This is a genomic window from Paenibacillus sp. MZ04-78.2 (assembly GCF_024213375.1).
GTDB lineage: Bacteria > Bacillota > Bacilli > Paenibacillales > NBRC-103111 > Paenibacillus_G.
Map to the genome: position 1 here is coordinate 114,638 of NZ_JANAVJ010000004.1, position 106,394 is coordinate 221,031.

Genomic DNA, 106,394 nt, shown 5'->3' on the forward strand with positions numbered 1-106,394 from the left:
AATCGCCTTGCGCCCGACACCGCCGGACGACAGTTCCGTTTCCCGGACGAGCCCCTGCTCGCACAGTTCGCCGACAATACGCCCGACGGAGGTCGGACTGAGCTTGGTAATCTTCGTGATTTCCGCCCGCGAAATGGGCCGTTTTTCCTTGATAATATCAAGGATCATCTGCTTGTTATGCTGTCGGATGACGTCTTGATCGTGCTTCACAATTTTTTTCATACGCCGAAACCTCTTTATTCCACTCATGTTAATTAAAGTCTAGACAAGCTCTAATCCTTGGTCATTGTTAGGCATAAAAATACGGATCACCAAACTGAAAGCGGTTAAAATGAATTGGACATTTATAATTAATCCAATGGTGTTAATAATTGAATCATAGCATGGATTTTTCTTTTGTCAATATTTGTTTGTAAATCATGGAAGATGTAAAAAGGCCCTGGCCCTAAGAGATGATGCCTGCGGCCAATATTGAACGTTATCATTGGCGTTGATATAATTGATTTTTATATGAATCATAAACACGAAAAAGGAGCTATCATGACAACGTATAACTTCGATGAGATTATTGACCGCAGAGAAACCGATTCCATCAAATGGTCAAGGAAGTATTTACAAGAGAACTTCGGAGACGAAGATAGCCTTCCGATGTGGATAGCCGATATGGACTTTAAAGTTCCGCAGCCGATTATTGATGCCATGATTAAGCGGGCACAGCATGGAATTTTTGGATATGGGCATAAGAGCGATGCTTTTTTGGAGGCTGCTGTTCATTGGCAACAAAAGAGAAATGGTTGGAGCATACAGAAGGAATGGATTCTTTTTACTCCAGGAATCATACCCGCACTTAATTTTATCGTAGAAACGTTTTGCCGGCCTGGCGATAAAGTGATCCTTCAAAGCCCCGTCTATTACCCTTTTGCCAAGATTATCACCAATAATGGCTGTCAAATCGCAAACAATCCGCTAGTACTCACCGATGACGGGTACAAAATGAACTTTGAACAATTGGAAAAAATCGCTGAAGACTCTCGCACGAAACTCATGTTTCTTTGCAGTCCCCATAACCCGGTCGGGCGTGTATGGTCATATGACGAACTAAAACGGGTCGGTGAAATTTGTTTAAAACATAATGTGCTGGTCATTTCGGATGAAATTCATTCAGACTTAATTTACCCTCCCCATCGTCATATTCCGTTCGCCAGCATTTCTGAAGATTTTAAAATGAACTCTATCGTTTGCACTTCACCCTCGAAAACATTCAACCTGGCAGGCTTGCATATTTCCAACATCATTATTCCTAATCAAACGATTAGAGACGAGTTGAACCATAAGCTTACAGCCATTGATATTGACCCGGGAGTCTTCGCATCCGTAGCTCAAATTGCAGCTTATCATGACGGGGAAGCATGGTTGGAGCAACTACTTCGCTATCTTCAAGCAAATTTAGCGTTTATTGAGAAGTTCCTGAGGGAGCGAATGCCTAAAGTGAAGCTTATGCCGACAGAGGGGACCTATCTGGCATGGCTGGATTTTAGAGCCCTTGGCTATACGGACTCGGAGCTGCAGCAGCTCATGCAAAAAAATGCAAAAATAGCGTTGGATGACGGATATATTTTCGGTTCCGGCGGCGAAAACTTTCAACGGCTTAATTTTGCATGTCCCAGAGAGACTTTAGCAAAGGCTTTGGAGCGCATAGAAAAAAGCTTGAACGGGTAAATGCATACCGCGTATCCGGCGGTTCAGGGATTCGCATATGGGTTATCTCCAACGATGTGAATCCCTTTTTTACTACGACCGCTTAGCTTCCGTAATGTCCGTAGCTGGCTGGTTTGCTAATGAGCAAGATCGTGCCGTTTATTGCTTTCCGGGACCGCTTTTGTTTTAAAGGCCGAGAACAAATAACATCCGATGATCACCACGCAGCCCCCGATCCCTTGGTTCCACGTCATTTGTTCTCCTAAAAATATAAACGCCAAGACCGCGGTGAATACCGGATTAAAATTCAAAAACATTCCGGCTGTTGTCGCGCCTAATTTTTGAACCCCGATATTCCAAAACACGATACAAACTACGGTAGAGATTACGCCTGTATATAACATCGATTGAATAAACGAAAGGTTGATGTCGGACACGGTGAAGTCGGAGAAGTTAAACGGAAGAAGAACGATGAGTCCGAATATCCCGGAGTAAAGTGTAGACTTCATGGGCGATGTCTTGTTCATGACCCATCTGCTGCAAACGGAATAGATTCCCCACACGCATACGGAGCCCATCATCCATAAATCGCCCGTATTCAAATGAAGCGACAGAAGCAGCTCGACATTTCCTTTGGTCAGAACAAGAATCACGCCAACAAGCGAAAAAAGCATGGAAAACATTTGAAGAACGTTGATTCTTTCTTTTAGAAACAAAAAGGAACAAACGGAAATCGAAATCATATTCAATGTGGAAATTAACCCCGCATTCGTCGCGGTTGTCCGTTCCAACGCCATAAATTGAAAGAGGTTAAACAGCACAACGCCTGTAACTCCCATCAAAAACAACGGAAGAAGGGAGGCCCGTGAGGGGAATATCGTTTTTTCTTTCCGCCAGACGAGTGGGAACAGACACAACACGGCAATGATCCATCGGATGCTCGTCAAAGTCATCGGTGAAGCATGACCAACAAGCGATTTTCCAACTACAAAATTTCCTCCCCACAGCAAGCTTGTTAAAAGCAGCAGCAACACGTACTTATTCGGCATGTCATTAGCTCCTTTACATTTTCACCGTTCCAGCGAAAAATGGAAGCCATTGTGCACAATGACATTTACATCGAATTCACTAATAATCATACCATTTTTATTGATTGAAAAGCGTATCATTTTGTAAGATATAGTTAATTAAAAATAATATAAGTTAGAGATGCCATTTTATTGAATCATATTCGTTTTCCAAATTGAAACCGTCCTGTTTTCCGAATAATTGTAAAGGGAGAGAAGATTGAATGGAACATTTTGCAAGTAAAATCTTGGATGATGTCGATATTCAAATTTTGGATACGATGCAAAAAGAAGCACAGCTAAGTAATGCCGAGCTGGCAAGGCGGGTGAACTTGTCTCCGCCAGCTACGCATGCAAGGGTAAAACGGTTAGAAAGTGAAGGGTTTATCAAGCGTCAAGTTGCCATCTTAAATCAGGAGAAGCTCGGCTTCGATTTATTGTGCTTTATTTTCATGAGTACGAATATCCATCAAGCCGAACAGCTGGAAGTTCTGGAGAAGGCCTTAAGCTCCATGCCTGAAGTATTGGAGTGTCATTGTTTAACGGGCGAATATGACTATCTATTAAAGGTAACGAACAAAGACCGCAAGGAGTTGGAAAGCTTTATCCGAAAGCTGAATAAGCTCGGCATAGCGCGAATTCAAACGAGCCTGGCGTTAAGAGAAATTAAATATTCTACCGTTTTGCCTATATCGGAAAAATAAGGGATGTAACGAAAGCCGCCTCCCGGTGAAATGCCGGGGGCGGCCGCCGATTCAATACGCCTTCAAAATTTCCTGAAGCTTCAACGCCAAGCCTACACGCCCGTCCACTTTGAGCGAGCCGAGCATAAACGCCATCGTCGTATTCAAATCGTTGCGAAGCAGCTTAGCGAAATTGGACGCCGACAGCTTCAGCGTGCAGTCAGCCGGATGAGGCGTTCCTTCCAGCACTTCGACGGTGCCGGAATCGAAGCGGACCTGAAACGGCTCGTTTTCATCCAAGTCGAACTGGTACACGTAATGAAGCGACCGGATCGGCTCCGGATTCGCCTGCATCCGCTCTATCATCTCCTGTAAGCTTTCCTTGACCGTCATTTGTCGTCCTTCTCTCCTTCCTCCCAAATGATAGGGCCATACCGATCCGGTTACGGGTTCCCCCGCCATTCAACGATGCGAAACGTTCCGGTGCCGAAGGCACAGAGCTGCCCTTCTTCGTCATACACATGCCCTTGCATGGTGATCATCCGTCCCGAGCTGTGTAGGATCTCGGCGGTAACTCTCATCTCCCCCTTGGCGATCGGGGCCAAATAATGCAGATTCAGGTTCGTCGTGACGACGTTCTCGTTCGGCTTCACGGCCATGGCGACCAGCCCCATGGCGGAATCGAGCAGCGTAGCGTGAACGCCGCCGTGAGCGATGCCAATCAAATTATGATGATGCGGCTGGATGCTCAGCGATACGGACGCCCGATCCGGAGCGAACGTATCGATCCGGGCTCCGATATGTTCCCAGAACGTTCCGCGTGCCGCTTGTTCCAGGCGGTTGAGAAATGCCGATGCTTGATTGTCCATACCAGGCCCTCCCGGAAATATAATGTAAGCGTCCTAGCCGTTTTTCTTGAGCTTCTCTGCTTCTTCCTCCGCCAGCTTGTGGCGAAGCACTTTCCCGACGATCGTTTTCGGCAAGCTGTCCCGGAACTCGTACTGCTTCGGCACCTTGTACGCCGCAAGCCGCTCCTTGCACCAAGCCTTGAACACATCGGCATCGCCCTTCGCCCCCGACTTGAGCACGATATACGCTTTGACCGTTTCTCCGCGGTAGGTGTCGATGATGCCTGCGACGACCGCCTCCTCGACATCGGGATGCTCGTACAATACCTCTTCAACCTCACGCGGATAAATGTTGTAACCGCTCGCAATAATCATGTCCTTGCGCCGGTCCAAAATGTAAAAATACCCTTCCTCGTCCACTCGGCCCAAATCTCCCGTATATAGCCAGCCGTCCTTCAATACTTTCGCGGTTTCCTCCGGCTTGTTCCAGTAGCCCTTCATGACTTGCGGACCGCGGACCGTCAGCTCTCCGATTTCGCCTACCGGCAGTTCCTCGCCCGTCTCCGGGTTCACGATCCGGGCCTCCGTATCAGGGAACGGAACCCCGATGGAGCCCAGCTTCCGCTTCTCCCAAATGTTGTTGGCATGCGTCACAGGGGACGCTTCGGTCAAGCCGTACCCTTCGATCAGCTTGCCGCCCGTAATCGATTCGAACGATTCCTGCACTTCCAGCGGCAAAGAAGCCGAGCCGCTAATACAGAACTGGATGGACGACAAATCGAAACGCTTCATATTCTGATGATGAATGAGCGAAATATACATCGTCGGCGCGCCGGGAAAAATGGTCGGCCTCAGCTTGTCGATCGTTTGCAGCACTTGATTCACCTCGTAGCGGGGAAGCAAAAGCAAGGTGCCTGCCATATAGATGGACTGATTCAGCAGCACCGTCATCCCGAACACATGGAAAAAGGGCAGGACCGCCAAATACGTTTCCTTCGCAATTTGCGAACGGTACGACCAAAGCCGGCTTTGCATCGTATTCGCGATCAGATTCGTGTGCGTCAGCATGACGCCCTTCGGAATACCGGTCGTGCCGCCGGTATATTGAAGCAGCGCCAGATCGTGATCGGCATCGACCTTCTCCTCCTGAGGCGTTGCCGTCGCCTGCTCCAGCAGCTCCATAAACGCAACGACGCCGTTTCCGTAGACAACGTCGCGTTTCAGATTGTCTTTTTTGGCTTTTAACGGATAAAGCACGTTCTTGGGAAAAGGAAGATAGTCTTTGATGGAAGTAACGATCACATGCTTGATCCCGGTCAGCGGGACCACCTTCGTGACACGCTCGTACAGCAGATCGAGCGTAACGATGGCCTGGGCGCCGGAGTCCTTCATCTGGTACTCCAGCTCCCGCGGCATATACATCGGATTGGTCATGACGACGATGCCGCCCATCAGCAGCGTTCCGTAGTAGGCGATAACCGCCTGCGGGCAATTGGGCAGCATCACCGCGACCCGGTCCCCCCTGCGAACGCCCAGGTTCGCAAGGGCGTTCGCAAAGCGGTAAACGGATTGAAGCAGTTGACGGTACGATATTTTTTTGCCCAAAAAGTATAAGGCCGTATGGTTCGGATAGTCCGAAGCCGTTTGTACCAAAAAATGCGCTAAATTTTGCTTCGGGTATTCGCAGGTCGATGGTACTTCGACAGGATAATGTCTTAACCATGGCTTGTCGGACAAGTTCGACCACCCCATTTGTCAGGTTTCAAGCTTCTTAGACTACGTATTTTTCGGCTTCGATGACGCGAGAAGCGATTTCACGCTTGATCTCGATCGCATTGATCGGGGCTTTGCGGGTCAGTTTTTTCAGGATGGACAATTGGGTGCGCAGTATGTCGCCGGATTCCATCGCAGCCAGCACTTCTTTCGCCCATTCCTCAATCCGCGCGAACGATTCGTGGACGAAGATGGTCGTCATGTCGATGGCATTCAGGGCTTTTCCTTCGCCGCCTGCGGCGATCAGCTTCTTCGTACGCAGCAGCGCGCTTTCCATCGTGAAGACGAAAATCATGATGTCGGCCAAGCGGCTCAAAATTTCCTGCTCCTGGTCCAGCTTCGTTTGATATTTTTGCACCGCTTGCGCACCGACCATAAGAAATATTTTTTTCGCCATAGCCAGCAAGTGGTTCTCCTGCTCCAGCGTTCCTTCGAACGTCTGCCCCGGCACCAGAGACAGCAGCTCGGACTGCAGCCCCATCGCTTTTTGCATCAAAGGCAGCTCCCCCTTCATGGCGCGCTTGATCAGCGTTCCGGGGATCAGCAGCCGGTTAATTTCGTTCGTGCCTTCGAAAATGCGGTTAATGCGGGAATCCCGGTAAATGCGCTCGATCCGGTATTCCTGAGTAAACCCGTAGCCGCCGTGAATCTGCACGCCCTCGTCGGCCACGAAGTCCAGCGTCTCGGAGCCGAACACTTTGTTGATCGAGCATTCCAGCGCATACTCGGCGATCGCCTTGGCCGATTGCTGCCCGACGTTGGCGCTGCCATGATCGACCTCGCTCAAGCCTTCGTCGAACAAGCCTGCGGTCCGGTACACCATGCTTTCCAGCACGTACGTGCGGATGTTCATGTCGGCCAGCTTGGCTCCGATCAGCGGGAAGGACGAAATTTTGCGTCCGAACTGCGTCCGCTCGTTGGCATATTTGGCCGAAAGCTCAATCGAATCCTTGGCGGCTCCGACGCAGCCTGCGGCAAGCTTGAAGCGGCCAATGTTCAAGATGTTGAAGGCGATCAGGTGGCCCTTGCCAACCTCCCACAGCACGTTTTCTACCGGCACCTTCACATCTTCCAGAATGAGCGGGCATGTGGACGAGCCTTTGATGCCCATCTTCTTCTCTTCCGGTCCGATGCTCACGCCTTCCATCGTCCGTTCGACGATGAACGTGCTGAAGTCGGTTCCGTTTACTTTGGCGTATACGATGAACACGTCGGCAAAGCCGGCGTTCGTAATAAACTGCTTCGTCCCGTTCAAAATATAATGGCTGCCGTCCTCGGACAAGACCGCCGTCGCTTTCGCGCCCAGCGCGTCGGAGCCGGAAGAAGGCTCCGTCAGGCAATAAGCGGCGATTTTCTGGCCGGTCGCCAGCAGCGGCAAATATTTTTTCTTCTGCGCTTCGGTGCCGAAATACACGATCGGCAGCGTGCCGATTCCGACGTGCGCGCCCACGGTCAGCGCGAAGGCGGAAGCCTTGGTCAGCCGCTCGTTGATCAACGTCGAGCCGACCTTGTCAAGGCCGAGCCCGCCGTACGCTTCCGGCACGTCGGCGCCGAGCAGGCCGAGCTCCCCGGCCTTGCGCAGCATTTTCACGGACAGCTCATAACTGAGCTTCTCGATCTCTTCGTCGTGAGGAGCGACGTCGCCGGCGACGAAGTCTTCCGTCGTCTGCGCGATCATGCGATGCTCTTCCGTAAAGTCCTCCGGGGTCGCGACCCGGGTAAAATCGATATCTTCGATAATAAAGCTTCCACCGACCACTTTACTCATCATTTTGCTCATATCCGAATCTCCTTCGTTTATTGGGAATGGGTGAAAAGAATGCTGCGTGAGCGGATCATTCTTCCGATCGCTGTTGTCCCCGGATTCTTTGATTACATAACCCATTTAGTGGTTAGAATCCGGGGACAAAGGCGACCGCTGACGCTTCTCCAGAATGATTCCGCTCCCTCCGCTTTTTTCACTTGGATTTTTAACCCGCATGAACCTCGAACACGCCTGCCGCGCCCATGCCGCCACCGATGCACATGGAGACGACGCCAATGCCGCCGCCCCGACGACGCAGCTCGTGAATCAGCGTCGCGGTCAGCTTCGTGCCCGTGCATCCGAGCGGATGACCGAGCGCGATCGCGCCGCCGTTTACATTGACCTTCTCCTCGTCCAATCCGAGCTGACGAATGATGTGCATGCATTGGGACGCGAACGCCTCGTTGATTTCGAACAAATCGACGTCGCCGATCGAAAGGCCAGCCATCTGGAGCGCTTTCGGAATCGCCTCCACCGGCCCGACGCCCATAATTTCCGGGTCCACCCCGGCCAGTGCGAACGAACGGAACGTCGCGAGCGGCTTCAAGCCGAGCGCTTCCGCGCGCTCCTTGCTCATCACCACGGCTGCGGCCGCGCCGTCGCTCATTTGCGACGAGTTGCCCGCCGTTACCGTACCGCTCAGCTTGAAGGACGGCTTCAGCTTGCCCAGCACCTGGGCCGTCGTATCGGCGCGGACGCCTTCGTCCGTATCGAACGCGAACGCCTCGCTTTTGACCTTCCCGCTGTCGTCCACTTGCGTCCATTGTGTCTGCACCGGAACGATTTCGTCGCGGAATTTCCCATCGCGGATCGCAGCCGCCGCTTTTTCGTGGGATCGCGCGGAGAACCGGTCCTGATCCTCGCGGGAAATGCCGAACTGTTCGGCGACATTTTCGGCCGTATGGCCCATGCTGATATAGACCTCCGGCATCTGCTCCACGATCTTCGGATTCGGCGACAGCTTGAATCCGATCATCGGCACGTGGCTCATGCTCTCGACGCCGCCGGCGACGATCACGTCGGCCGAACCGAGCATAATCCGCTCTGCCGCGAAGGCGATCGATTGCAGGCCGGACGAGCAAAACCGGTTGATCGTGAGCGCCGGCACGGTCGCCGGAAAACCGGCATAGAGCGACATGATGCGGGCAAAGTTAAGCCCCTGCTCGCCCTCCGGCATCGCGCAGCCGATGATGACATCCTCGACATCCTCTTTCTTCAGACCAGGCGCCCGCTCCACGGCGGCTTCGAGCACGGCCTTGCCCATATCCTCCGCGCGCGTTTGGGCCAACCGGCCTTTTTTCGCTTTGCCGACCGCGGTGCGGGCAACCGATACGATTACAGCTTCTCTCATGGGTTTCACCTCTCCCGGGATTATTAATTGCGCAGCGCTTTGCCTTTGGACAGCATGTGCTGTATGCGCTGCTGCGTTTTCTGCTCGCCGCACAAGCTCAGGAACGCCTCGCGCTCCAGATCGAGCATGTACTGCTCCGTCACCAGCGAGCCTGCGGGCACATCGCCTCCGGCCAGCACGTGTGCCAGCTTATTGGCAATTTTCACATCGTGATCGCTGATATAGCCGCTCTGCCGCATCGAATAAGCGCCGAGCTGCATCACCGCTTTGCCTTCGGCTCCAGCGACGCGGATTTTTTCTTCGCGAATCGGCTCGTAGCCCGCCTTCGCCATGCGCAGAACGGACTGCTTCGCTTCGTGAATCAAGTGGTCCTGATTGATGACGACCCGGTCCGTCGGCTTGAACAGCCCCAGCTTGAACGCATCGTGGCCGCTGGCCGATACCTTCGCCGTGCCGATCGTCTCGAACGCCTGGTTCAAGTACGGCTGCAGATCAGCGTCCGGATGTGCGGTATGCTGGCTTGCCCGAAGCGCCATCTCCTTGCAGCCGCCCCCGGCCGGAATCAGACCGACACCAACCTCCACCAAGCCGAAGTACGTCTCCGCCGCAGCGACGATCTGATCCGCCGGCATGCTCGCCTCCACGCCACCGCCAAGCGCCATCCGGTGCGGCGCCGCCACGACCGGCTTTTCGAACCGTTTTACCTTGTACATCGTGTTCTGGAACAGGTGGATGATGCTGTTGATTTCATCCCATTCCTCGTCCTGCGCTTCCATGAGCAAAATCATCAGATTCGCACCCACGCAGAAGTTCCGCCCCTGGTTGGCGATAACAAGCCCGTCGTAGTTGCTTCTTACTTCATCCAGGCTTTGCTGGATCATCATCAAAATGTCCGCCCCGATCGCATTGTTCGGCGAATGGAATTCGAGGCACGCGACCCCGTCGCCAATATCGATGAGGCTGGCGCCGCTGTTGGATTTCACGACGCGGTTCTGCTCCTTCAGGCTGCGCAGCGAGATGACCTCCGGCGCCGCTTCCAGCTCCTTATACTGCGCGCCGTGCACGTAGAACGCTGCGCCGTCCTGCTTCTTATAGAACGACGTGTTGCCCTGCGCGATCCACTCCTTCACCCAGCCGGGAACGGCCGTGCCTTCCGCTTCCATTCGCTCGACCGACCGGACCAGTCCGATGGCGTCCCACGTTTCGAACGGACCGAGCTCCCAGCCGAAGCCCCATTTCATCGCTTCGTCAATTTCGCGGATCGAATCGGCGATTTCGCCAAGCTTGGCGGCCGAGTACACAAGCACCTTCTTCAAAATGTTCCACGCCAGCTCGGAATAACGGTCGCCCGCTCCGAGGAGCGCCTTCGTTTTCTCCCGCGCGCCCTTCGCAAGCTTCGCCGCTTCCAGCGAGGCGGATGCCGCTTTTTTCTGGGGTACATAGTCCATGGTCGCGAAATCGAGCGACAAAATTTCGCTGCCTTTCGGCCCTTTTTTCTTCAAATAAAAGCCTTGTCCCGACTTCTCGCCGAGCCAGCCTTTGTCCACCATGCCGCGCAGCACGGGCGATTCGGCAAACACGGCCTTCTCGGCTTCGTCCGAGACGTTCTCATATACGTTATTCGCCACATGCACGAAGGTGTCGAGTCCGACGAGATCGAGCGTGCGGAACGTCGCACTTTTCGGGCGGCCGAGCGCCGGACCCGTCACGGCGTCCACCTCTTCGACGCGGTACCCCTTCTCCTGCATTTCCTGTAGCGTAACGAGCAGCCCGTACGTGCCAATGCGGTTGGCGATGAAGTTCGGCGTATCTTTAGCCAGGACGACACCTTTGCCGAGGCGGTTCTCGCAAAATTGCTTCATGCCGCTGACGATAGCCGGGGCGGTATGCTTGCCCGGAATCACCTCAAGCAGTTTCATATAACGCGGAGGATTGAAAAAGTGCGTGCCAAGAAAATGGCGTTTGAACGCTTCGCCGCAATCGGCGGACATGGCATTGATTGAAATGCCGGACGTATTCGAGCTGACGACGGTGCCTTCTTTCCAATGCGCTTCAATCTTGCTGAGCAGTTGCTTCTTGGCGTCCAAATTTTCGACGATGACTTCAATGACCCAGTCGACGTTCGCAATTTGCGCCAAATGATCCTCCAGATTGCCCGGCGTGATGCGCTCTGCGAAAGTAGCGTCGTACAGCGGCGCGGGCTTCGTCTTTTTCAGCTTGGCTATCGCTTGAACAGCCAATCGGCTGCGCACGGCGGGATGCTCCAGCGTGAGCCCTTTGGCCGCTTCCTCTTCCGTCAGCTGCTTCGGAACGATGTCGAGCAACAGGCAGGGAATTCCAGCGTTTGCCAGATGGGCGGCAATGCCGGAGCCCATGACACCCGACCCGATGACGGCTGCTTTGCGTATCGATCTCATCATGATATTGCTTACCTCCCAATACGTTTTTGATATAGATTGCTTGAACAAACGTGTGAGTAAAAGCATTCGGCGGCGTCTTGCAGCCGGGCAGGCGAATTTCATTGCGTAACCTATCGGCACCCGCCAAGCATTCGCCTTGCGGGGACGACGGGGCCGCTCTTACGATCCGCTCACACCGACTACATCGTTCGCCGGTTGTATATGGGATTCGCCGAATACGGATTGCTCCAGTATTTCGGCGATATCTCTCGCCTTGACGCGGTCTTCCGCTTCCTTCATCTTCGTGCCGTCCTCCATCATCGTCAGACAGTACGGGCACGCGCTGCTGATAACCGTCGGGTTCGTTTCGAGCGCCTGCTCGGTCCGCGCCAGATTGACGCGTTTGCCCGACGTTTCCTCCATCCACATCATGCCGCCGCCCGCTCCGCAGCACATCCCGTTCTCGCGGGTGCGCTCCATCTCGACGAGCTCGACGCCGGGGATCGCGCGCAGCACGTTGCGGGGCTGCTCGTAAACGTTGTTGTAGCGGCCCAGGTAACACGAATCGTGATACGTGATCCGCTCGTTCACCGCATGGCGCGGCGTCAGCTTGCCCGACCGGATAAGCCGGTCCAGCAGCTCCGTATGGTGAAGCACCTCCACGCCCTCCAGCCCGAAGTCCGGGTACTCGTTTTTGAGCGTGTTGTACGTATGCGGACAAGCGGTGACGATTTTTTTGACGCCATATTTCTCGAAAACGGCGATATTTTCCGCGCACAATTGCTGGAACAGCATTTCGTTGCCAAGCCTGCGCGGCGTGTCGCCGGAATTTTTCTCCTCGTTGCCGAGAATCGCGAAGCTGACGCCAGCCTCGTGAAGCAGCCGGACAAACGCCCGCGATATTTTGCGGCTGCGCAGATCGTAAGAGCCCATCGAGCCGACGAAGAACAGGTACTCGAAATTCGGATTTTCCTTGACCGTCGGGACCGCGATGCCGTCGATTTCCCCGGTCCACTTCACCCGGTCGCTGCGGCTGAGTCCCCACGGATTGCCCTGCCGCTCGATATTTTGCATCGCGCGCTGGCCTTCATGCGGCATGCTGCCCTGCATCAGGACAAGATGCCTCCGCAGATCGATAATTTTGTCCACATGCTCGTTGCCGACCGGACATTGGTCTTCGCAGTTGCGGCATGTCGTACAGGACCAGATCTCGTCCTCTGTCATCACATCGCCGATCAGCTCGGCTTCCTCTGCCGGCTTCTCCCGTACCTTCCATGCGTTCTGCTGCCATGCCAGCGTCGGACGAATATCGGTGATCCCTTCGGTTTCCCACCGGACGCCCGGCTCGACCGCCGCCTCCATCGAATGGGCCCCCGCAGCGGAGAACGCGTATTCCGGCACCCACGGGGACTTGGACGTCACCGCCGTGCCTTTTTCCGTCAGATGATCACGCAGCTTGACGATCAGATGCATCGGCGACAGCGTCTTGCCGGTGTTCGAGGCTGGGCAAACGTTTGTGCATCGCCCGCATTCGACGCAGGCATAGAAATCGAGCATCTGCTTTTGCGTAAAATCCTCGATCTTGCCGACGCCGAACGATTCGGCTTCCTCGTCTTCCAAATCCAGCTTTTTCAGCCGACCTACCGGCTCCTTGCGGCGGAACCATATATTGATAGGCGCGGTCAATATATGAAAATGCTTCGATTGCGGCACGTAAACGAGAAATGCCAGCAGAATCAGCAGGTGGAGCCACCAGCATACATAGAACAGCACCGCCGCCGTCTGGCCGGACAGGCCTTCGAACGCCGCCGCAATCGCGGAGGAGATCGGAGCGTAGGCTGCGCTTGTATGCGAGCCAAGCCAGAGCCGCTCGAAGGCGAGCGACAGCAGCACGGACAGCATCAAGCCGAAAATAAAGAAGACGACGATGCTCGGCTTCCAGCCTTTTTTCAGGCGGGGCAGGTTCTCCACATAGCGGCGGTAGACCGCATACCCCATCGCCACGAGGATCGAGAATACCGTAATCTCCTGCAGCAGACCGAAGACGGCGTACCCGGGGAACGATACGCTTGCCCCTCCGCGCAGCCCCTTCACGATCAGATCCAGAGCGCCGAGCTGCAGGATGATGAAGCCGTAAAAAATAACAAAGTGCATGATTCCGCTTTTTTTGTCCTTCAGCAGCTTCTTCTGGCCGAATATTTCGGCCATAAACTCGCCCAGCCGCTCCTTGCCCTGCTGCCGGAAATCTACGGGCTGTCCGAGCTTCATATACGCGTAGCGGTGAGACACGGCTTTCCAAAACAGGCGGATTGCGTACGCTGTTACAGCAAGAAAGGCGAGCAGATTCAAGATGAGCCACATCATTTGTTACATCCATCCTTTCCGTCCGATTAGGTCCAAGCTGTGGCAGGCTTGTTTGAAAGCGATAACATTAGACCCCCATAAAAATCTTATGAGCAAAACACATTGACAAGCTGCAGCGTTTCTCATAAGATGAAATTGAAATGAATGAATGCTCATTCAGTTTCTGACTGAATAATATCATGGTGGTGATTGGATGGCAAGCAAAAAAATGGAGAAGCACAATTTGATACTGGATGCGGCGCTGAAAGTCATCGCCGAAAACGGCTATCATAACGCGCAGGTTTCCCGGATTGCCAAGGAAGCCGGCGTAGCAGACGGAACGATCTATTTATATTTTAAAAACAAGGAAGACATTCTTATTTCTCTCTTCCAAAAAAAATTGGGCGACCTGGTCGGTCAATTTCACAGCAGCATCAAGGAGACGGACTCCGCGGACGAGGCGCTGTGCAAAATTTGCGAGATCCACTACACGATGCTGGAGCAAAACGTCGATCTGGCGTTCGTCACCCAAATCGAGCTGCGACAAAGCTCGCTGGCGCTGCGCAAGGAAATCGGCCTTGTCGTCAAAACGTATATCGAGCTGATCGAAAAGGTGCTGCGCCAAGGTATCGAAGAAGGCATCTTCCGGGCCAACCTGGACGTCAAGCTGACGCGCCTGCTCGTATTTGGCTCCATGGACGAGGTAGTCACTTCATGGTTGATCGCCGGCCGTAAATATTCGCTCACGGCGCAGGTCGAGAAAACCGTAGAGTTTTTCATACAAGGGTTGAAGGCTTAATACGTTATATTGTCTTTATTTTGTATGGGAGGGGCATTGGACTTATGAACATTTATGTACTGATGAAGCAAACGTTCGATACGGAGGAGAAAATCGTCATCCGCGACGGCGCGGTATCCGAGGACGGGGCGAAATTCGTCATCAATCCGTACGACGAATATGCCGTAGAAGAAGCGATCCGGCTGAAGGAAGAGCATGGCGGCAATATTGTCGTCGTCTCGATCGGCCCGGAGCGCTGCGCCGAAGCGCTGCGGACCGCGCTGGCGATGGGCGCGGACGAAGCCGTGCTGATCTCGGACGAACACATCTCCGGCGACGAGTTCGCCGTGTCCAAAGTGCTTGCGGCTTACCTCGGGAAGCAATCGTACGATCTTGTGCTCGGCGGCAATTTCTCCGTCGATCACGGCGCAGGACAGGTTGCGATCCGCGTCGCCCACCTGCTGAACATCCCGCACGTCTCCTCCGTCGTGAAGCTGGAGCTGAACGGCGGCCGGGCGACGGCGCAGCGCGACGCCGAAGGGGACACCGAGACGCTGGAGGTCGCGCTGCCCGCCCTGTTCACGGCGCAGCAAGGCTTGAACGAGCCCCGCTACCCTTCCTTGCCCGGCATCATGAAAGCGAAGAAAAAGCCGTTCCAGCAGCTGACGCTGGATGACTTGGGCTTAACCGAAGCGGACATCGCCCCGAAGACGGCGCGCGATACCCTCTCGCTCCCGCCGGAGCGCAAAGCGGGACAAGTGCTGCAGGGCGATCCGCAGCAGCAAGTCGCGCAGCTCGTTCACCTGCTTCGTACGGAAGCCAAAGCGCTTTAATGCCAAAGGGAGGGAAATCGATATGAGCAAAACTTATGTGATCTTCGCGGAAATCCGGGGCGGCAAGCTCCGTCAAGTTACCTTCGAAACGATTCAAGCGGCCCGGCTGGCCAAAGACGACGGCGACCGGATCGTGGCGGCGCTTCTCGGCCACGGACTGTCCGCGTTTGCCCAGGAGCTGTCGGGCTACGGCGTCGACCAAGTCGTGTCCGTCGACCATGCGGAGCTCGCTCACTATAATCCGGAGACGTATTTCTCCGCACTGGCGGGCATTCTCGACACAGCGAATCCGCACGCCGTTCTGTTCGGCCATACCGCCATCGGCCGCGACCTGGCGCCCAAGATCGCCGCGCACTTGCAGGCGGGGCAAGTTTCCGACGTCATCGCGCTGGAAAAGACAGGTGACGGCCTTTCCTTCACGCGTCCGCTTTACGCGGGCAAAGCGTTCGAGAAGAAACGGTTTACCCAAGGCCCGATGGTCATCACGATTCGCCCGAATAACGTGCCCGCCGCCGAGGCCGTCTCCGGCTCGCAAGCGGAAATGGCGGCCACCCCCTTCTCCCCTGCTGCCGACCTGCGTTCCGTCGTAAAGGACGTGGTGCATAAAGCGTCCGGGAAAGTCGATCTGACGGAAGCGAAAATCGTTATATCCGGCGGCCGGGGCGTGAAGAGCGCCGACGGGTTCCGTACGCTTGAACCGCTGGCCGAAGCGCTGAACGCCGCTGTCGGCGCCTCCCGCGGCGCTTGCGACGCAGGCTACTGCGACTATTCGCTGCAGATCGGACAGACCGGCAAAGTCGTAACGCCGGAGGTGTATATCGCCTGCGGCATCAGCGGCGCCATCCAGCATTTGGCCGGGATGAGCCAGTCGCGCGTCATTATCGCGATTAATAAAGACCCGGAAGCGCCGATCTTCAAAATCGCCGATTACGGCATCGTCGGCGATCTGTTCGAGATCGTCCCGCTGCTTACCCAAGAGTTCAAGAAAGTGCTGGCATAATTTAAGCGTTGCTATAAATGGGCTGGTGCCGGGGCATTCCTCTCCCAGGGCGAATATCATGGACTGTGAGAAACGCCCAATTTATGGAGAGGAAGGTAGTTTAATGATCGATCATACGCTTAGAAATTTTGTGCTTGGCTCCGTCGCTCCCGTCGTTCAGTACGGTTTGAAAGAAATGACCTATACGTCCGTCGAGCATGCCATGTATGAAGTCGCCGCTATTGCTTATTTGATGGGAAGAGGTTACGATGGGCCGACCGCTCACAGTCTCGTTGAATCGTGGGAGGTGGACGAAACGTTTCCGCCTTTTCAAGGGCACGGCGCATGGGATGGCCATTATCCGCATTTGATTTAGAAAGTAAGGGAATAAAAGCAGCAAAACGGGCGGAACCATGTTCCGCCCGCGCTATAACTCCTATCCACCGGATCGCCTCTCAATCCGTCAAACGGCAAGTAAACGTCGACTTCGTCATTCGTTTCCCATCGCAGAAAATATCCACTTCGATCTTCCCGTACTTGCGGCTCATCTCCAGCACGTTCGGCACGCATTCGATCACGCTGTCGATCGGAATCGGCAGCAGAAAATAATTCGAGGAGCTGTCCACGATCAAGTCGCCTCTTTTTTGTTCCCGGATCGTGCGGATCGCGACCTGGCTCATCAGGGTCGTCAAAATGCCTTCCGACACCGTCCCGACCGGATTGGTCATTTGGGCGGTTACGGTTCCCCGGTAATAAAATTCGCCGTCCTTGTCCCGCACCTTCTCCATCCCGGACCAGATTTGATCCTCAAGGGTTTCCCCGTGCTGCGGCTGCGTTTGCAAATACTGCATCGCTTTGAGCACATCGTCCCGGCTGATCACGCCGACCATTTTTCCATCCTTGTTCACTACGGGCAGCAGTTCGATGCCTTCCCACACCATCGTATGGCTGACCGAGGCGACGGGCGCCTGATCGCTTACGGTGAGCGGGTCCAGCGTCATGAGCTGGTGAATCGGCTGTCCCGCTTCGGCTCCGACGACGTCCTTCGCCGTCACCATGCCGATCGGCTTGTTCCGTTCGTCCACGACCGGGAAGCGGGTATGTCCGGTTTCGTCCATCCAATGCCGCATGTCCGAAACGGTATCCTCAGCATGCAGCGAATAGACCCGGGCATCGGTCCGGATAATGTCGCGGACGAGCATGATTTTTTTCTTGATCAGCTGGTCGTAAATCGCGCGGTTGATCATCGTCGCCACGGTAAACGTATCGTAGCTGGTGCTGATAATCGGCAGCTCAAGCTCGTCGGCCAACTCCTTCGCCTCGTCCAGCGTCTGAAACCCGCCCGTCACGAGTATGCCGGCGCCCTGCCCCAACGCATAGAGATGCGCCTGGGTGCGGTTGCCGACAATGAGCAGATTGCCCGGCTCGATGTAGCGTTTCATCGCTTCGAGCTGCATCGCCCCGATCACGAATTTATTCAATGACTTATGCAGGCCGCCCGCGCCGCCGAGCACCTCGCCGTCCACAATGTTGACCACCTCGGCGAACGTCAGCTTGTCGATCGGCTGCGGTTCTTTTTTCTCCACCCGCACCGTGCCCGTACGATCCTTCGTGCTGACATAGCCCAACGTTTCCGCTTCCTTCATCGCGCGGTAGGCCGTTCCCTCGCTGACTTCGAGGGCCTGGGCAATTTTACGGACGGAGATGTGCGTTCCTATGCTCAATTCCTCGATATATCGAATGATCTGCTCGTGCTTGGTCAGCGTCTCTTCCTGCATCGCTTCACCCGCCTAGTTACAACGTAACAATCTTTAACAATTATACTATAAGCGGATACACAAAAATAGAGCCCCGGCTGACGGTTTCTCCATCAAGCCGCCCCTCGGCATCATAAATGGTTTCCAGCAAATATTCCTTTGCATATTGCGTATCATATAAGGGGAAGCTACCTTTGAAGTAAAAATATAATGTGGAGAGATCGACATGAACAAAAAATCGACCAAAGACGGAACTTCAGGGATTTGGATTGCTGTATTTAGTTATGGTATGCTCCTTATAGTTGTAATATCTCTTATTGTTTTGTACATCCGTACTTGAAAATGCAGCTCGATTGCATCAACATATTGCTTACATAGGTTATTTTCCCATCCTGGACTTCGGCAACGATCGTTATTCTTTCCTAATATCTTCTTTTAAAGTCGCAAATCTCGCGGCTTTTTTTAATTGTTTTATTAATCAAAGCTGCCGCTGCTTCCTTGTATACTTTTTGGAAAAGACAGGTATATTAATCGGTGGAGCTCAAGGATATCGCCAGGCAATTTGATGATCGTAAGCAAGGAGGGTTTAAGATGAATACGTTGAATTGGAGCCGCGGCTTGACGGAAATGACACTTGCTTTTCATATACTGTTCGCCACCGTTGGCGTCGGCATACCGATCTTCATCTCCATTGCCGAATGGATAGGGATCAGGAAAAAGGACCCCCATTATTCACTCATGGCGAGAAGATGGACGCGAGGCTTTGTCATTACCGTAGCCGTAGGTGTCGTTACCGGAACGTGTATCGGTCTTCAGCTCAGCCTGCTATGGCCGGAATTTATGCGATTTGCAGGCAATGTGATCAGCTTGCCGCTTTTTTTGGAAACCTTTGCGTTTTTCTTCGAAGCCATCTTTCTTGGTATCTACCTGTACACATGGAATCGGTTCCGCAATCCATACCTTCACTGGCTGCTGACCCTTCCAATCGTCATCGGCTCCTCCGCTTCAGCGTTGTTTATTACGATGGTTAACGGTTTTATGAACACGCCGCAAGGGTTTACGATTGAAAATGGCAAGCTGACGAATCTTGATCCGCTCGCGGCCATGTTGAATCCGGCGACACCTTCAAAAGTGGCCCATGTGCTGTCTTCCGCTTATTTGACCGCTGCATTTCTGTTAGGGATGATTGCCGCATTTTCCATGTTGCGGGGACGAAACAACGAATATTACAAAAAGTCCATCCGGCTTAATATGATGACCGGTCTTATTCTTGCGGCAGCTACGATCTGGATAGGAGATGCTTCTGCCAAATTTTTGGCCGAAAAGCAGCCTGAAAAACTTGCCGCGGCGGAATGGCATTTCGAAACAAGCCGTCGTGCTTCACTTGTGATCGGCGGTCAACTGAATCCGGTCACGAACGAGATCATGGGAGCGATAAAAATTCCTTGGGCGCTCAGCCTTCTCGCGACTAATGATCCAAACGGAACGGTGGTCGGCTTAAACGATTTTCCGGAAGACGAGTGGCCCCCGCTCTATGTGCATTATTTGTTTGATGCCATGGTAGGCATCGGCTTTTACTTGCTGGCCGTTCCCGTCATCTTCCTCGTCATGACCCGAATGAAACGACGGAATGCTTATAACCGCTGGATGCTTTGGGCAATTTTTGCCGGGGGGCCCTTCTCCTTGCTCGCCATCGAGCTTGGTTGGTTTTACGCGGAAGTTGGCAGACAACCGTGGATTTTAAGGGGATACATGCGTGTGTCCGATGCGGTGACAACGAACCCTCATGTCGGAATCACCTTTTGGCTGTTCGCCGCTTTGTACCTCCTGCTAGGCATAGTTTGCCTGCTCGTGCTCAGCCGATTGTTCCGCAATAAACCGGCTGAGTACGAGCTGGAGGAACGGCGAATTATTTTGTAGGAGGGCATCAACATGCAACTGGAGCAAATTGGAATTACGGTTCTGTGGATATTCCTTTACGGTTACTTGATTGTTGCGTCCATCGATTTCGGCGCCGGGTTTTACGCTTATTACGGCAAGGTCATCGGAATTGAAAACATTATTGGGCCCGTCATTTCCAGATATTTATCGCCGGTGTGGGAAGTGACGAATGTTTTCCTCGTCTTCTTTTTCGTCGGCATTGTCGGCTTTTTTCCAGAGACGGCCTACTATTACGGAACCGCCTTGCTGCTTCCTGGAAGCATAGCGCTTATCCTGCTCGCCGTACGGGGATCTTTCTATGCATTTGCCAATTATGGCGCAAAGAAAAATAATGTTTATTTGCTTGCCTACGGGTCGACGGGGCTGCTTATACCAGCCGCTTTATCGACCGTATTTACCATTTCGGAAGGAGGCTTTTTGTCCGTCAGCGGAAACACCGTTACGCTGCTGATGGAGGAGTTGTTCTTTAGCACCTATTCCTGGGCTGTCGTCCTTCTTGCCGTTTCAAGTGTTCTATTTATCAGTTCAGCTTTCTTGACATATTACGCTGATCACGCGGAAGATAAAAGGGCGCTTGAATGGCTTCGCTATTTTGCCTTATGGGGAGGCATACCGACGATTATTTCCAGTCTCTTTGTCTTTATCGCCCTTCGCAACCATAATCCGGAGCATTTCCAAAATGCGCTTAAGGTATGGTGGATGTTCGGTTTGTCCTTTGGAAGCTATGTGACCTCCATCTGGCTCATTTGGCGTCGGAAAAACTACGGTACGGCTTTTGTGATGGTGATGCTGCAGTTTGCATTTGCATTTTTCGGCTATGGGATTTCGCATCTTCCTTATTTGCTTTACCCGTATTTAACGCTTTCAAGCAGTGTCACGAATCCAGCCATGGGACGAGCGTTAGTCGTCTCGTTCGTTGCAGGACTCGTGCTTTTGGTTCCGGCGCTTGTGCTGCTGCTCAGACTGTTTTTGTTCAGTGCCAAGTACGTGAAGGGGGAAACGTCATGAATGTCTTTGAACGGCAGGAAAAATGGCTGGTGCGGCTTTGTTTCGGAATCGCGGCCTTGATATTGTTATCCGCAATACGTTATATGCTGAGGTTATATGATGAGCTAAGTTTTTCTTGACCCTCCCCTTAGAGGAGTCTGCACAAAGCAGCTCCCTTCCGCGCAGGAAAGGAGCTGCTTTGTGCGAGTCGATACGGCCCGCTACTCTTGAATTGCCGAGTTGTACATGCTCAGAAAGATGGGCGACAGCGGATAAAATACCGTTTCCGAACATTTATAGCACTCCGTGTGATGGCAGTCCGCCATCTCCTCTACCGTTTCGCCGCAGCGGCTGCAGCATTTGACCGGAAGCTGCTCATAAAACTTCGTCGATGATTGAAGCATATTCCTTCTCCTCCATTCTTATAAATGCGCGTAGCTTGGGATGGTCAAAAAGTCCTCGAACGTCGTGGACGTCGTCATATCGCTAAACAGCGTCTTCGCCAGCATGTATTGTCCTTGCTCGAACCGGTCGGCGCCAACGCGCTCCCGAATCGCCCGCAGCTCTTCTTCAAGCAGCTCTCGGAACAGATCGGCCGTTACTTTGCGCCCGTCCTCCAGAATGCCCTTCGGATGATGAATCCACTGCCACAGCTGCGCCCGCGAAATTTCCGCGGTGGCTACGTCCTCCATCAGGTTGCGGATCGGCACCGCGCCGTAACCCCGCAGCCACGCTTCCAAATAGTGAAGTCCGACATGAATGTTCGTGCGAACGCCGCTTTCCGTAATCGGCCCCTGCGGAACTTCGAGCAAGTCGGCGGCGGTCACTTCGATGTCCGTCAACTGCCGGTCGATCTGATTGGACGCCGGCATCAGGCGGTCGAACACTTCCCGGGCGACCGGCACAAGGCCCGGATGGGCGACCCAGGTTCCGTCATGCCCTTGCGTCGCTTCGCGCGTCTTATCCGCACGGACCTTCCGCATGGCTTCCTCGTTGGCTTCGGGATCGTCCTTGATCGGAATTTGCGCGGCCATACCGCCGATGCAGGGCGCTCCCCGCTTGTGACACGTCTGGATCGCCAGCAGCGAATACGCCCGCATGAACGGCGATTCCATCGTCACCAAGCCGCGGTCCGGCAAAATGACATGCTCCTGGTTTCTGAGCTTTTTGATGTAGCTGAAAATATAGTCCCAGCGTCCGCAATTGAGGCCTGCGCTGTGCTCCCGCAGCTCATACAAAATTTCGTCCATTTCAAAAGCCGCCAGAATCGTCTCGATCAGCACCGTCGCTTTGATCGTACCTGCGGGGATGCCCAGCTTCTGCTCGGCAAAGGTGAAGACATCGTTCCACAATCTCGCTTCCAGATGGCTTTCCAGCTTCGGCAAGTAGAAATACGGGGCGCTCCCCCGATCCAGCAGTTCCTGCGCGTTGTGGAAGAAGAACAGGCCGAAATCGAATAATCCCGCCGACATCGGACGCTGATCGACCCATACGTGCTTTTCTTCCAGATGCCAGCCCCTGGGGCGGACCTTCAGCACAGCCGTCTGTTCGTTCAACGCATATGTCTTGCCTTCCGGGGACTCGTAGCGGATCGTTCGCCGCACGGCGTCCCGCATGTTGATTTGTCCTTCGATGCAATTGCTCCACTGCGGCGAATTCGCATCTTCAAAATCCGCCATATACAGCTTCGCGCCGGAATTCAGCGCGTTAATGACCATTTTTCGGTCGCCGGCAGGCCCGGTGATCTCGACTCTCCGGTCGGACAGATCGGACGGGATCGGCGCAATGCGCCAATCCCCTCTGCGAACGTCCTCCGTCTCCTTCAAAAAATCGGGCAGCTCCCCCGCATCGATCCTCTCCTGCCGCTCTTCCCGCTGTTTCAGCAAGGAGAGACGCCGATGACCGAATTTCTTCTCCAGTTCCGCTACAAATGCCAGCGCGTCGGGGGTCAAGATTTCAAAATAAGCCGGGTTATGCATTCGGCCCTTCAGCAGCACGCCTTGTGAAGCCGCATGATACGTCATCGCCTTGGCCTCCTTAGCCCGCAAACTGTTCCGCTTCGGTGGAATCCTTGAGCGCCGTCGTCACGGAATCGCCTCCGGTCAGGACAAGCGACACTTCATCGAAGTAGCCGGTTCCGACCTCGCGCTGGTGCCGGGTCGCTTCGTAGCCGTGACGCTCGCTGGCGAACTCGGACTGCTGCAGCTCCGAGTAGGCGGCCATTCCCCGGTCGCGGTACCCTCTGGCCAATTCGAACATGCTGTGGTTCAACGAATGGAACCCGGCCAGCGTCACAAATTGGAATTTGTAGCCCATTTTCCCCAATTCCTGCTGGAACGCCGCAATCGTCGCATCGTCCAGCTTCCGCTTCCAGTTGAACGAAGGCGAGCAGTTGTACGCCAGCAGCTTGCCGGGGTACTTCGCGTGGATCGCTTCCGCAAACCGTCGCGCTTCCTCCAGATTCGGCTCGGCCGTTTCGCACCAGACCATATCGGCATAAGGAGCGTACGCGAGACCGCGGGAAATGGCTTGGTCCAGCCCGTCGTTGACATAATAGAAGCCTTCCGGCGAACGCTCGCCTGTCAGGAACGGCTTGTCGTTATCGTCGATATCGCTGGTCAGCAGCTTGGCCGCATTCGCATCCGTTCTGGCGATGATCATCGTATCGACGCCCGCGACGTCGGCGGCAAGTCTGGCGGCGATCAGATGGCGGACCGCCTGCCGGGTAGGCAGCAGCACCTTGCCGCCCATATGTCCGCATTTCTTCTCCGAGGAGAGCTGATCCTCGAAGTGAACGGCCGCCGCCCCCGCTTCGATCATCGCTTTCATTAATTCGAAGACGTTGAGCGGTCCGCCGAAGCCCGCTTCGGCGTCGGCTACGATCGGCAGGAAAAAGTCGATGTTCTCTTTCCCCTCCGCATGCTGAATCTGATCCGCTCTTTGCAGCGTCTGATTGATCCGCTTAACTACGGCAGGTACGCTGTTCGCGGGGTACAAGCTTTGGTCGGGATACATCTGGCCGCTCAGGTTGGCGTCCGCCGCCACCTGCCAGCCGCTCAGATAAATGGCCTTCAGTCCGGCCTTCGCCTGCTGAAGAGCTTGATTGCCTGTCAGCGCGCCCAGGGCATGAACGTAATCCTCCGTATGAACCAGCTTCCACAGCTTCTCCGCTCCCCGCTGTGCCAGCGTGTGCTCGATCAGTACCGAGCCCCGCAAGCGAAGCACGTCTTCCGGACTGTACGGGCGGTGTACCCCCTCATACCTTTTGGAACTCCATTTTTGCCGAAGCTGTTCCGATTGCGCTTTACGATTAGTGGTTGTCATCCCTTTTGCCCTCCTGAAATTGGTTATGAGTCATATGAGTGATTACGATATAAGCGATTGGAAATCGATGCGGACTATTCGTGACTTTCTACGTAGCCGTTGCCGCAGCACCAGAAGCAGATGGTAACCTTCGTGCCGAAAGCGTCCCGGTATTCCGGGGTTTGCTTTTCGTCGTTCTTGGATACGCCGCCGGAATGAAAGTTAGGGGATTCAATTTCGCCATGACCGTGACATATCGGACAATTCATGTGAATTACCTCCATTTGTTTTTATTATAGTACAGTGTTTTTGTTCGATGAGGTTATTATATAACAACATTCCAAACTGTTCAATACTGTTTTTTAAATTTTTTATCTGTTTTATAACAGTATATGCAAAACAGGCTTTGCTGCATGCCCCAAACCCGCGATAAAACGCGAAAAAAACGGCTCCTCCCTGTCGGGAAAAGCCGCTTTCGCGGACGTGTATTATTGAACCTATGTTACTCCGACGAGGTGCGCGCCCGCTCCGAACCGGAATCGCCCGCTTCCCCGGCGAGGCTGTCCATCACCTGCTCCACGAATTCGCTGATTCCATCGGTCGCTGCCATATCCTCCTGTCCCGGAGGCGTCGTAATGCTGTTATTCGTAAAATGTTCGTAATACCCTTCTTGTTCTTCTTCCCGGTTCATCGCCAAACCTCCACCTGCCAAGATGAAGATAGGGTTGACGCCCGCCGCGAAAATTATTCACTTTTGCACTGGCGGTATAAGTAGAGCACTGCAGTGTTCTTGCCGCCTCGACATACGCAGTGAAGATAACCTGGAGTTGGCCGAAGGCATCAAAATTTTTAATCGCGATGCTGCGAATAAAATATTTTCGGACATTCGAAAGGAAATACTCTGTTTGTAGCGAATAGTTTTGTAGCGAACTATTTTTTCTTCAAGCATCGACACAACCGCATAACGAAATCGATAAGGTGCCTTTGCGCAGAGCAAAGGGTAACAGGGAATCGGGTGCAAATCCCGAGCGGTCCCGCCACTGTATTCGGGGAGTTTTCTTTCCATGACGTCACTCGATTCACCGTCGGGGAAGGCGAAAGAACACGACGATCCGAGAGCCAGGAGACCTACCTTATGGATGCACCCAAAACCCTTCGCGGAAAGGAGAGGTGTACGAACATAGCCGAACAATGACCTGCGCGCATTGTCGTTTATCGGCGTGCGTACCCAAGACCCATCCTACAGGATCGGTCTTTTTTTGATTTACTTCATACGTTCAGGAGGAAGGATTATGAACAAGAAAAAGACGATCGGCACCCTGCTTTTGGTAAGCGGTTTAACGCTGTATTTGTCGTTGAACGCGCCTGAGTCCGCTTACGCCATGCATATTATGGAAGGATTTCTGCCGTTCGGCTGGGCCGTTTTCTGGTGGGCCGCCTTTCTGCCCTTCTTCATTCTCGGGCTGCGGGCGCTCCGGAAAATAACGAAGGAAACGCCGGAGCTGAAAATGATGCTCGGTCTGGCCGCCGCCTTTACCTTCGTGCTGTCGGCGCTGAAAATTCCGTCCGTGACGGGAAGCAGCTCGCATCCGACGGGCACGGGGCTCGGAGCGGTCATGTTCGGTCCGCTGCCGATGAGCGTGCTGGGCTCCATCGTGCTGTTGTTTCAGTCACTGCTGCTTGCCCACGGCGGGCTGACGACCCTCGGGGCCAACGCGTTCTCCATGGCCGTCGCGGGTCCGTTCATAGGTTACATGGTGTTCAAGGGAATGATGAAGTCGACCGGCAAGCAGAAACTGTCCATCTTCACGGCGGCGGCGCTCGCCGACCTGTCCACTTATATCGTAACGTCGCTTCAGCTGGCGCTCGCTTTTCCCGCCGAGCAAGGCGGCGTGGCGGCCTCGCTGCTCAAATTCGGCGGCATCTTCGCTGTAACGCAAATTCCGCTGGCGATCAGCGAAGGGCTGCTGACCGTATTAATCTGGAACTGGCTGCAGGCCTACAGCTCGGAAGAGCTGTCGCTGCTGCAGCGCAAAATGAAAGGAGCGCGCGAGCTGTGAAAACCGGAACCAAAAACATCCTGCTGCTTGCCGGCGTCATCCTGCTGGCCGTGCTGCCTCTGCTCTTCGTGAATGCGGAGTTCGGCGGTGCGGACGGCGTCGCCGAAGAAATGATCAAGACGATCCAGCCGTCCTACGAGCCCTGGTTCTCATCGCTGCTGAAGCCGCCGCCTGAAACCGAAAGCATGCTGTTCGCGCTGCAGGCCGCCGTCGGAGCCGGATTTATCGGGTACGTGATCGGCCTGTTCCGGGGTAAGGCGTCCAAGTCGAAACCGCAATGATCCAGCTGGTCGATTCGCTTTCTTACAGCAACCGGCTGCGCGGCATGTCCCCGATGTGGAAATGCGGCTTCGCGGCCGCGCTGTTCATGCTGTCGTACGGGTCGCATCCTCCCGTCCAAGCGGCAATCTTTGCTTGGATGATCGTGTGGGTCGTCCGGTATGCCCGAATTCCGCTGAAAGTTCATCTGGTTATGCTCGGAACGGCCTGCTTGTTTTTTATCGCCAGCCTGCCTGCCCTGCTCTTCGAGATCCAGCCGGGAAGCGCCGCCGCTCCCGGCTCCTCTGTGTTCGTTCTGTGGTCCCGGCCGTACGGGTCAGTCTACGTCACAGAGACAGGGCTGCATACGGCTGCGGCATTGTTCATGCGGGCGGCGGCCTGCTTGTCGGCCGTGTCGTTCGTCATGTTCACGACCCCGGTGGCCGAGCTGTTTCAAGTGATGAAACGGCTGCGGGTTCCGGCTCTGGCGCTTGAGCTTATGCTGATCACCTACCGCTTCCTGTTTATTTTGACGGAGACGGCGCATGATCTGTATACCGCGCAGCGTGCCCGCGGAGGCCACAACGGCTTTCGTGGCAGGCTGAACGACACGGCGCTGCTGATCGTCCGGCTGTTCGCCAAGACGATGCACCGCTACAAAGGATTATCGCACGGTCTCGTCTCCAGAGGATTTACCGAGGAAATCCGCCTTGCCCCTTACCGGGCCGGCGCGGTTCCCGTCCGATACCGCCTCGAAAGCGGTATCGGCGTCACGATCTTATTGCTGCTGGAGTGTTGGCTCCGCTGGAGGGGAATCGTATGAAACCGATGTTAGAAGCGCTGGACCTCCGGTACAGCTATCCCGGCACTGGGGAGGAAGCACTGCGAAGCTTGACCTTAACGATACCGCAAGGAAAAAAGACGGCGATCTGTGGCCATAACGGGTCCGGCAAATCGACCTTTTTCCTGCATGCGATCGGCATCCACCGCCCCGCTTCGGGACAGCTGAAGCTGAAGGGCGCGCCTCTATCGTACCGTCGCGACGATCTGCTGCAGCTTCGCCAGCAGGTTGGTCTTGTATTCCAGGACCCGGAGCAGCAGCTGATTTTGAATACGCCATACGAAGACGTCTCCTACGGTTTGCGCAATGCCCGACTGCCGGAGGACGAGATTGCCGTCCGCACGGAGCGGATGCTGCTCTCCATGGGGCTGAAGCCTCTCGCCGACACCCCGCTCCACCAGCTGAGTCTGGGGCAAAAGAAGCGCGTCGCGCTGGCGGGCGTGCTCGTGCTGGAGCCCGAGCTGCTGCTGCTGGACGAGCCGACGGCTTACCTCGACCGCTTGTCCGAGCGGCAGCTGCTGGAGGAGTTGGACCTTGCCCAAGAGCAGGGAATTACGGTAGCGATGGCGACCCACGACATGAATCTCGCCTACGCTTGGGCGGATTGGGTGCTGGTCATGGACCAAGGCGCATGCTGCATGGCGGGACCGCCGCACGAAGTGTTCGCCGACGAAGCTAAGCTGCGCCGCCTCGGACTGGAGCCGCCTATGCTGCTGGAGCTTTGGCTAGCGCTCCCGGCCGCCGTCCGCAAAAGCCATGCCCCGCCTCGCAGCGTCGAAGCGATGAAAGCTTTTTTGCAAACAGGCTATGGGACAGCAGACGCTCTTTAGCGGCAAACCAAGCGGCCCCGTCGTTGCCGGAAATATCGCCGCTTAAAAATAACACTTGTATCATCAATCGGTTTAGTTGTATATTGATACAGAATCACAAGTGAATATCGTGGGAACAGGTGCTCCCCTACGTTCGCGTATCGGAGCTTAAAAGGGAAGCCGGTGAAATACCGGCGCGGTCCCGCCACTGTAACGGAGGAGTCTTACGCCATACTTAGCCACTGATCTTCGGATTGGGAAGGCCGGCGCAAGACCACGATTCCGGAGCCAGGAGACCTGCCTGTTCTGACAGCACTGCTTTACCTACGGGAGATAGGGAGGTGTTAAAGATGGCAGCCGCCGTGGGTATGATACGAGGGACATCTTTATCCTTTTTCGCTATAGGGTAAAGATGCCTTTTTTTGCATGTTCATAATTAAAATTGAAGTCAAAAAAACTTGAGGAGGATTTTCAGCATGAGTCGGATCATAAGCAGCAATATCGGGTACCCGCGCATTGGCGCGAAACGGGAATGGAAAAAGCTTCTGGAATCGTTCTGGGCGGGCAAATTGCCGGAGGAGCAGTTCGTAAGCGGGCTGGAAACGCTCCGCTTGGCGCATCTCAAGGTTCAGCAGGAAAAAGGAATCGGGCTGATTCCGGTAGGCGATTTTTCGCTATACGACCATATGCTTGATACGGCGACGATGTTCGGGCTCGTTCCGGAGCGTTTTGCTTACGACGGAGGGCCTGTTCCGCTTCAAACCTATTATGCCATGGCCCGCGGAACCCAAGGCGCTCCGGCGTGCGAGATGACCAAATGGTTCAATACGAACTATCACTACATCGTGCCCGAATTGAACGGTCTGACCCCGGTACTGACGGTGAACAAGCCGCTGGAGGCTTACCGCGAAGCGAAGCGTACGCTCGGCATCGACGGGAAGCCGGTCCTGATCGGACCATATACGTTCCTGAAGCTGTCCAAAGGGTATGCGCCGGAGCAGCTGGACGCCTTGATCGAATTGTTCCTGCCGCTGTATAAACAAATTTTGGTCGAGCTGGAGCAGGAAGGCGCGGCATGGGTGCAGATCGACGAGCCGATTCTGGTTACGTCTTTATCCGAGACCGATATGGAGCGAATTGCAGACATTTATACGCAGCTGCACGCAGCCGCTCCCGGACTGAAGCTGATGCTGCAAACGTACTTCGATTCGGTCGAGCACTACGAGCGGACGGTTGCCCTGCCGGTGCAAGGCATCGGACTCGATTTCGTCCACGGGGCGGACCGGAATATCGCCGCCCTGCGGGCGCATGGATTCCCGGCCGACAAAGCGCTGGGCGTCGGATTGATCGACGGACGCAACGTATGGCTGGCCGACCTCGAAGCTAAACTGCAACTGCTGGATGAGGTGTCCGCTCTCGTTCCGTCGGGGACGTTGATCGTGCAGCCTTCCTGCAACTTGCTGCACGTCCCGGTGACGACCCGGACGGAAGAGCAGGCGAACGCCGACCTGCTGCCCTTCCTGGCCTTCGCCGACGAGAAGCTGGACGAAGTCGTGCTGCTGAGCAAGGCGGCGGCCGGAGATCGAACGGACACCGTACGGTCCGAGCTGGAAGCAAGCGCACGGCTCGTTCGGGAGCTGAACGCGTCTTCGTTCCGCAACCGAGCAACCGTCCGTGCGGCTACCCGGCATATTGCCGGGGGACCTTCGGCCAGACAGAGCCCTTATTCCGTGCGCCATATTCTCCAGCAAAATAAATTCCAGCTCCCGCTTCTGCCGACAACGACGATCGGCAGCTTCCCGCAGACGCCGGAAGTGAGGCAAGCGCGCAAACGCTGGAGAACCGGGGAATGGAACGAAGCGCAGTACCGGACCTTCGTTCAGGAGCAAATTCAAACCTGGATCAAGATTCAGGAAGAGCTTGGTTTGGATGTGCTGGTGCACGGTGAATTCGAAAGGACGGACATGGTGGAGTTTTTCGGCGAGAAGCTGGACGGCTTCCTGTTCACCCGGAACGGCTGGGTTCAATCGTACGGCTCCCGCTGCGTCAAGCCGCCGGTCATCTACGGCGACGTCGAATTCGTCCAGCCGATGACGGTGGAGGAAACGGTCTATGCGCAGTCGCTGACGAGCAAGCCGGTCAAGGGCATGCTTACCGGCCCGGTCACCATCCTGAACTGGTCGTTCGTCCGTGACGATATTTCCCGGGAGCAAGTCTCCTACCAGATCGCCTTGGCGCTTCGCCAGGAGGTGGAGGCGCTGGAAACCGCGGGCATCGGCATGATCCAGATCGACGAGCCTGCGCTGCGCGAAGGCTTGCCGTTGAAACAGCAGGATTGGCAGCATTACCTGGACTGGTCAGTTCATGCCTTCCGCTTGACTTCCGCCGCCGTGAAGGATACGACGCAAATTCACACGCATATGTGCTACTGCGAGTTTCATGACATTATCGACGCGATCCGCGCTCTCGATGCGGACGTCATTTCCATCGAAACGTCGCGCAGCCACGGCGAGCTGATGCAGAGCTTCGACGAGCAAACGTACGATCAGGGCATCGGTCTGGGCGTGTACGACATTCACAGCCCAAGGGTGCCGGCCGTTGACGAGATGGCCCGCACGATCGAACGCGCACTATCCGTTTTGGAGCCGGAGCTGTTCTGGATCAACCCGGATTGCGGGCTCAAGACGAGAGGCGTCGAAGAAACGGTCGCTTCCCTGCGCAACATGGTCGCTGCCGCCGAACAGTTCAGAGCGCGCTGCGCCAAAGCGTAACGAACTATAGCCGGAGATATGGGCTACGATGCCCGATCTCCGGCTTTATTCATTTGCGAAAGCAAGCTCCCTACCCCTTGATCCAGCCCTTCTCATAGGCATAGCGCATCAATTGCACCCGGTTGTCCAAATGCAGCTTATGCAAAATATTTTTCAGATGGTTTTTCACCGTATGCTCGGAGATGGATAAAATTTCCGAAATTTCCCGATTGGAGCTCCCTTTGGCCACGCACTCCAATATTTCCTTTTCCCGGCGGGTGAGCGGCGAATGATCCGGAATGCTCTGCCTGACGGAGGAAAACTCCTGAAGCAGACGTACGGCGATCTCCCGGGACATCGGGGCTTCGTCGATGGCGACCGCCCGCAAATATTCGTGCCACGAAGCGGGATGAAGGTTTTTCAGCAAATAGCCCTGCGCCCCTTTCTTCAGCGCCTCGAACAAATGCGTAATATCGTCCGATACCGTAACCATGACAATTTTGACATACGGGAACCGTTCTTTAATCAGCTTGGTCGCTTCCAGACCGTCCAGTTCGGGCATGCGGATGTCCATCAGAATGACATCGGGCATCCACTGCTCCGCCAGCAGCACCGCTTCTTTGCCGTTCGTCGCCTCGCAGATGATCTCGAACTCCGGGTCCGCTTGAATAATTTCCCGCATCGCCTGGCGCGCATGCGCATGGTCGTCGGCCAGCATAATTCGAATCGGTTGACTCATGGAAATCCCCCTCTCTTCCTTCCGGCGGCGATCGCTGCGCTCCTTCTCGCCGTCCGGATCAACGATCGTACTCCGGTCATTCCATCTAACCATACCCGCCCGCAGCTCCCCATGACCCAGTCGGGCTATTTCCCGCCGGACGATCGACAATTTCGTGACAAATCCTCGGATGAAGCGCTTTAGTCTGACTCCAAAGTGCTATATACAAGCCGGAAACGAAAGTGCTAGGATTATCGTGGAAATGAAAGGAGGAGCATGTATGCATCGATGGATGATGGTGTCCCTGTGCGGAATTGCCTGCGTTCTGGGCATGGGGTTTTTGTTCTCTGAGGTGCAGCGGCATTCCAGCGAGGTCAAGCAAGAGGCGGCCGCTCCGGCCCTTCCCGATGCTCCGCTTAACGCCCAAGCCGCCGAAGCCATCTACAAGCAGTCCTGTATCGCCTGTCACGGCAACGACCTGGAAGGCAAAATGGGACCGAATCTTCAGAAGATCGGCGAGAAGCTGTCGGCCGAGCAGTTGTACAAAGTGGTCCAGAACGGACGCGGAGGCATGCCAGCGTTCAAGAGCAGCTTGAAGGACGAGGAGATTGCCAACGTCGCCCGCTGGCTCGCCGAAAAGAAATAACGCGCGTGGAATAGGCGAAATGAATGCAAAAAGAACAACGAAACCGGAGGTTGAACGTTAACGGATGAAGCCATGGATGCAAAAGAACGGATTTAAATTGACGGTCGCCCTCCTGCTGGCTGCCCTTGCCATCTCGCTATTTACCTGGTTCAACCAAGGGCCGACCCTGCCGGTGTTGAAGCAGGCGCCGAACTTTGAGCTGAGCGGGCTGGATGGCGGGAAGGTTTCTTTAAACGATTCGAACGGCAAAGTGCGTCTGGTCGAGTTCCTGTTCACCAATTGCCCGGACGTGTGTCCGGCCACGACGTACAACATGGTCAAGCTGCAGAACGAATTAAAGAAAGACGGCATCTGGGGAAATAAGGTCCATTTTGTATCGGTCACTTTCGATCCCGAGCGCGATACGCCTCAAGTGTTCAAAACGTACGGAGACAAAATGGGAATGGATTACAGCGGGTGGACGCTGCTGACCGGGACGGAGAAAGAAACGGCGGCCGTCGCGAAAGATTTTGGCGTGACGGTGCAAAAGATGAAGGACGGCGGGTTCGTGCATACGATGACCTCGTTGTTCCTGGTCGACCAGCAAGGACAAATCCGCAAAATTTATACGATGGGCGAAGAGATGGACAACGACGAGATTCTAAAAATGATCCGGCAAATCGCCGGATCAAAATAACGTTTACCGCGTCGGCTCAAGCAGGGGATCGGGAAGGTCCTCTGCTTTGTCTTTTTCTCTCCGGTACCACTGGAAAAATACGAGGCCAAGCAGGCAGCCGTACGAAATTTCCTGCATAATCTTCATGATCACGCCCCCCAGCTGCTGGTCGGACAGCGGCGTAAGCCACGGACTGGAAAACGTCACCGGCTCCACCGGAATCGCATAGAACGGCATGCAAAGCATTTTCGTACCAGCGATGTAAGTCTCGTACATCGGCGCTTTGGCAAAGATGATGAGCGCGCACGCCGGCGTCAGCAAAATGCCGTTCAAGAAGATGTACCCCATTTTTTTCAGCTCGCTCATCGCATAGAGCGCCCCGACCGGACTGAACACAGACCACCATAAAGCGAACGCCGAGAAGAACAGCAGCAGATGCAGCGCATTATGAAGCGCAAAATTGGACATCGCGGCATCGAAAATCATCGGGATGTGATAGAAAGAAAAAGCGCCGTTGAACAAAAACATCGCAAAGATCGGATTACCGAAAACAAGGATCACCCACCGGCTCCACCGATTGTCGCTAAGAGCTCGGAAAAAACATTCCGGCATCCCCCGAAGCAGCAGCGGCGGAACGATCAGGTACATCACGGACTGCTGAAGCATATGGAGGCTGAACCAGAAGTGCCCGCCCAGATTCAGCGGTCCTCCGAGCGCAAAGTACAGCAAGATCAGCCCGATAAAAAAGCTCGCCGTCTGCTGTCCGGTCACCGTGCTGCCCTTGTAGCGCATGTAAAATACGGCCGCCAGCGCAACCGTCAGAAACATCTCCGGCCCCCACACCGCCCGGAATCCGTACGTTTCCATCATCAATAGAAAGTCCAAGCTCAAAGCCTCCTTTACTTCTTCGTTTCCAAGCATCCCCTCCATTTTACCTAATTTCGGTCCCGGTTCCTATGACACGAAAGTGCCATCTCGTTGTCACAAAGGAGACAAGCTTTGTTCACCGGACCGACGACGAAATGACTCATTCGAGGCATGTCTCCCGGCCCGCCTAAGGCTACAATAAGAAGCGTGAAGGAGGAGCTGTCATGACATTAGCTTACAAGATGCTCATCGCTGACGACGAGGACCGGATCCGCCGCATATTGAACCTGTATTTGAATAAAGACGGCGCCGCCGTGGACGAAACCGGAGACGGGGCGCAGGCGCTGCAAATGGCTTTAGATCGCGACTACGATATTTTGCTGCTCGATTGGATGATGCCGGGTTTGAGCGGCCCCGAGATTTGCCGGCTGCTGAAACGAGTCAAGACGACGCCGGTGATTCTGCTCACGGCCAAAGGGGACGAGAGCGACCGCCTCCTCGGCTTCGAATCCGGCGCCGACGATTATGTCGTGAAGCCGTTCAGTCCGCGCGAGCTGATCTGCCGCATACATGCCATTCTGAATCGCACCGCTCCGGGAAGGCTCCGGCTGGAGAACAAATCGCGCCACGACATCGTGCTGCCGCATTTGGTCATCGAGCACCAAGCCCGGCGTGTGATGATCGACGGTCACGAGATCACGCTGACTTTGAAAGAGTACGAATTGCTGCGTTATTTTGCATTGAACGAGAACAAGACGCTGACTCGTGAAGAGCTGCTTAAGGACGTATGGAAGTACGAGGTGATCATCGATTTTCGGACGGTGGATTCCCATATCCGGCGCATCCGGGAAAAAATGCAGGCCGTCTCGCCGTCTGCCGCCTCGATGCTTCGCACGGTCTGGGGCATAGGCTACCGTTTGGATGTGCCCGCTTCGTTCGCCATGAACAAGCAAAAAACCGTTATCGACAGATAATGATAACGGTTTTTTCCTGCTAAGCTTTGAAGTTCGTGTCCTCGGCCCGCGCTCCGATGGGCCTCGTGGCATGACTCAATAATCCGGCGGCCACAACGCCGATCAGCACAATAATTAAGGCGCGAAGCAAGCCGATGGAATCGCCGACGACCCCCAGAATAGGCGGCCCGACAAGGGAGGCGGCATATCCGGCCGTCGAAACGGCGCCCACCCTCGCAGCGACCCCGCGCGGATCGTCTCCTGCGGCAGACAAGCCGACGGGAAATCCGAAAGCCGAGCCGAATCCCCACAGCACAACGCCGATGGCGGCAGCCGTGAAGCTTTGTCCCGTGATGACGATGAGCAGCCCGGCAATCGCGGATAACGCGGAAGCCCGCAGAACGGTGACTCGTCCGAATCGGTCGAGCAGCCTCCCGCCTGCGGCGCGGGCGATGGTCATGGCGGCCACGAACAAGCCGAAAGCAAACGAGCCCATCGCCGGAGAGACATGGTAGCCGTCCACGATGACCAGCGGAAGCCAGTCGTTCGCAGAGCCTTCCGCAAACGACATGCCCAAGACAACGATACCGATCAAAATCGTGCGCGGCTCTTTCCACACGGCCATACGCTCCCGCGCGGTCATGGGCGGTTCGCCCGAATCCGCAGCGCGTTCTTGCCCGGTTCCGGCAGGGACGAACCGGTATATATAGGCGGCACATAAAACCACGACGACCGCCGCGAGCGACAAATGTACAACGACGGACAGTCCCGCCTGAATTGCTGCCGAGCCCGCAACGGCGCCCACAAGCGTGCCCAGGCTGTATGCGGCATGAAAGCCGGTCAGAAGCGACTTTTGAGCGGCGCGCTCGATCGCCGTCCCCTCGACATTCATCGCCACGTCGCATATTCCGTTCCCGAAGCCGAAGACGGCCAGTCCCAGGAACACCGTTATTCCGCCTGTAAGCCATATCCCGCTCATCGCCACGATGCCGAGTCCCGCCGCGCTGACCACAAGGCCGGTCATCATGACAAATCGCCCTCCGCGGCTTGCAATAAGATGACTTGCGCTGAGCAAGCCGATGATGGAGCCGACGGCCAAGCCGAAAATAATCCATCCCATCTCAGCGATGGTGGCGCCTAGCGTATCCCGGATGGCCGGAGTACGCGAAACCCATGTGGCCATCGCAAAGCCGGGCAGCGCAAAAATGATATAGATGGCCATGCGCCATTGTTGAATTTGGCGGCTGCTTAGTGAATGTTTCATGCCAATTCCCCTTTTCAAACTGGCCGTGCAATCAATCGATTCCGGTACCCAGCATTGTTTTTATCGTGAGTTGATTTAGCCCGTGGAAATAATCTTCCTCCCAATCCCGGACGATCAGGGACGGCAGGTTGTCTGCCGGAACATAGGAGGCGCTTCCTTGCCGGACATCGGTCATATCGTGTTCGGTCATATCCGTACTGCAAAAAATGACGGTATGCGGATTCAGGGTGGCCGTAAACACGGCGACCAATCGGCTCATCGCGTCGATCAGCCTCAAGCGACTTTCCGTGCCGTTCTGTGCGGAAGCGCGGTCTTGTACCGCTTGTAAAAAATTCCGCGAATCGTAAAGCGGCAAAAAAGAAACCTCGCCCGAAAAAAAGCTGCTCCCTCTTACCACGTCGCCGTTCACCATAATCCCCGCGCCCGGACCGTTCTGCCCCAGATACAGGTATACAAGAGAGCGGTCATGCTCGTCTCCCGAACGATCATGATAGCCAAGAACAGTGGCATTCATATCATTTTCCACTTGAACCCGGAGTGAAAAGCGTTCCTGATAAAAAGCTTTGAAATCGAAGTTCTGGAACTTATCGTAATCGAGAATAAAGAAGACGCGACCGTTATTTACCGCCCCCGGCACGCCCAAGGTCAGAGCGCGCAAATGAGGATATCGCTTTACGAAGGTTCCGATCTGTTCGGTCAACCGCTCGGGTCCATCGTGCAACACGCCGGGAAGCTTCTCCCGCCCGATCACCTCGCCCACATAATTAAGGAGCGCATAGGAGGAATAATCCTTTTCGAGCCCTACGGCGAGCCCCGCCATATGATCGGGATTTAACCGGTATTGCTTCGGACGCCGGCCTCCGCTGGATACTCCTAACCCCGTTAACACAACCTCGCCTTGGTCGTTCATTTCATCCAGCGTTTTGCTAATCGTCGGAAAGCTGATGCCCGTTTTCTGCGCAAGCTCGGCCTTGGTCGATACCGAATCGCGATACAGCGCCGCGCGAATTTGCTGACGAATCATTTCACCCATCATTTTGGGCTGAACGAAAGGAAGCTTCATGGCATTCACCACCAACTTATTAAAGTTCTTTAATTACTTTCCGAGTGTATCACAGATTTATCCGGGACACAACGAATGAATTCCATGAAATGCTAAACGACCACCGGTATCAAAAATATCGGGAAACGATCAACCAAAAAAAAGCTTCCCGCGAGCCGCTTTCGGCGGTTCACAGGAAGCTCTGTTATCTTCCAGCCAGCGGACCATCGCCGTCTCGCCCCCGGCCATGATGCCTTTCTCGTCCCGTCTTACTTGACCGCGCCCGCCGTCATGCCGTCCATGAACTGCCTGGAGGAGACGGCGAACAGCACGATCATCGGCAGCGACGACAAGGTCAGGCCCGCGAACAGCACGCTCCAATCGGTGGAGTATTCGCTGAACAACGTCAGCATGCCGACGGGAATCGTCTTTTTCACTTCGTCCTGGATGAAGATCAGCGGGAAGAAGAAATCGTTCCACACCGTGATGAAATTCATGATCATGACCGTACCGAGCGCCGGTCTCATCAAGGGCGCCACGATGCTCAGCAGCAGGCGAAGATCGGAGCAGCCGTCGATCCGCCCCGCCTCCTCCAGTTCCTTCGGCAGCGTCCGGAAAAATCCGGTCAAAATCAGGACCGACATCGGGATGCCGATAGCCGTATACATCAGAATCAGCGAAGTAACTGTGTTCATCAGCCCCAAATTTTTCATCAGCATAAACAGCGGGACGATGCCGAGCTTGACCGGAATCATCATGCCGAGCAGGAAGAAGAAGAACAGCGCCGGATTCCAGCGGAACGGGTATCTGGCAATATAGAACGATGCCAGCGACCCGGACAGCAGGATCAGGGTGACGGATACGACGCTGACCGTCAGGCTGTTCCAGAAATAATCGAAGTAAGGCAGCTGGTCCAGCAGCTTCTTATAGGCAGTCATGCTCCAAGCCTTCGGCAGCCCGATCGGATTTTTGAAAATGTCGATGTTCGTCTTGAACGAAGACAGGAGCATCAGAACGATCGGATAGAGGCTGAGGAGCGCGAACAGACTGGCGATAACATAATGCGATGCGCGTAAGACCGGGTTCGTTTTCACGGAGCGGCTACCCCCTTTCTAATACTCCATGTCCCGCTTGCGAGCATAGGCCATAAACAATGCGGACAGTGTAGCGATGATCAAGAACAGCACGACCGCCAGCGCCGAGCCCAGACCGACCGCCACGCCGTCGCCCGACGATCCGCCGAAGGCCGTGCGGTAAAAGAAAACGGCCAGCGTATCCGTCGAATGGTACGGCTCCCCTTGCGAGCCCTGCATCGCATATACAAGCTCGAACGCTTCGAACGCGTGGATGAACGTAAATACGGTAAGGATGACAATGGACTGCGTCATCATAGGCAGAATGATCGAGCGAATCAAGCGGAAGCCCTGCACCCCGTCCAGCCTCGCCGCCTCAATCACCTCTTGGGAGATCGACTGCAAGCCTGCAAGCAAAATCAGCACCGCGAAGCCGACGCCGAACCAGCTGTTCGCGAGAATGATCGCCGTCAGAGCCGTGTCCGGTTCGCCCAGCCACGGCCTCGCCCATTCGGCGAGACCGACGTTCTTGAGCGCGAAGTTTACGACGCCGGAATTCGGGTTCAGCATCAGCTTCCACAGGAAGCCGACGACGATGACCGACAGCAGCCGCGGCACGAAATAGGCCATTTTGAACAGCTCCGCGCCCTTTATTTTCGTGTAAATAATGTACGCCAGGATGAAAGCGATTCCATTTTGCACGATCATTTCCAATATAAAATAGTAGACGTTATGCCCGAACGCGTTCCAGAACAGCCCGTTGAACGGCTCCGTCGTAAACAGCTTGACGAAATTGTCGATGCCGACAAAAGCGCCCTTCTGAAGCCCCTTCCAGTCGAACAAGCTGTAGCTGAAAGCCGCTACGATCGGATACACGACAAACAGCGTGTAGACGGCGAGGGCGGGAACCGGGAACAAGTGGATAATCCCTCGTTTCCAGTTCAAACCCGGCTGCCGTTTGCTCGTGCGGTTCCATACCGCCGCTTCTCGATTCATTGCGCCCCGCCCTTTCTATATAGTTTGTGTCGACCGGCGGTTTATTTGGCCGCAGGCTTGAACCAGGAATCGGCGCTCTTCTGCACGGTATCCGTCACTGTGTCCGGTTTTTCCTTGCCCAGAAACATTCCTTGAAGAGTCGTCTCCAGCGTAGCCTTGGTCGTCGGATTGCCTGAACTGAAATGCACGACCATCGCGTACGGCGTGGAATTGGCGGCAGCGAGCTGAATCATTTTCGCGACGAGCGGGTCGGAGGATTCCACGCCCGGAATCGTGCTCGGCTTCTTCAGATCGTCGGCCACCATCTTGCCGAATTCCTTCGTCGTCATGAACTCGATAAATTTCAAAGCCGCCTGCTTGTTCTTAGACGCTGCGTTAACGGCAAACGAGCCGTCCACCCAATTGGTCACGCTGGCCTTGCCGTCCGCTTTCACCGGAGGAACCGGGAACAGATCCAGATCGAGGTCCGGGTTCATCTTTTTCATCACCGCAGTTTCCCAGTCGCCCATCACGATCATGCCCGCCTGCTCGGTGACGAACAGATTGCGCATGTCATCCATGCCGAGGCCCGTATAATTTTTCGGGAAATATTTTGTCAAATCTTGAAGCATCGTGATCGAATCGGTGAACTCTTTGCTTTTGAAATTCGTTTTGCCTGTGAGCAGGCTGTTGACAAACCCGGTGCCGCCGTAAAATTGCGGGCCGAGCGCACCGTGCGTCAGGGACAAAATCCAGCCCTCCTTGGAGCCGAAGGCAAACGGCGCAATCTTGTTTTGTTTCAGCGTATCGGCCGCCTTCATCAGCTCGTCCCACGTTTTCGGCTCGGACAGGTTAAACTTTTTGAACAGCGCTTTGTTATAAAAAATTTGCGTCGAGCTGTAGACCGTCGGCACGCCGTATACTTTGCCGTCCTTGCCGGTCGCGGCCATCTTCGCTTCCTTCGGAATCGCTTCGAGCCCCTTGACGCTGTCGAGCGGCTCCAAGTAGTTGGCGTCGGCGAGCGCGATGCCGGCCGCATACGGCCTGAGATGGATGATGTCGGGGCCGCTGCCGGTTTGCAGCGCCGTATTCAGCACCGTGTTGTATTCGGTATTCTTGGTCGGCTTGAATTCGATCTCGATGCCGGGATTCGTCTTGTTGAACGCTTTGATGATCTTCTCGTATACTTCCTTGTCTTCCGTCCGCCAGCTGCCCATCGTCAGCTTGACCTTCTGGCCTTCCGTCTTCTGTCCTCCGCCGCCGTTTGCCGCCGGCGCTTCCTTGGCCCCGTCCTTCGACGGGCTGCTGCAGCCCGCCGCGATCAGCGATATGGCCGCAACGAGCGCGATTGCCGATTTTATCGTCTTTGTCCCCTTCATTCTAAGCCCTCCCTTGGATGATGATTCTCTATTTATCCCCGATGAGCGAGGTATAAACCGTCGTATGCAGAATCGGCCGCAGCTCCCGCATGATCGGACTTCGTCCGAAGTGCACCGCGTTGGTCAAAAAGACGACAATCAGCTCGTGAAACGGGTCGATCCACAGGCTCGTTCCGGTAAAGCCGGTATGTCCGAAGCTACCGTGCGGCCAAGACGCCCCACAAGCCGGTGCCCGCTCCTGACCATGCCATAGCTCCCAGCCGAGCGCCCGGCCTTGAACCGGATTGCGGAAGCAACCGTCGATCGTTTCCCTGCTTAGCAGTCCTCGGCCGTCCGGGTCAAGCCATGTCCGGGCGTACTTGCGCAGGTCGTCCGCCGTTGTGAACAGTCCCGCGCTGCCGCTGACGCCTCCGAGATGATAGCTCTTCTCGTCATGGACGACTCCATGCACATACCCCGTTCCGTCATCAAGCGGCTCCGTGGCGGCGATTCGTCCAAGCAGCTCGGGCCGCGGATTGAATGTCGAATCGGCCATCCCCAGCGGGTCGAACACATAACGGCGCGCGCACGATTCCAGCGATTGTCCGGATACGACGGCAGCGACTTCGCCGAGCAAAATCATCCCGAGGTCGCTGTACACCGCCTGCTTCCCAGGCTCCGCCACCAGCTCCTGCTTTAGCACGAGAGGAATGACATCCCGGCGCTCCGTCCGCTTGGCGTAAGGAAGCTCGGGAGAAAGCCCGGACGTATGCATCAGCAGGTGGCGCAGCGTCACGTTCGGATGGCGGAAGCCGGTAATATACGCTTGGACGGGATCGTCCAGCCGGAGCCTTCCCTGTTCCGCCAGCGCCAGAATAACCGGCAAGGTTACTGTGACTTTCGTTAACGAAGCGACGTCGAACATCGTGCGCTCGGTTATCCGGCACTCGGCGGCGCCGTCCGAATAGGACCCGTAAGCTTGGCTCCATCGAACGTCAGCCCCCAGCGAGATATCTACAACGGCTCCGGGAATCGCCTTTTCCCCCACCCAGCGCCGGATCAGTCGGTCTACCGCGTTCCATTTCTTTGGATCGGTCATCTCTCCATCGCCACTCCTCTCTAAAGTCGACGTTATTTTGTAAACGCTATCATTCGTTTTATATCCATATTATAAAATATAATTTCATTTTGTAAATAGTGACATGAAATTTTACTCCTGCATAAAAAAAGCCTTGCGCCTAAGCGCAAGGGATTCGATCATTGGGCATCATGAAAAATAAGCCCCAGACTGTAGCGTGTGCCGGCTGTAATCGTACTTACGCCGTGACGGAGCGTCGTCCGGTACGTCCCGCGCGTGCCCTGTCATTAACAGCAAGGCACTCGCTAAAATTAGCGGAACGGAACCGCATCTAATTCAAAGCAATGGGCCCGGCTGTACAAAATAGCGAACCTGTAGTGCGTAAATGCCCCCGAATCAGGAAAGATGATCATTTTTCGACATGATTAAGTCACCCACGTTCCGCTATTCACAGGAATGAGCGTCAAAGGCTTTATTAGCGCACTGCGGTTCCTTTATGTTCAATCCGCCTCCGATCCCCGCATCTTCCCCCAAAAAAAAGAGACCGCCCCTCGGCAAAACGTCTGCCTCTGGAACGATCTCTCATATCATTACCCCATTCAACTCGCCTCAAGCCTCGTCGCCCGCGCCCAGCCGGTTCGCCTCTGCCCGGCTCACCGCAAAATCGGCCAGCAACCGCGCACCGTAGCCGGTCGCGCCAGCCGAGTAATAACCGCGTGCAGCCTTAGCTTGCACGGTGTTCGCCATGTCGATGTGCACCCAGCGCATCGACTCGGCCACGAAGCGGCGCAGGAACAGCGCCGCTACAATGGCTCCGCCGTACGAAATCGGCGGAATGTTGTTCATGTCGGCGTAATCGCTGCGCAGCAGTTCCTCGTAGTCGTCAACCAGCGGCATCGGCCACAGCCGGTCACCGCAATGCTCGCCGATGCCCGCCAGCGTCTCGACCAGCTTGCGGTCGCCCCACGCCCCGGCGACGCTCAGTCCGAGCGCTTCGCCGACGTTGCCCGTCAGCGTCGCGATGTCGATCACTTCCCGTGCGCCAAGACGCCCGGCGTGCAGCAGCGCATCGGCCAGCACGAGGCGGCCTTCCGCGTCGGTGTTGCCGACCTGCACGGAAAGGCCGTTCGGGTACGTGACTAACGTGGACGGGACGAATGCCTCCGCATCGGGCATATTGTCCGCGACCGCAATCAGCGCGACGATGTTCGCCCGCAGCTCCGAGCGGCTGATTATATCCATCGCTCCAAGCACGGCGCAGGAGCCGCCCATATCGAACCGCGCGTCGCTGATATCCCGTCCGGACTTGACGTTCATGCCGCCCATATCAAACGTGATGCCTTTGCCCACGAGCGCCAGCAGCGGCTGCGAAGGATCGGTGCAGAACGTCAGTTCGATGAGCGCAGGCTTGTACCGACTTCCCTGCGCGACGGTCAATAGTCCGTTCATGCCCAGGTCCGCGAGCTCCTGCTCCCCATAGACGCGAACGTTCACCGGCCGCTCCGCAAACCGCTCCCGAACCATCTCAACGAGCGATTCCGGATGCAGCACGTTCGGAGGCTCGTTGCACAGGTCGCGCGCAAACATGGCCCCTTCCGCGCGAATGGCCGACTGCTTCAGCGCTTCCTCATAGGAAGCTTCCCCGGCCCCGGCGCATACAAGGTGCAGACGTTCCACCGTACGGGCTTCCTTGCGGGACTTGTATTTGTCGAACGCATACGAGCCGAGCAGCCAGCCCTCCGTCCAGGCCCGCACCGCTTCTTCCTCGGAAAGCGCGCCGTTCATCGCCCGGACGAACGATTCCAGCATGACGTTCACGGTCGCGAAGCCTTCCTTATGAACCGCTCTGGCCGCGTTCCCAGCCGCCTCGCGCAGCCGTTCGGCGTCGATTCGCGCTTCCGCCCCGAGTCCGAGGATCAGCACATGCGCCTCTTCGCCGCGGCCGTAAAACCAAGTGACCGCGCCGCGGGCTTGCATCGCCGGCCGCAGCTCCAGCTGCGGAACCGGCTGCCCGGCGTGCTCCGGGCACAGATAAACCGTGACATCCGCCGTTTGAACGAATCCTGTCGTGATCTTCATCCTTTGCTCTCCCCATACAAGTGGCAAGCCACGTAATGGCCCGGCTCCTGTTCCTGGAACACGGGTGCTTTCGTCCGGCAAACATCCGTTGCAACCGGGCAGCGGGTATGGAACCGGCAGCCGGACGGCGGGTCGACCGGGCTCGGCAGGTCGCCCTTCAGCACGATCTTCTCACGCTTCAGCCGCGGGTCCGGCACGGGCACAGAAGAAAAGAGCGCCTGCGTATACGGATGCAGCGGCTTCTCGTAGATCGCGTCCTTATCCCCCAGCTCGACCATCGAGCCGAGATACATGACGCCGATCCGGTCGCTAATATGCTCGACGACGCTCAGATCGTGGGAAATAAACAAGTACGTCAGCCCGAGCTCCTCCTGCAAATCCTGCAGCAGATTCAGCACCTGCGACTGGATGGACACGTCGAGCGCGGATACCGGCTCGTCGGCCACGATCAGGCTCGGCTTCACGGCCAAAGCGCGGGCGATGCCGACGCGCTGGCGCTGGCCGCCGCTGAACTCGTGCGGATAGCGCTCGCCGTGGAACGAGCTTAAGCCGACGACTTCCAGCAAGCGCTGCACGTCCTTCTCCCGCTCCGCCGCCGACATGTTCTCGTGAATGAGCAGCGGCTCGGCGATGATGTCCTTGATCTTCATGCGCGGATTAAGCGACGCATACGGGTCCTGGAACACCATCTGCATCTGCCGCCGCAGCGGACGGATGCGGGACTCGTCCAGCTGCCCGATCTCCTGCCCGTCGAACCAAATCTCGCCTTCGCTCGGCGCCAGCAGCCGCGTAATCAGGCGCCCCGTCGTCGACTTGCCGCAGCCGCTCTCACCGACGATGCTGAACGTCTCGCCCTTGTGGATGGAGAAAGATACGTTATCCACCGCCTGCAACAAAGCCGGCTTTCCGAACCACCCTTTCTTGATCGGAAACACTTTGCGCAGGTTTTTCACTTCCACCAGCGGTTTCGTCACGCTTCCCCTTCTCCCTTCGCGCTATCGTTCTCGTATAGCCAGCAGCGGCACTTTCGGCCGGCCGTGGTCTGCATCAGCTGCGGCTCCCGCTCGCGGCAAATGTCCATCACCGCCGAGCAGCGGGGAGCGAACTTGCAGCCGACCGGCATGTTCGTCAAGTCCGGCACGTTGCCGGGAATCGATTCGAGCCGCCGGTTATTCTGGCGCAGCTTCGGCACCGAATGAATAAGCCCCTTCGTATACGGATGCTGCGGATCGTCGAAAATATCCAGCACGTTCCCTTCCTCGACCACGCGTCCGGCGTACATGACGATCACGCGATCGCACATTTCGGCCACCACGCCCAAATCGTGGGTGATCAGCATGATGGACATGTCGTTCTCGTCCTTCAGCTTCTTCATCAGGTCCAAAATTTGCGCCTGAATCGTCACATCCAGCGCGGTGGTCGGCTCGTCGGCAATGAGGAGCTGCGGGTTGCAGGACATCGCCATGGCGATCATGACCCGCTGCCGCATACCCCCGGACAATTGGTGCGGATACTCGTCGATGACATCCTCGGCGCGCGGAATGCCGACCAGCTTCAGCATATGAACGGCATGCTCCCGCGCCTTGCTTTTATCGTATTTCAAGTGCAGGCGGATCGCTTCCACAAGCTGCTTGCCGATCTTGAGCACCGGATTGAGCGACGTCATCGGCTCCTGGAAAATCATCGCGATGTCTTTGCCCCGGATACGGCGCATGTCGCTTTCGGACAGCGCTACCAGATCCTTCTCCTGAAAACGGACCGTTCCCCCGACAATGCTCCCCGGCGTGCCGTGCAGCAGCCGCATGACGGACAAGGACGTGACGCTTTTGCCGCAGCCGGATTCTCCGACCAGACCAAGCACTTCGCCTTTGTTCACATGAAAATCGACGCCGTCGATCGCGTTGACTTTGCCTTGATCGCGGGTGAACTGTGTCTTGAGGCCTTTCACGTCAAGTAGTTTTTGAGTCATTCGCGTTACTCCTGTTCTAATTCTTGATCTTCGGATCGAGCGCGTCTCTCAAACCGTCTCCCAGTATATTGAACGCGAGAACCGTCAGGAAAATGGCGGCTCCCGGAAAATAAACGACATGCGGCGCGATGCTGAGGTAATCGCGGCCCATGCTCAGCATGGCCCCCCAGTCCGGGTCCGAAGGCTTCGCCCCAAGGCCGAGAAAGCTCAGGCCCGATGCGGCCAAAATCGTCGTCCCGATCCGCATCGTGAAATAAACGATCAGACTCGGAACGGTTTCGGGAAAAATATGACGGGCAATAATCCGCGCATTGTTGGCCCCGATGGAGCGGGCGGCTTCCACATACAGCGATTCCTTCGTTTCCAGAGTGGCGCTGCGGATCAGCCTCGCGAACGACGGAATGCCGAAGATCGCAACGGCGACGACGACGTTCATCAGCCCCGGCCCGAGAATCGCGACGATCCCGATCGCGAGCAGCAGATCGGGGAACGAGAACATGACGTCGCTGCCTCGCATGATCAGCCGGTCAAGCCAGCCGCCGTAATAGCCGCTGATCAGCCCGAGCAGCGTGCCGATGACCGCGCCGATCAGCACGGCGCTGAGGCCGACGGACAGCGACAGCCGGGTGCCGACGAGAATGCGGCTGAAAATATCGCGGCCGTACTCATCCGTACCGGCCAAATGCTTCGCCGACGGACCGGACAAAATGTTGTCGTAATCCGGCGCGGACGGATCGTAAGGCGTAAGCGCGGGACCGATGATCGCGACGACGACGAGCAATACGATAAACAAGCCTGCGGCGAACGCGAGCTTTTGCTTTTTCATTTTGATCCAAAAATCGCGGAGCGGACTGCTTTTCGTTAAAGGAACGGCCGTGTCCGCAGAATGGTCGATGACGATGTTTTGACTCATGGTGGTCCTCCTCAGTTCTGGCCCGACAGGCGAATTTTAGGATTGAGCACGCCATACAGGACGTCAACGAGCAAGTTGACCAGAATGAATTCGACGGCGAACAGCAGCAGCTCCGCTTGAATGACTGTATAATCGCGGAAGGCGATCGAATCGATCAGCAGCCGCCCAAGCCCGGGGATACTGAATACCGTCTCGACAATGACCGAGCCGCCAAGCAGAAAGCCGAACTGAAGCCCGGCCACAGTAATGACGGAGATCATCGAGTTTTTCATCGCATGCCCCCAGACGACCGCGGACTCGTTCAAGCCTTTGGCCCGGCCGGTCCGGATATAATCCTGCTTCAGCGACTCCAGCAGCGAAGCCCGGGAGAAGCGCGCCAGCATTGACATAATGCCCGCTCCGAGCGTAATCGACGGAAGCACGTAGCCCTGCCACGAATCGACGCCTCCGGTCGGCAGCCAGCCGAGCTGCACGGAGAACAGCTGAATAAGCAGCAGCCCGAGCCAGAACGGCGGCACCGAAATGCCCGAGACCGCGGTCAGCATGCTCAAGTAGTCCGGCCAGCGGTTGCGCTTCGTCGCCGAGATGACGCCGATTACGATCCCGAACAGAAGCGCCCAGCCCATGCTGAAAATCGTCAGCCAAATCGTCGGCATCATGCGCGAGGCGAGCATTTCCGTCACCGGCAAGCCGGTTTTGAGCGAACGGCCCAGATCGCCCTGAAGCAGATGCGACATATAGATGAAATATTGCTCCCAGAGCGGCTTGTCGAGGCCGAGCTCGGCCTGAATGCGGCTGATGTCTTCGAGCGTGGCTTCCTTGCCCGCGACGAGCCGCGCCGGATCGCCGGGAATCAAATGGATGAACAGAAAGATCAAGATGGAAACGATAAAAAGAATCGGAATGACGGCAACCAATCGTTTAAGCACATACTGAGCCAAGCTTTTACACTCCTCCTCTGAAAACCTGCCATTAGGCGAGATGCTGTGGTGAGCACCGCACCGGAGGGCGGGTCAACACAGCATCAGGTCAGGACTTACTTCTTGATTTCGGCTTCGCGGACGTTGATCGAGCCGTCCGGATATACTTTCACGCCTTCGAGGTAGTTTTTCTTGCCGGATACGATCTGGTCGGCGGCAAGGAAGACCCACGGAGCGTCTTTGTAGATTTGCGCTTGAATGTCGGCGTAAACGGCTTTTTGCTCGTCGGCGTTCGACAGCTTGTTCGCCTTAGCAATCAGTTCGTCCACTTTGTCGTTTTTGTAGTAAGCGGTGTTCGCTCCGTTCGGAGGGAACATTTCACTTGCGAAAAGCGGGCGCGTCGCCGCGTCGGCGTCGGCCGAGGACGGGGACCAGCTGACGTACCACATTTGCACCTTGGATTCCTGCGGCGTTTTGGCCGAGTTGATCTCGTTGGACAGCGTGCCTTCTTCCATCTGCTTCACGTCGAGCGTGATGCCTACGGCTGCCAGCTGCTGCTGCACGAACTGCATACCTTTGACCGTCTCCGAGTCGGAGCTGCCCCAGATTTCGGCTTTGAACCCGTTTTCCAGACCGGCTTCCTTCAGGAGCGCTTTCGCTTTCTCCACGTTGCCGTCATACGGCGTTTGCTTCGCATAGAATTGCGTTTTGGACGACATCGTCGAGTCCAGCTTTTCGGCAAAGCCCGATTTGACGACTTTGATATAGGCGTCTTTGTTGATGGCGAAGTTGATCGCCTGACGGACGCGGATGTCGTCGAACGGTTTCTTCGTCATGTTCATCGTGATGTAGCGCGCAATCGTCGAAGGCGTTTTGTCCACCGCGATGCCGTTCTTGCCGTTCACCTGCTCCACCTGCTCGGTCGGCAGCGGATAGACGAAATCGGCTTCGCCCGTTTTCAGCATGGCGACGCGGGAACCGTTCTCCGGCACCGGCTTGAAGGTGACGGTATCTACCTTCGGCAGTCCTTTTTCCCAATAATCGGCGTTTTTCTCGATCGTCATCCGGTCGCCCTGTACCCATTCCTTATACTTGAACGGGCCCGTGCCTACCGGGTGCTGGCCGATATCTTTGCCGTGCTTCTCCAGCGCCTGCGGGCTGATGATCATCAGCATGGCCAGCTTGTTCAGTATCGCGGAATACGGCTGGGACAGCGTGATTTTTACCGTTTTGGCGTCGACGACTTCGGTTTTCTCCACGGTGGCGAAGCTACGGGCCATTTTCAAGTTGTTATCCTTGTTTTTCACCCGATCAAGGTTAATTTTGACCGCTTCGGCGTTGAACGGCGTACCGTCGTGGAATTTGATGTTCTCTTTCAGCTTGAAGGTGTATACTTTCGCGTCCGGGCTCACTTCGTAAGATTCGGCCAGCACAGGCACGACCTTCATATCCTGATCGAAGCCGAGCAGACCTTGATACATCGTGCGGTAGCCGGAAATGGACAGCGTATCGGCCGCGTTATGCGGGTCCAGCGTCACGAAGTTGGCGTTGACCGCAATCGTGATGCCGTTGCCTTCCTTCTTGGCCGTCGGCTGTTCGGCCGCGCCTTGCGGCTGCGACTTGCCTGCGCCGCCGCTGCAGCCTGCAAACATCGCGCCTGCGAGCACCAATGCCGTAAAAGTTGCGAAACGTTTTTTCATGGAAAATCCCCCCGTTGTTTATTGATTTATGCTAAATCTTCCTGCGGGACGAACGAACCCATTCGTCCATAAGAGGAAGATCGTTACCCTTGGGCCGGTGATGCGCCCGCTTAGAAACGGAATACGGTTTTTCTCTCGCCTACGACAATATGGTTATCGTTTTTGATCTCCTTCGGAGCCAGCGCATACAGCCGGTCGATCGTATCGCGGTTATCGTAACCGATCTGCTCCAGAATCGAAGCGACGATAATCGGCCACACGAGCTCAGAGCCGTCCAGCACTTTTAAGGCGAAGCTCATGCGCTCCTTTTTGAGCCCGAAGCCGTACACTCCTTTGGCGCCGCCCTTGGCGACAATGTTCTGATCGGTCAGCAGCGCGGTGCAGATAAAGTCGTGGCTCGCGATCATCTCCGGGTTCGCGTTCATATAGCCGGCGATTTTCGTAGCCGCCGCTCTCGTACCGGCATCCTCGATCAGATCCGGGCAGGCCAGCTTCAGGTACGCGCGAGCGATGTTTTGGAGCGGCATCGCATAAACCGGAAAGCCGCAGCCGTCCACCCCGATGCGGATGTCTTCCTTCGGGTAGTCGGCCATTTCGGCCATCGCTTCCAGGCTGAGCTGCTGTGCCGGGTGGTCGATGCTCCAGTAGGTTTCGAGGTCGTAGCCAAGATCCTTGGACAGCGCGAGATAACCGGAATGCTTGCCGGAGCAGTTATGGTACAGCCTGCGCTTCTCCAGATGCTCCCAGTTGCAGGCCGCACGCGGCGCTTCGTTGAGCGGGTAAGTCGGACAGCACAGGATGTCTTCTTCCTTCAGCCCGGTTTTCTCCAAAATCGATTCGAGCGCCTCGATATGATACTTTTCTCCCCGGTGCGAGGCGGCGAACAAAGCCGCTTCCTTCGGGCTCAGCTTGAATTTGTCGTCGATGCCGTTCTTCATGACCGGGATCGCCTGAAACGGCTTCGCCGCCGAACGCAAAAACGTCATATGCTGTTCGTCGCCGACGGAATACACAATCCGTCCGTTCTCGTCCATTCCGCAGACGAGGCCCATATGTACATTCTCCAGCACGCCTCCGCGGTATTCTTCCACCAATCGTTCGAAGCCCATAAGTAACTCATATCCTTTCGGCATGTGAAGTTCAAGATGTTCCGCTGCGGTTAACGGTCCGGGCATCCCGATTGCTAACGCTTTCAAGTCGGGTTCGTCCGGTCCGGAACCACGTGAAATGATTCCTCGAACAAGTTCATTTCGTTTATTTTCACCACTGATGTTAATAATAACAGCCGTTTTTTTTGCTTGTCAATAAATATTTGAATAATATGTGAAGATAAACAGCAGTTTCCGGGATCAATTCGAAGAATGTACGATTTATTTATTCCAGTGACGGTATTAATTTCTTCTCTTGTCGTTTTTGCCCTTCGTATGGAACAAACTCACCCTAACGGGTCATCATCGAAGAATGAGGAATCAATTTCCGGTCTGTCTGTACCTACGCTATCCTGCATTTCTTTTTTTGCTTTTTTTCTTTTTTCGCTCATACGCCTTTACTCCCCATTTCTTATCAAATGCTCGCTCGCGCTCCTCATCATAATAATAAATTCGACCGTAATCCGCATGCCAAATAACCACAAGCAACATGGCATGTTTGCATTGGATCGGATCACGGTGATAGGTCTCCATCATTCGCTCCCGGTATGTCTTTTTCTTCTTCTCCGCTTTGGGAAAGGTCATCTCGATCTGTTTATGAACCATATACCGCCATAAGTTGATGATTATCTGCGATTCTTTATTTTTGCTGCGGCTGTACAATCCATAACGACCTACCATACGAAAATGCTTCGGTGGAATATGCTGCACCAGATCATAAATAAACCTCATCACTGGCGCAACGACGTCTACCCTTTTTCCTGTTTGATGATCTTCGTACCAGTAATGAACCTTGTGATAGTCATACTTGACAATCCGGTATTCCGCTATGGCTGGACGAGCCAATTACCTCCCGATGTATTTGGCCGCTCCTCGAGCATCCTTCATCCGTTGTTCAGCATTCACATAGAAGCCATGATTTACGCAAGTAGGTAAACGAGATGTACTCTACCGATTTCCATTGCTTCGCATTATCTAACGCCCCCTCGGTAACCAATGCATGGATGTGCGGATTAAATTTTAAATCCCGGCCGAACGTATGAATGACCGTGATCACCCCAACCTCATATTGCTTCGCTTTATTTTTCCGACGGTAGTAATACTGGATAACTCTCGCTACTTCTTTGCTCAGCTCATTCAACTTCTGCCGCTCCTCGAAGAAGTATTTCCGCAGTTCTTTCGGCACCGTAAAGACCGTATGCCGATGCGGTACGTTCAAAATCCGCTCCTCTTGCTTCTCGGCCCACTCATCCGTGTATTTCTTTCCGCACCGTATCGCTTTGTTAACCGCTTCTTGAATTGCCCCACGTAACTCTTTGGGAAATTGATTCTCATGCAGTTCCCAAAAACCATGAAAGTGATCTTTGAGGATTTGCTTTACTACCCCACGTTTTTTCCACGTTTCTTGCTTCTCCATGTTCATCAACCTCCCGCTTCCTATTATCGGACTTATCCACAATTTTACGCAACGCATAATTTCCTAAACAACAAAAAAAACAAGCATCTGCATCGATACTTGTTTCATTTATTGATATTTAGGTTTTATCATAAATTTAATCCCAAATTACATTCCGGGATCTCCTTCCGCATTTTGAACAATAATTCCTTTTGAGTAATCAATATAAACAGGGAAATTATGAATAGGTCCAAATATTAATAACGATAACATCACCATTAACACCATTTTTTTCATATCATTCACCTCCTGTTGCACATGCTTCTTTTAACATAATGATATGCTGCGCCTCTAAAGGTCTAGAACGTTTTGCGTAATGAAAAAAAAAGTCACTGACACATTCATATTTTTCCTTAAGATGATTTATGTCCGTGAATAATCTTAAACATTTAGCGAAACATTCTACCCCTTCATCCACTAACCCTATGCTAAGTTTGTAAACCCCCTTTTGTTTGAAGTATCTTCCAACTGATGAACATGTTGTAGGCGAATTTAGATTTTCAGGTAAGAATTGCGCCTCTTTTTCCAACAATTGTTCCACCAATTTCATATTACCTCTTTTACAGTAAATATCAAGAAGTTCTTCAGCCATAAAAATTTTGTTGTTTTGGCTTAGTTCCTCCATATAACTCTGAAGCATTGGAACGGCAGTTTGATAATCTTTTTTTCTTACTTTCACCATAACGCGAAGGATTTTAACATTTTCCTCAACAAAATCATATTGGAGTTTTTCAAAAGTGGAAAGAAATTGTTCAACTTTATCAAAATTTCCTAATCTTGAATAAGCATAGATCATTGCAAGGTATGCTCTTGCTTTTAGCTCCGTATCATATTTCTCATGTTCAATACCAGCCAAACAAAGTTGAATACATTCCTCATTTTTTTTGAGAGCATACGAATGAAGGCCCATTCTAAAATATGTGATTATTTTTTCTGCATCTGACAAGAAATCTGTGTAATGTAATACCTCTTGCCCTTCTTGATATGTTTGTTCCAAACGTCTAAAATCAAGTCTTTCTATTAAATACTTTTGTAATAACCCTTTCGCTAAGTATGGTATCGTGCCGTGCCATCTTGAATATTGAATAATAACATCAAATAGCGCTACTTTCAGGGAAGCACCCTTCATTTCTTGTGTAAAATTAAACAATCGTTCTAAAGAATCTTCCGTCTCATTATTTGGAGATTCAAGTAAACGTAAGGCTACCTTGGGCGCAAGGTCAACGGTTTCCTCACAGGTAATAACTTCAGTTAGAATTTCTAACAAAGTATCGACTCGGTTTTCATGTTCAATGTAACATTCAATGACTTTTTTATATGGAACGAGTAGTACCGGGGCAATTGCCTTCACTGTTTTAAATTCTGGATGTTTCGTCTCTCCAGTTTGAATTTTATGAAGGACTCCTCTTCTAAGTCCAGTAAGCTCCTCAAGATTCGCGTATGTCAAGTTTTTCTCTTTTCTAAGTTGGAAGATGAAATCTGCGATGGTGTTATTCCGATGCTTAATATCCACCATAATACATAACCTTCCTTTTGTTCAATATTGTACATTGGTTTATTATATCAGGGGTATTTTTGTTTTACAATTAATTTATTTTTTATGATATTAACCTAATTTTTTACTAAATACAACGATTCGATAAATTTCGACATAGTATAAGTGATTATTTGGTAATCACTGTAATTACTCAGATAGTTTTCAAGTAATTGCTAAAATAAAAATAGATATTTATTCCTATCCCATAATTTATGATATTATGATAAATTATGTTTGAACGATGAGGTCGCGACGAATTGTTCAAACAATAAGTGGAAAAAAGCTCGTTTTGCGACAAGGAGGTGGTGAAGCTTAGCCAGCCAGCGTTTAGATCCGGGTTTGCCGCCCGAAGTTTGGCCGGGCTTGGTTACAGCGGAGAGCAAATTGAGAAGCTTTTACGTGAGCGATTGTTTTTTTACAGGGCAAATAAAATGGGACAATAGCCCCTTTTATAATGTATTAAATATGAAAGTATGAAACACAAGTGTTAAATTATGACAAAGGAGTGTTTTTATTGAAAAGATTGGTAGCATTATTTTTCCTGTTCATTTTTATGCTTTCGTTGACTTTTGGTCCAAATGCCCAAAATTTGTTGGCAGCAACTAATGACGAACTATATTCATTCACAACAAAGGATGGCGAACCTGCTTTATATGACCACGCTAATAAAGCATACGTTGTTAAGGCATGGACTGCTGATGGGAAGGAAATCAGCCTTTCTGAATATAAGAGTATTATCGAGGGTTCTAACAAATTAAATACACAAAATGCGATCACGCTTGCACCTAGCGAAAATCAAAAGACAAATCAGCAAGTGGAGAAAATAAATGCTTTAAACTACATCAATATGAACTATTATGAAAAAGACTTGACTTGGGCAGCTACGGCAACTCCTCAAAAAGTTTCCCCTAGCGTAGATTGCCCTTCTTGGCAACCTGCACCATGCCCAGTACAAGTTACGGATTCTGTTCAATCTTCTGAATCATTTTCGACAGGTGTTGACGCAGGAGATAAAAATTATATTAGAGTAAATGCAGGATTTACATGGCAAGAGACATCCCAATCTCAAGTTGGAGTGACATATCAAATTCCACTTGGTCAACGAGGGTATGTTACTTTTGCACCTTATTTTAATCATACAAGAGGTTATATACACTATGCTTATTCCGATCAGTCAGGTTACCATTATCTTGGTAAGAGTAAAATGAAATTTGCCCAATCCCCAAAAGTACTCTCAAACGGACTTGCTGATGGAGTTTATTCCGTAGTGAAATATTAATTAAATTAAGGCCAAAAATTGAGCTTGCATCTTTATGGTGTAAACTCAATTTTTTAAAGGGACGAGAATAATGTATTTATTTGGATTAATGCTTTGTTTTGTTGGATTACTCTTCATAGCTTTAGCAGGTTTGGAAAAAATCCTTATCTTTGTCGCTGTAAGCGATCGCACAACTCAACTTGATTCCGTTATAGGACTAACACCTCCATATTTATGGGACATTACAAACTTCACTTTTTTTGCTGGAATTATATTTGTTGCAGTTGGAATATGTTTAGCGTCAATAAAGAAAAAAAAGTAGATGTCCATATCATGTGTTTTCCTGAACTTTGCTAGAACCTGCTGGCTGGCCGCAAGCTCGAAAACCTACGTGCCTATGCTTCTACCTTGATTTTTAGCCTTGAGCGGCGATTTTGATTTCGTGGAACAATGCAAAAAAACGGCTCTTGTTCGCATTATTGCGGCAAGGGCCGATCTTTGTCGGCGCTGCAAATAGCATCAAAGCTTGCTATTCCCTGTAAGCTACAAAATCAATGATCAAAAAAGCGAAACACAGTTTGTCGTTGTTAACCTAAGTAAATGTTTAAGCCAAACAAAAAAAGAGGCCCTTTGGCCTCTGAATTATGTCAAGAATACTTCCGGTTCGTCCACAAAGGTTTTTGTACGGCTTTTGCTGATTCGTTTAACTTTGGCTCTGAACTGAAGGAAGTAATTATGACGTTTGACTTTGTTCATATCATCTTGACGATGTGCGCGACAAGCCGAAGGTTATGCTCGATGAGCACATTGCGCGAGTGTTGATTGCCTTGGGCCATTAGCTTCAAATGTTTGTCTTCTTCATCCTCCGCCAAAGGCTGGGGAAACGCGTTGTTTTTTACATAGGAAACGAGTAAAGTAAGCTGTTTAATAAATAAAGCTACGGCACTGAATAATCCGGGCATTCCAGCCACCCCCTAAGGTGTTTGCCAATCAACGGTCTCGGAAGTTTTCGCGCAAAGATTAGTATTAGTGTATGTGGGCGAAAGCCCGGAAGTGCCTGTACACAAAATTTACACCTGGTGAACTTGGACTACGACGTAGGGGGTCAAGGTCTATTTTGAAGAGGTCTGGATCGTCAACGCTCTAAAAGCATGGTATGGTTAATATTACGCATTTAATGGAAAGGCAGGACATAAAGGATGAACTGAACAAAGAAAAAACGAGTGATGATGAAGGGCTGCACCCACGGCAAAATGGTTCGCGGCCTCTTCCACGCTCGTTGTCAGGTTCGCATATTTACCAGGCTTTACCTCAAAGTGCATAGAGTTCGCACTTTATGAATCTATAATATTCCTAGTCAACTTACTGACCCATGCATGTAAAAATCCTAAAATTTCGGCTAGTTTCTTTTGTGAAGTTTCTGGATTTTCCTTCATCGCTTGATGCAGACGATCCAATGCTTCTTTCCTTTTTGCAGTAAGTGTTTTCGTTTTTACCTTATTAGCTCGTTCGCGTTCTATCCGCTCCAAGAAAACTCGAAGCAAAGGAAGGCTTTGAATACATGACGTACAAATATAAAATCGTTTGAAGCAAATGATTTGTTGCTTACCCGAACAAAACAAGCATTCTTCTGCTGGATATTTATAAACCAGGATTGCCTTTTTCTTGTCGTCAAAATAATACTTTGTCCTGACACTGGGATGTAAATTCAAAACACACCTAACCTCCATGGGGATTGCCAATCCTGTTCTTCCAAGTTTTAATTCCATGCGACCCGCCTATTGAACTTTTAGCTATCAAAAAGTTTTCAGATCTTCCCCCATATTGTCGAATTCCTTGAGGGTAGGAGATGGTGATTTTAGAAGTTATAGTTCTGTAAAGTATTCCGTTTGGTAGAAACAGGAAAAATGGTATTGCATTGAGTTCCAAAACTCTGAAAATTATATTCATTCCCCCTCGCGGATTAACTCCATGAGGTTTTTTTCTTAATCAAAAGCAATACTAACTGAGCCTTCCTAAGCTCATGCTTTTCCGCTTCAAGCACATAAAAAAAGAAGAAAGGATTTCTCCCTTCTTCTCCGCTTTCGCTTCATCTATTCGCCTATTTCATTTAACCGCTGAAGATCCGCTTCCAGCATCTCTTCCGTGACGGCGCCCTGGCTAAAAGCGGCGAGCACGCGCAGCGGCATATTCCTGACAAACTCCAGCATCATATCCGAACCGTCCTCTTCCAGCGCACTCATCACTTTGTTCTCGCTGTACTTCCGAAGCATCTCGCGAAAGATCGGCGATAGCTGCGGATCGTCCAGCAAATCGCCTACGAGCGAGTTTCGGGTAGCGGTTTTCTTTAGTCTGACGCTCGATTGTACGCGAATCGTCCCTTGAAGCACAAGCTCAGCCGACGATTTCCCGATCAAGATTTCAAAATCGCCGCTCTCCACATGCCAGTCCTGCATCTCGGGGTTATAGTAAGCAAATGCGCGCTTGTCCAATACAAACTCGACGGTCTTTTCCTCCCCGGGCGCCAGCTCGACCTTTTCGAAGCCTTTAAGCTCTTTTTCCGGCCGGATCACGCTTGCTTCAACATCTCTCACATACAGCTGGACGATCTCTTTTCCGGGGAGTTCGCCCGTATTTCGGACGCGAACGCCGATGCGGACCGTCTCGGTATCCCGGATTTCCCGCTTGTCGACGATTAGGCCGGTGTATTCGAATGTCGTATAGCTCAAGCCATGCCCGAACGGAAACAAAGGCTCGATCTGCTTCGCATCATAATAGCGGTAACCGACAAACAAGCCTTCCTTGTACTCCACCTTGTCCCCTTCGCCCGGGAAATTCAAATGGGAAGGATTATGGCTTAGTTGTTTCGGGAACGTTTCGGCCAGCTTGCCGCACGGATTCGCATCCCCGAACAGCAAATCGGCAATCGCGCCGCCAATCGCTTGACCGCCCAAATAGCCTTCCAGCACGCCCTTCACGCGATCGATCCAAGGCATCTCGACCGGAGCGCCGTTGCTTAAAACAACGACCACATTGCTTTGCACTTCCGCGACGGCCTCGATCAGCTTCCGGTGATTATCGGGAATCCGCAAATGCTGCCGGTCATACGCTTCGGATTCGTATCGTTCCGGCAGGCCTGCGAAAATAACCGCAGCCTCCGCTTGCGCCGCAGCCAGCTTCGCTTCCTGAAGCAAGCGATCGTCGATGTCGTCGCTTTCCAACAGGTAGCCTTCGGCGTATACGATGGCGGCTTCGCTTCCTGCCGCTCGGCGCATTTCTTCATAAATATCGTCCAATCGGGTCGGGTTGATGTGCGAGCTTCCGCCGCCTTGATACCTCGGATGTTTCGCCAACGCCCCGATCACGGCAATCGTCCCTTTCTTTTTCAGGGGCAGAATGCCGTCTTCATTTTTTAACAGCACCATGCTTTCGCGCGCGACAGTTCTGGCCAGTCCATGGTGAGCCTCCGCATCGAACGAAGCGTGTTCCTTTTTCCGGTCGACCGCTTGGAAAACGACGCGCAATATTCGTTCCACAGCCTTGTCCAGAGCTTCCTCGGACAGCTTGCCGCTCTTCACCGCGTCTACGATTTTCCGGTCGCCGAGGCCGTTGCTCGACGGCATTTCCAGCTCCAACCCGGCAGCCAATCCCTTCGCCCGGTCGTTCACGGCCCCCCAGTCGGATACGACAAATCCTTCATGTCCCCATTCTTCCTTCAAAATACGAGTCAGCAAGTCCTCATGCTCCGAGCAATACTCGCCATTTACCTTATTGTAGGCGCACATCACGGTCCAAGGCTGAGCTTGCTTGACCGCCCCTTCGAAGCTTGCCAAATAAATTTCCCGCAAGGTCCGTTCGTCCACAACCGCACCCACGGTCATTCTTCGATGCTCCTGGTTATTCACGGCAAAGTGCTTAAGCGAGGTTCCTACACCTTGACTTTGGACGCCCTTGATATGGTAGGCCGCCATTTCCGACGACAAATAAGGATCTTCCGAGAAATATTCAAAATTTCTGCCGCAAAGCGGCGAACGCTTGATGTTGGCCGCTGGCCCCAGTAGGATCGCAACGTCCTCAGCCTGACATTCTTCGCCCAATGCGATACCGACTTGCTCCATCAGCTTGCGGTCCCACGAGCAGGCCAAGCCTGCCGCCGAAGGAAAGCAAGTCGCCGGCACACTGTCGGCAAAGCCGAGGTGGTCCAGACCTCCCCGCTGCTTCCGGAGTCCGTGAGGCCCGTCCGTAAGCATGATCGACGGAATCCCCAGCCGTTCGACCGGCTTCGTTTGCCAGAAGTTCAAGCCGGAGCACAGCCCGGCTTTCTCCTCTACGGTCATTTGCGAGATAAGCTGCCGTATATCCCTCTGCATTAGCATCCTCCCCTTACGTCGAAACCGATGTTATATGATAATCGTGTTGAACGATTCCGGTTCAAGCTCAAAAGCTTGCGTGCGCGTTCCGTCACTTAGACGGAGAACCCGCGGCTCGGTGAACGGATTGGCCACGATTACCGCTTTTTGTCCGTTCGGCGCTGCAAAGGCAAGTGCGTTTCCGGCCCATGGACCTTTCAACCCGATCCGCGACGAACCCGGAGCAACGAAATGCGAGAAATGCTTCATCACAAAAAACTCGGGATTGTACACGGCCCGCTTGGCGGCAGGGTCTGCCGTGATCATCGAATTTTGTTCCCAGCCCCACGTGCTTCGCCCTTTCGGCTCCAGCACCATGTTCCAATAAATATAGCTGTTTACGCCGTTCGTGAAATAATGCTGATATAAATTAAAGACATATTTTGCGTAATCCCACGTATTCAGGCCGTCTCCGCATTCGTTTTCCGTCTGCATGTAGCGGAGCTCCGGATAGTTCTGCACGGTTCGTTGAATCGCATACTTGCCCGCCCATTGGTAACCGACGCCTTGAATATATTTGTAAGCTTCCGGATCACTTAACACGGTATTGGCATAAGCATCGTAATCCGAAGTCGATTTGTGCAGCATTTCCTGCCACGGCTCCGGCGCATTGATCGTTCCCAGCCAAATTTCCGTATCCAGCCCGTGCTCCTCGAAAGCCGGCCCTAAGTAGTCGCGGATGAACTCGCGAAGCTGCTCTCCCGTCCAAACGCACGACGGGAATTTTTGGTCGGCGACCACTTCATTTTGCACATGTATCTGGTGAATCGTAATGCCTTCCTGACGATACGCTTCCACAAACTTAACGAAATAAAGCGCATAGGCCTGCAAAATATCCTTTTCCCAACGCAGCGTTCCATAATTGTAGGCTTTCGGAAACTTCATCCAAGTTGGCGGACTCCACGGGGAGGCAAAAAATTTCAACTCCGGATTATACGTTAACGCTTCTTTGATATAGGGAATCAAATACTGACGATCCCGCTCGATAGAGAAATGCTCCATCGCCAAATCTCCGTCCGTCTCGTTCAGACTGTACCATTCGAGCGCATAATCGCTGGCGCCGATCGGCAGCCGGCAGATGCCAAGCTTCAGCTCTCCTTCGGGGTGAAATAAGGAGTGAAGCACACGCCCCCGTTCTTCGGACGTCAAGTGGCTCAACGCCGTAAAGCCCAATTCGTTAAAGCAGCCTCCAAAGCCCTCTACCGATTGAAAAGCTTCGCCGGTAATCGTGAGGTTGGCGTCGCCTCCGGCTTGGCCGGAGACCGGTTTTTCTGTCCAGCTAGCGTCTTTCGTGCTTGAAATCCAGCGAATATCGCGATTGCCCATAGTAAACCCTCCTATGTTTCTCCAAATTGTTTAACCCGTTACCCTTTTCTTATCCCGTTACCCTTTTACCGCGCCGTCCGTAATCCCTTGAATGATCCAGCGCTGGAAAATGGCAAAAAAGACGACGATCGGGATCGAAGATACAATCAAGGAAGCCAGAATCAAGCCCCATTCCCTGCTATACTTGCCGAAAAACATATTGATCGTCAAAACGAGCGTATAATTGCGGAAATCGGTAAGCAGCAGCACCGGAAGCAGGAAGTCGTTCCACAGCCAAAGCATGTTTAAGATCACAATCGTAAAGGTAATCGGCATCAGCAGCGGAAAAATGATCGTAAAGTACGTCCTGAACTCGCCGCAGCCGTCGATTTGAGCCGATTCGTCCAACTCGCGCGGAATGCCTTTCACAAATCCGTGGTACAAAAAGATAGCCAAATTGATGCCCAGTCCCGCACAAACAATACCCAGCCCCAGCGGCGAACCTTGCAGCCCCAGCCCTTTGGCCATTTTGGTCAAGGTGACCATGATCGTCTGGAAAGGAATCAGCATCGAAGCGACAAACAGCATAAATATAAAATTGCTTAGTCTGCCCCGCGTCCGGGAAAGCTTATATCCGGCCAAGGAGCTGAAAAAGACGATCCCCGCAATTCCCGTCACCGTGACCACGACGGTATTCCAGGCGCTTCTGAGCATGTTCGCTTTCTTGAACGCCTGAACGTAGTTGTCAAATTGCGGACTAGTGGGGAAGCTTAAGACGGAACGGTACATATCGCCCGGAGATTTCAAGGAATTGATGATCGCCATATAGATCGGGAACAGGAAGTAGACCGCCAGCAAGGACAGCACGACGAGCGATAAAACGGAATACATGCGCCTGGTCACGCTTCCACCTCCCGTTTCTTCATCACAGACACTTGAACGAGCGTAATGACCAGAATGATCAGGAAGAGGATGAGCGCCTTGGCGCTGGCATAGCCGTACCGGTAGTTGCGCTGATAAGCCTCCTCCAAAATATTCATCGTGATCACCTGCGTCGCCCGGGCCGGGCCTCCTCCGGTCAACGCGAAGATGAGGTCATACACCTTGAACGAGTTGTTCAAGGTCAGGAAAATGCAGATCGTCAGCGCATGAGTGATTAAAGGCAGCGTAATGTACCGAAGCATATGATACGGCTTGGCTCCGTCGATGATGGCCGCTTCCTTCAAATGCTGCGGTATGCCTTGGATGGCCGACATATAAATAATCATCAGGGTGCCGACGCCGCCCCATACGGAAACAAGCATGATGCTCCAGAACGAGATGTTCGGGTCGCCGAGCCAGGATTGACCGAGAAATTTTAAGGCGGCATATTCGGACAAGGCGGGCATCACTTTTGTAAACACGAACACCCACATAAATGTACTGATAATGACGCTGAGCATATTGGGCATGAAAAAGACCGTTCGGAAAAATCCCTTCGCTCTTTTTTGCGACTCGATCAGCAGAGCGAGCAGCAGCGCCAGGCCGTTTTGCAGCACGACCGCAAATACGACATACTTGGCGGTAAATAAGAGCGCCGTTCTGAAGTTGGCATCGTCGCGAATGGCTTCGACGAAATTTTGGAGCCCGACGAAGCTGTAGGACTTATTTAAGCCGTCCCAATTCGTGAAGCTGTAGTAAGAGCCTTGCAGCACGGGAATAACCAAGAAAATGACATATAGAATAAAAGCAGGCAGTACGAACAAAATCAGAGAAGTCATTGCTTTGGACGGGCGTTTCAGCATGATGTTCAATCCCTCCTTCGGGGAAGCCGCGCCCTGTTCTCAGCAGAACGGTTGGCTGCAGGAACAGGGCGCGACGCTCTCTTGCGGACACTTATTTTTTATTGGCGGCCGCGTTGGCGTCCTTCCAGGTTTTATCCAGATCCTTGATGACGTCTTCTTTGGACATCTTCTTGCTGAAGTAGGCCTGCAACGCCTTGCCTCCTTCGTCCTTAACCGCAGAAGGAATCGACGGGTCCTTGTAGGATTTCCCTTTGTTCACGTAGCTCGAAGCTTCCTCCACCCAAGGATAAGGCTTGAAGGTATGGGTTTTGGAGACGGGATTGAACTTCAGGCTTTGATAAAGCTCGTTCGACGCTTGATCGTCCAAAATATAGTTCAGCAAGTCCAGCGATACCTCTTTATGTTTGCTGTTCGAGGCCATCGCCAAGGAGGTGGATACGGATACATTAATCATCGTCGTATTCGGATCGTCATTGATCGGCAGCGGCGCGACGCCGAAATCGAACTTGTCGTTGACCTTCAGGATGCTGTCGGAATCCCAAGGCCCTTGCACCCACATCGCGGCCTTGCCGCTCGCGAACTCGGCGGCCCCGTCATCGTTGCCCATTTCAAAAGCGCGGTCCGTTCCGTTCGCGTTCACAAGGTCGATGATGTCGAACATCTCCTTGATCTCCGTGAAGCTGCCCTGCCCCTTGTTCATCTTGTCGATAAAGTCTTTGTGGCTCGTATTGACCAATCCGCCGATCGTAAGCGAAAGGAATAGCTGCGGAATCCAGCCTTCTTTGTAGCTGAGAAGAAAAGGCTTGACGTTATTGTCTTTCAGCTTCTGTGTAACCGCCTTCATTTCTGAGATCGTGGCAGGCGGCTTCAGTCCCAAATCGTTGAATATTTTTTTGTTGTAGAGATAGCCCCATTCCAGACTTTCCATCGGAATCGCTACCACTTTATTGTCAATCGAGACGATAGGCTTGATCCCGTCGATTAGCTTGCTTGCTAGCGGCTGGCTGGATAAATCGGACAAATAGCCGGCTTTGTAATAATCCGGAATCTCATTCACCGCATGGATGGAAAAGATGTCCGGCACATCCCCGGTAGCGAGCCGGGTTTTCAAAATTTGCGTGGCATTCTCCGCCCCCGGATACTCGGAATTAATCGAGACTTCGATATTTGTCTCTTTCTTTTCCTTCTCGACAAACTGTGCAAAGTACTTGTCGAATTGATCGCGGAAACGGTCCAGGCCCCCGAGGAAAATTTTCAGCTCGACCTTTTTCGGTGCCCCAGCGGCTTGGTTCTCCTGCGCGCCTGAACCGCCGGCGTTATCGCCGCTTCCTCCGCCCGATGAACAAGCGACCGTAGACCCCAGCATGAGAAGAGCTGCTGCTGTTGTAAGTGCTTTCTTCATTGCTTGTATCCTCCCTTTTCTGATTGGCGCTTACGTGCTTAGTATAATCGGGAGTGCGCCCCGGGCGCATTGGACCGGATTTGCGTCATGGACTGGACGATATTGATATTAGGCTTGAGAGTCCTGCCTGACTTGATTGGGGGTAATCCCGGTTACTTTTTTGAACAGGCGGTGAAAATAAGTGATATCCGAATAGCCTACAGCTTCCGCTGCGCTTTTAATGGAATTGGCCGGATTTTGCAGCAGTTGCTTTGCTTTGTCCATCCGTTTGGAAATAATGTAATCCACAACCGTCGAGCCGGTTTCCTGCTTAAACGTCCGGGACAGATGCTCCTTGCTGACGAAAAATCGGCCGGCGACCGATTCCAAGGTAATCGATTCCGCAAAGGAAAGGTCGATATACTGTCTAACCTCGTCAATGTCGATCCTGCTCTTGCTTCTTCTCCGGTGAATCCATTCCTCCAGCACGGCAGCGTACGCGGCAGACAACACCTCGATCCACTGCGGCAGAGGCGTATCGTCCGAAACGTAAAAGTTATTGGCGCATGCCGGAATCGCAAACGTCGCATCCGTTCCTGCCATGGACGCCTGTTCCTCCAGCAATAGGAGGAATTGCTTGTACAACGTATTGTTAAAGCCGGGCTGGAACGGTTCCCGGGCTCTCAATACTTGCTCCAATTCCTTGAACCGGCCCTGAACGGCCTCCACCTGCATGCCCTGAAAATGGCCGGAAATGATCCGTTTATACTCCGTGATGATCTTCAGCATGGGTTTATCCAGCGGCTGCACGGTATGAAGCCCCCGGGCGATCCGCCATTCCCGGACGGCCTTCTCCAGCGCCATGTTCAACTCTTCCGGGTGGATCGGCTTCAAAATGTATTCATCGACTTTGGATCGTATTGCCTGTTTAGTATAAGAAAAATCGTCGTAGCCGCTGATCACAATTTTGCGGATAAATGGGTAGTCCTCCGTCAGCTTCTGCAAAAGCTGGACCCCGTTCATCCCGCGCATCTTCATGTCCGTAATGACAATTTCCGGGCTGATTTCATCGATGATTTTCAACGCGCTCAAGCCGTCCTCCGCTTCCTCGACCCGATCGATGCCGAAACGCGCCCAGTCGGCCAGCTGCCGAATGCTGCTCCGCGTCCAAAATTCGTCGTCAATGACGATAGCCTTCATACGGCTTCCTCCTCTCCATGCTGCGGAACAGCAGGAATGACGACTTTGACCGTCGTCCCCGCTCCTGCCCTGCTGTCGATAAACAATCCGTACTCTTCCCCGAAAATAAGCTTGATCCGGGAATGCACATTGCCGAGGCCCAAGCTCTCGCCCAGCTCCCGCTCTTCCGATTCGTCGTTCAACCGGCTGCGCAGCTCTTCCAGCCGCGTTTCCTCCATGCCGACGCCGTTATCTTCAATGCTGATCTCGATTTCATCCAACACCTTCTGGGCCGTAATCGTGATGGACCATTCCGCCATTTTCCCCTCAAGCCCGTGAACAAAACAGTTCTCGACGATGGGCTGCAGGGAGAACTTCGGAATCTGACAGGACCGGCATTCGTCATCGACATTCAGATGAATGCGGATCATGTCCTGAAAGCGCAATTTTTGAATCTGCAAATAATTGCTCACGTGCTCCAGCTCATCCGCGACCGTGACCAAGTCCGACTTCATTCGGATCGTGTAGCGGAACAAATCGCTAATCGCGCGGACATGCTCATAAATTTCGGGAACGTTCCGCGAGATGGCGATACCGCCTATAGCTTGCAGCGCATTTTGCAGAAAATGCGGATTGATCTGCGCCTGCATCGCTTTCAGCTGCGCCGTCCGCTTCTCGATCTTGCTTTTGTATTCGATCTGGATCAGCTCTTTGATCCGCTGGAGCATAGAATTGAACCGCCGCTCCAGCGTGCCGATTTCATCGCTGCGTATGTCGCTGACGCTGACGTCGAAGTTTTGGAATTCCACCGCTTTCATCGATTTCGTCAGCCGGATGATCGGTTTCGTCGTGTAATAGGCGGTCAAGATCGCGGCCATGATCGCCAGCACAATAAATATGACGGCGGTGAAGAAACTGAAGCTCAGCGTCGACGAAGCGCCTTTCGTCAAATAATTCATCGGAATGAACTTAACAATCCGGAGCTGACCCGATACGGCGGGCTGGTAAAAGATTAACCCCTGCTTCAGCTCCATATGTCCGGGCCCGTCCGAATTTGCGGCAGCCTCCTTCAATACTTCACCGGGCAGAGCCTCCTGCTGCGAATTCGCATAAGGGTTATACATAACATTTCCTTGATTGTCCAAAATCATCACTTGGCTGTTCGGTTCGGAATGGATCATGTCCAGCACGCTGTTCATCATATTCCAACGGACATCCAGCGATATCCCGCCAAGAACCTCCCGATTCTCAAACCGGTTCATCGTGCGTACCAGGGTAAAATTATTGTGTGCCGCATCCATTACCCTGTTAACGCTTTCAAACGATTGATCCAAATCCCCCCAGCTTCCGAAGGGAGCCTGAAGCTGCCCAGTTGAACTCACCGCATCTTTATCGACGACGAATAACCGGTGCTTGGACTTCAAATAAAGCGAAATCCGCACAATATTTTTATTATTGGCGATATATAAGGATCTCAACTTCTCTTGAATATAGGAGTCCGCCGCATCCGCGCTATTCGCGCCGTTGTCCAATCCCCCGCTCCCGTTTGGAAACAGGTTATGGTCAAGCAGAAGGGAATAGCTCACCGCTTGCAGCTGATCGAATTTTTCATCCAAATATTTGGCGGCCCAATCCATTCTGGATTCGTTGGAGCGGATCACTTCCAGGCTCAAAGATTGCTTGGTCGTATTCGCCGCAAACAGGGTGACCAGGATTAACGGCATAATCGCAATCGTCACCATCAAAAGCATTAGCTTGTACCTCAGGCTCTTCTGAAAGCGATGGAAAAGTCGCTTCATCATGGTGCCGGCCTCCCATAAAATCAATGTTCGCCTTTATTGTAGCAGATTCAGTACGCACCGGCAGCAAAGCGATAAAAATTGTTTATCGATCCATTTATCCCCAAACTGAAAAAGGGCAGGCCGAATGCCAATTCGTCCGCCCTTTTTTTGCAGTTGAATGATGCTTTGGTTATCGGTACGCCTGCAATCTCCGATTCAAGTCCCGGGTGCTTGCGTAAACCGATTGATAAATTCCGAATAAGTCCTGATACACCGCCGCACGCTTCGGGTCCGGTTCGAACTGCCGATCATAGCCGACGAACCGGTCTGCGCACTCCGCGATGCTGGCAAACCAGCCGCAGCCGACCGCGGCAAGCATGGCCGCTCCTAAAGCGGGACCCTGCTCATTAGCCAGCTTCACGACCGGAGCTTGAAAAATATCCGCCTGCATTTGCAGCCAAACCTCATTTTTGGCCCCGCCGCCGATGGAGACGATCGTCCGTACTTCGACTCCCGCTTCCCTCAACCTCTCGACCGACTCCCGAAGGGAGAACGTAATCCCCTCCATCACCGCCCGAACCAAGTGTTCGCGCCGATGCGAGCCGTCCAGCCCGATAAAGCTGCCTCTGATCACCGAATCCGCGTGAGGCGTACGCTCCCCGACGAGATACGGCGTAAATAATAGCCCTCCCGCACCAGCCGGCACCTCGGAAGCCTTCGCCAAAAAAGCATCGTAGCTTTCCCCGGCTGCGATCGTTTTCTTAATCCAATCCAGACTGTATCCCGCCGCAAGCGTGACGCCCATCGCATAATAACCGCCCGGCTGCGAGTGGTTAAAGAAGTGGATGTTCCCCGCGAAATCCTTCTCCTGATCCTCGTAGGACAAGATCACCCCCGAGGTTCCAATACTGCACAAAGCGTCGCCTTTCCTTAAAATACCGGCCCCGACCGCGCCGCACGCATTATCGGCTCCTCCCGCATACACCTTCGTATCCGGCGAGAGCCCCGTCCGGTCCGCGATTTCCGGCAGCAAGCAGCCGATGAACTCCAGCGATTCCGCAAGCTGCGGGCACAGGCTCAAGTCGATGCCGAAGGCGTTGCAAATTTCCCGGCTCCATTGCTTCCGGATCACATCGAGCAGCAGCGTGCCCGCCGCATCGGAAATATCCATATGCAGCTTGCCTGTCAGACGGTAGCGCAAATAATCTTTGGGAAGCAGGAACACCACCGCTTTGCGGAATACCTCCGGTTCATGCTCCTGCACCCACATGATTTTTGGAAGCGTAAAGCCTTCCAAGGCGGCATTTTTCGTAATCTGATACAGCCTGGGCCCAAGCTTGCTTTCGATTGTTCTGCACTGCGCCGTTGTTCTCGTGTCGTTCCATAGAATCGCCGGGCGAAGCACCTGCCCCTGCTCATCCAGCAACACCAGGCCATGCATTTGTCCCGAGAAGCTGATCCCTTCGATATCCTTCGGCGCTACTCCCGACTCCTGCACCAACGCGTGCAAACATTCCACGGTTTGATTTACCCATGCCTCCGGCTCCTGCTCGCTGTAGCCGGGCTGCACGTGCTGCAGCGGATAGCTTCGCGACGCCTCGCAGCGCACCTTCCCTTCTTGATCGACAAGAAGCGCTTTTACGGAGCCGGTGCCTAAATCAATCCCAATAACATATTTCATGCCCTATCCTCCCCAAGGAGTGATCGTTCGCCCGCTTATACGGAAAAGATATACTCGTTCAGCTCGGCTTTGATCCGCTCAAGCCTGCCGGATTTGGTACCAATCGTTTGGTTGCCGAGCGCATATTGCTCCAACTGGCGGAAATCCGCTTTGCCCGATACGATGTCGAGGCCGATGCCGCTCTTGAAGCTGCTGTAGCGTTCATCCGTAATTTTCTCGAAATAGCGGTCCTCAATCAATTTTGCCGCAACCTTCAACCCTTTGGCAAACGTATCCATTCCCGCGATATGCGCATGGAACAAATCTTCCGGCTCGAACGACGATCTTCTGACCTTCGCGTCGAAGTTCACGCCGCCCGATCCGAGGCCCCCGTTGCTCAAAATTTCATACATCGCGAGAGTAACCGCATACAGATCGGTCGGAAATTCATCCGTATCCCAGCCAACCAGCAGATCGCCCTGATTCGCGTCGATAGAACCGAGCATGCCATGCGAGCGGGCTACACGCAGCTCATGCTCGAAGGTGTGTCCGGCGAGCGTCGCGTGGTTCGCTTCAAGATTCAGCTTGAAATGATCCTGGAGCCCGTATTTTTGCAGGAAAGCAATGGTGGTCGCGGCATCAAAATCATACTGATGCTTCGTCGGCTCCTTCGGCTTCGGCTCGATTAAAAATTGCCCCGTAAAGCCGATTTCTTTCGCATAAGCGACCGCCATATGATAAAATCTCGCCAAATTGTCCAACTCAAGCCCCATATCCGTATTGAGCAGCGATTCGTATCCTTCGCGTCCGCCCCAGAACACGTAATTTTCCGCGCCCAGCTCTACCGCCGTTTCCAGCCCTTTCTTCACCTGTGCCGCCGCATACGCGTACACGTCCGCATTGGAGGTTGTTGCCGCGCCATGAACGAATCGCGGGTTCGTAAACATATTGGCCGTGTTCCACAGCAGCTTCACGCCGCTCGCTTTCATGTGCTCTTGAATGGAGGCCACGATCACATCCAGATTGTGATTCGTTTCTTTCAGCGAATCGCCTTCGGGCGCAATATCCCGGTCATGGAAGCAAAAATAAGGAGCGCCGATTTTCTCAAAAAATTCAAAAGCCGCCTCGACGCGTACCTTCGCCAAGTCCAACCCGGTGTAGTTCGTCCAAGGACGGATGGCCGTATCGGCGCCGAACGGATCGCTGCCACCGCCTGTCAAGGTATGCCAGTAAGCCACGGCAAAGCGAAGGTGCTCCTCTTGCGTTTTGCCAAGCACGATTTCCGATTGGTTGTAATGCTTGAACGCCAACGGATTTTTGGAAGCTTTCCCCTCGTACTGAATCTTGCCCACCGTATTGAAATAACTCATGTCGGTTCCTCCCTGTGTTGAAAAATGGCTTTATCTCATGTTAGCACCGGATACTTTGTTTGTCCAGTAGACAAAGTAAGTACACCTTTTATTTTTTGCAATCCGTGTTATGATAAAGAAAAAGAACCGACAATAGCAGGCTTTGGAGGATGGCATGAAAATCACCGGCGATTTGCAATTGATGAAAAAAATAAACAAATACCTTGTTCTGGATACGATCCGTCATCATTATCCGATTTCCAGAGCGGACATTTCCGTGAAAACCGGTTTAAATAAAACGACGGTATCTTCCCTTGTCACCGAATTGATTGAAAGCCACTTTGTGACCGAAATCGGGCTCGGCGAATCCAGCGGCGGAAGAAAACCGATGATGCTGCTGTTTAACCAGCGGGCCGGTTACGCGATCGGCGTCGATCTCGGCGTGAATTATATTTTGGCGATGGTCACCGATTTAGGCGGAACCGTCGTCAAGGAGAAAAAAATCGAAATGACCGATTTGAGCGTGGAGTCGGTGATGGAGAAGCTCAAGAAATGCATTCATTCGCTCATCAAAAAAACGCCTCCGTCTCCATACGGCATCATTGGAATCGGCGTCGGCGTACCGGGTCTTGTCGACGATCAAGGAAATGTGTTGTCCGCCCCCAATCTGGGATGGACGGACGCCCCCCTCCAAGAGATGCTGCAGCGGGAATTCAACCTCCCGATCGCCATTGATAACGAAGCGAACGTCGGCGCTTTGGGCGAGAAGGAATTCGGCGCCGGACGTTCCGTCTCGAATATGATTTACCTCAGCGTCGGGATTGGGATCGGCGCAGGAATTATTTTGAATGATGCTTTGTATCGGGGAGTTTCCGGCTTCTCCGGCGAAGTGGGGCACATGACTCTGGCGCAGGACGGGCCCCTTTGCGGGTGCGGCAGCCGAGGGTGCTGGGAAACGTTTGCCTCGGAGAAGGCGCTCATTCAACAAGCTAAATCCCTTCAGCTCGTTGACGAGAAAATCCAGGTCGCCGAGGCGATCGACAAAATCAACTTGAGCACTTTGCTGCACCTGGCCAAGCGGGGAAACCGTCCGGTCATCGATCTTTTTGCAAGCACGGGACACTGGCTGGGGGTCGGGATCACGAATCTGGTGAATGTGTTTAATCCCGAGCTCATCGTGATCGGGAACCGCATGTCCCTGGCATCCGAATGGATGGCAGATTCCATCCGTGAAACGCTGAATTCGCAAAGCCTCTCGTTCCATCGTCAAAAAATGAACGTCGTCTACGCAAAGCTCGGCATGAATTCCTCGGCTGCCGGCGCCGCATCGATTGCGATCAACCGCTTCTTTTCCGCCATGAAAGCTTTGTCGGATTAAGAGTTAGAGAAAAAGGCCACTCCCCCGCCGATTGTCGACGTAGGAATGGCCCTCTTTTGCGTGAGCATCATTTCATTATTTCGTGCTTGTCCGTTTTTTTAGACTTTCTTATTTATGATGGGATGAGTATCCCCATAGGTGTGACCGCAGAGGACACAAATAATTTTCTGTGATAATTAACTTTTCCGAGATTTCTCGGTAAACTCGGTGTCTTCAAATAACTGTAAATGAGTAATTTTCGAATTCAAAAAAGGAGGATGAAAATTCGTCCCCCATACAATTTCAAAAGTATTTACATGTTAAAAATTTCCACTATCGTATTTATCACTATAGTTGATTCCTGAGCAACTTACTAACCCATGCTTCTGAAAATCCTAAGATTTTGGCTAGTTCCTTTTGTGATGCGCTAGGATTTTCCTTAATTGCTTGATGCAAACGGTCCAATGTTTCTTTCCTTCTTGAAGTGATTTTTTCCTTATTTGTCTCATTAGCTCGTTCACGTTCTATTCCTTTGATGAAGACCTGAAGCTCCGGAAGGCTTTGAATACATGGCGAACAAACATAAAACTTTTTGAAGTAAATGATTTGTTGCTTGCTTGAACAAAACAAACACTCTTTTTCTGGATATTTATAAACCATAATCGCCTTTCTCTCATCATCACAGAAATACTCTGTCCTGACATTGGGTTCAAGATTCAAAACACGCCTAATCTCCGTGGGGATTACAATTCTTCCGAAGTCGTCTACAAACCTGACAATTCCCGTTCTTCTGTTATCTTGCATCAATCACACCTCAAACCATAACGATTTCTAGTTTACACATCGCATTCTCCTAATTTGAGCAATTAAAACATAGGTATCTAATTGTTGGCTTAATTGGACCATATATTCACTCGTTAAACTCTCACCTTGTTGTACGGCCTCTTCCATTTGGTTCTGTATGTTTTTCATGGCACTGAGTAATTCTTCATCGCTGAAATGGCTGATATCGTATTGGGTGTAATCCTCCTTTCCATTTGCTAACATGGTCATATGGCTCTCTCCTTTTTCAACTATTGTAGTTTTGTCTTTTTATAAATTAACTGTAACATGCATCTCGCAAAAAACCTTATTATTCCATTTTGTGCAACGAATGTTTTGGAAAATAAACAAAAAAAAGAACAGGTTTTTAATCACCTGTTCATTGATAAGCATTCATATTTCATTTTCGAATGACAAAATAATTAATGCCCGGTATCAATATCATTGTATAAAATTTTTTGGCCCGGATTTGCATCTGGCGAAACAACAAACATAGTTCCAATCACAGCCAAAGATAAAGCCATCAGCAAGATGAATTTCTTCACTGACTTCGCCTCCGATCAAATGGTTTATTTACCTTATTATTCATATGCCTCCTTCAACTTCATTATATGCTTTAGTTCCAAGGATTTCGACAGTTTTATGTGATATGTTAACAATTCCTGCATGCAGTCGTCTTTCTCTTTCATAGCGCTGACACTCCCGAACGCCTTTAAACCTTTAACATAGTTTTCTATTCCTTCGTCAAGCAAACCTTTACTAAGCTTATAGAAGCCTTTAAATCTATGGAACCTTCCAACAGTAATGTATTTATGTGGTGTTTGTGGATGCTCAGGTAATAATTCTTCCCCCTTCTCCAATATTTCAGCAATTGATTCAAGATCCCCTAATTGAAAATAGATCTCCAGAAGTTCGTCAGCAATATGTAAGCTATATTCCTTCCCTAGTTCCCCTAAATATTTCTGAAGCATGGGTATTGCTACATCATATTCTTTTTTTCTCGCTTTTGTTAAGGCCCGAGTAGCCTTGGCAGGTACGACAACAAAATCATTATTGATTTTTTCAAATATGTCCAAATGTTTCTCGACTGCGTCATAATTTTTTTGATGAGAAAATGAATTTATCATAGCCAGATATGCTCTCGTTTTCAGATCTGTATCTTCTGTCTCTAAAGGGAGACCCAATTCACAAAGTTGAATGCATTCATTGTATTTGTTTATGTTTTTTGCATGCAAAGCCATTCTAAAGTAAAACGTAATTTTCTCCTCACGTGATAAAAACTTAGTGTAGTATAAAACTTCTTGCCCCATCCGAAACGATTCTTCCAGTTGCTTCAAATCGTTCCTTTCAATCAAATACTTTTGTAGTAGCCCTTTGGCTACATAATACGGCACTCCGCGTTCTCTGGAAAACTTAATAATCAACGTATAGAGTGTAACTTTCAGTGAATCATCAGTTACTGTTTGGGTAAAATTGAATAAGCGGTGAAGCGATTCCTCCGTTTCTACATTATGCGATTCCAGTATGCGTATTGCCGCTTTCGGAACAAGCGAAAAGCACTCTTTACAGGTTGTTACCTCTTCGAGCACTTCAAACAAAGTGTTGACGCGGTTTTCTTCTTCAAGGTAACACTCCATAATCTCGAAATAGTGTGCAGGAAAAGCTGTGGCTATAGACTTTACCGTTTTAAATTCAAGCCGCTTCGTTTCTCCACGTTCTTTTCGATTTAGTGCGCTTCTACTTACCCCCGTTAATTCTTCAAGATTCGCGTATGTCAAGTTTCTCTCTTTTCTAAGTTGGAAGATGATATCTGAGATGGTTTTATGCTGATGCTTAATATCCACCATAATACATACCTTCCTTTTTGATTAAGTTTTTACATTGGTCAATTATATCAAAGTATGTTTAATTTTACAATTCATTGATATTTATGATATGTCATCTAATTTCGTCCGAGATGCAACGATTCGATAAGTTTCTACAAAGATTAACTGTTAATTGGTATTAATTTCAATTACCTGTGTATTTTGAAGAAATAGTAGAAATAAAAATAGATATTTTTCCCTATCCCATATTTTATGTCATTATGATAAATTATGTTTTAACGATCCAGTCGCGACGAATTGTTCAGAAATTTTTCTGAAGGAGGGAGATAGGTTTTTGCAACATTTTTGTTTCTTGTTTTAAAAAATCAAAAGAGGAGTGACATTTCAAATGGGTATTAAAAAATTTGGGAAATATTTAATTCCTGCTATTCTGAGCTTGTCTTTCGTTTTCTCTGGCGTGCTTCCAATCTCGGCGGCTGTTGATTCAACATCAAATCTAAGCAGCGCTACACAGTTAGATAATGCTGAGAAAAAGGAAATTAGGATTTCTCACAAGTTTTCAGTAGTCTACGACAAAGATAAAGCAATTGAGGTAGTCGAAGGTAAGAACGGCCCAGCTAAGAGTCAAATTTCCTATATGGATGCGGATCAATTGTCTGACAAATTAAGCGCATCCTTCTTGAAACCTAATGATGTCATCACTTATAATGACTCGGCCAAAGAACACAGCGTATACAATTTAAAAAATGTCGGCCAGTTAAACACAGAATTTTCAACTACTAGCCCTTCTTCTGCAGCCAGCGGAGGAAAACTTGGTAGTGGTGTATCAGTTGCATATTACTCCGCAGATTTCGTCATCACAGGAAATTCCAGCCCTTATTTGGAAGTCACGCTTACTGGGGTAGAAGGGAATTTGCCTGCTACTGTTGGAGGGCAGCTTTCGTTATCGCGAGGAATAAATAAAATCGGAAATTACACTGTAACAGATGTTTTAAATTACACTTGGCAATATCCCTTTGTAGGTAAGTCGGAAAGGAAAAATGTTAGCGTCAATGATACAAGCTTTTATTGGTATCAATCATCGAATTTTGCAATTTGGAGAAATCCCGATGGAAGCACGGCTGGCTATGCCACAGATGGAAATCAGACAACCGAAATACTACTGAATAAACTCGGTGTATTGTATCCATTTTGGTACGGCATAGATGTAAACGGATTTTTAAACTCTTTTCCTCCTGACACTACAACTTATTCCAGAGTATCGCCTAGTACTGTAGATGCTTTAAGAAAAGCATTTGAAAATTCTGTTAGAGACAAATATAAAACTTATTACGATAAGAAATACGGGTACGTTAACTGGCAACCGGGTATTGAGATACATCATATCAGGCCCTTGAATTTTGGAGGTGATAATTCCTTCGAAAATCTAATTCCTTTGTATGCGGATAAGCATTATCAATTCTCAAATTGGTGGAATTACTATCAATGAACAAGCTTATATATCTCACTTTGAAAAACCTAAAGACACGTTTGGCGAAACAGCCCATCTTATGGGTTCAAAGAGAATTAGGCTATATTAAACCTTGTACATGCGCCTTTTACAAAGCTGCTACGCCAGATCAAATCTATAGCTTGGTAAAAGAAACAGGATTTTTCTTGCCAACGAGTTATATCGATTTCTTGAAAATGCACGATGGCGCTATCTTATTTCAAGACCAGTCCGAATATGTTAACCCTCCTTGGTATATTTTTGGCTTGGAGGAAATTATGGAATACTCGGAACAAAATGAACTGCCTCCTAACCTGTATGCCATTGCGAAGTTTAGTCAAACCATTATTTTTATTGATTCGTCTCGGGTAAAAGAGGGAAGGGAAGACTACTTATTCGAAGGCTCAATTCTAAACCTTGCGGATGAATTTAAAGCAATTGATCTTAATTTTGAATTATGGTTTGAAAGACTTATTGTTTCCCAAGGTTCTTTTTTCTGGTATTGGAACAACTATTCGCTAAAAAACTATCAGCCGGAAGAGGTTTCACTTGATGAGCTTAATGAAATGGAAGAGTAAGATTATCAGAAAGAAATGCCTTCAGATTCGTTAGAAATACTTTCATCTGCAAATACAGAACTTGCGAAAAAATATTTAGGACAGCTTGAAAATGATGTTGATAACTAAATAATTCATTCCCCCTCATGGAGTTTATCTGTGAGGTTTTTTGTTTTCATTGTCCTCACTGTGTTACCTAAGTAAATGTTCTCCCGCTTCTACAAATAAAAAAGAGGCGTGTATGCCTCTAAAATACACATTTTTTTACGTTTATAATATGTCATCAGGATTTCATTCTCGATACACCGCGCCACTCCCACACCGCTGATAATCGCCTTGGCCATCTTCCTCACACGCCTCTCATTCTCCCAAAAATACAGGCTTTCTTTTCTCGTTAAACGCTTTCAACGCCTCAACGCGGTCCTTAGTCGGAATAATAACCTCATAAGCCTTGGATTCAAAATCCAACCCCGTTTGCAAATCGACGCCCATCCCTACATCAATGGCACGCTTCGCTTGGTAGACGGCAATGGGGGCATTTTGCAAAATCTCCTTGGCCAGCCCCTCACAAAGCTCCGCCAGATGCACGGCATCTTCGGCAATACCGCTTACAAAACCAACGGACAAAGCTTCTTCTGCCGTGATTTTACGGGCAGTCAAGATCAGCTCCTTCGCTTTCGACGGTCCGATCAGCCGCGGTAGCCGCTGGGTTCCTCCTGCTCCCGGTATGATGCCCAAGCTGACTTCCGTCAGCCCCATTCTGGCCTCTTTGACGGCGTAACGAAAATCGCAGGCCAACGCGAGCTCGAAACCTCCCCCGAACGCGTAACCGTTGATAGCGGCAATGGTAGGCTGCGGAAGACGTTCCAGCGCGGTAAATACATCGCGGATTTTTTTGACGTTCCTTCTGACCTGCTGCTCATTCAACGTCTTTCTTTCCTTCAGATCGGCGCCGGCGGAGAACGCTTTGCCTGCTGCCGTGACGATAACGACGCGCACGTCTTTAGGCCGAGCTTCGATCTCCTCGATCGCTTCGCCTAAAGCAACGAGAGCTTCGTAATTGAACGCGTTCAATTCCTCCGGCCGATTCAATCGGATATAACCAATGTGGTCCTTCTGTTCCCAAAATACAGCTTTGGATGTCACTGCTCTTCCCCCTATCAGGCTTCATAATGCCAAACTTCGTTCTTTTTCACTTTTTGTATGCTTCCTTGAGCCTCCAAAAAATCGAGCAAGCCGATAATCTCCGACATGACAGGCGAAAATACAGTCCTATATTTATGAGGATAATATAGCTGTGCCAGCTGGTAAGCTGTAGACGCACCGCTAATAATCATCTCTCTGATTTTATCCGCTTTTTGTCCGATTCGTTTCAGCCTCATGGCGATGAGCTGTTGATGATCGTCGATCAGCTCCCCGTGCCCCGGGAATACGGTGTCCGCATCAATCTTGGAGCATTTCGTCAACGATTCGACATATTGCACAAGCGTACGGAGCCTTGCGCCCTCGAAATCCGGTTCGACAAAGGCGTTGCTCGAAATATGCTTGATCAAATGATCCCCAGCAAACAACGTTTTCTCGTTCTCATTCCAGAAGACGATATGATCGGGAGCATGCCCCGGAACCTCCAGTACTTTATAGTCGCCGATTCGGGACCCTTCCGTTAACGGGATGATATCTGTCTGAGTCGTATAGGCTTCATTTTTTTTCGCCGCTCTTTGCAGCCGTTCAATATCTCGCTCCCCTGCAGTGCCGCAGCCCATTTCACGATACAGCCGATCAAAAAAGCGGAGCCGCATTTGAATAAAATCCGGATCTCTTTTCATCCGGGGGATCGCATCCTTATGGGCATATACGGGAACCTGCACTTGCGAGACGATCCGGTTCACTAGTCCGATATGATCCTGATGGCTGTGAGTAATCCATATTTGCGATAAATCACCTAATGCAAGGCCATGCTGGCGCAGCGTCAAAAGCAGCGCTTCCCAACAAATGTCGGAATCGTCTCCGGCATCAAGCAAGGTAAGCGTGTTGCCATCGGCGATCAAGAACATGTTCACGTCGCCGACATCGTAAGGAGTCGGCGCTACGATCGGAATGACTTGGCCGCTCGTTGTTTTGATTCCCGTCATACAAAAACCACTTCCCCTGACTGTCTTTACGTTCATCTTGATTGAAAAAAGCGATATTGATTATGAACGATCATAATCAACATCGCGAAAACAAACATGCGCCGAACCTATCAACCCTTTTCAATGATCGTCGCGATGCCTTGCCCGACGCCGATGCACATCGAAGCCAGCCCGTACCGGCAATCTCTGCGCTTCATCTCGTGAACGAGCGTCGTCATGATGCGCGCGCCGCTGCAGCCAAGCGGATGGCCAAGCGCGATAGCCCCGCCGTTCACATTGACGATCTCGGGATTCAGCCCCAATTCCTTCACGCAGGCGAGCGATTGAGACGCGAACGCTTCATTCAACTCAACCAAATCCAGTTGGCCGACAGCCAATCCGGCATTGTTCAGTGCTTTGCGGACGGCAGGCACAGGGCCTATCCCCATATAATCCGGGTGTACGCCTACCGTTGCCGAAGCGACGATCCGGGCGAGCGGCTTGAGGCCGAGACGTTCGGCCGTCTCCCTTTCCATCATCAGAAGGGCGCTGGCGCCGTCGTTAATCCCCGAGGAGTTTCCGGCCGTAACGCTGCCGTTTTTATGAAAAGCCGGCTTCAATTCCGCCAGCTTGCCGAGCGACGTGTCCGGCCTCGGATGCTCGTCGGTATCGAAAAGAAACGATTCCTTCTTGCGCTCGATCGGATAAGGCACGATTTCGTCTTTAAATTTGCCTTCGGCAATCGCTTGTAGGGCGAGCGTCTGGCTTCTTAAAGCGAATACGTCTTGCTCCTCGCGGCTGATGCCGTATTTTTCCGCAACGTTCTCCGCCGTCTCGCCTAAAGTAATCGGGGGATACATCCTTTCCATGACAGGGTTGACGATTCTCCAGCCCAGCATCGTATCGTACAGCGTCTGGTTTCCCCTCTGACCGGAATGCTCGGGTTTCAGCATGACGTACGGAGCGCGCGTCATACTTTCCGTCCCTCCGGCAATGTAAATGCTGCCGCTCTCCGCTTTAATGGCGTGTGCAGCCTGATTCACGGCTTCAAGACCGGAGCCGCACAAGCGGTTCACCGTAACCCCCGGCACCGATATCGGCAATCCGGCCAAGAGAACGGCCATACGTGCGACGTTACGGTTATCTTCCCCCGCTTGATTGGCGCATCCGAAAAATACGTCCTCAATCGATTCGGCATCGATTGGGTTGCGCTTCAACAGCTCCTTTATCACATGAGCGGCCAGGTTGTCAGGCCGCACATCTTTAAGCGTTCCGTTGTATTTGCCAATCGGGGTGCGGACGGCGTCTACAATAACCGCTTCTTTCATTCTGTCATCTCCTTCGATGAGTAAGAGTAAAATCCTCTGCCGCTATATAGGAACCTACAGATTTTTCCTCCGTAATAACGATTCCTTCAATTCCCGAATGCGACGTTCCATATCCTGCTTTTGGAAGATCGCTTGAGTAAACAAGCCTATTCCGACAACATGCCGATCGGTTTCAGCCTTTACTTCGCAGACAACCCTCTTCTCCGACACTTCTGTACATACGGCCTTAAATTTCACTTCCTGCCCTACTAACGCAAGTCCGACATGCTTCACATCTATCGCAAAGCCGGCCCCTTCTTCTCCGTCTTCCAAATACGGCACAATGATCTCACGGCCTGCTTTTTCCATATAATAAATCATTGTCACGGTAGACATGACATCATGAACAACCTTGCCGTCAAAAGCAGGCCTCATCGATGGTTCCACCAAAATCTGAAATTCAACTTCGATCCCGGGTACTAATCCCTGTCTCATTCGCCATTACTCCGTTCGATCATGGTAGGCTTCCACCAAAGTGGCCAGCCCTTGCCCACCGCCGACGCACAACGATACGACCCCGTACTTTTTATTCCGACGGCGAAGCTCATAGAGGATCGTACCGAGCAAGCGCGCCCCGCTCATCCCCAATGGATGGCCGAATGCAATCGCCCCTCCGTTAACATTGGTCCGATCGATCGGCAGCCCTAATTCGCGGATGCACGCCAAAGCTTGAGAAGCAAATGCTTCATTCAGTTCAAACAGGTCAATGTCGTCGATCGACAGGTTCACTTCGGCCAACAGTTTGCGAATGGCATTCACAGGACCGATGCCCATGATCCGGGGATCTACCCCCCCGCAAACAAAATGAACGATTCTTCCGAGCGGTTTCGCCCCGGTTTGCCGCACTTTCTCCTCGCTCATCAGCATGGCAGCGGCCGCGCCGTCATTAATGCCGGATGAATTTCCAGCCGTGACGGACCCGCCTGAACGAAAAGCCGGCTTCAGCTTGCTTAACGATTCTAAAGATGTATCGCGCCGTGGATATTCATCCGTATCAAACACAACAGGGTCCCCTTTTTTGCTCGGGATGATCACGGGAACCGTCTCTTCTTTCAACAAGCCTTCATCTATAGCTCGGATCGCACGTCGATGGCTTTCGGCGGCAAATGCGTCTTGATCCTCGCGGCTAATATCGAATTGCTCCGCGACATTTTCCGCTGTATCTCCCATGGTCAAATCGCCATAAATAGATACCGGCGCCGAACGGGGCCCGCCGAACGATTCCATCAACGTTTGTGCGCCTCGCTGATAAGGCTGGGAGAGCTTTTCCATAATATAGGGGGATCTCGTTAAATTCTCCACGCCCCCCGCCAGCATGATTTCCGCATGCCCGGCTTGTATCGATTGGGCGGCGAGATTGATCGCTTCCAAGCCGGAACTGCATACCCGGTTCACCGTAAGGCCCGGAATCGATTCCGGCAATCCCGCCTTCAGCAGCCCCACGCGCGCAATATTGATAAAGGGTCCCGCGGAAATCACATTCCCCATAATGACGCTATCGATCTGTTCCCCTTCAATCGGCGAACGGCGAACGACTTCCCGGATGACCGTCACCGCTAAATCATCCATCGGCACGTCCTTGAGACTTCCGCCCAATTTGCCGATTGGCGTTCGCGCGGAGGCGACTACATAGACTTGTTTTCGTTGTATGGTCATGACGATGATCCCTCTTGTTTCTCATATTGATAAAATCCATGTCCGCTCTGTTTTCCGATTCTTCCGGCCAGCACCAGCTTCCGCAGTAGCGGTGCCGGACGATAACGCTCCTCGGCCAGATCGCGGTGCAGTCCTTGGACGACCGAATACACCTCATCCAAACCGATCCGGTCTGCCCATTCCAGCGGACCATAAGGATAGTTCGTGCCCTTCCTCATCGCAATATCGATATCTTCCGGCGCAGCGATTCCTTCCATCAGAGCAAAGACCGCTTCGTTCACGATTAGGGAAAGGATTCTCGGGAATATCAAGCCAACCTCGTCATCCACTTGCGCGGTTTCTTTTCCTAAAGATTCAATAAATGTCTTAGCCTTTTCAATCGTAAGCGTACCGGTCTGCAATGCAGGCGCAAGCTCAATCAAATTCCGCTCCGACAATGGCGCAAAAGTACCGAACCCGCAAACCCTTTCCGGCGATAACGTCCAGGAAGCAATTTCAGTTGCCGTAACCGCCATGGAAGTCGCCAAAATGGGGACGTGCGAAGCCAGTGCCGCATCCATCTTTTGAATCGTCAATCGTTTCGCATTCAAATCGAGATTCGAAACTTCCAAGGCGATCTCAATTTGATTTTGATAAGATTCCGCCTGTTCAAGGGAAATGACTTGATAGTTTCGGGATTCCAATAATTCCTTTAGTTCTGCATAGAGAGGGCTTACACCGGACAGCACAATCACTTTACTTCTCGTAAGCATAGAATCCCTCCCCCGTCTTTCTCCCCAAATTTCCCGCCTGTACCATCCGCTGTTGAATGCGGCTTGGCTTAAACCGGCCTTCATGGAAAAAGTCGGTATACACGGACTCCGTTGTTGCAAAATTAATATCGATCCCGATCATATCCTGCAGTTCGAACGGCCCCATCTTGAATCCGCCTGCTTTTCTCATAATGTCGTCGATCTTCTCGACCGAGGCCAGACGATCCCCCAAAATGCGCAATGCTTCGTTATAATAGGGACGCGCTACACGGTTTACGATAAATCCCGGGGAATCATGGACCAATACAGGAACCTTCCCAAGCTCCTTCGCAAATTGGTAAGCTTTGTCCACGTTGTCCGGACTCGATTTTTTGCCGCGAATGACTTCCACCAATGGCATAACCGGCGCCGGGTTAAAGAAATGCAAGCCCAGTATTCGATCCGGGCTCTTCAATCCGCCTGCAATTTCCGTTATGGAAATGGACGATGTATTGCTTAACAGCAACGCCTTATCCGAACAAACCGCTGTCAAATTTTGAAAAATCGACTTTTTCAGTTCGAGCCTCTCGGGAACAGCTTCAATGACGATGTCGCTGCTCTCCAGCAGCTTCATGTCTTGAACCGGGGAAATGCGCTGGTAAGTCTCATTCATTTGCTCCTCTGAGCTTCTCCCCTTCTCTACATCCTTGATTAGAGTAGAACGGAGATAGGATTGCGCTTGGTCCAAAACGGCCGGATTGACATCGAATAGCGATACTTGATGCCCATTCCTTGCGCATACCAGAGCGATTCCCGCCCCCATCGTACCTGCTCCGACGACACCAACTCGATATATAGTCATAGGGATCATCCCCTTATCTGCCTTGGAAAACCGGGGGTCTTTTTTCAAAGAATGCACGCACGCCTTCTTTATGGTCCTCCGTGCTTCCCGCGATATCTTGTGCATAAGCTTCATATTCCAGCGTCTCTTGGAGACCCGATTCCAATCCTTTATACATGGTTCGCTTGATCAAGCCAATTCCTTTGGTCGGAAGCTTCGCTAATTTCCCGGCATAGGCCATGACTTCCTGTTCAAAATCTTGAGCGGAGAATACGCGGTTGGCCAAACCAATGCGGTAAGCTTCCTCTGCGGATACTTTGTCCCCGGTCATCGCCAGCTCCAGCGCTTTCCCAATCCCGACAATCCGGGGGAGGAAGTAGCAGCCGCCCGAGTCCGGAACCAATCCGATTTGAATGAACACATCCGTAAAAGAGGCTTTTTCGGAAACTAGCCGAATATCGCAGGCAAGCGCGAGGCTCATTCCCGCTCCCGCCGCTACGCCGTTGACTGCTGCGATCACAGGCTTTTCCGTTTCGCGGACCTGAACGATCATCGGATTATACCGATTGCGCAGAAAGCCCCCGTAATCGATCTCTACCCCCTCAACCTCGCCGAGATCCTGGCCGGCATTAAACGACTTACCTGCACCCGTGATGACAATGCAACGGACATCCGGATCCTTATCGGCTTGCTTCAAGGCCGTAACGATCTCTTTATTCATTTGCTGCGTGAAGGCGTTGAATTTATCCGGGCGGTTCAACGTAATTTTGGTTACTCCTTGGGCCAACTCATAAAGAATGGTTTGATACATCGTTTCCCTTACCTCCCCGAAAATGTCGGTCTTCGCTTTTCCGCAAACGCCTTCATTCCTTCCGACCTATCTTCGCTCGCAAACAGCAAATAGAAACAGTTTCGTTCATACTCGAGACCTTCATCCAACGGATTATCGATCGCCTTCAGAACCGCTTTCTTAATAAGCCTCGCTGCGACCGGAGGCTGCAGGGCGATTTGCTTCGCCAGCTTCATCGCCTCCGTGAAATACATTTCCACCGGAACCACTTTATTGATCAAGCCGTATTGCAAGGCCTGCTCCGCTGTGATCGGCTCTCCCGTCAGCAGCATTTCCATCGCCTTCGCCTTGCCTACCGCCTTCGTCAAGCGCTGCGTACCGCCTGCTCCCGGCATCACTCCAAGCTTGATTTCCGGCTGCCCGATGCGGATTGTTTCCGAAGCGACAATCATATCGCAATTCATCATCAGCTCGCATCCGCCGCCCAGAACAAATCCGCTTACGGCGGCAATGATCGGCTTTGTTATTTTGGCGATTCGATCCCATACCGCGAACTGGTCTTTTAACAGCAGAGGGATCACCGCTTCATCGGCCATTTCTCCAATATCGGCTCCGGCTGCAAAGGCTTTATCGCTTCCAGTCAGAACTATGACGCGTATGGCTCCGTCGCGATCCATACGCTCCATTTCCTCGACGATTTCGTCTACGATTTTCAGATTGAGGGCATTCAGAACTTCCGGCCGGTCTAACCGGATAATGCCTACGGAGCCGTCTGTACTGGATTTGATATGCTCATACAACATGGGTATCCTCCTTCGCTTTATCGGAATTGACCCTGGCGTAAGTGCCCAACGCAACGGCTACCAATGTTCCATCGTCTGTCGTTGCACGAGCTTCCATCACAATGATTTTCCCTCCGCGTCTCAGTACCTTCGATTCCGCTTTCAGAAAGTCCCCTCTCACCGGAGCAAGATAATTAATTTTGGACTCTACGGACACGCACTGCTGAACGCCGTCTACATGAGGGGCGGCCGCATAGCCCATAACCACATCCAGCAACGTAACCGTAACTCCCCCATGTACGACTCCTTCCATACTGTTGTACAGCTCGGGGCGAATCTTAAGCACGGCTGTGCAGCTATTTTCATCGACCTGCGCAATCTCGATACCCAAATAATGATTGAACCTGTTGTATGCCTTCATTTCATTCCACCTAATTGACTTCCGCAAAATGCATCGATACAATTTTCCCGGCAAAACCCATCAAGTCTTTCCCAGCCGCTTTTCCTTCCGGAGAACTGAGCGCTTGCACCAATGCCTGTTTGTCGTCGAAATACATTTCGGCCATTAAGTGCAAATCGCTCTCTCCCATCGGGGTACCGTAAATCCGGCTTACTTCCAGTCGGAGAAGTCCCGGCATTTTGGCGGCTAACGGTGCGTGAACCTCTGCATAATGTTTGTCAAAATCCTCAATGTTTTCCGGTTTACGGTAAATCGCAATTAATTTCACCATAGTTCGCTGTTCCTCCTTAGTTATTTACAATATGGATCGCATGACCTAATGCCGCTTCAGCCGCTTCCAGCCAGCCTTCCGTTAAAGTGGGATGAGGATGTATCGTCAGGGCAATGTCTTCCACACGAGCGGCCATCTCTAGCGCCAGCACCCCCTCTCCAATGAGATTGGATGCATCGGCACCCACGACATGCATGCCCAGCAGCACATGACTTTGGGCATCTACAATGACTTCGGCAAACCCGTCCGTTTCATTCGTAGCAAGCGCCCGGCCGTTGGCCCGGAATGGAAATACCCCGACCTTGACGTTATGGCCCGCATGTTCAGCTTCCGCACGACTATAACCAACCCCAGCAATCTGAGGATCGGAGAAGATAACATAAGGAACATGGGGGGAATCCATCGCGCTTGGCATACCGGCAATGACTTCCGCAGCTACTACCCCTTGCTTGGAAGCGCGATGCGCTAGAGCCGGACCGGGTGTAATATCTCCAATGGCAAAAATATGCGGTACTCGGGTACGACATTGGCTGTCTACCGCAATATAGCCTTTTTCATCGGTTGCGACGCCGGCTTGAGCCAATCCGATTTCTTGCGTATTGGGCACCCTGCCGATCGTGATTAACGCCTTGTCGCTTACGATCGTTTCAGATCCATGTTGCTCCGAGGTTACCTGAAGGTGAACATGCCCATCTTCAATGACGGCTTTATCTACACGAGTTGATGTTTTGATCGTTATTCCCAATTTTTTTGCATTTTTAGTTACTTCCCGAACCAAATGGCCAGCAACTTGAGGCAGTACTCGATCCGCCATCTCCATGATCGTAACCTGCGATCCCAACTTGGCATAGGCCATGCCCAATTCAATGCCGATATACCCTCCGCCGATGATCGACAACGATTTGGGGATCTGTTTCATTTGCAGCGCAGAGGTAGAATCCAAAATATAGTCTCCGTCAACTTGCAAAAATGAAGGAATAAACGGTCGGGACCCTGTGGCGATGATCACTTCTTCAAATTTATAGGTCTCAAAATCCCCGCCCGTTTCGACTCCAATGCGGTCATCCGACAAAAAAGCAGCCTGACCTGCAACAACGGTCACTCCGTTTTCCTTGCACAATTGTGCAACTCCTTGGTTCAATTGGCGGGTAATCCCCTCTTTCCAATCCAGCCAAGCACCGAGGTCAAAGGAAGCCTCCTCCTCCGGGAGACGGATGCCCATCTTCTTGAAATGCGCCAACCCGTCATATTGCTGCGCCGTATGGATTAATGCCTTGCTTGGGATGCATCCCCGGTTCAGACATACGCCGCCGAGCTTATCCTTTTCAATCAGAACAACCGATTTGCCCAACTGACCGAGACGAATAGCGGCGGCATAACCGCCCGGACCTCCACCGATGACGACAACATCTGTTTCTACCGCTACTTCTCCTACGACCATCTATTTCATCTCCGCGAATAAAAGATTTGGATTTTCCAACAACTCCTTGATTCGGTTCGTAAACCGAACGGCCGTAACGCCGTCGATCAAGCGGTGATCGAAGCTTAGGGACATATTCATCATAAGACGAATCACACCTTCCCAGTCGCGTACGACCATGCGCGGTTCCATCTTATGCAACGCCAAAATCGCAGCTTCCGGATGGTTGATGATCGGGGTCGCATATAACCCGCCGATAGGACCTACATTGCTGATCGTAAATGTACTTCCGGTAATCTGATCTAAGGTCAACGACCCTTCCTTGGCTCGCGCAGCCAACCCGCTGATTTCAGCGGCGAGCTCAAATATCGACTTTTGATCCGCATGCTTGACGACCGGAACGATGAGACCTTCCTTCGTGTCCGTTGCAATCCCGATATGGTAATAATGTTTCAAAACAATTTCATTCGTCTTCTCATCAATCGAAGCATTCAGCGTTTTAAATTCTTTCAAGGCGATGACGATAGCTTTAATAAAAAACGGCAAAAACGTAAGCTTGACATTTTTAGTTTCGGCATAAGGTTTTAATCGATCCCGCCATTCCTTCACCGCGTCCATTTCCAATTCATCCATATGGGTCACATGAGGGATAAGGGAGACCGACTTCATCATATGCTCCGCAATTTTCTTGCGAATGCCCTTTAATGGAATACGCTCTTCGCCTTCCTTTTGCGGCTCGGAAACGGCAGCTTTAGCCGGTTGTTCAACTTGAACTTGTTCTCCATCCGAATATGGTTTGAGATCGGACTCCGTCACCCTGCCGGCAGGTCCTGTCCCGATCACATCTTCCAGGTTGATCGACAACTCTCTGGCCAACTGGCGTACATATGGTGTAGCAAGCGCTCTGCCCCGCCCTGCTGTAGGAGCAGTTTGTATACTTGCCGCTTCAACCGCTCTTGCTTGCGGAGCTGCGACGACCTTTTCCGGCTCTGCAGCCGTTGCTGCCACTTCATTCTCACCTTGGATCAAGTATAAGGTTGTTCCTACTTCAACCGTTTCCCCTTCCGCAAACAAAATCTTGGTAATTACACCTGTGGTCGGAGAAGTCAGTTCGGCGTTCACCTTATCCGTTTGCACCTCAAGCACCGGCTGGTCCTGTTTGACGAAATCGCCCTCTTTGATCAACCATTTCGTAATCTCTCCTTCATGCATGCCTTCCCCTACATCGGGAAGTCTGAACTCGATCATGATGTCCATTCCTTTCACTTAGAATGAAACCGTTTCCAAAATTCCTCGTTCAACTCGTTCGATCGTAGGCATGTAATCATCTTCAACGGACATTTGCGGAACGGGGATGTCGAAGCCAGTTATTCTCTTCACCGGCGCTTTCAGGTAGACGAGCGCTTCATCGTTAATGATGGAAACAATTTCAGCCCCTAAGCCCGCTGTCTTATGAGCTTCATGAACGACGATGGCACGGCCGGTTTTTTTGACCGATTGAATAATCGTGTCCCTGTCCAGCGGATAGAGCGTCCGAAGATCGACAACTTCACACTTCCACCCTTTTTCTTTTTCAATTCGTTTCGCCGCATTCAAAGCTTCTCTCAGCATGGCCCCCCATGCGAAAATGGATAAATCGCTGCCTTCCTGAACAACTTTGGCCTGACCGATCGGCACACGATACATGTCCTCGGGCACTTCCTCTTTAAAGGCTCTATACAGCCTGGTCGGTTCCAGGAACATGACCGGGTCCCGATCTTCAATAGCGGCAATTAGCAGCCCCTTCGCGTCATAGGGATTGCTTGGCGCAACGACCCTTAGTCCCGGAGTATGGGCGAAAAAAGTTTCAACGCTTTCAGAATGAAGCTCAGGTCCCCGAATACCAGCGCCATAAGGTGTACGGATCACGAGCGGAACTTCAAACTGCCCGCGGGTGCGATATCTCATTCGGGCGGCATGGGAAACGATCTGTTCGAAGCCCGGAAAAATAAAGGCTAGAAATTGAATCTCGACGACGGGAATCATTCCGTTCAGGGCCAATCCGATCGCGGAACCGATAATTCCAGCTTCGGCGAGCGGAGTATCGACTACGCGCTGAGATCCATATTTTTCGATCAAACCTTCCGTTGCGCGGAAAACGCCGCCGTTGATCCCGATATCCTCACCCATCAGCATCACGCGGGAATCTTGCGCCAGCTTCTGATCTATCGCTTCTGTAATCGCTTGAACCATCGTTAATTTTCTGCTCATCGCTGCTTCACTTCCTTGTTCACAAATGTCCTTAATTCTTCTTGCTGTTCTTTAATGTTCCAAGGCGTTTCGGCGTACACATGATTAAACATATCGAGCGGGTTCGATTTCGGATAGCTTTCCGCTTTGTCCAATTGGTCGTCAATCTGTTCATGGATTTGCTTCAGCCATTGTTCCTCTTGCTGTTCGCTCCAAATCCCTTTCTTCACTAACAGCTTCCGCAACCGGTCAAGAGGATCGCGCTTTTCCCGCCATTCTTGCGACAGAGCTTCCTGATTCCTGTATTTCTTCGGGTCGTCCGCCGTCGTATGGGCTCCGTAGCGGAACGTCACAGCTTCGATCAAAGTCGGGCCTTCTCCTCTCAACCCTCGTTCAACAGCCTCTTTAACCGTCAAGTACACTGCGAATATATCGTTTCCATCGATCCGAACACCTTGAATATCGTAAGCTGCGGCACGTTGCGAGATCGTCCTGGAAGCGGATTGCATTTCAAACGGAACACTGATCGCATACCCGTTGTTTTGACAGAAAAAGATGGTTGGCGTTTTGTAAACGCCTGCAAAATTGAGCGCCTCGTGAAAATCCCCCTCCGACGTGGCTCCATCTCCGAAAAAGGCCAAGCTTGCATCTTTCTCGCCTTTGAGCTTGCTCGCCCATGCCGTTCCGACAGCATGCACCATTTGCGTCGCAATAGGAACGCAAGGCGGCATAATTCGCTTTCCTTCCGGGCTGATCGAACCTTCTATGTGGCCCATCCAATACAAGAATACACGGAACAGATCTTGACCGTGAATGATGGCTGCCGCATGGTCCCGGTAAGTTGGAAACATCCAATCCATTGGCGACAGAGCCATGGCACTGCCGACTTGGGACGCTTCTTGCCCTTCAAATGGAGCGTAAGTTCCCATTCTTCCTTGTCGCTGCAGGTTGACGGATTTTCGGTCGAATGCCCTGACAAAAAGCATCTTTTCGTACATTTGCAGCATGAGAGACTCATCGATTTTCCCCTCTGCCGATTCAAGAAGTTCTCCATCAGCCGAAAGCACTTGAACCATATCCGGACTTTCCGGGTTACTGGAGAAGATCACCTTATGATGATCGAGGTTTATTGCCATGTAAGCCACTCCTTCAGCTCGATATGTGATTAATGTTACTCCAAACCGCACGAGTGGAACATATCAAAACGAACAAAAACAAAGCTCATCCTTTTCAGATTGAAGGATTTTTAGAGGTTTTATATATTTTTTGAACCGACCGTTCAAATCATGTAATATTAACTTATGAAGAATGACCTATTAGGATATACTTTTAGCGAAAGCTGGGGTTGCCATGGATCAAATCGATATCCGATTGCTTGAATATCTTCAACTTGACGGACGCGCTTCCATTAGCGAATTGTCCAAAAAATTATCGCTCAGCCGTCCAAGCATTTCGGAACGTCTGAACCGACTTGAAGAGAAAGGGATCATTGAAGGCTATTCCGCGAGAATTTCGCCAAATGCTATTGGGCGGAATATGCTGGTATTTATCCAGCTAAGCGATCTTCGCATTCACTCTTATACGGAGTTTGAAAAATCAATCCAGGAAAACCTGGACATTATCGAGTGTCATCGATTAACGGGCAATGTTAGTTATCTGCTTAAGGCTGCTGTTACAGGGATGCAACACCTCAGTCAATTAATCGATCGGCTGCTTCCATTTGGAAATGTGAATACTTCGATCGTTTTATCGTCGCCGGTCGCTTTTCGATGCATTGCTCCTTACAGCGGAGAACAACAAAAATCACCTTGAAATTCGCCGTCAATTTCAAGGTGATTTGCTTTGACAATGGATATTTATTGCTGATCATTCCCGTTCAAAATGTTACGCAGTGCAGCGATAAACGCTTGATTTTGCTCGCTGTCTCCAATTGTAACCCGAACGGTTTGCGGATAGCCCAAAAGATTCCCCGGGCGCACGATGATCCCCTGCCGCAGAAGCCTCTGAAAAATATCGTCCCCGGTATGATCGGGAAAGTGAACCATGATGAAATTTCCATGCGATGGGAAGTAGCGGAGCCCTGCAGCATCGAGTTCGTTTTGCAGATAGGCTCTTTCCGTCTTGTTTTTCTGCCTGCACGTCGTTACGAAATCTTCGTCGTCCAAGGCTGCCAATGCGGCCGCCTGCGACAGCCGGCTCGTGTTGAACGAATCGCGCACCTTGTGCAAATTGCGCACGATCGTTGGGTGCGCAAGCGCGTATCCGACGCGCAAGGCTGCCAAACCGTATATTTTGGAAAACGTTCGCAGGATGACGAGATTGGGAAATTCGCTCAAGAGCGGCACCGTATCCAAATATTCGGAGTCCTCCACATATTCGCAATAGGCTTCGTCCACTACGATCATAATGTGTTTAGGCACATTTTCAATAAAAGCCAGCAACGCCGCTTTCCCCACAATCGTTCCAGTAGGGTTGTTCGGGTTGCAGACGAACATGATTTTGGTTTTTTCGGTAACCGCCGCTAACATACCTTCCAGATTGTGTACTCCTTCAATCAGCGGTATGGTGACGGGAACGCCGCCCTCTATCGTGACATTGGTTTCATACCGGGGAAAGGTGACGTCCGCCATGATCGCCTCGTCGCCGGTACTGTTGAAGGCCCTGGTTAAAAGCCGTATTAATTCGTCTGAACCGGCCCCGAGAATGACGTTGCCGCTCTCCAAGCCGAAACGGTTCGCCAGCTTTTGCAGCAGCATCGGACCCGACGCTTCCGGATAAAGAGAAATTTGCGACAATTCGCGCTCCACCGCCTCCGTCGCAAGGCGGGAGCAGCCGTACGGGTTTTCATTAGAAGCAAGCTTGATCACACGGTCCAGCTTGAGCTCCCGTTGCACCTCCTCGATCGGTTTGCCTGCCACATAAGGCGTGACGTCGGCGATCTCTTTACGCGCTGCGACCAACATAACCTTTTCCACGTATACCCCCCACTTTTCGATTATTCAGATGTTACATATCTTTCATAACTGGCGGCAATTGCTTGTACCCTTTCGATTTAACCGCTCCCATGACAACCCCTACAACCATCCAGCTGATTCCCACAATGAAGGTCATTCTATCGAAGCCGGACCAGACATAAAGGATAATCAAAAACCCGATCATCGGAAGCAGCAGGTAATGGATCAACCCTTTCACATCCCGCCGCCCTTTTTTCACATAGAAATGGTTGAACACCGTCAAATTCAGCACCATAAATGCGGTTAACGCGCCAAAATTAATCAACTGCACAATCATTTCAATGGAACCCAGCAAGGCAACGAACAAGGAAACGATGCCCACAAAGATCGTCGCGTTAAACGGCGTCTTGTATTTCGGGTGGATATTGCCGAGCTTCCCCGAGAAGGGCAGCAGCTTATCCCGACTCATGGAGTAAATTATCCGGGAGATGGCCGATTGAATCGCGAGCGCATTGGCTATCCCTACCGCGGCTACCCCTACCAGGATAAACAAATAATAGAGGAAATCCCCTCCCACTTCCCGCGCAATATCGAAAAAAGCCATATCGGGGTCCAGTCCCTCGTAGTTCGGATGAGCAAGCGCAGCGAGATACGTTTGCACGATGAAAATCAAGCCGATGATCACTAATGAGGAGACGGTCGCTCTGCCGACAGTCTTTTGCGGATCTTTTACTTCCTCGGACAAGGTGCTGATGACGTCAAAACCGAGAAAGCCCAATACCGCGATCGATGCCGCGCCCGCAATAAATTGGAAGTCGATCTTGTCAGCCTGAAATATGGGCGCAAGCGAAAATCCTCCCGCTCCATGTCCGTCTATGAAAACAAATTTGAAGGCAAAACCGAGGAAAATAACAAGAATGGCTATCTCCACAATGAGAAAGAACAAGTTGGTTCGTGCGGTTAAACTGATGCCTCTGGCAGTAATGAACGTATTAATCGCAATAAACACGATGATGAAAACAAATGTCGGCACAGCAGGCAGAATGCTGTTTAACCACTTCGCTGCAAAAGCCGTCTGCAACGCTGGCGCCATAATATAGTCGCCTGCGATCATCCATCCGGTAACGAATCCTACATGCGGATTCAGCCCTCGCTGCACATAGTTATAGACGGAACCGGCAATAGGAAACTCGTTGCTCATCTTGCTGTAGCTCATGGCGGTGAAGACCATCGCGACAATCCCGACCAGGTAAACGAGCGGCACCATGCCATAGCTTCCTTGCACAATCAGCCCGTATACCGCGATCGGAGCAATCGGCAGCATTGTAACCAGCCCGTAAATAATCAAGTCCTTGAGCGTGAGGCTGCGCTTCAATTCCTGTTTATAGCCGAGATTCGTTCCTCGCTCGTTCTCCGTCGATTGAATCATCACTTCCGACATGGTCATACCCCATTTCTCTTGTTGTCGTAAAATCCTTGTGTGAGAGGAGCGGCACTCACTCCAGCGTAAGTGCCACATATTTCAGTTCCATGTATTCCTCCAAGCCTTGTCGTCCGCCTACTCTGCCGATTCCACTTTCCTTCACGCCTCCGAACGGCGTTTGCGGATTGGCCAAAGATGTTCCGTTGACGGCCAGATTGCCTACCTCCAGCCCGGCAATCAGGCGGAACATGCGCGCTGCGTCCCGGGTATACACGTAGCCGGCCAAACCGTACGGCGTATTATTGCAGCGCTCAATGACAACGCTTTCATCCGTAAACGTAAGAACAGGTGCTACAGGTCCAAAGATCTCCTTGCGGGTCAGCTCCATCTCTTCATGTACCCCATCCAGCAGCGTAGGCGCATAGAAGTTTCCAACGTGGTAACCGTCCTCGACAATCCGGTGGCCGCCTGCAAGCACCTTGGCTCCTTTCATCACCGCATCGTTAACCAGCGTCTCCACTTTGTTCAGATACGACGGGTCAATCATCGGACCGACCTGACATCCCGGCTCCGATCCCGCAGCTACCTTCAGCACTTTAATTCGCTCCGCAAGCTTCTCTACGAGCGCCTGATGAATGTCCTCATGAACATAGATCAGATTTATGCCGTTGCACACCTGGCCGCAATTCTCGAACTTGTTGCCCATGATGCCATCCACCGCTTTATCCAGATCGGCGTCCGGGAACACGACTACCGGCGCATTGCCGCCAAGCTCAAGCGTGAGGCGCTTCACGTTATCCGCCGCCTGCCGCATGAGAATTTTGCCTACCTCCGTTGAGCCGGTGAAGGAAATCTTGCGTACACGCGGGTCTGCCGACAACGTTCCGCCAATCTCCTCGGGATTGCCTGTCACCAGATTGGCGACGCCGGCAGGCAACTGGGTCGCCATCAAGTGCGAGAGCAAAGCAATGGCGATCATCGGCGTTTGTTCAGCCGGCTTCAAGACAAAGCTGCAGCCGGCAGCTAGCGCAGGGGCCACCTTCGTAGCGAGAATAGCGGCAGGAAAGTTCGCCGGCGTGATCAATCCGACGACCCCGATCGCTTCGCGGAATACCATCAGCTGCTGTCCCGGTCGGGATGCCGGAATAATTTCGCCATACGCCCGTTTCCCCTCTTCTGCGTACCAGCGTATATAGACGGCGACGCCTTCGATTTCTCCCCGCGCTTCGTCGAGCGGTTTCCCTTGCTCCAGCGACAAAAGCTGGGCGAGCGCTTCCTTGTCCGCGATGACCCGATCGGCCCAGTCCAGCAAATAGCCGGCCCGTGTTCCGGCCGTCAGCTTCGACCATGACGGCAACGCTTGTGCGGCAGCGTCTATCGCACGCAGCGTCAGTTTCGCGCCGCCATCGGGAACCAGACCGATGGATTGTCCGGTCGCAGGATTGATAACCTCGCTTGAGTGATCGGACTCGATCTTTTTTCCATCAATCCATGAAAAATTATACTCATTCCCGTAGAACGTCTTCATCTTCTCTTCCCTCTCTTTCTCACGATTTCGTATTTAGATGAACTCAAAGTACTTCTTTCTCTCCCAATCCGTTACTTCCAGGAAATAATCGTTCAGCTCGTTTTTGGCCGCCGTCAAATAATGTTCGACCACGTCTGCGCCCATCAGCTGTCTGGCTATCTCGCTTTGCTCCAACAACTGGATCGCCTCCGCCAAATTGGAAGGCAGCCGTTTGACGCCGGGCACACGCGAAGCAGCGCCTCGGGTCGGCTCCGCGATATCGATTTGCTGCTCAATGCCGTACAGACCTGATGCCAGCATGGCGCTTAGCACCAGATAATGATTCACATCGGAACCCGGTATGCGATTTTCGATTCGACACGACTTGCCTTTGCCATCCACGCGGAACGAGGTCGTCCTGTTATCCTCGCCCCATGTCAACGTATTGGGGGCTCCGCCCGTATTCGCGAGCCGCTTGTAAGAATTGATATAAGGCGCGTAGAAAAGCATCAGCTCCGGCGCCAACGCCATCATGCCGCCGAGAAAGTAACGACCGGTATCCGAGAGCCGGTAAGGATGGTTGGGATCGTAAAATAGATTGCTGCCATTGCTGTCCCACAGGCTAATGTGCGTATGTCCGCTGCTGCCGGAATCGTTCGTGTCATGCTTAGCCATGAAGGTGACCATCAAGTTGTTTTGCGCGGCGATCTCTTTGATTGCGTTTTTGTAGAGCGCAGTACGATCCGCCATTTCCAAGGCGTCGGCATACTCCACATTGATTTCGATCTGGCCGTTACCCCATTCGCCTTTGACGGCTTCGAGCGGAATGCCGATCTCCTCCAGATGACGGGACAACTGCCCCAAAAACCAATCGTCCACATTCAGCCGGTATATCGAATAATCAACGGGATAGGAAAAGAGCGGCTTTAAATTGTTGAACTGCTTCTCGCGCGCCGTTTCGGACGTTTCTTTAAATATATAAAACTCGATCTCGGAAGCGGCAAACGCCTGATACCCCATCGCCTCCGCCTTTTTCAGCTGCTTTTTCAGCATATGGCGCGGGGCGATGGTTACATCGGAGCCATCTTTATTAAAGATGTCGCCCAGTACGATGGCGTTTTTCGGAATCCATGGATAATTGCGCAATGTGCTCATATCAGGCACAACCTTCAAGTCATGAAGGCCTGTATCAAAATTACAGTATGAAAAATTTTCCGCGAATTTTAAATTGACATCCCAAATGAAATTGACTGCGCACGCATGAATGCCGTCCTGCCCATTCTCTATAAAGAATCGCCCCGGCACTTTTTTGCCGAACAGCTTTCCTTGCATATCGACGCCAGCCACCGTAATCATGTCGATCTCGCCGTTTTGAACGAGGTCTTTCAAATTGCTCCAGATTGATTTTTCCCATCTCGGTGATCCCTCCGTTAGGCGTGGATAGTTGGCTTAGTGAATGGTCCAGCCGCCGTCAACAACAATCGTGCTGCCCGTAATATAATTCGAATCGTCCGAAGCGAGGAAAACAACGGCATTGGCTACGTCCTGCGGCTGGGCTACCCGACCTGCCGGCAATCGCTCCAAAAGCCACTTTTTGACCTCCGGGTTTGCCAAGCCTTTTTCGGTGAACGGAGTCTGCACAACACCGGGAGCCACGCTGTTTACGGTAATACCGTGGGAAGACAGCTCCAATGCAGTCGCCTTGGTCAGCATGTGCAAACCGCCTTTCGACGAGTTGTAATGCGGCTGGCAGCTGCCGCTGCTGGAAACGACGCGATGCGCTTCCACCGACGTGATATTGACAATGCGTCCTCCTCGCCCCGCTTGAATCATTTGTTTGGCGACCGCTTGCGAGCAGAGAAACGGGCCTTTCAGGTTTACGTTATGCACACGGTCCCATTCCTCTTCGCCCAGTTCAAGAAACGGGGTAAACGCCACGATTCCGGCGTTATTCACCAATATGTCAATTTTTCCTAATTTTTGTATTGTCTGCGAAACCATATCTTCCACTTCGGCTTTTTTGGTCACATCCACTTTGACGAACATCGCCTTGCTGCCTTCCGGCGCGAGCGCAATCGTTTCTTGTGCGCCTGCTTCATTCATATCGGCTACAACCACCGCAGCTCCTTCTGCAAACAACCGCAAAGCGATTGCCCTACCATTTCCCGAACCGGCTCCCGTTACAATCGCAACCTTATCCGCTAACTTCATGTACAATCATCCTCTCGTTAGGTTGGTTATAAATTTCTGCAAAATCTGTTGGTACACATGAAGCGATTCAATATCGACATACTCATCGGGTCCATGATGATTGGCGCCGATCGGGCCGAATTCCACCGCCGGTATCGCATATTTGGCGTAATAACGTGTATCCGCCGATCCATCCTGCCCGAACAGATTGACTTTCGTTCCTGTACATTCGCCGGTTGTTTGCTGAAGCAAGCGAACGTGTCTGCTGTTTTCATCCGTTTGCACCGGAGATCCTTGTTGGATCACAGTGACTTTAGCTTCCGAAACGGAATGACGAATGTCAGTCAAAATCTTCTCGGGGTCTTGGTTGGGCAAGTAACGAATATCCAGATAAAACGCGCAGCGGTCAGGCACTTGATTGATCGCTTTACCGCCCTCCACTTTGGCAAGGTTCAAGGAGGGTCTAGGGAAAAATCGGCTGCTTTCTTGTAAAAAATCAAGCGTCTGGATTTGCTGGTACAGCTCGAACGCTCGGGTAATGGCGTTCTTTCCGAGCCACGGCCGGCTTCCATGCGCCGCAATTCCGTCAACCTCCACCAGAAGCTGCAGGACGCCTTTTGCTTGAACGGCAACGTGCAGATTCGTCGGTTCCCCGCAAATGACAAAATCGCCGCGCGCTCCTTGTTCGACAAGGAATCCGGTTCCATGCTTGCCGCCCGTCTCCTCATCCGGAACGAGCTGCAGAACGACTTTGCATCCGTTAGGGCGTTTAGCCATCTCCGCGGTAGCGGTCATCATGGCCGCCACCGCGCCAAGCATATCGTAACTGCCGCGTCCAAATAATTTGCCGCCCTCTATACGGGGGATAAAGATGGACTCTTCACCAGGGACTACATCCAGATGTCCATTCAAGATGATCGTCTCTTCCGACTGCCCGCCCCCTGCTTCTGCGACGACGCTCTTTAATCCTTGATTCTCCAATATTTGTACACGCAGTCCTTGGTTCTGCAGCCAGTTCGCGCAATATTCCGCCGACTTGTTGATTGCTTCCGGACTCGTGCTTTTCATTTGAATCAGTTCACTTACCAGCGGTATGAGCCCTTCTCGCATCCAGCCACTTCCTTCGCCATTTCTTCATAAACCAAAGGACACAAACTTCGTCTCCAGGAACTCTTCCATGGCGAAATGTCCGCCTTCTCGGCCAATTCCGCTTTCCTTGAACCCCCCGAACGGCGCCTGAGTTTGGGTAGGAGCCCCGTCATTGACACCGACGATGCCATATTCCAAAGCCTCGGCGACACGGAAGCATCGGCTGTTATCCTTACTGTAGAAATAAGCCGCTAATCCATACGTCGTATCGTTGGCCGATTCGATAACCGACGTTTCATCCTTGAACGGAATGATCGGCACGACAGGGCCAAACGTTTCTTCGTACGAGATCTTCATATCGCTGCTTACGTTGGTAATCACCGTAGGCTCTAAAAAGAAACCTTTACTGTAATCGCCTTCCGTCAGTCGGTTTCCTCCATAAGCGATCGTTCCGCCTTTTTCATGCGCATCCCGAATATGTTCCATGACGTTGTTCAGCGCACCTTCATCCACCAGCGGGCCGATTTCAACTCCCTTTAGGCGGCCGTCTCCCACCTTTACGTTCTTGAGCCGCTCAATCAGCTTTTGTGTAAATGCCTCTACCACAGACTCCTGAACATATAAGCGGTTGGTGCAAATACACATTTGTCCTGTATTGCGGTATTTGCTTTCAAACAGACCTTGCACGGCTTGATCCAAATCCGCATCCTCAAAGACGATGAACGGGGCATGGCCGCCAAGCTCCATGCTGATGCGCTTCACTTGCTGCGCCGCACCGGCCATGAGCTGCTTTCCGACGGCAGTAGAACCGGTGAACGTAATTTTCGCTACTTTGGGATTAGCCACAATCTCTTCACCGATTTTGCCTGCTTTGCCTAAAACCAGATTGACAACACCTTTTGGAAATCCCGCTTCTTCGATCAATTCGAACAAACGAATTACACTTAATGGCGTCTTCATCGCCGGCTTCAAAACGACCGTACATCCGGCAGCTATCGCAGGGGCGATCTTCCTTGCAGCCATATTTAACGGGAAATTCCAAGGCGTAATGGCAGCTACGACACCAACCGGCTGTTTAATCGCCATTAGTCTTTTATTTTCAAAGGTAGAGGGGATCGTTTCCCCATAAATGCGCTTCGCCTCTTCGGCATACCACATAAAGTTGTCGGCCGCGCCAAGCGCTTCAAACTTCGCTTCCCCTATCGGCTTGCCCATCTCCGCAGAAATCAAATCAGCCAGTTCATCTCGGTTTTTGCGTACCAGTTCATACAAGTTGCTCAAATATTTCGATCTTTTTTGACCGGTCAGCTTGGACCAGCTTTTGAACGCTTCATGCGCCGCATCGATCGCTTTGGCCGTATCGCGGTTGTCGCCATAGGCGACTGTTCCTACGGATTCGGATGTTGCAGGATTGATCACTTCAACCGATTGTCCGCTTTCCGCCTGTACCCATTCACCATTGATATACATGGCCTTTACTTGCTCCAACATAATCCCCTCCCGAGGTTCGTTTCCGATTTATTTTTCGCTTACACGGGTTTAATGGCTTCAAAAGGATTCTTGCATTGGTTGCAATAGAAAATGCTTCGGCAGGAGGTCGGACCGAATACGTTATTCATGACGGTCTTCGGCGAACCGCAATACGGGCATTCAGCCTCCCATATCCCTTCCTGCTTGAATTCCGCCTGAGGCGTGGAAATTCCAGACTTCTTCAGCTTTTCTCTGCCTTCGTCTGTAATGCGATCCGATGTCCAAATCGGACTTTTCACGAATTGGACCTCAACCCGGTCGATTCCATCCAATTCGGACACGACTGCGATTACATCTTCTTTCATCATGTGCAGTGCGGGACATCCGACATAAGTCGGTATCAGCCTTATGATTGCATTCCGGCCAGCCACATGGATCGATTCAACCATGCCCATCTCAAGGAGGCTGACGGAAGTGATTTCAGGGTCCGTTACTTCTTGAAGCTTCTTCCATACTTGTTGTTCCAGCGAGTTCCATGTGTCAGGCATGGTCGATCACTCCTTTTTACCAGGTGGCCGCAGGATCGAGTCTGTACACTTCCCCGATCTCGTTTAAGGCTTGGAGCAATTCATCCGAATGCCGCCCCTCCCTTCCGGATGCCGGAACGGCAGGAGGTTCTCCCGGCCAAATCAGGCCAGCCTTATCCAGTTTCTCCTTCAATTTACCCATGAACCGATGCTTGATCGTTTCAGAAGATACCAGCAGACCGAAACCGGTAATTTGATCAGCCTTAGGCCCCAAATCAAACAGCGATGCAAGGTCGGTCCACGTTTTTGCAACGGCTTGATTCAGACGCTCCCTGGCTTCATCTGTGCTGTGGGCTAATTGGTCAATCCACACTTCCCAGTGGTACAGGTGATAAAATTGTTCTCTCTTAATTTTTTTAGCAGTTTCCGCAAGCGGTGCGTAGGAGCTTTGCTCTAACGCATCGAGGCGGAATTTCTTGAACACTCCATAAATATAATTGCGGATAATGGCATACGCCCAATCAAAATCCGGGTTATCCCGATAATGGCCGGCACCGTTCTCACGCTCCACCAGCGTCGCGTTCCGGTAATCTTCGGGCTTTCTTAATTGGGCAAGCTCATCCGATTTTCCCGCACCGAGCTCTTCCAGCATGTCATAATACATAACCGCATGGCCCATCGTATCTTGGGAAATAGAAGCAAACGCGACATCCTCTTCAATGTGAGGACCGAGTCCGATCCATTCCGAACCCCGATGGCCGTTCAAATGGTCATCGTCTGCCAGTTGAAAAAGCAATTCAGTCAATGCGTCCAAATATGGTTTATCCTTTTGGGCCGCTTCAGGCGTATCATATGTTAGAGACATTTCCACTCCCCCTATCCAACTACGTTTTTGCGATATGATTATTTTTTTCCTTCAGTTCCCGCCATTTGGATGGAATAAAGCCATAGAATGCAGGCTGACGATATTCCTTATTATCCAAGCGGACAAGGGCTTGCCGATTTTCTGGCGCCATATAATAAATATGATCGCTTTTCACGACAAAGATGTTGGACGGGGATTCTTCCCTGCGCATAAAGTTTTCCTGTGCCATGCTTAATGCAATCTCAGGAGTCGGCGCCTGCAAACTGAATTGACTTTCAAATTTGGAAGTGGCATCCTTTTGGCTGAACACTTCATAAATATCGTACGTTCTCATCTCTTGGCCACTCATGGATGATGCTCCTTCCTATCCGAGTTCCTTTTGGTTGTGCAGCAGTGCTTCTCTGACCCAAGCATTGTTCTCGAAACCGATTTTTCTTAAATTCAATCGATTCTGGGAACGAGGCCCCTGATTTTTGGAGATCACATTTTTCAAATAGCTGTAATCTGCGTGGGTGTATACCCATTTTTGATTTTCATCGTCGTAACGAAGCGTTTCATCAGGAACTTTCAATCCGAGTGCTTGAATTTGCGGGACGTATTTATCCATGAATTCTTGTCTTAATTGCTCATTCGTTTTCGATCTGATCTTATACTTCAGGTTCAATTCCTGATTGCTTTGAATCCGGCCATCCTCCGGCGGTCCAAAGAACATGTCCAGAGCCGGCCACCAGCGATTGAGCGCATCCTGCATCATTTCACGCTGCTGCGGGGTACCGTCTCCAAGCTTAATCACCATATCCTCACCGTGGTACGCGTGAAACCGCTCTTCAAGAAGGATTCTCTTCAGTGCGCGGGCATATGGCGCATACGAGGTATGGGCCAGCATTTTCTGCGTCACGATCGCCGCGCCGTCAACCAACCAGCCGATGATCGCAGCATCAGCCCATGTACGCGCTTCCATGTGAAATACATTGTGGAATTTCAAACGGCCGGCATACAGGTCTTCCATAATATCCTCGCGCGTTTTTCCGAGCGGCTTCATTAAATCTTCGGCAACACGAAGCAACAGTTGTCCGTGTCCCATTTCGTCTTGTACCTTGGCCATCAGAGAAAGCTTTCTCCTTAAGGTAGGCGTCCGCGGAACCCACTCTTTCTCGGGAAGCGCTCCCATGATTTCACTAACCCCGTGCATGGCAATCAGCTTGATTAATTGCATCCGGTAATCTTCAGGCATCCAATCATCCACTTCAATCTTTTCACCGCGCGCAATCCTGGCTACAAATTGTTCGTGCATCATTTTTTCATCCACTACCGTGGACTCATCGATTTGTGGCACCATGATGCCTCCCTCCTGATACTATATTTTCGTATGACGTTTATTTAACGTTATGATAACATATCAACACACTCAACTGTCAATAGATAATTTAAGCGCTTACAATCGGCGAATGATGAACGTTACTCTGATTGCTACTGGTAAGCAACAATGATCGAGCAAAATCCTTTCGCAATGATCGCGTAAATAGATCAGCAGCCGCCTGAATATAACCTTCTCGGAAGTACACGCAAACAAAAAAGCGCCTCCTGTATGCCGTCATGAAATGCGACACATTCACAGCCCTTTTGAAAGGAAGACGCTTATAACGAAGTTTATCGGTGAACGAGTTGTGCAGTGAATCGGACGGAGACACTTCAGGCTAGGACTTTGTCAGAATCTTTTCATAAGCTTCCTCGAAAAATCGGACAGCGCCCGGATGGAGCAAATTATAAAAATTTTGGAAAAGTAGGTCGGCCTCATGCCCTAACCAAACCTCGGGCAGTAACTCTTGCGGCAAATCAGGATCGATAAAGAGGAATTTACGGTAGTAATGGACAAGCTCCGTTTTTTCTACAAAACAATAGCTGTCTTCGATCCCATCATTATTGTTCATCTTTTCTACAAATTGTTTATAGTGCGGTTCAAAGCTTTCGATAAACGCCTTGTAGGCTTGATTGATTTCTTCCAAGTTCCAGCACTTTTGCACTAATTGCTTCGAATCGCTCCACCCCAGATGTTCGGCCGTGAAAATTTCTACATAGGGAGTCAGCTCCAGCCTTTCTGTAAGCTGCTTGATTCGATCGGCTAGATCATTGGGGGTGATCCATGTACTGTTCGATAGCGTACCGAAACCCATGTAGCTGATTTCTTTGCGAAGCTGGTCACGCAGGTTACGCTGTTCCTCAGGAATATTGTAGCTGATCATGCACCATTTTCCGTTCCAAGGGCCCGGTTCCACCTTGTAGATCCTTTCGGCCGCCTCATCCAAGTGCTTCTTGCCATACTCGGACATCGAATAATAGCCTCTGTTACCCATCTTTCTTGATACCAGCCAACCTTGCTTGGACATTCGGGAAATGGCCGCACGGACGGCTTGCTCCGTCATGCCGAACTCTTTTAAAAGCTTCGATAGGCTTCCTACCCAAATCTCACCCCCGTAATGTCTGACATACTCCCCGAATATGGTAAATAACATAGATTGCGGTTTCATGAAATCGACTCCCCATACACCCAATTTTGTTTGATCCATTCCATTTTCGCTAATCTGGATGAAGAAGTCCAGTTGATATTATTCACACGATAAATTACGGTAACATAATTGAAATTGGATTCTAACGCTGATAACAAGCGCTTTTTCAAAGAAACTGACATTTTGTAAATTTTAACTTCAAAAGCCTGCTAAAGGAAAGCAGGCTTTAGACAGTTAATTTACCTTTTTGCCTTGTAAAACTCATGATACAGCTTCATCAAAGCACGTTTCTCGATCCGAGACACATATGATCGCGAAATACCAAGTTCTTTAGCGATCTCTCGCTGCGTACGTTCCTCCCCACCATGCTCGAGGCCAAAGCGGCCGACAACGACTTCTTTTTCCCGTTCATCCAGTATGTCAAGGTTTTTGTATATTTTGCTTTTTTCAATCTTAAGCTGCACTTTATCCACCACATCGTCGGCCTCCGTGCCGAGGATATCGATGAGCGTAATTTCATTTCCCTCCTTGTCCGTACCGATTGGGTCGTGCAGCGATACGTCCTTGCGCGTCTTTTTCAGCGAGCGAAGGTGCATCAGGATTTCATTCTCGATACACCGCGCCGCGAAGGTCGCAAGCTTGGTCCCTTTATCGGGGGAGAACGATTCAATCGCTTTGATCAAACCGATCGTACCGATCGAGATCAAATCCTCCAGATCCTCCCCCGTATTGTCGAATTTCTTGACGATGTGCGCGACAAGCCGAAGGTTATGCTCGATGAGCACATTGCGCGAGTGTTGATTGCCTTGGGCCATTAGCTTCAAATGTTTGTCTTCTTCATCCTCCGCCAAGGGCTGGGGAAACGCGTTGTTTTTTACATAGGAAACGAGTAAAGTAAGCTGTTTAATAAATAAAGCTACGGCACTGAATAATCCGGGCATTCCAGCCACCCCCTAAGGTGATTGCCGATCAACGGTCTCGGAAGTTTTCGCGCAAAGATTAGTATTAGTGTATGTGGGCGAAAGCCCGGAAGTGCCTGTACACAAAATTTACACCTGGTGAACTTTGACTACGACGTAGGGGGTCAAGGTCTATTTTGAAGAGGTCTGGATCGTCACCGCGCTAAAAGCATGGTATGGTTAATAGAACGCATTTAACGGAAAGGCAGGACACAAAGGATGACCGGAAAAATAGACAATCTGGAGCTGCTTCTTCGCGGTGGAGGATTCAATCAGTTGGACTCTGTCGCGGCGCTGCAGGAGCATCTGGCAGTGCTCGGGGTCCGGCTGGAGTGTTTTACCAAGTCTTCGAATGTAGAGGAGTATCCTCTGTGAGGTGTCATGTGGCCCGAAGGAATACGATTGGGTAGATAAATCTGTCTTTGCTCGCTGTTGCGCTCTCTGAACTGAACCGTTCACCAAATACCATCAATAAAAATAAATTTCAAAGAAATAAAACAAAAAAAACAGGCATATACTCGCCTGTTTTGTGCAGTTACTTTTTCAATTATTTATATCAAAAGCCGGGATCGTCAACATGAGATCTTGCTACTGGTTTGTTACTTTCGGGATGAGCCAAAATAAAATCATGATTTGCGATGGTCAATGAGCTTGCCATTATTATTGAAAATGTTGCAATGCACATGATAAGCCTTCTCATAGTTAAACCTCCCCTTTGTTTATGATTCCATTATATACCTTTTTTGTCTCTTCTAGAAGCCCTAAGTCCAGTATATTTTTATCAGAACTCAAAGAGGAAAAAATGTCATAAGAAAGTTCAACGATATCTTGATAAGAGCCAATCTTGCCATAATAATTTACGCTTTTTAGGTAGGTCTCTATCGCTTGATTAGTCCAACCCTTTTTAGTAAAAAATGCACCTTTAAACTTGTAATACTTTCCCATTTCGGAATATTGATAAGGTGTTGCATTCTCGAAAGGAAAGATTTGTTCTTCATCCGAGTTAATCAGTTTTTCTATGGAGTCATCATCATTCATCTGCAACAATACTTCTAATAATAAATTCAATCTAGGTAGACGTTTATCCCCCTGCGCTTCATCTAGACATTCCCACAATAACGGAAGAGATTCCACATATCTATCGGTTCGTGCTAGAATCATGGCACGAAAGATTTTCAAACGATCAACGATAATTTGATAATTCAACTTATCATAGAGTTGGATATGTTCCTCCAAAGCATTATAGTTTCTTTGGTGCCAAAATGAATTACAAATTGCTAAAGCAACCTGCTCTTTGAGTCCATTATGTGTAGTATCTACGGCATGGCCCGATTTCCCTAATTCAATACATTTTTCATATTTCTTTAGCGCGTAGGCGTGAAGTGCCATGCGGTAATAATATATACACTTCTCTTCTTGTGCTAAAAAATCAGTGTAGTGAATAACTTCCTCGCCTTCTCTAAAAGTCTCGTCTAGCAAAGATAAATTGCTTCGATTAATCAAATATTTTTTAAAAGTACCTTTGCCAACAAAACTAGGCAATCCACGTTCTCTGGAATATTTAATAATTACCGTATAAAGAAGCGCTTTCAGTTTGCCTTCATTTAATGTTTCCGTAAAATCAAACAATCGCTGAAGTGATTCTTCCGTTTTCTTTTGAGATGATTGTAGTAGCCTCAATGCTGTCATGGAGATTAAAGAATCATTTTCCCCTGTGGCAACAGTATCTCGCAATATTTCAAATAAGGTTTCTGTTCCTTCTTCTTCTTCTATGTAAGCCTTTATGATCTGTTCGTAATGAACTGGCAAGGCTCGAACCAAGGCTCTCACCGTCTTATATTCTGGATGTTTTGTGGCCCCCGATTCAATTTTATGAAGCACTGCGCTGCGAACACCTGTTAGTTCCTCAAGTTTCGCATATGTCAAATTTTTCTTTTTTCTAAGTTGGAAGATGAAATCTGCGATGGTGTTATTCCGATGCTTAATATCCACCATAATACATAACCTTCCTTTTTTGTTTAAGTTTTTACACTGGTCAATTATATCAAAGTATGTTTAATTTTACAATTAATTGATTTTTATAATAATCGACTCAATCTTACATGAAATGCAACGATTCGATAAGTTTCTACAAATATTTACTGTTAATTGGTATTAATTTGAATTATTTATGTATTTTTAAGAAATAGTAGAAATTAAAAATAGATATTAATCACTACCCCATATTTTATGTTATTATTATAAATTATGTTTGAATAATGAGGTCGCGACGAATTGTTCATACATTATTCCTAAAGGAGAGAAGGAGAGGAAGCAATGAAAATCAAAAAAATCCTGTTAATATCTGTGGCCTCTACCGTACTCGTTTTTCCTTCAACTGGTAACGCATTTGCCGAGCCGCATCAAGAACCAAACACAATTTCAAAACAATAAGTGGAAAAAAGCTCGTTTTCCGACAAGGAGGTGGTGAAGCTT

Annotated in this window: 101 protein-coding genes, 2 pseudogenes and 2 riboswitches (1 of these 105 cut by a window edge); of the genes and pseudogenes, 23 read left to right on the plus strand and 80 right to left on the minus strand. The window is 51.5% G+C overall.

Annotated features, from left to right (window positions below):
* On the minus strand, positions 1-222 hold the 5' end (the start) of the coding sequence (locus NLX71_RS05015; RefSeq protein WP_254362398.1) for an ROK family transcriptional regulator. The gene continues 945 nt to the left of window position 1, outside the view; the window shows 222 of its 1,167 coding nt (coding positions 1-222); its start codon is at positions 220-222; the stop codon falls past the left edge of the window.
* Between the two features lie 318 nt (positions 223-540).
* On the opposite strand from NLX71_RS05015, the gene NLX71_RS05020 reads away from it, so the two are divergent.
* A complete protein-coding gene (locus NLX71_RS05020) occupies positions 541-1,719 on the plus strand; it encodes a MalY/PatB family protein (RefSeq protein WP_254362399.1) in 1,179 nt (392 codons plus the stop codon).
* Positions 1,720-1,835: 116 nt separating this feature from the next.
* On the opposite strand, the gene NLX71_RS05025 is transcribed toward NLX71_RS05020, so the two are convergent.
* Positions 1,836-2,747, minus strand: a complete 912-nt coding sequence (locus NLX71_RS05025; protein ID WP_254362400.1) for a DMT family transporter — start codon at positions 2,745-2,747, stop codon at positions 1,836-1,838.
* A 242-nt stretch (positions 2,748-2,989) separates the two neighbouring features.
* Here NLX71_RS05025 and NLX71_RS05030 point away from each other — a divergent pair, with 242 nt between their 5' ends.
* Entirely contained in the window at positions 2,990-3,469 is a 480-nt protein-coding gene (locus NLX71_RS05030; RefSeq protein ID WP_254362401.1) for an Lrp/AsnC family transcriptional regulator, read from the plus strand.
* Between the two features lie 51 nt (positions 3,470-3,520).
* On the opposite strand, the gene NLX71_RS05035 is transcribed toward NLX71_RS05030, so the two are convergent.
* The 7 genes from NLX71_RS05035 to NLX71_RS05065 all read right to left on the minus strand — a co-directional run bounded on the left by NLX71_RS05035 (position 3,521) and on the right by NLX71_RS05065 (position 13,987).
* Entirely contained in the window at positions 3,521-3,841 is a 321-nt protein-coding gene (locus NLX71_RS05035; protein WP_254362402.1) for an SCP2 sterol-binding domain-containing protein, read from the minus strand.
* A 50-nt stretch (positions 3,842-3,891) separates the two neighbouring features.
* A complete protein-coding gene (locus NLX71_RS05040; RefSeq protein ID WP_254362403.1) occupies positions 3,892-4,317 on the minus strand; it encodes a PaaI family thioesterase in 426 nt (141 codons plus the stop codon).
* A 33-nt stretch (positions 4,318-4,350) separates the two neighbouring features.
* The gene (locus NLX71_RS05045) at positions 4,351-6,048 is read right to left on the minus strand and encodes an AMP-binding protein (RefSeq protein ID WP_254362404.1); all 1,698 of its coding nucleotides are present in this window, start codon (positions 6,046-6,048) and stop codon (positions 4,351-4,353) included.
* A gap of 19 nt (positions 6,049-6,067) precedes the next feature.
* On the minus strand, positions 6,068-7,849 hold the full coding sequence (locus NLX71_RS05050) for an acyl-CoA dehydrogenase family protein (RefSeq protein WP_254362405.1): 1,782 nt from the start codon (positions 7,847-7,849) through the stop codon (positions 6,068-6,070).
* Positions 7,850-8,039: 190 nt separating this feature from the next.
* On the minus strand, positions 8,040-9,224 hold the full coding sequence (locus NLX71_RS05055; protein WP_254362406.1) for an acetyl-CoA C-acyltransferase: 1,185 nt from the start codon (positions 9,222-9,224) through the stop codon (positions 8,040-8,042).
* Positions 9,225-9,247: 23 nt separating this feature from the next.
* Positions 9,248-11,644, minus strand: coding sequence for a 3-hydroxyacyl-CoA dehydrogenase/enoyl-CoA hydratase family protein (locus NLX71_RS05060; protein ID WP_254362407.1), 2,397 nt, complete (start codon positions 11,642-11,644; stop codon positions 9,248-9,250).
* Between the two features lie 159 nt (positions 11,645-11,803).
* Positions 11,804-13,987: a (Fe-S)-binding protein gene (locus NLX71_RS05065; RefSeq protein WP_254362408.1), complete on the minus strand. Its 2,184-nt coding sequence runs from the start codon at positions 13,985-13,987 to the stop codon at positions 11,804-11,806.
* A 193-nt stretch (positions 13,988-14,180) separates the two neighbouring features.
* On the opposite strand from NLX71_RS05065, the gene NLX71_RS05070 reads away from it, so the two are divergent.
* The 4 genes from NLX71_RS05070 to NLX71_RS05085 all read left to right on the plus strand — a co-directional run bounded on the left by NLX71_RS05070 (position 14,181) and on the right by NLX71_RS05085 (position 16,932).
* Positions 14,181-14,765: a fatty acid metabolism transcriptional regulator FadR gene (locus NLX71_RS05070; RefSeq protein ID WP_254362409.1), complete on the plus strand. Its 585-nt coding sequence runs from the start codon at positions 14,181-14,183 to the stop codon at positions 14,763-14,765.
* A 44-nt stretch (positions 14,766-14,809) separates the two neighbouring features.
* Positions 14,810-15,577: an electron transfer flavoprotein subunit beta/FixA family protein gene (locus NLX71_RS05075; protein WP_254362410.1), complete on the plus strand. Its 768-nt coding sequence runs from the start codon at positions 14,810-14,812 to the stop codon at positions 15,575-15,577.
* Positions 15,578-15,599: 22 nt separating this feature from the next.
* Positions 15,600-16,577, plus strand: a complete 978-nt coding sequence (locus NLX71_RS05080) for an electron transfer flavoprotein subunit alpha/FixB family protein (protein WP_254362411.1) — start codon at positions 15,600-15,602, stop codon at positions 16,575-16,577.
* 103 nt (positions 16,578-16,680) lie between these two features.
* A complete protein-coding gene (locus NLX71_RS05085) occupies positions 16,681-16,932 on the plus strand; it encodes a hypothetical protein (protein WP_254362412.1) in 252 nt (83 codons plus the stop codon).
* 79 nt (positions 16,933-17,011) lie between these two features.
* Here NLX71_RS05085 and NLX71_RS05090 read toward each other — a convergent pair whose 3' ends face one another.
* A complete protein-coding gene (locus NLX71_RS05090) occupies positions 17,012-18,334 on the minus strand; it encodes a DRTGG domain-containing protein (RefSeq protein ID WP_254362413.1) in 1,323 nt (440 codons plus the stop codon).
* Positions 18,335-18,904: 570 nt separating this feature from the next.
* Between NLX71_RS05090 and NLX71_RS05095 the strand changes: the two genes are divergently transcribed.
* The gene (locus NLX71_RS05095) at positions 18,905-20,233 is read left to right on the plus strand and encodes a cytochrome ubiquinol oxidase subunit I (RefSeq protein WP_254362414.1); all 1,329 of its coding nucleotides are present in this window, start codon (positions 18,905-18,907) and stop codon (positions 20,231-20,233) included.
* Positions 20,234-20,245: 12 nt separating this feature from the next.
* A complete protein-coding gene (locus NLX71_RS05100) occupies positions 20,246-21,262 on the plus strand; it encodes a cytochrome d ubiquinol oxidase subunit II (RefSeq protein WP_254362415.1) in 1,017 nt (338 codons plus the stop codon).
* Between the two features lie 200 nt (positions 21,263-21,462).
* On the opposite strand, the gene yhfH is transcribed toward NLX71_RS05100, so the two are convergent.
* The 5 genes from yhfH to NLX71_RS05125 form a co-directional block, all read right to left on the minus strand.
* Positions 21,463-21,645 carry a protein YhfH gene (yhfH, locus tag NLX71_RS05105; protein WP_254362416.1) on the minus strand — a complete coding sequence of 61 codons (183 nt, stop codon included), beginning with the start codon at positions 21,643-21,645 and terminating at the stop codon, positions 21,463-21,465.
* Positions 21,646-21,663: 18 nt separating this feature from the next.
* The gene (gene aceB / locus NLX71_RS05110; protein WP_254362417.1) at positions 21,664-23,265 is read right to left on the minus strand and encodes a malate synthase A; all 1,602 of its coding nucleotides are present in this window, start codon (positions 23,263-23,265) and stop codon (positions 21,664-21,666) included.
* Between the two features lie 13 nt (positions 23,266-23,278).
* Entirely contained in the window at positions 23,279-24,565 is a 1,287-nt protein-coding gene (gene aceA / locus NLX71_RS05115; protein ID WP_254362418.1) for an isocitrate lyase, read from the minus strand.
* A gap of 74 nt (positions 24,566-24,639) precedes the next feature.
* Positions 24,640-24,813 (minus strand): hypothetical protein, encoded by a 174-nt coding sequence (locus NLX71_RS05120; RefSeq protein WP_167670103.1) that lies wholly within the window; start codon positions 24,811-24,813, stop codon positions 24,640-24,642.
* Positions 24,814-25,046: 233 nt separating this feature from the next.
* The gene (locus tag NLX71_RS05125; RefSeq protein WP_254362419.1) at positions 25,047-25,235 is read right to left on the minus strand and encodes a hypothetical protein; all 189 of its coding nucleotides are present in this window, start codon (positions 25,233-25,235) and stop codon (positions 25,047-25,049) included.
* A gap of 268 nt (positions 25,236-25,503) precedes the next feature.
* A riboswitch (cobalamin riboswitch) is annotated at positions 25,504-25,694 on the plus strand.
* A gap of 142 nt (positions 25,695-25,836) precedes the next feature.
* Between NLX71_RS05125 and NLX71_RS05130 the strand changes: the two genes are divergently transcribed.
* From NLX71_RS05130 to metE, 5 genes are all read left to right on the plus strand, one after another.
* Positions 25,837-26,604: an energy-coupling factor ABC transporter permease gene (locus tag NLX71_RS05130; RefSeq protein ID WP_254362420.1), complete on the plus strand. Its 768-nt coding sequence runs from the start codon at positions 25,837-25,839 to the stop codon at positions 26,602-26,604.
* The gene (locus NLX71_RS05135; protein WP_254362421.1) at positions 26,601-26,885 is read left to right on the plus strand and encodes an energy-coupling factor ABC transporter substrate-binding protein; all 285 of its coding nucleotides are present in this window, start codon (positions 26,601-26,603) and stop codon (positions 26,883-26,885) included. Before NLX71_RS05130 ends, NLX71_RS05135 begins: the two co-directional genes overlap by 4 nt.
* Positions 26,882-27,685 (plus strand): cobalt ECF transporter T component CbiQ, encoded by an 804-nt coding sequence (gene cbiQ, locus NLX71_RS05140; protein ID WP_254362422.1) that lies wholly within the window; start codon positions 26,882-26,884, stop codon positions 27,683-27,685. The genes NLX71_RS05135 and cbiQ overlap by 4 nt, the downstream gene beginning before the upstream one ends.
* Positions 27,682-28,533: an energy-coupling factor ABC transporter ATP-binding protein gene (locus NLX71_RS05145; protein WP_254362423.1), complete on the plus strand. Its 852-nt coding sequence runs from the start codon at positions 27,682-27,684 to the stop codon at positions 28,531-28,533. The genes cbiQ and NLX71_RS05145 overlap by 4 nt, the downstream gene beginning before the upstream one ends.
* A 100-nt stretch (positions 28,534-28,633) precedes the next feature.
* A riboswitch (cobalamin riboswitch) is annotated at positions 28,634-28,831 on the plus strand.
* 157 nt (positions 28,832-28,988) lie between these two features.
* Complete coding sequence (gene metE, locus NLX71_RS05150; RefSeq protein WP_254362424.1) at positions 28,989-31,283, plus strand: 5-methyltetrahydropteroyltriglutamate--homocysteine S-methyltransferase; 2,295 nt, start codon at positions 28,989-28,991, stop codon at positions 31,281-31,283.
* A 70-nt stretch (positions 31,284-31,353) separates the two neighbouring features.
* Here the strand turns inward: metE and NLX71_RS05155 are convergent, their stop codons facing one another.
* Complete coding sequence (locus NLX71_RS05155; protein ID WP_254362494.1) at positions 31,354-32,001, minus strand: response regulator; 648 nt, start codon at positions 31,999-32,001, stop codon at positions 31,354-31,356.
* A gap of 259 nt (positions 32,002-32,260) precedes the next feature.
* Here NLX71_RS05155 and NLX71_RS05160 point away from each other — a divergent pair, with 259 nt between their 5' ends.
* Together NLX71_RS05160 and NLX71_RS05165 are read left to right on the plus strand one after the other, a co-directional pair.
* Complete coding sequence (locus NLX71_RS05160; RefSeq protein WP_254362425.1) at positions 32,261-32,626, plus strand: c-type cytochrome; 366 nt, start codon at positions 32,261-32,263, stop codon at positions 32,624-32,626.
* Between the two features lie 64 nt (positions 32,627-32,690).
* A complete protein-coding gene (locus NLX71_RS05165) occupies positions 32,691-33,302 on the plus strand; it encodes an SCO family protein (protein ID WP_254362426.1) in 612 nt (203 codons plus the stop codon).
* A 3-nt stretch (positions 33,303-33,305) separates the two neighbouring features.
* Here the strand turns inward: NLX71_RS05165 and NLX71_RS05170 are convergent, their stop codons facing one another.
* A complete protein-coding gene (locus NLX71_RS05170) occupies positions 33,306-34,166 on the minus strand; it encodes a cytochrome c oxidase assembly protein (protein WP_254362427.1) in 861 nt (286 codons plus the stop codon).
* 206 nt (positions 34,167-34,372) lie between these two features.
* On the opposite strand from NLX71_RS05170, the gene NLX71_RS05175 reads away from it, so the two are divergent.
* Entirely contained in the window at positions 34,373-35,122 is a 750-nt protein-coding gene (locus NLX71_RS05175) for a response regulator transcription factor (protein WP_254362428.1), read from the plus strand.
* 19 nt (positions 35,123-35,141) lie between these two features.
* On the opposite strand, the gene NLX71_RS05180 is transcribed toward NLX71_RS05175, so the two are convergent.
* The 18 genes and pseudogenes from NLX71_RS05180 to NLX71_RS05260 form a co-directional block, all read right to left on the minus strand.
* On the minus strand, positions 35,142-36,365 hold the full coding sequence (locus NLX71_RS05180; RefSeq protein WP_254362429.1) for an MFS transporter: 1,224 nt from the start codon (positions 36,363-36,365) through the stop codon (positions 35,142-35,144).
* Positions 36,366-36,396: 31 nt separating this feature from the next.
* Entirely contained in the window at positions 36,397-37,428 is a 1,032-nt protein-coding gene (locus NLX71_RS05185; RefSeq protein WP_254362430.1) for an ROK family protein, read from the minus strand.
* Positions 37,429-37,676: 248 nt separating this feature from the next.
* On the minus strand, positions 37,677-38,501 hold the full coding sequence (locus tag NLX71_RS05190; RefSeq protein ID WP_254362431.1) for a carbohydrate ABC transporter permease: 825 nt from the start codon (positions 38,499-38,501) through the stop codon (positions 37,677-37,679).
* 18 nt (positions 38,502-38,519) lie between these two features.
* A complete protein-coding gene (locus NLX71_RS05195) occupies positions 38,520-39,476 on the minus strand; it encodes a carbohydrate ABC transporter permease (RefSeq protein ID WP_254362432.1) in 957 nt (318 codons plus the stop codon).
* Positions 39,477-39,517: 41 nt separating this feature from the next.
* Positions 39,518-40,834 (minus strand): ABC transporter substrate-binding protein, encoded by a 1,317-nt coding sequence (locus NLX71_RS05200; protein WP_254362433.1) that lies wholly within the window; start codon positions 40,832-40,834, stop codon positions 39,518-39,520.
* A gap of 28 nt (positions 40,835-40,862) precedes the next feature.
* Complete coding sequence (locus NLX71_RS05205; protein WP_254362434.1) at positions 40,863-41,912, minus strand: serine hydrolase domain-containing protein; 1,050 nt, start codon at positions 41,910-41,912, stop codon at positions 40,863-40,865.
* 158 nt (positions 41,913-42,070) lie between these two features.
* Positions 42,071-42,175: pseudogene (locus NLX71_RS05210) on the minus strand (2OG-Fe(II) oxygenase); the annotation flags it as partial.
* Between the two features lie 325 nt (positions 42,176-42,500).
* Positions 42,501-43,970, minus strand: a complete 1,470-nt coding sequence (locus tag NLX71_RS05215) for a leucyl aminopeptidase family protein (RefSeq protein WP_254362435.1) — start codon at positions 43,968-43,970, stop codon at positions 42,501-42,503.
* Entirely contained in the window at positions 43,967-44,944 is a 978-nt protein-coding gene (locus tag NLX71_RS05220; protein WP_254362436.1) for an ABC transporter ATP-binding protein, read from the minus strand. Before NLX71_RS05220 ends, NLX71_RS05215 begins: the two co-directional genes overlap by 4 nt.
* A complete protein-coding gene (locus NLX71_RS05225) occupies positions 44,941-45,939 on the minus strand; it encodes an ABC transporter ATP-binding protein (RefSeq protein WP_254362437.1) in 999 nt (332 codons plus the stop codon). The genes NLX71_RS05220 and NLX71_RS05225 overlap by 4 nt, the downstream gene beginning before the upstream one ends.
* 16 nt (positions 45,940-45,955) lie before the next feature.
* Entirely contained in the window at positions 45,956-46,852 is an 897-nt protein-coding gene (locus NLX71_RS05230) for an ABC transporter permease subunit (RefSeq protein ID WP_254362438.1), read from the minus strand.
* Between the two features lie 11 nt (positions 46,853-46,863).
* Entirely contained in the window at positions 46,864-47,793 is a 930-nt protein-coding gene (locus NLX71_RS05235; RefSeq protein WP_254362439.1) for an ABC transporter permease subunit, read from the minus strand.
* A 95-nt stretch (positions 47,794-47,888) separates the two neighbouring features.
* The gene (locus NLX71_RS05240; protein WP_254362440.1) at positions 47,889-49,472 is read right to left on the minus strand and encodes a glutathione ABC transporter substrate-binding protein; all 1,584 of its coding nucleotides are present in this window, start codon (positions 49,470-49,472) and stop codon (positions 47,889-47,891) included.
* A gap of 110 nt (positions 49,473-49,582) precedes the next feature.
* Positions 49,583-50,581 (minus strand): asparaginase, encoded by a 999-nt coding sequence (locus NLX71_RS05245; protein WP_254362495.1) that lies wholly within the window; start codon positions 50,579-50,581, stop codon positions 49,583-49,585.
* A gap of 387 nt (positions 50,582-50,968) precedes the next feature.
* Positions 50,969-51,466, minus strand: a complete 498-nt coding sequence (locus NLX71_RS05250) for a transposase (protein ID WP_254362441.1) — start codon at positions 51,464-51,466, stop codon at positions 50,969-50,971.
* A gap of 49 nt (positions 51,467-51,515) precedes the next feature.
* The gene (locus NLX71_RS05255; RefSeq protein ID WP_254362442.1) at positions 51,516-52,037 is read right to left on the minus strand and encodes a transposase; all 522 of its coding nucleotides are present in this window, start codon (positions 52,035-52,037) and stop codon (positions 51,516-51,518) included.
* Positions 52,038-52,184: 147 nt separating this feature from the next.
* Positions 52,185-52,313 (minus strand): hypothetical protein, encoded by a 129-nt coding sequence (locus NLX71_RS26510; RefSeq protein ID WP_302058085.1) that lies wholly within the window; start codon positions 52,311-52,313, stop codon positions 52,185-52,187.
* A 1-nt stretch (position 52,314) separates the two neighbouring features.
* Positions 52,315-53,592: a helix-turn-helix domain-containing protein gene (locus NLX71_RS05260; RefSeq protein ID WP_254362443.1), complete on the minus strand. Its 1,278-nt coding sequence runs from the start codon at positions 53,590-53,592 to the stop codon at positions 52,315-52,317.
* Between the two features lie 535 nt (positions 53,593-54,127).
* Here NLX71_RS05260 and NLX71_RS05265 point away from each other — a divergent pair.
* Both NLX71_RS05265 and NLX71_RS05270 read left to right on the plus strand, forming a co-directional pair.
* Complete coding sequence (locus NLX71_RS05265; protein WP_254362444.1) at positions 54,128-54,892, plus strand: DUF6060 domain-containing protein; 765 nt, start codon at positions 54,128-54,130, stop codon at positions 54,890-54,892.
* A 70-nt stretch (positions 54,893-54,962) separates the two neighbouring features.
* Complete coding sequence (locus tag NLX71_RS05270; RefSeq protein ID WP_254362445.1) at positions 54,963-55,193, plus strand: hypothetical protein; 231 nt, start codon at positions 54,963-54,965, stop codon at positions 55,191-55,193.
* 439 nt (positions 55,194-55,632) lie between these two features.
* Here NLX71_RS05270 and NLX71_RS05275 read toward each other — a convergent pair.
* The 11 genes and pseudogenes from NLX71_RS05275 to xylA all read right to left on the minus strand — a co-directional run.
* Positions 55,633-55,833, minus strand: a pseudogene (locus NLX71_RS05275) (RNA polymerase subunit sigma-70); the annotation flags it as partial.
* A gap of 372 nt (positions 55,834-56,205) precedes the next feature.
* Positions 56,206-56,640: a regulator gene (locus NLX71_RS05280; protein ID WP_254362446.1), complete on the minus strand. Its 435-nt coding sequence runs from the start codon at positions 56,638-56,640 to the stop codon at positions 56,206-56,208.
* A 324-nt stretch (positions 56,641-56,964) separates the two neighbouring features.
* Positions 56,965-59,241, minus strand: coding sequence for a beta-glucosidase family protein (locus tag NLX71_RS05285; protein ID WP_254362447.1), 2,277 nt, complete (start codon positions 59,239-59,241; stop codon positions 56,965-56,967).
* A gap of 30 nt (positions 59,242-59,271) precedes the next feature.
* Complete coding sequence (locus NLX71_RS05290; RefSeq protein ID WP_254362448.1) at positions 59,272-60,606, minus strand: glycoside hydrolase family 30 protein; 1,335 nt, start codon at positions 60,604-60,606, stop codon at positions 59,272-59,274.
* Positions 60,607-60,663: 57 nt separating this feature from the next.
* On the minus strand, positions 60,664-61,476 hold the full coding sequence (locus NLX71_RS05295) for a carbohydrate ABC transporter permease (protein WP_254362496.1): 813 nt from the start codon (positions 61,474-61,476) through the stop codon (positions 60,664-60,666).
* Positions 61,477-61,484: 8 nt separating this feature from the next.
* Complete coding sequence (locus NLX71_RS05300) at positions 61,485-62,369, minus strand: carbohydrate ABC transporter permease (protein ID WP_254362449.1); 885 nt, start codon at positions 62,367-62,369, stop codon at positions 61,485-61,487.
* 91 nt (positions 62,370-62,460) lie between these two features.
* Entirely contained in the window at positions 62,461-63,771 is a 1,311-nt protein-coding gene (locus NLX71_RS05305) for an ABC transporter substrate-binding protein (protein ID WP_254362450.1), read from the minus strand.
* A 108-nt stretch (positions 63,772-63,879) separates the two neighbouring features.
* Positions 63,880-64,950 carry a response regulator transcription factor gene (locus tag NLX71_RS05310; protein WP_254362451.1) on the minus strand — a complete coding sequence of 357 codons (1,071 nt, stop codon included), beginning with the start codon at positions 64,948-64,950 and terminating at the stop codon, positions 63,880-63,882.
* The gene (locus NLX71_RS05315) at positions 64,947-66,731 is read right to left on the minus strand and encodes a sensor histidine kinase (RefSeq protein WP_254362452.1); all 1,785 of its coding nucleotides are present in this window, start codon (positions 66,729-66,731) and stop codon (positions 64,947-64,949) included. Before NLX71_RS05315 ends, NLX71_RS05310 begins: the two co-directional genes overlap by 4 nt.
* 169 nt (positions 66,732-66,900) lie before the next feature.
* Complete coding sequence (gene xylB / locus NLX71_RS05320; RefSeq protein WP_254362453.1) at positions 66,901-68,391, minus strand: xylulokinase; 1,491 nt, start codon at positions 68,389-68,391, stop codon at positions 66,901-66,903.
* 35 nt (positions 68,392-68,426) lie between these two features.
* Positions 68,427-69,740 carry a xylose isomerase gene (gene xylA / locus NLX71_RS05325; protein ID WP_254362454.1) on the minus strand — a complete coding sequence of 438 codons (1,314 nt, stop codon included), beginning with the start codon at positions 69,738-69,740 and terminating at the stop codon, positions 68,427-68,429.
* Positions 69,741-69,894: 154 nt separating this feature from the next.
* On the opposite strand from xylA, the gene NLX71_RS05330 reads away from it, so the two are divergent.
* Positions 69,895-71,097, plus strand: a complete 1,203-nt coding sequence (locus tag NLX71_RS05330) for an ROK family transcriptional regulator (RefSeq protein ID WP_254362455.1) — start codon at positions 69,895-69,897, stop codon at positions 71,095-71,097.
* A 327-nt stretch (positions 71,098-71,424) separates the two neighbouring features.
* On the opposite strand, the gene NLX71_RS05335 is transcribed toward NLX71_RS05330, so the two are convergent.
* From NLX71_RS05335 to NLX71_RS05345, 4 genes are all read right to left on the minus strand, one after another.
* Positions 71,425-71,796: a LexA family transcriptional regulator gene (locus tag NLX71_RS05335; protein WP_309248919.1), complete on the minus strand. Its 372-nt coding sequence runs from the start codon at positions 71,794-71,796 to the stop codon at positions 71,425-71,427.
* 111 nt (positions 71,797-71,907) lie between these two features.
* The gene (locus NLX71_RS05340) at positions 71,908-72,129 is read right to left on the minus strand and encodes a Spo0E family sporulation regulatory protein-aspartic acid phosphatase (protein ID WP_254362457.1); all 222 of its coding nucleotides are present in this window, start codon (positions 72,127-72,129) and stop codon (positions 71,908-71,910) included.
* Positions 72,130-72,320: 191 nt separating this feature from the next.
* Positions 72,321-72,443, minus strand: a complete 123-nt coding sequence (locus tag NLX71_RS26515) for a hypothetical protein (RefSeq protein WP_302058086.1) — start codon at positions 72,441-72,443, stop codon at positions 72,321-72,323.
* A gap of 36 nt (positions 72,444-72,479) precedes the next feature.
* Positions 72,480-73,745 carry a helix-turn-helix domain-containing protein gene (locus tag NLX71_RS05345; protein ID WP_254362458.1) on the minus strand — a complete coding sequence of 422 codons (1,266 nt, stop codon included), beginning with the start codon at positions 73,743-73,745 and terminating at the stop codon, positions 72,480-72,482.
* 367 nt (positions 73,746-74,112) lie between these two features.
* Here NLX71_RS05345 and NLX71_RS05350 point away from each other — a divergent pair, with 367 nt between their 5' ends.
* Together NLX71_RS05350 and NLX71_RS05355 are read left to right on the plus strand one after the other, a co-directional pair.
* Positions 74,113-75,213, plus strand: coding sequence for an HNH endonuclease signature motif containing protein (locus tag NLX71_RS05350; protein ID WP_254362459.1), 1,101 nt, complete (start codon positions 74,113-74,115; stop codon positions 75,211-75,213).
* A complete protein-coding gene (locus NLX71_RS05355; protein ID WP_254362460.1) occupies positions 75,210-75,791 on the plus strand; it encodes an SMI1/KNR4 family protein in 582 nt (193 codons plus the stop codon). Before NLX71_RS05350 ends, NLX71_RS05355 begins: the two co-directional genes overlap by 4 nt.
* 339 nt (positions 75,792-76,130) lie before the next feature.
* On the opposite strand, the gene NLX71_RS05360 is transcribed toward NLX71_RS05355, so the two are convergent.
* From NLX71_RS05360 to pdhA, 15 genes are all read right to left on the minus strand, one after another.
* Entirely contained in the window at positions 76,131-76,916 is a 786-nt protein-coding gene (locus tag NLX71_RS05360; protein WP_254362461.1) for an enoyl-CoA hydratase-related protein, read from the minus strand.
* A gap of 14 nt (positions 76,917-76,930) precedes the next feature.
* A complete protein-coding gene (locus tag NLX71_RS05365; protein ID WP_254362462.1) occupies positions 76,931-77,902 on the minus strand; it encodes an MBL fold metallo-hydrolase in 972 nt (323 codons plus the stop codon).
* Between the two features lie 110 nt (positions 77,903-78,012).
* Positions 78,013-79,209 (minus strand): thiolase family protein, encoded by a 1,197-nt coding sequence (locus tag NLX71_RS05370; RefSeq protein WP_254362463.1) that lies wholly within the window; start codon positions 79,207-79,209, stop codon positions 78,013-78,015.
* A 54-nt stretch (positions 79,210-79,263) separates the two neighbouring features.
* Positions 79,264-79,683, minus strand: a complete 420-nt coding sequence (locus NLX71_RS05375) for a thioesterase family protein (protein WP_254362464.1) — start codon at positions 79,681-79,683, stop codon at positions 79,264-79,266.
* A 6-nt stretch (positions 79,684-79,689) separates the two neighbouring features.
* Entirely contained in the window at positions 79,690-80,904 is a 1,215-nt protein-coding gene (locus NLX71_RS05380) for a thiolase family protein (protein ID WP_254362465.1), read from the minus strand.
* The gene (locus tag NLX71_RS05385) at positions 80,901-81,656 is read right to left on the minus strand and encodes a 3-hydroxyacyl-CoA dehydrogenase family protein (RefSeq protein ID WP_254362466.1); all 756 of its coding nucleotides are present in this window, start codon (positions 81,654-81,656) and stop codon (positions 80,901-80,903) included. The genes NLX71_RS05380 and NLX71_RS05385 overlap by 4 nt, the downstream gene beginning before the upstream one ends.
* Positions 81,640-82,497, minus strand: a complete 858-nt coding sequence (locus NLX71_RS05390; protein WP_254362467.1) for a 3-hydroxyacyl-CoA dehydrogenase family protein — start codon at positions 82,495-82,497, stop codon at positions 81,640-81,642. The genes NLX71_RS05385 and NLX71_RS05390 overlap by 17 nt, the downstream gene beginning before the upstream one ends.
* A 13-nt stretch (positions 82,498-82,510) precedes the next feature.
* Positions 82,511-83,287, minus strand: a complete 777-nt coding sequence (locus tag NLX71_RS05395) for an enoyl-CoA hydratase-related protein (protein WP_254362468.1) — start codon at positions 83,285-83,287, stop codon at positions 82,511-82,513.
* Positions 83,288-83,295: 8 nt separating this feature from the next.
* Positions 83,296-84,069: an enoyl-CoA hydratase-related protein gene (locus NLX71_RS05400; protein ID WP_254362469.1), complete on the minus strand. Its 774-nt coding sequence runs from the start codon at positions 84,067-84,069 to the stop codon at positions 83,296-83,298.
* Entirely contained in the window at positions 84,059-84,469 is a 411-nt protein-coding gene (locus NLX71_RS05405) for a PaaI family thioesterase (protein ID WP_254362470.1), read from the minus strand. The genes NLX71_RS05400 and NLX71_RS05405 overlap by 11 nt, the downstream gene beginning before the upstream one ends.
* Positions 84,470-84,479: 10 nt before the next feature.
* Positions 84,480-84,779, minus strand: coding sequence for an EthD family reductase (locus tag NLX71_RS05410; RefSeq protein ID WP_254362471.1), 300 nt, complete (start codon positions 84,777-84,779; stop codon positions 84,480-84,482).
* A 16-nt stretch (positions 84,780-84,795) separates the two neighbouring features.
* Positions 84,796-86,220 (minus strand): dihydrolipoyl dehydrogenase, encoded by a 1,425-nt coding sequence (gene lpdA, locus NLX71_RS05415; protein WP_254362472.1) that lies wholly within the window; start codon positions 86,218-86,220, stop codon positions 84,796-84,798.
* On the minus strand, positions 86,221-87,447 hold the full coding sequence (locus NLX71_RS05420) for a dihydrolipoamide acetyltransferase family protein (protein ID WP_254362473.1): 1,227 nt from the start codon (positions 87,445-87,447) through the stop codon (positions 86,221-86,223).
* Positions 87,448-87,465: 18 nt separating this feature from the next.
* A complete protein-coding gene (locus NLX71_RS05425) occupies positions 87,466-88,449 on the minus strand; it encodes an alpha-ketoacid dehydrogenase subunit beta (protein ID WP_254362474.1) in 984 nt (327 codons plus the stop codon).
* Positions 88,446-89,564 (minus strand): pyruvate dehydrogenase (acetyl-transferring) E1 component subunit alpha, encoded by a 1,119-nt coding sequence (gene pdhA / locus NLX71_RS05430; protein WP_375377888.1) that lies wholly within the window; start codon positions 89,562-89,564, stop codon positions 88,446-88,448. The genes NLX71_RS05425 and pdhA overlap by 4 nt, the downstream gene beginning before the upstream one ends.
* Positions 89,565-89,778: 214 nt before the next feature.
* Here pdhA and NLX71_RS05435 point away from each other — a divergent pair, with 214 nt between their 5' ends.
* On the plus strand, positions 89,779-90,240 hold the full coding sequence (locus NLX71_RS05435; protein WP_254362475.1) for an Lrp/AsnC family transcriptional regulator: 462 nt from the start codon (positions 89,779-89,781) through the stop codon (positions 90,238-90,240).
* A 44-nt stretch (positions 90,241-90,284) separates the two neighbouring features.
* On the opposite strand, the gene hisC is transcribed toward NLX71_RS05435, so the two are convergent.
* From hisC to sigK, 13 genes are all read right to left on the minus strand, one after another.
* Positions 90,285-91,403 (minus strand): histidinol-phosphate transaminase, encoded by a 1,119-nt coding sequence (hisC, locus tag NLX71_RS05440; protein WP_254362476.1) that lies wholly within the window; start codon positions 91,401-91,403, stop codon positions 90,285-90,287.
* A 31-nt stretch (positions 91,404-91,434) separates the two neighbouring features.
* A complete protein-coding gene (locus tag NLX71_RS05445; RefSeq protein WP_254362477.1) occupies positions 91,435-92,829 on the minus strand; it encodes an APC family permease in 1,395 nt (464 codons plus the stop codon).
* Positions 92,830-92,878: 49 nt separating this feature from the next.
* Positions 92,879-94,333: an NAD-dependent succinate-semialdehyde dehydrogenase gene (locus NLX71_RS05450; RefSeq protein WP_254362478.1), complete on the minus strand. Its 1,455-nt coding sequence runs from the start codon at positions 94,331-94,333 to the stop codon at positions 92,879-92,881.
* Positions 94,334-94,366: 33 nt separating this feature from the next.
* Positions 94,367-95,701 carry a glutamine synthetase family protein gene (locus NLX71_RS05455; RefSeq protein WP_254362479.1) on the minus strand — a complete coding sequence of 445 codons (1,335 nt, stop codon included), beginning with the start codon at positions 95,699-95,701 and terminating at the stop codon, positions 94,367-94,369.
* A gap of 60 nt (positions 95,702-95,761) precedes the next feature.
* A complete protein-coding gene (locus NLX71_RS05460; RefSeq protein WP_254362480.1) occupies positions 95,762-96,523 on the minus strand; it encodes an SDR family NAD(P)-dependent oxidoreductase in 762 nt (253 codons plus the stop codon).
* A gap of 6 nt (positions 96,524-96,529) precedes the next feature.
* Complete coding sequence (locus tag NLX71_RS05465; RefSeq protein WP_254362481.1) at positions 96,530-97,612, minus strand: M20 family metallopeptidase; 1,083 nt, start codon at positions 97,610-97,612, stop codon at positions 96,530-96,532.
* 24 nt (positions 97,613-97,636) lie between these two features.
* Complete coding sequence (locus NLX71_RS05470) at positions 97,637-99,082, minus strand: NAD-dependent succinate-semialdehyde dehydrogenase (RefSeq protein WP_375377889.1); 1,446 nt, start codon at positions 99,080-99,082, stop codon at positions 97,637-97,639.
* A gap of 38 nt (positions 99,083-99,120) precedes the next feature.
* Positions 99,121-99,609 carry a 1,2-phenylacetyl-CoA epoxidase subunit PaaD gene (paaD, locus tag NLX71_RS05475; protein WP_254362482.1) on the minus strand — a complete coding sequence of 163 codons (489 nt, stop codon included), beginning with the start codon at positions 99,607-99,609 and terminating at the stop codon, positions 99,121-99,123.
* A 16-nt stretch (positions 99,610-99,625) separates the two neighbouring features.
* Positions 99,626-100,453: a 1,2-phenylacetyl-CoA epoxidase subunit PaaC gene (gene paaC, locus NLX71_RS05480; protein WP_254362483.1), complete on the minus strand. Its 828-nt coding sequence runs from the start codon at positions 100,451-100,453 to the stop codon at positions 99,626-99,628.
* A 19-nt stretch (positions 100,454-100,472) separates the two neighbouring features.
* The gene (locus NLX71_RS05485) at positions 100,473-100,802 is read right to left on the minus strand and encodes a 1,2-phenylacetyl-CoA epoxidase subunit B (RefSeq protein WP_254362484.1); all 330 of its coding nucleotides are present in this window, start codon (positions 100,800-100,802) and stop codon (positions 100,473-100,475) included.
* 15 nt (positions 100,803-100,817) lie between these two features.
* A complete protein-coding gene (gene paaA, locus NLX71_RS05490) occupies positions 100,818-101,792 on the minus strand; it encodes a 1,2-phenylacetyl-CoA epoxidase subunit PaaA (protein ID WP_254362485.1) in 975 nt (324 codons plus the stop codon).
* Between the two features lie 358 nt (positions 101,793-102,150).
* Positions 102,151-102,981 carry a phenylacetic acid degradation operon negative regulatory protein PaaX gene (gene paaX, locus NLX71_RS05495; protein ID WP_254362486.1) on the minus strand — a complete coding sequence of 277 codons (831 nt, stop codon included), beginning with the start codon at positions 102,979-102,981 and terminating at the stop codon, positions 102,151-102,153.
* A gap of 218 nt (positions 102,982-103,199) precedes the next feature.
* Complete coding sequence (gene sigK / locus NLX71_RS05500; protein ID WP_254362487.1) at positions 103,200-103,901, minus strand: RNA polymerase sporulation sigma factor SigK; 702 nt, start codon at positions 103,899-103,901, stop codon at positions 103,200-103,202.
* 237 nt (positions 103,902-104,138) lie between these two features.
* On the opposite strand from sigK, the gene NLX71_RS05505 reads away from it, so the two are divergent.
* On the plus strand, positions 104,139-104,294 hold the full coding sequence (locus tag NLX71_RS05505) for a hypothetical protein (protein WP_254362488.1): 156 nt from the start codon (positions 104,139-104,141) through the stop codon (positions 104,292-104,294).
* A gap of 181 nt (positions 104,295-104,475) precedes the next feature.
* Here NLX71_RS05505 and NLX71_RS05510 read toward each other — a convergent pair whose 3' ends face one another.
* On the minus strand, positions 104,476-104,619 hold the full coding sequence (locus tag NLX71_RS05510) for a hypothetical protein (RefSeq protein WP_254362489.1): 144 nt from the start codon (positions 104,617-104,619) through the stop codon (positions 104,476-104,478).
* 2 nt (positions 104,620-104,621) lie between these two features.
* On the minus strand, positions 104,622-105,914 hold the full coding sequence (locus NLX71_RS05515) for a helix-turn-helix domain-containing protein (RefSeq protein ID WP_254362490.1): 1,293 nt from the start codon (positions 105,912-105,914) through the stop codon (positions 104,622-104,624).
* Positions 105,915-106,394 lie beyond the last annotated feature (480 nt).

What these genes read in the sequence shown, in the direction of transcription:
- NLX71_RS05330 (WP_254362455.1), top strand. Translation starts at nt 69,895, where the DNA reads ATGAAAATCACCGGCGATTTGCAATTGATGAAAAAAATAAACAAATAC.
- NLX71_RS05160 (WP_254362425.1), top strand. Translation starts at nt 32,261, where the DNA reads ATGCATCGATGGATGATGGTGTCCCTGTGCGGAATTGCCTGCGTTCTG.
- NLX71_RS05365 (WP_254362462.1), bottom strand. Translation starts at nt 77,902, where the DNA reads ATGACGGGAATCAAAACAACGAGCGGCCAAGTCATTCCGATCGTAGCG.
- NLX71_RS05035 (WP_254362402.1), bottom strand. Translation starts at nt 3,841, where the DNA reads ATGACGGTCAAGGAAAGCTTACAGGAGATGATAGAGCGGATGCAGGCG.
- NLX71_RS05280 (WP_254362446.1), bottom strand. Translation starts at nt 56,640, where the DNA reads ATGGAATTAAAACTTGGAAGAACAGGATTGGCAATCCCCATGGAGGTT.
- NLX71_RS05515 (WP_254362490.1), bottom strand. Translation starts at nt 105,914, where the DNA reads ATGGTGGATATTAAGCATCGGAATAACACCATCGCAGATTTCATCTTC.
- NLX71_RS05245 (WP_254362495.1), bottom strand. Translation starts at nt 50,581, where the DNA reads ATGGGCTTCGAACGATTGGTGGAAGAATACCGCGGAGGCGTGCTGGAG.
- NLX71_RS05390 (WP_254362467.1), bottom strand. Translation starts at nt 82,497, where the DNA reads ATGACTATATATCGAGTTGGTGTCGTCGGAGCAGGTACGATGGGGGCG.
- NLX71_RS05085 (WP_254362412.1), top strand. Translation starts at nt 16,681, where the DNA reads ATGATCGATCATACGCTTAGAAATTTTGTGCTTGGCTCCGTCGCTCCC.
- NLX71_RS05215 (WP_254362435.1), bottom strand. Translation starts at nt 43,970, where the DNA reads ATGAAGATCACGACAGGATTCGTTCAAACGGCGGATGTCACGGTTTAT.
- NLX71_RS05510 (WP_254362489.1), bottom strand. Translation starts at nt 104,619, where the DNA reads ATGAGAAGGCTTATCATGTGCATTGCAACATTTTCAATAATAATGGCA.
- pdhA (WP_375377888.1), bottom strand. Translation starts at nt 89,564, where the DNA reads ATGGCAATAAACCTCGATCATCATAAGGTGATCTTCTCCAGTAACCCG.
- NLX71_RS05295 (WP_254362496.1), bottom strand. Translation starts at nt 61,476, where the DNA reads ATGTATTCCGTTTTATCGCTCGTCGTGCTGTCCTTGCTGGCGGTCTAC.
- NLX71_RS05385 (WP_254362466.1), bottom strand. Translation starts at nt 81,656, where the DNA reads ATGCTTACGAGAAGTAAAGTGATTGTGCTGTCCGGTGTAAGCCCTCTC.
- aceA (WP_254362418.1), bottom strand. Translation starts at nt 24,565, where the DNA reads ATGACAACCACTAATCGTAAAGCGCAATCGGAACAGCTTCGGCAAAAA.
- NLX71_RS05045 (WP_254362404.1), bottom strand. Translation starts at nt 6,048, where the DNA reads ATGGGGTGGTCGAACTTGTCCGACAAGCCATGGTTAAGACATTATCCT.
- NLX71_RS05090 (WP_254362413.1), bottom strand. Translation starts at nt 18,334, where the DNA reads ATGCAGGAAGAGACGCTGACCAAGCACGAGCAGATCATTCGATATATC.
- NLX71_RS05260 (WP_254362443.1), bottom strand. Translation starts at nt 53,592, where the DNA reads ATGGTGGATATTAAGCATCGGAATAACACCATCGCAGATTTCATCTTC.
- NLX71_RS05120 (WP_167670103.1), bottom strand. Translation starts at nt 24,813, where the DNA reads ATGAATTGTCCGATATGTCACGGTCATGGCGAAATTGAATCCCCTAAC.
- NLX71_RS05315 (WP_254362452.1), bottom strand. Translation starts at nt 66,731, where the DNA reads ATGATGAAGCGACTTTTCCATCGCTTTCAGAAGAGCCTGAGGTACAAG.
- aceB (WP_254362417.1), bottom strand. Translation starts at nt 23,265, where the DNA reads ATGACGTATCATGCGGCTTCACAAGGCGTGCTGCTGAAGGGCCGAATG.
- NLX71_RS05420 (WP_254362473.1), bottom strand. Translation starts at nt 87,447, where the DNA reads ATGATCGAGTTCAGACTTCCCGATGTAGGGGAAGGCATGCATGAAGGA.
- NLX71_RS05285 (WP_254362447.1), bottom strand. Translation starts at nt 59,241, where the DNA reads ATGCAGAGGGATATACGGCAGCTTATCTCGCAAATGACCGTAGAGGAG.
- NLX71_RS05095 (WP_254362414.1), top strand. Translation starts at nt 18,905, where the DNA reads ATGAATACGTTGAATTGGAGCCGCGGCTTGACGGAAATGACACTTGCT.
- NLX71_RS05050 (WP_254362405.1), bottom strand. Translation starts at nt 7,849, where the DNA reads ATGAGCAAAATGATGAGTAAAGTGGTCGGTGGAAGCTTTATTATCGAA.
- yhfH (WP_254362416.1), bottom strand. Translation starts at nt 21,645, where the DNA reads ATGCTTCAATCATCGACGAAGTTTTATGAGCAGCTTCCGGTCAAATGC.
- NLX71_RS05230 (WP_254362438.1), bottom strand. Translation starts at nt 46,852, where the DNA reads ATGAGTCAAAACATCGTCATCGACCATTCTGCGGACACGGCCGTTCCT.
- NLX71_RS05205 (WP_254362434.1), bottom strand. Translation starts at nt 41,912, where the DNA reads ATGACCGATCCAAAGAAATGGAACGCGGTAGACCGACTGATCCGGCGC.
- lpdA (WP_254362472.1), bottom strand. Translation starts at nt 86,220, where the DNA reads ATGGTCGTAGGAGAAGTAGCGGTAGAAACAGATGTTGTCGTCATCGGT.
- NLX71_RS05400 (WP_254362469.1), bottom strand. Translation starts at nt 84,069, where the DNA reads ATGTTGTATGAGCATATCAAATCCAGTACAGACGGCTCCGTAGGCATT.
- NLX71_RS05060 (WP_254362407.1), bottom strand. Translation starts at nt 11,644, where the DNA reads ATGATGAGATCGATACGCAAAGCAGCCGTCATCGGGTCGGGTGTCATG.
- NLX71_RS05485 (WP_254362484.1), bottom strand. Translation starts at nt 100,802, where the DNA reads ATGAGTGGCCAAGAGATGAGAACGTACGATATTTATGAAGTGTTCAGC.
- NLX71_RS05075 (WP_254362410.1), top strand. Translation starts at nt 14,810, where the DNA reads ATGAACATTTATGTACTGATGAAGCAAACGTTCGATACGGAGGAGAAA.
- NLX71_RS05255 (WP_254362442.1), bottom strand. Translation starts at nt 52,037, where the DNA reads ATGGAGAAGCAAGAAACGTGGAAAAAACGTGGGGTAGTAAAGCAAATC.
- NLX71_RS26510 (WP_302058085.1), bottom strand. Translation starts at nt 52,313, where the DNA reads ATGAAAAAAATGGTGTTAATGGTGATGTTATCGTTATTAATATTTGGA.
- xylB (WP_254362453.1), bottom strand. Translation starts at nt 68,391, where the DNA reads ATGAAATATGTTATTGGGATTGATTTAGGCACCGGCTCCGTAAAAGCG.
- NLX71_RS05460 (WP_254362480.1), bottom strand. Translation starts at nt 96,523, where the DNA reads ATGAAGTTAGCGGATAAGGTTGCGATTGTAACGGGAGCCGGTTCGGGA.
- NLX71_RS05465 (WP_254362481.1), bottom strand. Translation starts at nt 97,612, where the DNA reads ATGCGAGAAGGGCTCATACCGCTGGTAAGTGAACTGATTCAAATGAAA.
- NLX71_RS05200 (WP_254362433.1), bottom strand. Translation starts at nt 40,834, where the DNA reads ATGAAGGGGACAAAGACGATAAAATCGGCAATCGCGCTCGTTGCGGCC.
- NLX71_RS05180 (WP_254362429.1), bottom strand. Translation starts at nt 36,365, where the DNA reads ATGAAACATTCACTAAGCAGCCGCCAAATTCAACAATGGCGCATGGCC.
- NLX71_RS05425 (WP_254362474.1), bottom strand. Translation starts at nt 88,449, where the DNA reads ATGAGCAGAAAATTAACGATGGTTCAAGCGATTACAGAAGCGATAGAT.
- NLX71_RS05225 (WP_254362437.1), bottom strand. Translation starts at nt 45,939, where the DNA reads ATGACTCAAAAACTACTTGACGTGAAAGGCCTCAAGACACAGTTCACC.
- NLX71_RS05080 (WP_254362411.1), top strand. Translation starts at nt 15,600, where the DNA reads ATGAGCAAAACTTATGTGATCTTCGCGGAAATCCGGGGCGGCAAGCTC.
- NLX71_RS05270 (WP_254362445.1), top strand. Translation starts at nt 54,963, where the DNA reads ATGTATTTATTTGGATTAATGCTTTGTTTTGTTGGATTACTCTTCATA.
- NLX71_RS05375 (WP_254362464.1), bottom strand. Translation starts at nt 79,683, where the DNA reads ATGAGACAGGGATTAGTACCCGGGATCGAAGTTGAATTTCAGATTTTG.
- NLX71_RS05305 (WP_254362450.1), bottom strand. Translation starts at nt 63,771, where the DNA reads ATGAAGAAAGCACTTACAACAGCAGCAGCTCTTCTCATGCTGGGGTCT.
- NLX71_RS05195 (WP_254362432.1), bottom strand. Translation starts at nt 39,476, where the DNA reads ATGAATCGAGAAGCGGCGGTATGGAACCGCACGAGCAAACGGCAGCCG.
- NLX71_RS05240 (WP_254362440.1), bottom strand. Translation starts at nt 49,472, where the DNA reads ATGAAAAAACGTTTCGCAACTTTTACGGCATTGGTGCTCGCAGGCGCG.
- NLX71_RS05505 (WP_254362488.1), top strand. Translation starts at nt 104,139, where the DNA reads ATGACCGGAAAAATAGACAATCTGGAGCTGCTTCTTCGCGGTGGAGGA.
- NLX71_RS05445 (WP_254362477.1), bottom strand. Translation starts at nt 92,829, where the DNA reads ATGACCATGTCGGAAGTGATGATTCAATCGACGGAGAACGAGCGAGGA.
- NLX71_RS05290 (WP_254362448.1), bottom strand. Translation starts at nt 60,606, where the DNA reads ATGGGCAATCGCGATATTCGCTGGATTTCAAGCACGAAAGACGCTAGC.
- NLX71_RS05350 (WP_254362459.1), top strand. Translation starts at nt 74,113, where the DNA reads ATGGGTATTAAAAAATTTGGGAAATATTTAATTCCTGCTATTCTGAGC.
- NLX71_RS05165 (WP_254362426.1), top strand. Translation starts at nt 32,691, where the DNA reads ATGAAGCCATGGATGCAAAAGAACGGATTTAAATTGACGGTCGCCCTC.
- NLX71_RS05435 (WP_254362475.1), top strand. Translation starts at nt 89,779, where the DNA reads ATGGATCAAATCGATATCCGATTGCTTGAATATCTTCAACTTGACGGA.
- NLX71_RS05040 (WP_254362403.1), bottom strand. Translation starts at nt 4,317, where the DNA reads ATGGACAATCAAGCATCGGCATTTCTCAACCGCCTGGAACAAGCGGCA.
- NLX71_RS05450 (WP_254362478.1), bottom strand. Translation starts at nt 94,333, where the DNA reads ATGAAGACGTTCTACGGGAATGAGTATAATTTTTCATGGATTGATGGA.
- paaX (WP_254362486.1), bottom strand. Translation starts at nt 102,981, where the DNA reads ATGAAACCGCAATCTATGTTATTTACCATATTCGGGGAGTATGTCAGA.
- NLX71_RS05175 (WP_254362428.1), top strand. Translation starts at nt 34,373, where the DNA reads ATGACATTAGCTTACAAGATGCTCATCGCTGACGACGAGGACCGGATC.
- NLX71_RS05470 (WP_375377889.1), bottom strand. Translation starts at nt 99,082, where the DNA reads ATGTTGGAGCAAGTAAAGGCCATGTATATCAATGGTGAATGGGTACAG.
- NLX71_RS05025 (WP_254362400.1), bottom strand. Translation starts at nt 2,747, where the DNA reads ATGCCGAATAAGTACGTGTTGCTGCTGCTTTTAACAAGCTTGCTGTGG.
- NLX71_RS05030 (WP_254362401.1), top strand. Translation starts at nt 2,990, where the DNA reads ATGGAACATTTTGCAAGTAAAATCTTGGATGATGTCGATATTCAAATT.
- NLX71_RS05100 (WP_254362415.1), top strand. Translation starts at nt 20,246, where the DNA reads ATGCAACTGGAGCAAATTGGAATTACGGTTCTGTGGATATTCCTTTAC.
- NLX71_RS05065 (WP_254362408.1), bottom strand. Translation starts at nt 13,987, where the DNA reads ATGATGTGGCTCATCTTGAATCTGCTCGCCTTTCTTGCTGTAACAGCG.
- paaA (WP_254362485.1), bottom strand. Translation starts at nt 101,792, where the DNA reads ATGGTGCCACAAATCGATGAGTCCACGGTAGTGGATGAAAAAATGATG.
- metE (WP_254362424.1), top strand. Translation starts at nt 28,989, where the DNA reads ATGAGTCGGATCATAAGCAGCAATATCGGGTACCCGCGCATTGGCGCG.
- NLX71_RS05185 (WP_254362430.1), bottom strand. Translation starts at nt 37,428, where the DNA reads ATGAAGCTTCCTTTCGTTCAGCCCAAAATGATGGGTGAAATGATTCGT.
- NLX71_RS05155 (WP_254362494.1), bottom strand. Translation starts at nt 32,001, where the DNA reads ATGAGTCAACCGATTCGAATTATGCTGGCCGACGACCATGCGCATGCG.
- NLX71_RS05340 (WP_254362457.1), bottom strand. Translation starts at nt 72,129, where the DNA reads ATGACCATGTTAGCAAATGGAAAGGAGGATTACACCCAATACGATATC.
- NLX71_RS05310 (WP_254362451.1), bottom strand. Translation starts at nt 64,950, where the DNA reads ATGAAGGCTATCGTCATTGACGACGAATTTTGGACGCGGAGCAGCATT.
- NLX71_RS05405 (WP_254362470.1), bottom strand. Translation starts at nt 84,469, where the DNA reads ATGAAGGCATACAACAGGTTCAATCATTATTTGGGTATCGAGATTGCG.
- NLX71_RS05370 (WP_254362463.1), bottom strand. Translation starts at nt 79,209, where the DNA reads ATGAAAGAAGCGGTTATTGTAGACGCCGTCCGCACCCCGATTGGCAAA.
- sigK (WP_254362487.1), bottom strand. Translation starts at nt 103,901, where the DNA reads ATGCCCGGATTATTCAGTGCCGTAGCTTTATTTATTAAACAGCTTACT.
- NLX71_RS05410 (WP_254362471.1), bottom strand. Translation starts at nt 84,779, where the DNA reads ATGGTGAAATTAATTGCGATTTACCGTAAACCGGAAAACATTGAGGAT.
- NLX71_RS05020 (WP_254362399.1), top strand. Translation starts at nt 541, where the DNA reads ATGACAACGTATAACTTCGATGAGATTATTGACCGCAGAGAAACCGAT.
- NLX71_RS05125 (WP_254362419.1), bottom strand. Translation starts at nt 25,235, where the DNA reads ATGAACCGGGAAGAAGAACAAGAAGGGTATTACGAACATTTTACGAAT.
- cbiQ (WP_254362422.1), top strand. Translation starts at nt 26,882, where the DNA reads ATGATCCAGCTGGTCGATTCGCTTTCTTACAGCAACCGGCTGCGCGGC.
- NLX71_RS05355 (WP_254362460.1), top strand. Translation starts at nt 75,210, where the DNA reads ATGAACAAGCTTATATATCTCACTTTGAAAAACCTAAAGACACGTTTG.
- NLX71_RS05300 (WP_254362449.1), bottom strand. Translation starts at nt 62,369, where the DNA reads ATGCTGAAACGCCCGTCCAAAGCAATGACTTCTCTGATTTTGTTCGTA.
- NLX71_RS05055 (WP_254362406.1), bottom strand. Translation starts at nt 9,224, where the DNA reads ATGAGAGAAGCTGTAATCGTATCGGTTGCCCGCACCGCGGTCGGCAAA.
- NLX71_RS05345 (WP_254362458.1), bottom strand. Translation starts at nt 73,745, where the DNA reads ATGGTGGATATTAAGCATCAGCATAAAACCATCTCAGATATCATCTTC.
- paaD (WP_254362482.1), bottom strand. Translation starts at nt 99,609, where the DNA reads ATGCCTGACACATGGAACTCGCTGGAACAACAAGTATGGAAGAAGCTT.
- xylA (WP_254362454.1), bottom strand. Translation starts at nt 69,740, where the DNA reads ATGAGTTATTTCAATACGGTGGGCAAGATTCAGTACGAGGGGAAAGCT.
- NLX71_RS05070 (WP_254362409.1), top strand. Translation starts at nt 14,181, where the DNA reads ATGGCAAGCAAAAAAATGGAGAAGCACAATTTGATACTGGATGCGGCG.
- NLX71_RS05145 (WP_254362423.1), top strand. Translation starts at nt 27,682, where the DNA reads ATGAAACCGATGTTAGAAGCGCTGGACCTCCGGTACAGCTATCCCGGC.
- NLX71_RS05130 (WP_254362420.1), top strand. Translation starts at nt 25,837, where the DNA reads ATGAACAAGAAAAAGACGATCGGCACCCTGCTTTTGGTAAGCGGTTTA.
- NLX71_RS05395 (WP_254362468.1), bottom strand. Translation starts at nt 83,287, where the DNA reads ATGTATCAAACCATTCTTTATGAGTTGGCCCAAGGAGTAACCAAAATT.
- NLX71_RS05380 (WP_254362465.1), bottom strand. Translation starts at nt 80,904, where the DNA reads ATGACCATACAACGAAAACAAGTCTATGTAGTCGCCTCCGCGCGAACG.
- paaC (WP_254362483.1), bottom strand. Translation starts at nt 100,453, where the DNA reads ATGTCTCTAACATATGATACGCCTGAAGCGGCCCAAAAGGATAAACCA.